The 115,343-nt window shown below is 49.3% G+C and carries 97 protein-coding genes, 1 pseudogene and 1 riboswitch (2 of these 99 running past the window's edge); of the genes and pseudogenes, 79 read left to right on the top strand and 19 right to left on the bottom strand.

Features of this window, described 5'->3' with window-relative positions; genetic code table 11:
• The 5 genes from V3C10_22440 to V3C10_22420 form a co-directional block, all read left to right on the top strand.
• Positions 1-329 carry the 3' portion of a four-carbon acid sugar kinase family protein gene (locus tag V3C10_22440; protein WVP62032.1) on the top strand. The gene continues 1,015 nt to the left of window position 1, outside the view, so only the last 329 of its 1,344 coding nucleotides appear in the window; the start codon falls outside the window, past its left edge; it ends in the stop codon at positions 327-329.
• A 29-nt stretch (positions 330-358) separates the two neighbouring features.
• Positions 359-736 (top strand): hypothetical protein, encoded by a 378-nt coding sequence (locus V3C10_22435; GenBank protein WVP62031.1) that lies wholly within the window; start codon positions 359-361, stop codon positions 734-736.
• 578 nt (positions 737-1,314) lie between these two features.
• Complete coding sequence (locus V3C10_22430) at positions 1,315-2,370, top strand: tripartite tricarboxylate transporter substrate binding protein (protein ID WVP62030.1); 1,056 nt, start codon at positions 1,315-1,317, stop codon at positions 2,368-2,370.
• Positions 2,371-2,630: 260 nt separating this feature from the next.
• Complete coding sequence (locus V3C10_22425; GenBank protein ID WVP62029.1) at positions 2,631-3,086, top strand: tripartite tricarboxylate transporter TctB family protein; 456 nt, start codon at positions 2,631-2,633, stop codon at positions 3,084-3,086.
• Positions 3,087-3,101: 15 nt separating this feature from the next.
• Complete coding sequence (locus tag V3C10_22420; protein WVP62028.1) at positions 3,102-4,604, top strand: tripartite tricarboxylate transporter permease; 1,503 nt, start codon at positions 3,102-3,104, stop codon at positions 4,602-4,604.
• A 62-nt stretch (positions 4,605-4,666) separates the two neighbouring features.
• Here V3C10_22420 and V3C10_22415 read toward each other — a convergent pair whose 3' ends face one another.
• From V3C10_22415 to V3C10_22390, 6 genes are all read right to left on the bottom strand, one after another.
• Entirely contained in the window at positions 4,667-6,148 is a 1,482-nt protein-coding gene (locus V3C10_22415) for a sigma 54-interacting transcriptional regulator (protein WVP62027.1), read from the bottom strand.
• A 777-nt stretch (positions 6,149-6,925) separates the two neighbouring features.
• On the bottom strand, positions 6,926-7,051 hold the full coding sequence (locus V3C10_22410; protein ID WVP62026.1) for a hypothetical protein: 126 nt from the start codon (positions 7,049-7,051) through the stop codon (positions 6,926-6,928).
• Positions 7,052-7,114: 63 nt separating this feature from the next.
• Complete coding sequence (locus V3C10_22405) at positions 7,115-8,242, bottom strand: 2-hydroxyacyl-CoA dehydratase family protein (protein ID WVP62025.1); 1,128 nt, start codon at positions 8,240-8,242, stop codon at positions 7,115-7,117.
• Entirely contained in the window at positions 8,235-9,455 is a 1,221-nt protein-coding gene (locus V3C10_22400) for a 2-hydroxyacyl-CoA dehydratase family protein (protein ID WVP64686.1), read from the bottom strand. Before V3C10_22400 ends, V3C10_22405 begins: the two co-directional genes overlap by 8 nt.
• A gap of 130 nt (positions 9,456-9,585) precedes the next feature.
• On the bottom strand, positions 9,586-10,794 hold the full coding sequence (locus V3C10_22395) for a CaiB/BaiF CoA-transferase family protein (protein ID WVP62024.1): 1,209 nt from the start codon (positions 10,792-10,794) through the stop codon (positions 9,586-9,588).
• 59 nt (positions 10,795-10,853) lie between these two features.
• Positions 10,854-11,636, bottom strand: coding sequence for an enoyl-CoA hydratase-related protein (locus tag V3C10_22390; protein WVP62023.1), 783 nt, complete (start codon positions 11,634-11,636; stop codon positions 10,854-10,856).
• A gap of 599 nt (positions 11,637-12,235) precedes the next feature.
• Here V3C10_22390 and V3C10_22385 point away from each other — a divergent pair.
• The 22 genes from V3C10_22385 to V3C10_22280 all read left to right on the top strand — a co-directional run bounded on the left by V3C10_22385 (position 12,236) and on the right by V3C10_22280 (position 37,152).
• Entirely contained in the window at positions 12,236-13,423 is a 1,188-nt protein-coding gene (locus V3C10_22385) for a thiolase family protein (GenBank protein WVP62022.1), read from the top strand.
• Between the two features lie 110 nt (positions 13,424-13,533).
• Positions 13,534-14,424, top strand: coding sequence for a 3-hydroxyacyl-CoA dehydrogenase family protein (locus V3C10_22380; protein ID WVP62021.1), 891 nt, complete (start codon positions 13,534-13,536; stop codon positions 14,422-14,424).
• A 54-nt stretch (positions 14,425-14,478) separates the two neighbouring features.
• The gene (locus V3C10_22375; GenBank protein WVP62020.1) at positions 14,479-15,804 is read left to right on the top strand and encodes an SLC13 family permease; all 1,326 of its coding nucleotides are present in this window, start codon (positions 14,479-14,481) and stop codon (positions 15,802-15,804) included.
• A gap of 453 nt (positions 15,805-16,257) precedes the next feature.
• Complete coding sequence (locus tag V3C10_22370) at positions 16,258-16,566, top strand: hypothetical protein (GenBank protein WVP62019.1); 309 nt, start codon at positions 16,258-16,260, stop codon at positions 16,564-16,566.
• Between the two features lie 35 nt (positions 16,567-16,601).
• The gene (locus tag V3C10_22365) at positions 16,602-18,617 is read left to right on the top strand and encodes a V-type ATP synthase subunit I (protein WVP62018.1); all 2,016 of its coding nucleotides are present in this window, start codon (positions 16,602-16,604) and stop codon (positions 18,615-18,617) included.
• 1 nt (position 18,618) lies between these two features.
• Entirely contained in the window at positions 18,619-19,086 is a 468-nt protein-coding gene (locus tag V3C10_22360; protein ID WVP62017.1) for a V-type ATP synthase subunit K, read from the top strand.
• Positions 19,087-19,117: 31 nt separating this feature from the next.
• The gene (locus tag V3C10_22355; protein WVP62016.1) at positions 19,118-19,711 is read left to right on the top strand and encodes a V-type ATP synthase subunit E; all 594 of its coding nucleotides are present in this window, start codon (positions 19,118-19,120) and stop codon (positions 19,709-19,711) included.
• 91 nt (positions 19,712-19,802) lie between these two features.
• Positions 19,803-20,780 (top strand): V-type ATPase subunit, encoded by a 978-nt coding sequence (locus V3C10_22350; protein WVP62015.1) that lies wholly within the window; start codon positions 19,803-19,805, stop codon positions 20,778-20,780.
• Positions 20,773-21,096: a V-type ATP synthase subunit F gene (locus V3C10_22345; protein WVP62014.1), complete on the top strand. Its 324-nt coding sequence runs from the start codon at positions 20,773-20,775 to the stop codon at positions 21,094-21,096. Before V3C10_22350 ends, V3C10_22345 begins: the two co-directional genes overlap by 8 nt.
• Positions 21,097-21,169: 73 nt before the next feature.
• On the top strand, positions 21,170-22,939 hold the full coding sequence (locus V3C10_22340; GenBank protein WVP62013.1) for a V-type ATP synthase subunit A: 1,770 nt from the start codon (positions 21,170-21,172) through the stop codon (positions 22,937-22,939).
• Positions 22,940-24,313, top strand: a complete 1,374-nt coding sequence (locus tag V3C10_22335; protein WVP62012.1) for a V-type ATP synthase subunit B — start codon at positions 22,940-22,942, stop codon at positions 24,311-24,313.
• A 125-nt stretch (positions 24,314-24,438) separates the two neighbouring features.
• Positions 24,439-25,113, top strand: a complete 675-nt coding sequence (locus tag V3C10_22330; GenBank protein WVP62011.1) for a V-type ATP synthase subunit D — start codon at positions 24,439-24,441, stop codon at positions 25,111-25,113.
• Positions 25,114-25,232: 119 nt separating this feature from the next.
• Positions 25,233-26,891 (top strand): GGDEF domain-containing protein, encoded by a 1,659-nt coding sequence (locus V3C10_22325; protein ID WVP62010.1) that lies wholly within the window; start codon positions 25,233-25,235, stop codon positions 26,889-26,891.
• 238 nt (positions 26,892-27,129) lie between these two features.
• Positions 27,130-28,542: a HAMP domain-containing sensor histidine kinase gene (locus tag V3C10_22320; protein WVP62009.1), complete on the top strand. Its 1,413-nt coding sequence runs from the start codon at positions 27,130-27,132 to the stop codon at positions 28,540-28,542.
• A complete protein-coding gene (locus V3C10_22315) occupies positions 28,520-29,152 on the top strand; it encodes a response regulator (protein WVP62008.1) in 633 nt (210 codons plus the stop codon). Before V3C10_22320 ends, V3C10_22315 begins: the two co-directional genes overlap by 23 nt.
• A 173-nt stretch (positions 29,153-29,325) precedes the next feature.
• Complete coding sequence (locus tag V3C10_22310; GenBank protein ID WVP62007.1) at positions 29,326-29,970, top strand: DUF6305 family protein; 645 nt, start codon at positions 29,326-29,328, stop codon at positions 29,968-29,970.
• 17 nt (positions 29,971-29,987) lie between these two features.
• Positions 29,988-31,265 (top strand): TRAP transporter large permease subunit, encoded by a 1,278-nt coding sequence (locus tag V3C10_22305; protein ID WVP62006.1) that lies wholly within the window; start codon positions 29,988-29,990, stop codon positions 31,263-31,265.
• 15 nt (positions 31,266-31,280) lie between these two features.
• Entirely contained in the window at positions 31,281-31,427 is a 147-nt protein-coding gene (locus tag V3C10_22300; protein ID WVP62005.1) for a hypothetical protein, read from the top strand.
• Between the two features lie 10 nt (positions 31,428-31,437).
• Complete coding sequence (locus V3C10_22295; GenBank protein ID WVP62004.1) at positions 31,438-32,583, top strand: succinylglutamate desuccinylase/aspartoacylase family protein; 1,146 nt, start codon at positions 31,438-31,440, stop codon at positions 32,581-32,583.
• Between the two features lie 77 nt (positions 32,584-32,660).
• Positions 32,661-34,469, top strand: coding sequence for a gamma-glutamyltransferase (gene ggt, locus V3C10_22290; GenBank protein WVP62003.1), 1,809 nt, complete (start codon positions 32,661-32,663; stop codon positions 34,467-34,469).
• A 439-nt stretch (positions 34,470-34,908) separates the two neighbouring features.
• Positions 34,909-35,967 (top strand): C45 family peptidase, encoded by a 1,059-nt coding sequence (locus V3C10_22285; GenBank protein ID WVP62002.1) that lies wholly within the window; start codon positions 34,909-34,911, stop codon positions 35,965-35,967.
• Between the two features lie 9 nt (positions 35,968-35,976).
• Complete coding sequence (locus V3C10_22280; GenBank protein WVP62001.1) at positions 35,977-37,152, top strand: Xaa-Pro peptidase family protein; 1,176 nt, start codon at positions 35,977-35,979, stop codon at positions 37,150-37,152.
• 42 nt (positions 37,153-37,194) lie between these two features.
• On the opposite strand, the gene V3C10_22275 is transcribed toward V3C10_22280, so the two are convergent.
• Positions 37,195-38,130 (bottom strand): LysR family transcriptional regulator, encoded by a 936-nt coding sequence (locus V3C10_22275; protein ID WVP62000.1) that lies wholly within the window; start codon positions 38,128-38,130, stop codon positions 37,195-37,197.
• A 108-nt stretch (positions 38,131-38,238) separates the two neighbouring features.
• Between V3C10_22275 and V3C10_22270 the strand changes: the two genes are divergently transcribed.
• Positions 38,239-39,777 carry an AbgT family transporter gene (locus V3C10_22270; GenBank protein ID WVP61999.1) on the top strand — a complete coding sequence of 513 codons (1,539 nt, stop codon included), beginning with the start codon at positions 38,239-38,241 and terminating at the stop codon, positions 39,775-39,777.
• A gap of 111 nt (positions 39,778-39,888) precedes the next feature.
• Here V3C10_22270 and V3C10_22265 read toward each other — a convergent pair whose 3' ends face one another.
• Together V3C10_22265 and V3C10_22260 are read right to left on the bottom strand one after the other, a co-directional pair.
• Positions 39,889-40,647, bottom strand: a complete 759-nt coding sequence (locus V3C10_22265; protein ID WVP61998.1) for a succinylglutamate desuccinylase/aspartoacylase family protein — start codon at positions 40,645-40,647, stop codon at positions 39,889-39,891.
• A 156-nt stretch (positions 40,648-40,803) separates the two neighbouring features.
• Positions 40,804-42,075, bottom strand: a complete 1,272-nt coding sequence (locus V3C10_22260) for an L-serine ammonia-lyase, iron-sulfur-dependent, subunit alpha (protein WVP61997.1) — start codon at positions 42,073-42,075, stop codon at positions 40,804-40,806.
• Between the two features lie 99 nt (positions 42,076-42,174).
• Here V3C10_22260 and V3C10_22255 point away from each other — a divergent pair, with 99 nt between their 5' ends.
• A complete protein-coding gene (locus V3C10_22255) occupies positions 42,175-43,113 on the top strand; it encodes a LysR family transcriptional regulator (GenBank protein ID WVP61996.1) in 939 nt (312 codons plus the stop codon).
• A gap of 56 nt (positions 43,114-43,169) precedes the next feature.
• Here the strand turns inward: V3C10_22255 and V3C10_22250 are convergent, their stop codons facing one another.
• On the bottom strand, positions 43,170-44,168 hold the full coding sequence (locus tag V3C10_22250) for a uroporphyrinogen decarboxylase family protein (protein WVP61995.1): 999 nt from the start codon (positions 44,166-44,168) through the stop codon (positions 43,170-43,172).
• Between the two features lie 680 nt (positions 44,169-44,848).
• Here V3C10_22250 and V3C10_22245 point away from each other — a divergent pair.
• From V3C10_22245 to V3C10_22220, 6 genes are all read left to right on the top strand, one after another.
• The gene (locus tag V3C10_22245) at positions 44,849-45,892 is read left to right on the top strand and encodes a tripartite tricarboxylate transporter substrate binding protein (protein WVP61994.1); all 1,044 of its coding nucleotides are present in this window, start codon (positions 44,849-44,851) and stop codon (positions 45,890-45,892) included.
• A 39-nt stretch (positions 45,893-45,931) separates the two neighbouring features.
• The gene (locus tag V3C10_22240; protein ID WVP61993.1) at positions 45,932-46,402 is read left to right on the top strand and encodes a tripartite tricarboxylate transporter TctB family protein; all 471 of its coding nucleotides are present in this window, start codon (positions 45,932-45,934) and stop codon (positions 46,400-46,402) included.
• An 18-nt stretch (positions 46,403-46,420) separates the two neighbouring features.
• Positions 46,421-47,935 carry a tripartite tricarboxylate transporter permease gene (locus tag V3C10_22235; GenBank protein ID WVP61992.1) on the top strand — a complete coding sequence of 505 codons (1,515 nt, stop codon included), beginning with the start codon at positions 46,421-46,423 and terminating at the stop codon, positions 47,933-47,935.
• Positions 47,936-48,138: 203 nt separating this feature from the next.
• Positions 48,139-48,504, top strand: a complete 366-nt coding sequence (locus V3C10_22230) for a transcriptional repressor (protein ID WVP61991.1) — start codon at positions 48,139-48,141, stop codon at positions 48,502-48,504.
• A gap of 57 nt (positions 48,505-48,561) precedes the next feature.
• Positions 48,562-49,128 (top strand): 6-carboxytetrahydropterin synthase, encoded by a 567-nt coding sequence (locus V3C10_22225; GenBank protein ID WVP61990.1) that lies wholly within the window; start codon positions 48,562-48,564, stop codon positions 49,126-49,128.
• Between the two features lie 158 nt (positions 49,129-49,286).
• Positions 49,287-49,466: a hypothetical protein gene (locus V3C10_22220; GenBank protein ID WVP61989.1), complete on the top strand. Its 180-nt coding sequence runs from the start codon at positions 49,287-49,289 to the stop codon at positions 49,464-49,466.
• A 43-nt stretch (positions 49,467-49,509) separates the two neighbouring features.
• Here the strand turns inward: V3C10_22220 and V3C10_22215 are convergent, their stop codons facing one another.
• Positions 49,510-49,995 (bottom strand): GNAT family N-acetyltransferase, encoded by a 486-nt coding sequence (locus V3C10_22215; GenBank protein ID WVP61988.1) that lies wholly within the window; start codon positions 49,993-49,995, stop codon positions 49,510-49,512.
• A gap of 169 nt (positions 49,996-50,164) precedes the next feature.
• On the opposite strand from V3C10_22215, the gene trxA reads away from it, so the two are divergent.
• Positions 50,165-50,476: a thioredoxin gene (trxA, locus tag V3C10_22210; protein WVP61987.1), complete on the top strand. Its 312-nt coding sequence runs from the start codon at positions 50,165-50,167 to the stop codon at positions 50,474-50,476.
• Positions 50,477-50,617: 141 nt separating this feature from the next.
• Here the strand turns inward: trxA and V3C10_22205 are convergent, their stop codons facing one another.
• Positions 50,618-51,295: a Crp/Fnr family transcriptional regulator gene (locus V3C10_22205; GenBank protein ID WVP61986.1), complete on the bottom strand. Its 678-nt coding sequence runs from the start codon at positions 51,293-51,295 to the stop codon at positions 50,618-50,620.
• 69 nt (positions 51,296-51,364) lie between these two features.
• Positions 51,365-52,603, bottom strand: a complete 1,239-nt coding sequence (locus V3C10_22200; GenBank protein WVP61985.1) for a 6-phosphofructokinase — start codon at positions 52,601-52,603, stop codon at positions 51,365-51,367.
• A 370-nt stretch (positions 52,604-52,973) separates the two neighbouring features.
• Here V3C10_22200 and V3C10_22195 point away from each other — a divergent pair, with 370 nt between their 5' ends.
• The 9 genes from V3C10_22195 to V3C10_22155 all read left to right on the top strand — a co-directional run bounded on the left by V3C10_22195 (position 52,974) and on the right by V3C10_22155 (position 66,297).
• Positions 52,974-53,663 (top strand): GntR family transcriptional regulator, encoded by a 690-nt coding sequence (locus tag V3C10_22195; GenBank protein ID WVP61984.1) that lies wholly within the window; start codon positions 52,974-52,976, stop codon positions 53,661-53,663.
• Between the two features lie 90 nt (positions 53,664-53,753).
• A complete protein-coding gene (locus tag V3C10_22190; GenBank protein ID WVP61983.1) occupies positions 53,754-54,725 on the top strand; it encodes an aminopeptidase in 972 nt (323 codons plus the stop codon).
• A 168-nt stretch (positions 54,726-54,893) separates the two neighbouring features.
• On the top strand, positions 54,894-56,093 hold the full coding sequence (gltS, locus tag V3C10_22185; protein WVP61982.1) for a sodium/glutamate symporter: 1,200 nt from the start codon (positions 54,894-54,896) through the stop codon (positions 56,091-56,093).
• Between the two features lie 110 nt (positions 56,094-56,203).
• Entirely contained in the window at positions 56,204-57,127 is a 924-nt protein-coding gene (locus tag V3C10_22180) for an NTP transferase domain-containing protein (GenBank protein WVP61981.1), read from the top strand.
• 1,150 nt (positions 57,128-58,277) lie between these two features.
• Positions 58,278-60,761 (top strand): hypothetical protein, encoded by a 2,484-nt coding sequence (locus V3C10_22175; GenBank protein ID WVP61980.1) that lies wholly within the window; start codon positions 58,278-58,280, stop codon positions 60,759-60,761.
• Positions 60,762-60,906: 145 nt separating this feature from the next.
• Complete coding sequence (locus tag V3C10_22170) at positions 60,907-62,199, top strand: UDP-N-acetylglucosamine 1-carboxyvinyltransferase (GenBank protein WVP61979.1); 1,293 nt, start codon at positions 60,907-60,909, stop codon at positions 62,197-62,199.
• Between the two features lie 210 nt (positions 62,200-62,409).
• A riboswitch (SAM riboswitch) is annotated at positions 62,410-62,559 on the top strand.
• Between the two features lie 111 nt (positions 62,560-62,670).
• On the top strand, positions 62,671-63,861 hold the full coding sequence (gene metK, locus V3C10_22165; protein ID WVP61978.1) for a methionine adenosyltransferase: 1,191 nt from the start codon (positions 62,671-62,673) through the stop codon (positions 63,859-63,861).
• 262 nt (positions 63,862-64,123) lie between these two features.
• Complete coding sequence (locus V3C10_22160; protein WVP61977.1) at positions 64,124-65,611, top strand: HAMP domain-containing sensor histidine kinase; 1,488 nt, start codon at positions 64,124-64,126, stop codon at positions 65,609-65,611.
• On the top strand, positions 65,608-66,297 hold the full coding sequence (locus V3C10_22155; GenBank protein ID WVP61976.1) for a response regulator transcription factor: 690 nt from the start codon (positions 65,608-65,610) through the stop codon (positions 66,295-66,297). Before V3C10_22160 ends, V3C10_22155 begins: the two co-directional genes overlap by 4 nt.
• Before the next feature lie 455 nt (positions 66,298-66,752).
• Here the strand turns inward: V3C10_22155 and V3C10_22150 are convergent, their stop codons facing one another.
• Positions 66,753-68,765 (bottom strand): LacI family DNA-binding transcriptional regulator, encoded by a 2,013-nt coding sequence (locus V3C10_22150; protein ID WVP61975.1) that lies wholly within the window; start codon positions 68,763-68,765, stop codon positions 66,753-66,755.
• A 346-nt stretch (positions 68,766-69,111) separates the two neighbouring features.
• Here V3C10_22150 and V3C10_22145 point away from each other — a divergent pair, with 346 nt between their 5' ends.
• The 6 genes from V3C10_22145 (at position 69,112) to V3C10_22120 (ending at position 77,202) form a co-directional block, all read left to right on the top strand.
• Positions 69,112-70,140, top strand: coding sequence for a sugar ABC transporter substrate-binding protein (locus tag V3C10_22145; protein WVP61974.1), 1,029 nt, complete (start codon positions 69,112-69,114; stop codon positions 70,138-70,140).
• A gap of 89 nt (positions 70,141-70,229) precedes the next feature.
• Positions 70,230-71,723: a sugar ABC transporter ATP-binding protein gene (locus tag V3C10_22140; GenBank protein ID WVP61973.1), complete on the top strand. Its 1,494-nt coding sequence runs from the start codon at positions 70,230-70,232 to the stop codon at positions 71,721-71,723.
• A 3-nt stretch (positions 71,724-71,726) separates the two neighbouring features.
• Positions 71,727-72,716: a ribose ABC transporter permease gene (rbsC, locus tag V3C10_22135; protein ID WVP61972.1), complete on the top strand. Its 990-nt coding sequence runs from the start codon at positions 71,727-71,729 to the stop codon at positions 72,714-72,716.
• A 3-nt stretch (positions 72,717-72,719) separates the two neighbouring features.
• Positions 72,720-74,195 (top strand): glycoside hydrolase family 32 protein, encoded by a 1,476-nt coding sequence (locus V3C10_22130; GenBank protein ID WVP61971.1) that lies wholly within the window; start codon positions 72,720-72,722, stop codon positions 74,193-74,195.
• 94 nt (positions 74,196-74,289) lie between these two features.
• Entirely contained in the window at positions 74,290-75,264 is a 975-nt protein-coding gene (locus V3C10_22125; GenBank protein WVP61970.1) for a carbohydrate kinase, read from the top strand.
• Between the two features lie 222 nt (positions 75,265-75,486).
• On the top strand, positions 75,487-77,202 hold the full coding sequence (locus V3C10_22120; protein ID WVP61969.1) for a glycosyltransferase family 39 protein: 1,716 nt from the start codon (positions 75,487-75,489) through the stop codon (positions 77,200-77,202).
• 187 nt (positions 77,203-77,389) lie between these two features.
• Here V3C10_22120 and V3C10_22115 read toward each other — a convergent pair whose 3' ends face one another.
• Positions 77,390-78,193: an amidohydrolase family protein gene (locus V3C10_22115; protein WVP61968.1), complete on the bottom strand. Its 804-nt coding sequence runs from the start codon at positions 78,191-78,193 to the stop codon at positions 77,390-77,392.
• A 350-nt stretch (positions 78,194-78,543) separates the two neighbouring features.
• On the opposite strand from V3C10_22115, the gene V3C10_22110 reads away from it, so the two are divergent.
• Positions 78,544-80,199, top strand: coding sequence for a DEAD/DEAH box helicase (locus V3C10_22110; GenBank protein WVP61967.1), 1,656 nt, complete (start codon positions 78,544-78,546; stop codon positions 80,197-80,199).
• Positions 80,200-80,336: 137 nt separating this feature from the next.
• Here V3C10_22110 and V3C10_22105 read toward each other — a convergent pair whose 3' ends face one another.
• Positions 80,337-80,816, bottom strand: a complete 480-nt coding sequence (locus V3C10_22105; GenBank protein WVP61966.1) for a GNAT family N-acetyltransferase — start codon at positions 80,814-80,816, stop codon at positions 80,337-80,339.
• Positions 80,817-80,969: 153 nt separating this feature from the next.
• Between V3C10_22105 and V3C10_22100 the strand changes: the two genes are divergently transcribed.
• From V3C10_22100 to V3C10_22090, 3 genes are read left to right on the top strand one after another with little or no spacing between them, the layout of a single operon-like run.
• Positions 80,970-81,206 (top strand): hypothetical protein, encoded by a 237-nt coding sequence (locus V3C10_22100; GenBank protein WVP61965.1) that lies wholly within the window; start codon positions 80,970-80,972, stop codon positions 81,204-81,206.
• A gap of 26 nt (positions 81,207-81,232) precedes the next feature.
• Positions 81,233-81,973 carry a response regulator transcription factor gene (locus V3C10_22095; GenBank protein ID WVP61964.1) on the top strand — a complete coding sequence of 247 codons (741 nt, stop codon included), beginning with the start codon at positions 81,233-81,235 and terminating at the stop codon, positions 81,971-81,973.
• On the top strand, positions 81,945-83,717 hold the full coding sequence (locus V3C10_22090; protein WVP61963.1) for a sensor histidine kinase: 1,773 nt from the start codon (positions 81,945-81,947) through the stop codon (positions 83,715-83,717). The genes V3C10_22095 and V3C10_22090 overlap by 29 nt, the downstream gene beginning before the upstream one ends.
• 108 nt (positions 83,718-83,825) lie before the next feature.
• On the opposite strand, the gene V3C10_22085 is transcribed toward V3C10_22090, so the two are convergent.
• Entirely contained in the window at positions 83,826-85,145 is a 1,320-nt protein-coding gene (locus tag V3C10_22085; GenBank protein WVP61962.1) for an aspartate kinase, read from the bottom strand.
• Between the two features lie 153 nt (positions 85,146-85,298).
• A complete protein-coding gene (gene lepB, locus V3C10_22080) occupies positions 85,299-85,970 on the bottom strand; it encodes a signal peptidase I (GenBank protein WVP64685.1) in 672 nt (223 codons plus the stop codon).
• Positions 85,971-86,335: 365 nt separating this feature from the next.
• Between lepB and V3C10_22075 the strand changes: the two genes are divergently transcribed.
• From V3C10_22075 to V3C10_22025, 11 genes are all read left to right on the top strand, one after another.
• Positions 86,336-87,409, top strand: a complete 1,074-nt coding sequence (locus tag V3C10_22075) for a DUF3810 domain-containing protein (GenBank protein WVP61961.1) — start codon at positions 86,336-86,338, stop codon at positions 87,407-87,409.
• A gap of 114 nt (positions 87,410-87,523) precedes the next feature.
• Complete coding sequence (glgB, locus tag V3C10_22070) at positions 87,524-90,031, top strand: 1,4-alpha-glucan branching protein GlgB (protein ID WVP61960.1); 2,508 nt, start codon at positions 87,524-87,526, stop codon at positions 90,029-90,031.
• 15 nt (positions 90,032-90,046) lie between these two features.
• Positions 90,047-90,991, top strand: coding sequence for a mechanosensitive ion channel family protein (locus tag V3C10_22065; GenBank protein ID WVP61959.1), 945 nt, complete (start codon positions 90,047-90,049; stop codon positions 90,989-90,991).
• Between the two features lie 9 nt (positions 90,992-91,000).
• A complete protein-coding gene (locus V3C10_22060; GenBank protein ID WVP61958.1) occupies positions 91,001-91,543 on the top strand; it encodes an HD domain-containing protein in 543 nt (180 codons plus the stop codon).
• Positions 91,544-92,676: 1,133 nt separating this feature from the next.
• Positions 92,677-93,411, top strand: a complete 735-nt coding sequence (gene cysE / locus V3C10_22055; protein ID WVP61957.1) for a serine O-acetyltransferase — start codon at positions 92,677-92,679, stop codon at positions 93,409-93,411.
• Positions 93,412-93,524: 113 nt separating this feature from the next.
• Complete coding sequence (locus V3C10_22050; GenBank protein WVP64684.1) at positions 93,525-94,445, top strand: ATP-binding protein; 921 nt, start codon at positions 93,525-93,527, stop codon at positions 94,443-94,445.
• Between the two features lie 415 nt (positions 94,446-94,860).
• Positions 94,861-95,238, top strand: a complete 378-nt coding sequence (locus V3C10_22045; GenBank protein WVP61956.1) for a hypothetical protein — start codon at positions 94,861-94,863, stop codon at positions 95,236-95,238.
• Positions 95,219-96,520, top strand: coding sequence for an amidohydrolase (locus tag V3C10_22040; GenBank protein ID WVP64683.1), 1,302 nt, complete (start codon positions 95,219-95,221; stop codon positions 96,518-96,520). Before V3C10_22045 ends, V3C10_22040 begins: the two co-directional genes overlap by 20 nt.
• A 15-nt stretch (positions 96,521-96,535) precedes the next feature.
• Positions 96,536-97,951, top strand: a complete 1,416-nt coding sequence (locus V3C10_22035) for a Na+/H+ antiporter NhaC family protein (GenBank protein WVP61955.1) — start codon at positions 96,536-96,538, stop codon at positions 97,949-97,951.
• A 32-nt stretch (positions 97,952-97,983) separates the two neighbouring features.
• Positions 97,984-98,892, top strand: a complete 909-nt coding sequence (locus V3C10_22030) for a DMT family transporter (protein WVP61954.1) — start codon at positions 97,984-97,986, stop codon at positions 98,890-98,892.
• Positions 98,893-98,910: 18 nt separating this feature from the next.
• Positions 98,911-100,335 carry an amidohydrolase gene (locus V3C10_22025; protein WVP61953.1) on the top strand — a complete coding sequence of 475 codons (1,425 nt, stop codon included), beginning with the start codon at positions 98,911-98,913 and terminating at the stop codon, positions 100,333-100,335.
• 159 nt (positions 100,336-100,494) lie between these two features.
• Here V3C10_22025 and V3C10_22020 read toward each other — a convergent pair whose 3' ends face one another.
• Positions 100,495-101,841, bottom strand: a complete 1,347-nt coding sequence (locus V3C10_22020) for a hypothetical protein (protein ID WVP61952.1) — start codon at positions 101,839-101,841, stop codon at positions 100,495-100,497.
• A gap of 190 nt (positions 101,842-102,031) precedes the next feature.
• Between V3C10_22020 and V3C10_22015 the strand changes: the two genes are divergently transcribed.
• The 13 genes and pseudogenes from V3C10_22015 to V3C10_21955 all read left to right on the top strand — a co-directional run.
• Complete coding sequence (locus tag V3C10_22015; protein ID WVP61951.1) at positions 102,032-103,588, top strand: SPOCS domain-containing protein; 1,557 nt, start codon at positions 102,032-102,034, stop codon at positions 103,586-103,588.
• Positions 103,589-103,804: 216 nt separating this feature from the next.
• Entirely contained in the window at positions 103,805-105,664 is a 1,860-nt protein-coding gene (locus V3C10_22010; protein ID WVP61950.1) for an AAA family ATPase, read from the top strand.
• A 191-nt stretch (positions 105,665-105,855) separates the two neighbouring features.
• Positions 105,856-106,065, top strand: a pseudogene (locus tag V3C10_22005) (GIY-YIG nuclease family protein).
• Positions 106,060-106,866: a peroxide stress protein YaaA gene (gene yaaA, locus V3C10_22000; protein WVP64682.1), complete on the top strand. Its 807-nt coding sequence runs from the start codon at positions 106,060-106,062 to the stop codon at positions 106,864-106,866. Before V3C10_22005 ends, yaaA begins: the two are co-directional and overlap by 6 nt.
• Positions 106,863-108,032, top strand: a complete 1,170-nt coding sequence (locus tag V3C10_21995; GenBank protein WVP61949.1) for a cation diffusion facilitator family transporter — start codon at positions 106,863-106,865, stop codon at positions 108,030-108,032. Before yaaA ends, V3C10_21995 begins: the two co-directional genes overlap by 4 nt.
• A gap of 39 nt (positions 108,033-108,071) precedes the next feature.
• A complete protein-coding gene (locus tag V3C10_21990) occupies positions 108,072-109,574 on the top strand; it encodes a metallophosphoesterase (protein WVP61948.1) in 1,503 nt (500 codons plus the stop codon).
• Between the two features lie 50 nt (positions 109,575-109,624).
• Positions 109,625-110,134, top strand: coding sequence for an 8-oxo-dGTP diphosphatase (locus V3C10_21985; GenBank protein ID WVP61947.1), 510 nt, complete (start codon positions 109,625-109,627; stop codon positions 110,132-110,134).
• On the top strand, positions 110,106-110,765 hold the full coding sequence (locus V3C10_21980; protein ID WVP61946.1) for an HAD family phosphatase: 660 nt from the start codon (positions 110,106-110,108) through the stop codon (positions 110,763-110,765). Before V3C10_21985 ends, V3C10_21980 begins: the two co-directional genes overlap by 29 nt.
• A gap of 2 nt (positions 110,766-110,767) precedes the next feature.
• The gene (locus V3C10_21975; GenBank protein ID WVP61945.1) at positions 110,768-111,961 is read left to right on the top strand and encodes a leucine-rich repeat domain-containing protein; all 1,194 of its coding nucleotides are present in this window, start codon (positions 110,768-110,770) and stop codon (positions 111,959-111,961) included.
• 158 nt (positions 111,962-112,119) lie between these two features.
• Positions 112,120-113,184, top strand: a complete 1,065-nt coding sequence (locus V3C10_21970) for a LysR family transcriptional regulator (GenBank protein ID WVP61944.1) — start codon at positions 112,120-112,122, stop codon at positions 113,182-113,184.
• The gene (locus tag V3C10_21965) at positions 113,156-114,499 is read left to right on the top strand and encodes a VWA-like domain-containing protein (protein ID WVP61943.1); all 1,344 of its coding nucleotides are present in this window, start codon (positions 113,156-113,158) and stop codon (positions 114,497-114,499) included. The genes V3C10_21970 and V3C10_21965 overlap by 29 nt, the downstream gene beginning before the upstream one ends.
• On the top strand, positions 114,496-114,981 hold the full coding sequence (locus tag V3C10_21960; protein ID WVP61942.1) for a pyridoxamine 5'-phosphate oxidase family protein: 486 nt from the start codon (positions 114,496-114,498) through the stop codon (positions 114,979-114,981). Before V3C10_21965 ends, V3C10_21960 begins: the two co-directional genes overlap by 4 nt.
• Before the next feature lie 6 nt (positions 114,982-114,987).
• On the top strand, positions 114,988-115,343 hold the 5' portion of the coding sequence (locus V3C10_21955; GenBank protein ID WVP61941.1) for an AAA family ATPase. It continues 1,285 nt past the right edge of the window; only the first 356 of its 1,641 coding nucleotides appear in the window; the start codon lies at positions 114,988-114,990; its stop codon lies off the right edge, out of view.

The following is a 115,343-nucleotide window of genomic DNA, read 5'->3' as shown; positions in this document are numbered from 1 at the left end:
AGCGCCGCCTGCTTGTTCCGGATTCCGATGATCCGGAAGATGCCCTGAGGCTGTCCCTTCTGATATCGGATGCAGTGACGGGATTTGTAAGAAAACTGAAGGTGAGGCCGCGCTTTATTATAGCAAAAGGGGGAATCACCTCGAGCGAAGTGGGCGTAAAAGGCCTTGGTGTGAAAAAAGCATATGTGGCGGGGCAGATTCTGCCGGGCATCCCCGTGTGGAAAACCGGGGCAGAGAGTAAATTCCCGGGCCTGCCCTATGTAATATTCCCCGGTAATGTGGGAGAAAAAGATTCATTGAAGAAGATAGTGTCGGACCTGATGAAGTGAGACGGCCGGACGGAAAGTGAGGATATAAGATGGAGATTATAGAGAGAAATAATATGCCTGTAGACGAATTGCCGGGGCGCGATATCCAGCGCGCGGTGGGGAAAAACAGCGCTTTTGAAAGCGGCGCCATGACGGTCGGATATGCCTCTTACAGCGCGAAGTGCGGTGTGATGGAGCCTCACTGCCACGCGGAGGAGACGGTGGTAATCTTTGACGCTGAAAAAGGCCGCGTATGCTGGGGAGATACGAAGGATAATCTGACCCATAGCCGGGAACTGGAGCGCGGAATGATCCTCCATATTCCGGAAAATGAATGGCATGCCTTTTATTACGATGAGGGTGGATTTGTAGATATTGTGTTTATTTACGGGACTTCCGAGAATGTCAGGCCGGAAGATAATAAATAGGGTGAAAGACAGGGGAACAGATAGAACGATAAATAAAAAAATGCCTTAATTTTAAAAGGGCAAAAAGTGCGGGAATTACACCGGTGGGGGTGGTTTCCGCACTTTTTGCGCGGATCTGGTCCGGTTTGGCAGCCCGCGCCGGTTTGCAAATCCTGGCCAGTTTGAGAATCCGTGACAGTGCACGAATAAAGGCAGGTGGAACCTGTTTTGAAATGTAACGATTGCATCAAATGTAATGAAAATATTATCATGAAAAAGCAACAAAATGTATAAGATAAACAAAAAATATTGGAATATCAGAGGATTAATTCCACATTTTGGATAATATAACCTACTTTTTTTACAAAAATACACCTGTAAAAAGGTTTCATGGGTTTCAATATTGACTTTGAAAAGTGCGGGATATAATATAGAACTATAAATGATAAACGTTTACATTACTTGTGATAAGGTGTTGTAAATGATGTATCAAAGACAGACAAACGGTAGCGCTGCCGTTAGTTCCGTCCTATGTAACAAATTGAGAAGAAGTGATTGTGTAACCATAATAAACAGATTGTTAGTTCAGGAGGAAACCTATGAAAAAATTAATGTCGTTAGCACTGGCAATGGCACTGACCGGAATGACACTGGCGGGCTGTGGCAGCAAAACAACCGAACCGGCTGTGACGGGCGGTGAAGTGGAAACAGAGGCTCCGAAAGCACAGACAGAGGAGACAAAGGAAGAAAAAGCGGATCTTGATTATCCAAAGAATAATGTAAACGTGGTAGTGCAGTATTCGGCCGGGGGTCCTACGGATTTATCGGTGAGGAGCCTGTTGGATACCGGAGCCGAACAGCTCCCGTCGGGAGTTACCTTTGCAGTTTCCAATGTAACGGGCGGCTCCGGGCTGATTGGCGTCAACCAGTTTGCCAATTCGAAAAACGACGGCTACACCCTGGGTGTCATCAATATTGACCTGGCTATTAATTATGCGCTGGGAAGAACAGAATTAAACCCGGCTGACTTTGAACCACTTTCCATGGCCCTGGCCGATCCTTATGCCCTGTTAGTCGGCGCCGATGTCCCTTACGATGATATCAAAGGATTTGTGGAATATGCAAAAGCGAACCCGGGAAAGGTGGTTGTGGGTGACAGCGGACTTGGTTCCGCCCCGTATCTTGCGGCAGTTGCAATCGAGAAAGAATTCGGTCTGGATGTAAAACACGTATCCTTTGACGGTACGGCTGATATCATTACGGCAGTGGCCAACAAGACGGTGGATGTGATGTTTATCCAACCAGGTTCCGCTCTCAGCCAGATACAGGCGGGTAACATAAAAATGCTTGCGGTGCTGTCCGACGACAGAATGACCACCTACCCGGATGTACCGACGGCTAAAGAAGCCTATCCGGATCTCGATTTCCAGATTATCGGCTGGGTATGCCTTGCAGCACCGAAGGGAACACCGGCGGAAATCGTTGATTATTTAAAGGAAGTGTTAGGCGGGGCATCGGTTTCCGAACAGTATGCTGAGACACTGAATGGATTAAATATGCAGGCCATTTCCACGAAACCGGAAGAGCTTCCGGAATTCATTAAAGCCCAGGTTGCGTTTTACCAGGAGATGTGCAAGGACATAGAGGTTGAATAATGATGTAAGAGAACTGCTTCGGCAGTATGGTTAAAAGATTCTTTTTCGTATTGTTTACGTTTACTTGATTTACCTGTCTGTTATTAATCTGTGATTTATTTACCTGTTACGGTTCACGGCCCTGCAAAAAAACGCAGTTCTGTGAACAGCAACGTTTACTTACCATCAGTAACTGCAGTTCATAGCTGGAACTTGCTGCCGCCGGGATGAAACGCCGGGCGGCAGCATGAATATGCCGATTGTTTTTAAGGAGGTATTTCGTGAAGAAATTCAATCTTGGTACAGCGCTGGTTATGATATTACTTTCAGTCGGCATTTTTTATCAGACGAAGGATATGCCGAAAACCTTTAACCAGGCTCCGGGACCGGGATTCTGGCCCCGGCTGCTGGCTATCGCGATTTTTATTCTTTCGGCCGCCCTCGTTGTGCAGACCTATGCAGAAAAAATGGACTGGAAAGAGGTGCTTGTCGATGTAAAAACGCCGGGGGTACAGAGAGTATTTATGCTGTTTGCCACATTCGCCGTTTTTGCAGTTTCACTTAATTATCTTGGATTTATTATTACTTCTCTGATTTTTGTACCTGCAGTTATGCGGATACTGGGAGAAACACGGGTTAAATGGCTGTTTTTAACCAGTGTGGGGACGACGGCGTTTGTCTATGTGATTTTCGTAAAATGCCTTCGCCTTGTCCTTCCGGCTCCGTTTTTTATGTAAAGGAGGGAAAAGGGTATGGAAGCGTTAATTGGGGCGTTATCGGTCGCCTGCCAGCCTATGTATCTTCTTTATATTGCCGCGGGCACGCTGTTTGGGATTTTTGTCGGCGTCATGCCGGGGTTGTCTTCTGTTATGGGGCTGTCGATTATGCTGCCGTTTACGCTGACCTTAAAGGGAAGCGGCGGGATTCTGATGATGCTGGGGCTGTTCTGCGGAGCCATCTATGGCGGCTCCATAACGGCGATTCTGATTAATACGCCGGGCACCGCAAATTCAGCGGCGACATGCCTGGACGGCAATCCAATGGCAATAAAAAAGGGGCAGCCGGGGAGGGCGCTGGGCCTGTCCACTATGGCCTCCACTTTTGGCGGCCTGTTCAGCGCCGTGATGCTTTTATGGACAGCGCCGCTGCTGTCGAAGTTTGCCATGAAGTTCACGCCTCCGGAATATTTTGCAATGGCGGTATTTGGGCTGAGTATTGTCACCAGTGTTTCGAACAAAAACCTGTTAAAAGGGCTTTTGTCCGCGGTAATTGGACTGCTGCTCGCAACGATTGGCATTGATTCCATTGCCGGGACAACAAGGTTTACATTCGGGACCATTTATCTGACAGGGGGAATTTCCTTTATTCCGGTGCTGATCGGACTCTTTGCTTTTTCTCAGGGACTGATAACGACGGAAGAGAATTTCGGGAAGCTGGTTAAAAAGGTAACGCCTAAAATTAAAAGGACGATACCGACGATGGAAGATGTAAAAAGAGTATTTCCCACCATGCTCCGCTCCTCTGTCATCGGGACGGTAATCGGTGCAATACCGGGAACGGGCGGCGATATAGCCAGCTGGGTCTCTTATAATGAGGCGAAGCGGTGGTCGAAACATCCGGAAGAATTCGGCAACGGCGCGCCGGAGGGGATTGCGGCGCCGGAAGCCGCCAATAATGCCATATCGGGAGGCGCGTTGATTCCCCTGCTGACAATCGGCATCCCCGGTGACTCCGGAACAGCCGTCATGCTCGGCGCTTTGATGATGCAGGGTATTATCCCGGGGCCTTTGCTGTTTACCGAACAGACCGACAAGGTGTACTTAATTATAGTAGGATTGTTTCTGGCAAACATTTTTATGGGGCTTCTTGGGTTCGCGGGAATCAGGCTGTTTTCAAAAATCGTAGCGATACCCGACGTAATTCTGACCCCTATGATTTTTATTTTCTGTTTTGTGGGCACCTTTGCGATGAACCACAATATCAGCGATATTTTTCTGATGATTGTTGCTGGTGTTCTCGGATACTTTATGCTGAAAATGGATTTTTGCGTTCCGCCGCTGATTCTGGGCCTGATTTTAGGCAGGACCTTGGAAAGCAACCTGAGGAGGAGCCTGGTGCTATCGGATGGCAGCCCCGTTATCTTTTTGCAGAGGCCGATTGCATTCGTACTTTTGATAGCGGCGTTTCTATCGCTTATTTATCCGATTGTGCTGCCTTATATACGGAAAAAAGGTGGGAAAGTGGAAAAAATGTAATAATTGAAACGGCCGGATGGGGCTTAGAATGAAAAGATTAATATGAGAGTTTAGGGACGGAATCAGTTTTCCGTCCCCTTTTCATATCTGCATCTGGAAGGAATGTGGTATTGCTTAATTTTATACTGAAGACTGCGGCGGGATATCCCGAGGTAGTCGGCTGCTTTCTGCCGGTAACCGGAACAGGCGGCAAGGGCCTCGAGAATCTGTTCGCGGGATGGGCCGCTCCGGCTGTACGAATAAGCAGAGGCCGGTGAGAGACCGTCATGGATTTTCTGTGCGTTTAAAAGGGAGTAACCGGAACTGTCAGAAACAGGCGGCGCCTGCGGCTCCGGAGAGGCAGACAGCATGTCGGGAGGGATAAGCGTTATTTCCCTGGCCGCACGCGGCGTCATCACCACCATGCGCTCCACAAAGTTCCGTATTTCCCGGACGTTTCCGGGCCAGTCGTAGTTCTGTACTTCGTTCAGGACGGAGTCGGAAAAACTTTTCTGTATATTATATTTTTGGCAGAAATAATGCAGAAAATGGAGGCACAGGGGGATGATGTCCTCCCGGCGGTTCCGCATCGGCGGAATGGTGAGGGGGATAACCTGGATACGGTAATAAAGATCCTCGCGGAAGGTTCCGGTCTGTACCATCTCATTCAGATTTCGGTTTGTGGCGGCAATCAGGCGGAAATCCACTTTTTTTACCCGGGTGGAGCCGATTCTCTGTATGCTCTTTTCCTCAAGCGTGCGGAGCAGTTTTCCCTGTACGCTGAGGGGCAGGGAATTGATTTCATCCAGAAACAGGGTTCCTCCGTCGGCAGCTTCCACGAGGCCGGTTTTGCCCTCACGGCTGGCTCCGGTGAAGGCGCCCTTTTCATATCCGAATAACTCTGCCTCAATCAGATTTTCAGGGAAAGCGGCACAGTTTACCGTAATCAGCGGTTTATCGTTACGGTCGCTGTTATCGTGGATATAGTGGGCGAGTATCTCCTTGCCGCTGCCGGATTCTCCGCAGAGAAGAACAGTGGAATCCAGGGAGGCCACATTGGCGGCGATGGACAGAAGCTGTAAAAAAGCCGGGCTTTTTGCAACGATGGACGGTTCCTCGGCGATCGCTGAGAAATTGCTCCCATAATTGACGATTTTATGCTCCTTCAGCAGGGCGGTATACAGCTCCTCAAAGGATTTTACATCCTGGAGCAGGGTAATGACATATTTTATATTTCCGAACTCGTCAAAAATTGGAGTGCCCGTTACAATACGCATCCGCGTGCTGCCACTGCCTTCCGGGTTATGGAGACCCTTATAATACTGGAGGCGGCTGATGCGCTGTTTTTTCTCCATTACGAGATCAAAGACGCAGACATCCAGAACGCCCAAAAAGTCGTGCACGTTCATTTTCAAAAATTCAGAACGGGGAATATTGCGCCAATTGATCAGGTTTGTATTGACAAACAGGTAATTTCCTTCGCTGTCATACAGGGCAATGCCGACATCAATATTGTCCAGAATTTCCGTATAGGGCAGCTGGCTGTAAAGATCCTGGGTAGCCATAAAGGGGTCTCCTTTCATCTTAATGGTGGTTATGGCCATTTTAGCATAAATGTGAAGTGGAGACAAATAGGGATTTAATTGAGGAATGAGAACGCCGCCGGGACGGTCGGGGGGCGGGATGGTGAGAGGGAGGTTGTGAGTCTTCAGTCCCGGCTTGCAGGTTGTCGCGGGTGGGGAATCCGGGCAGAAAAAGTTCCTGCGGGAAACGCTTGCGCTCTTTGGAGTGCATAACGGACACTAACCTCGAAAAGACCTCGGTAAGTGCCGATGAACTTCAGGTTCCCTGCGGAATCTTTTTCTCCCTTCTTCCCCACAGGCAGGTTATGGACCGTGACTGAAGACGCCGAGGTTTTCGCCATCCCGAACCCCGGCCTGCGGCCGCTGATTTATTCTTATTCCTTCAGGGGGGAGAGGTACTGTCGCTGCCACTACGTTTTCTCGATTTTAGGAGAATGTCTCACGTTTGGTATTAAATTGATGAGTCTTAGTTTTAGTGCCTGACCTGTCCTTGAATTACCATTGAATTTTTAGATTAATCATAAAATTTAGCTTTGGATTTATCTTTGAATTCAGCCCGAAACACCTTCAAAAGGTAAAAGGTTCACGATTACATAGTGGCCGAGACAATACCCCCCCCTTACTTGACGAAAGAGACAATCAGCCCCTGAAGCCGACGGACAGGGCGACAACCTTCGCTGAGTCTTCAGTCCCGTCGACAGCCTGCCCGGGGAAGGAAGGAGAAAACTTTCCGAAGGGGGCCTTGGAGCCCGCCGGTGCTTAGACGGCGTTCTTTGACGTCTTAGCATCCGCTGTGCGCTCCACAAGCGGGAGCGAGTCCCCGTAGGAATTTTTTCTCCTGGATTCCCCCTCACCACAACCTACCAACCGGGACTGAAGACTCATAAATAACCTCCCACTCCCCCGTCCGCCGTCTTACAGAGGCGTCCTCGCATCTCAACTAAATCCTCACAGAATCTCACTAAAAGTCTGGATCCTCGTCCGAATTTGCTCATAGCTCTTATTCAGCGTATCCACCTCAACCGTCAGTGAGGGAAAACCTGCGGCCCGCAGATCCGCCTCAAAGTATGGCTGGTCATATTCCTCCGGATCGCAGAACTTCATCAGGCAGTTGATTACGCCGTCGGCTCCGGCCGTTTTGCACAGGTCTGCCAGCAGCGTGCCGCGCGGTTTGCCGATCTCATGGATCAGGCTGCAGCCGTGCCGAGCGTTCCATTGCAGGGCAAGACGTTTCAGCCCTCCCCCGCCTTTTAACGGGGTGTCGGTGCGGTACTGGCGCATTTCCTGGGCGAGATCGTCGCCTGCCACCGCGATGTTATTGTCGGACAGAATTTCCAGGAACTCGTCGGGTTCGGCGGTAATGCCGGTGAGGACTACTTTTTTACCGGTGAAATTGCAGGCCGGAAGCTGTTTCAGGCCGGCAATTATTTCTTTCACAATGGCCGTATGTTCACTCTTTTCGTAGAAGAAAGCGCTCTTCATAACGGCATGACGGACGACGGGAGTGATGACGTCAAGGTGATCCAGAGAAACAGCCGCAAATTCACGCATGGTTACATTGTGTTCATTGTAAATTGCGATGGATTCGCAGAGGGCTTTTTCATTCATCATCTGCCCGGTGATGGTGGAAAGCATGACGAGTACATTTTCATATTCACTGATCAGGTAGTCGACACTGGCCGGGGAGGTGCGGTTCTGGGGATATACAATGGGAACCATTGGAATGGAGGGGACGCCAAAACGCCAGTTCTGGGTCATGCACCGCAGGGTATCGCAGGCAGCCGGGATGATGACAGCGGACAATCCCTGATAAGCGCCGTTTAACCCAAGCTCCATATTGGCCTGCATGATGGGACAGGCAAAAGCGGGCAGGTAGCTCTTTGCCAGAATTAATTCCGTCTGTCCGCCCCAAAGCCCCATGGGGATCATGCCGGATGCGTGAACCAGTTCCTCCGGTGTATAGGGAGGAAAACAGCCCACGACCTTTTTGCCCGAGGCCAAATAATAATCGAGCCGTGCGCGCGGATTTTTACACGCCGCCTGCAGCAGGGATATAGTTTCGTATAAATCACTCATTGATCCGATCCTCCTTTTTCTGTCTCATTACTTCAACCAGCCCCTGAATCCTGGTCTCAAACTGTGCCTCGCTGTAGTTGCGGTAGTCCGCCTGATCGCCGTCGAAAGAGGTGAAGGGGACGCCTGCCTGATTTGACAATTGTCTCTGGACTTCCATCATCTGGCAGTCCATCACTTTACAACTCCTGTTCACATGGTAAATTGTGCCCTCACATCCGAAGCGTTTCAACGCCTCCAGACGGCGGGATACCATGGTGGTGGCGTTGTCTCCGTTGGTGGAAGCAAAACAGTAGGCGCGGGCCATTCCATCCAGATCTTCATACTCTATTGCCCATGCCTTGCCGTAGCTGGAGGCGACCATATTAATCCCGTACTTCTTAAGCGTTCTTAAGTTGTGGCTTAAGTAGGGCCAGCAGGCGATGCCGTCCCAGGAGATCCGGAACTGTTCCCCGACCGGGAAGGTAGAGGTCCCGTCCTTTATATGCTGCTCTATCTCGGCGTTCAGCTGTTCCAGTATGGCAGTGGAGGATTCTTTTCCGCGGTTGCACACCATGGCCGACATGTAGTTGAACAGCTCGAAGCCGCTTAACGGGGAGGGCCTGCGATCCAGAAGATCATTGGCACGCTCCCACAGCCTGCTGTTGTTCTGGCTGATTTTCATGATTTTCTGAAAACGTTCTTCATTCCACGGCTTTCCGGTAAATTCACACAAATCCTGAATCAGTTGGTCAATTTGGGCCCGGACATAACGCACCCTGGTTTCCGTCACATAGTCATAGGGATTGTAGCAGGTGTCGATAAAAAAGATGGGAATATCCATCTGTCTGGCCAGGTTCTCATACCATTTTGTGAGCTGGTTGCAGATATTGTTGGTCAAAAGCAGGAAATCCGGTTTTACCATTCTGCCGCCGTCGGGCAGTTCAATGCTGCTTTCACCGTTCAATACGGCGGCATAAGCCAGATTGACCTTTGCATAGGCGCAGAGGTCGTTTGAATAACCGAGTGCGCCCTCGCATTCCTGCAGGAAGGGATCCGCCTGGTGTCTGGCCGCGATTCCGGCCGAGTGATTTTCCGGATAGAGGATGTTAAGTCCCAGCGTTTCGGGGATCTCCTGCGGAAAGATGGACGCGGACCAGCCGACCTTCTCCCCCCTCTCTTTTGCAAGACGGGCATTTTCAAAAAGCGCTGCGGTCTGCTCGTTTAACATGAGCATACTTTTGGGTTTCGGTTTTTTCGGCTTAGGGGCAGGGGCCGTACTTACTGCATCGGCTGTGACTGCACTGGATGTGACTGTATCGGTTTTGTATTCACTCATTATTGTCTGATTCCTTTCATTTCCTGTTTTAGCGGATTTCACCCGCCTGGTACATAGACTGAATTTGTTCTTCCGTATAACCCAGTTCCTTAAGAATGCCGGCCGTGTCACAGCCGATCGGGCCTGAGGTCCGGCATGGGATTTCCGCCGGGTTAACGGAGGCAAAGTGGACGGGACTGTTGGTAAAGACGGTTTTTGTCCCGTCGGGATACTCGTGGAAATAGGTATAATGGTTTGCCTGAACCTGAGGATCGTAAGGTACATCTTTAAAGTGATATACAATCTCATGGGGCAGATCGTGGGCATTTAGCAGCTCATGCCAGTAGGAGACCGGCTGCTCCGCAAATTTAGCATCGAGGATTTTGGTCAGTTCCCGTTTGCTCTCCGGGGTATAATAGGCCTGCTGTGTGGAAAAACGGGGATCTTTCGCCACTTCGGGAAGTCCAACGGTGTCACAAAATTCGGCGAATCTGCGGTAATCCACGATGGCCAGATAAATCCATTCACCGTCCGCGCCCTGGTAGGTATTGCTGCCTGCGTGGCTGCAGTTGTAGCGGTCACGCGGGAACTTCCTGCCATTAAAGCCGTTCAGAAGTCCGGTGGAAAGAATGAAGGTGCCTGCCTGAAGCAGGGAGACATCCACCTTTTCACCCTCCCCCGTCACCGTTCTTTTATAAAGGGCGGCGGCGATACCCGCAGAAAGCGCCACCGCGACGCTGTGGTCGCCCAGGCCTGCCACGGTCATAATCGGGGGGCCTCCCGCCGGGGCCAGATCACCCAGCAGGCCGGTCCTGGCGCAGAATGCCGTATAATCGTAGCCGGGCCGGTATTTTTCGTCTCCCTCACTTCCGTATCCCAGCACCGAGGCGTGAATCAGCTTTGGAAACCGCAGCTTTAACTGTTCATACGTAAGTCCCATTTTTTCCAGGGTGTGGATGCGGTAGTTTGTCAAAAAAACATCGGCTCCCGAAATTAGTTTGATGATGGCGTCCAGCCCCTCTTTGGAACGGAGATTTAACGAAATAAACCGCTTATTCATATTCTGCATGTCGAAATTGGGGTTGGCCGTTTCGGTGCAGGGGGACAGGGATGTGCCATATTGCTCGCGCCATGCATCGCCGTTCATGGATTCCACCTTGATCACATCCGCTCCCCATTCTGCCAGAATGCGCGCCGTCATGGGACCGGCCAGCATGGTGGACAGTTCGATTACTTTTATACCTTCCATTGGTTTCATAGTTCAGTTCCTCCTGTAAATCTTTCTTTTTCTGTAATTTCCTGCGTATCCGGTGTCTGCTACTTTCCTTTAAATACGGCCTCTCTTTTTTCAAGAAACGCGGCGGTTCCTTCCCGGCGGTCTTCGGTACTGAACGCTACCGTCTGCGCGATCCGTTCAAACAGAAGACCCGTATTGATGTCGGTATCCATCCCGACGTTAATTGCCATTTTCGCCATGGACACGGCAACAGGCCCTTTTTTCATAATCAGGTGGGCCATTTTAAGGGCGGCGGCCATCAGTTCCTCCCTGGTGTTTTCCGTCACCTGGTTTACCAGGCCCATTTCCTTTGCTTCTTCCGCCGTGAGGATGCGTCCTGTGTAAATTAATTCTTTTGCTCTTCCGACTCCAATCAGTCTGGAAAGGCGCTGTGTCCCCCCGGCTCCCGGAATGATACTCAGCCCGGTCTCGGGCTGGCCGAACCGGGAACGCGCCGTGGCAATCCTGATATCACAGGCCATGGCGAGCTCGCAGCCTCCGCCCAGCGCATAACCGTTGATAGCGCAGATGACTGGTTTATAGAGGTCTTCCAGCTCTTTGAGAGCTACGGAGGAGGTGCCGGGCAGCATCTTCAGGTAATCGCGGTCGTGGATTTCCTGTATGTCGGCTCCGCTGGCAAGAGCCTTGTCTCCGGCTCCGCTTACGATCACCACCTGAACGGAATCGTCAATCCGCGCCATTTCCACTGCGGTCCGGATATCCTTCCACATGGCCGGGGTAAGGGCGTTGCGCGCCTCAGGCCGGTTCAGGGTCAGGTAGAGAATCCCATCCTCTATTTCATATAGAATATTTTCAAAATTCATAGGTAAGTCTCCTTTCATGCTGGGATGAAAATCAGTGGGGAATTATTTTCCTTCTGCCCTTTTATACAGCAAGAACCATGCCAACAGATTAAAACGACACAAACTGCGGCGGGTCTCCGGTCTGCAAAGGCACAGGTTTTTGCACGTAAAACGGATCGGAACGTGTTTCAAAAGGAGAACAGGCAGGCAAAAATAACTGGAAGCAGCGAAGAAAATAACTCATGGCCACTGTATAGAAAATAAAAAATACAGCCATTTTCGGAGAAGGTGGCAGCAGGAAGGATGAGATAAAAAGTGCAATAAATTCACTTTATATGCACTGAAATGCACTTTTTGTGCACATGTTTGACTAATGCTGCGGGGAGAAGCCGCAGTTTTACCCCGTTATAAAAAATATGGAAAAAAGTATGCTCCATTTTGTAGCATTAATTTTGAAAATAAATATTCGAAATTAATATGAAAACCGCAGCTTTATTGGCATAGAACAGGCCGGCTTTCAGAATTGGCATGGGTGATATTGTAAAAGTTGGCACGGTTATTGCTCTAATAAAAAGCAGTAGAGATCCTAAAAGGCAAAATAGAAAAGGAGGTTCTTCAATATGGAAGAAGTCTATATTGTAAGCGGCGTGCGCACGGCAATCGGAAAATACGGAGGCTCGCTGAAGAGCGTTCCGGCCCATACGCTGGCAGCGGCTGTGATCGGAGAAGCCGTCGGACGGTCCGGGGTGGAATCGGAGCGCATTGATGAGGTGATTTTAGGGGAAGTGCGTCAGAGCACGGAGGCGTCCAACATTGCACGCTGCGCGCTTCTGGAGGCAGGCCTTCCGGAATCCGTGCCCGGTTTTACCGTGAACCGTCTTTGCGCATCGGCCATGCAGGCGGTCTACAGCGGATGTCAGGAAATATGGCTGGGAGAGGCCGACTGTATTGTGGCGGGAGGAACGGAGAATTTAAGCCGCGCCCCCGTATTTATCCGGAACGGACGCTGGGGGGACGGGCCGATGACGCTCGTCGATTCCAACATAGAGGCTGGAACTACGGCCCAGCCGCTGTCCGTATATGGTTCCGGCCTGAGTATGCCGAAGACGGCGGAAAACGTGGCGGAGCGGTTTGGAATCAGCCGTGATGAACAGGACCGATTCTCGGCAGAGAGCCAGCGCCGGGCGGCGGCCGCCATTGAAGCCGGTTATTTCAAGGAAGAGATTGTTCCGGTGGAGGTGAAAGAGAGAAAAAATACGTTCCTTTTTGACACGGACGAATTTCCGAAACCGGCCACGACGGCGGAAGTCCTGGCAAAGCTCAAACCGATTGTAAAGCCGGACGGGACCGTTACGGCGGGAAATTCCTGTGGGCTCAATGATGGAGCGGCCTGCCTGGTGCTGATGAGCGGCAGAATGGTAAAAGAGACGGGGGCAAAGCCGATAGCCAGGATAGCCGGAATCACGTCGGCTGCCCTGGACCCGGCCATCATGGGATACGGACCGGTAAAAGCCACGGAGAAACTGCTGAAAAAGCTGGGAATGACGGTCTCTCAAATTGATTTGACGGAGCTGAATGAGGCGTTTGCCTCCCAGTCGGTTGCCTGTATCCGGGATTTGGGCCTGAATCCGGAAAAGGTGAATGTAAACGGCGGGGCAATTGCCCTGGGACATCCTCTGGGATGCACGGGAGCGCGCCTGCTTGTCACGCTAATCCACAATTTAAAACGCACCGGAGGCCGGACTGGCCTTGCGACACTCTGCATCGGAGGCGGCCAGTCCATGGCGGCGGTAGTGGAGATGGTTTAAAGAAAACGCCTTATGGATTGATGGAAAATGCAGAGTGGATGGAATTCCAGAAAATGGAAGACGATGTGGGGAAGCGTCACTTTATGTGAAAGAGCGAGAGAGGTATAATTATGAATGCAGAAGAAATAAGAACGGTTGCCGTGATTGGCGCCGGGGCGATGGGGCAGCAGATTGCGATGAATACCGCCCTGAACGGCAGAAGCCGCGGTTACAGGGTTATTCTGTGCGACAGCTTTAAAACGGCGGTGGAGAAAGCAGGAAAGTGGGTGGAGGATTATCTGGCGGGCCGCGTCCTGAAAGGACGCCTGACACAGGAAGAGGCAGACCGGATCGCGTCAAATTTTACGGTTACGGAGGATGTGGAGGGGGCGGCGGCCGAAGCTGATATTATCATTGAGGCGGTTATTGAGAACCTGGAGGTCAAACGGGAGCTGTTTGGGAAAATCAGCAGGCTCTGTAAGCCGGATGCGATTCTGGGCACCAACAGCTCCAATATCGTAAGCTGCAAGCTGGCGGATGTGACGGTGAACCCGGAACGCCTTTTGAATATACATTATTTTAACCCGGCCCTTGTCATGCAGTTGGTGGAACTTGTGAAAGGTTCCCATACATCCCCGGAAACCATAGAGACTGCAAAACAGTTTGCACTGAGCACGGGAAAAGCGCCCATTGTGATTAACAGAGAAATTGCTGGATTTGTAGCAAACCGGATCAATGCCGCCGTGGTGCATGAAGCTTTGTCACTTCTGGAAAAAGGAGTGGCATCGGTGGAGGACATTGACACAGCCTGTGAAAAGGGGCTTGGCTATCCCATGGGCCCGTTCCGTCTGATGGATTTGACGGGAATTGATGTGAATTATTATGTGCGGGTGGATCGCTTTGCGGAGAGCCATGATCCATTTGATGCGCCGAACCCGCTTGTGATTGAGAAATTTGAAAAGGGTGAGTACGGAAGGAAGACCGGCAGGGGCTGGTATGAATATCCGGATACTTCAAAATAACAGTACTAGAATAATTTGGGGTTAAAGCAGCTGACGAAAGAAGGGGGAACAGAAATGACTTCAAGTACAATAGCCATTATTATTACTATAATTACAATGATTCTTTTCTTTATCAATAAACTTCCAATGAGTGTGGTAGCCTGTATCAGCACCCTTGCAATGGGTATCCTGATTCCGGAGATGAAACTTTCACAAATCTATTCGGGATTTGGCGGAAGTTCAATTGTGATGGTGGCAGGAATGTGTATTGTCGGCGATGCATTATTTCAGACGGGAATTGCGCAGAGAATAGGAGCAAAAATTGCATCGACTCCCATTGCGAAAAATGAGAGAGTATTTATTGTTGCTATCGTTATAATCTGCACGATAATGAGTGCGTTCTTATCCAACTCAGGCTGTATCGCTATGTGGATGCCGATTATTGCATCCATTGCAGCAGGTTCTCAAGGGAAAATCCGCTCTAAGATGGTAATCTTTCCAGCCGGAATAGCCTGTATTATCGGGGGCGCCTGTACCCTGGTGGGTTCGGTTTCACAGGTTACTGCAAATTCCATTTTGATGGGATACGCAGGCTATGAAGAAGGTCTGGGAGTGTTTGATATGAGCCGCATCATGGTTCCGGCGGCGATACTTCAGGTAGTGTTCTGGGCGACCGTCGGTTACTCACTGTTAAAATGGGCATTAAAACCGGGCAGTCCGGATTTCGACAAAAATAATTCTTTTGCAAACCCGTCGAATGCTGCGGCCCAAACGATGGCTGACATTCCGCGATGGAAGGGAACTCTTTCGGTTGTCGTTCTCATCGGATGTATTGTACTTTTTATCCTCTGCGGATTTGTTCCGTTCAAAAATTATTTTAATATTGCAAACATTGCTCTTCTTGGCGCAACCATACTTTTCGCAACCGGCTGTGTCCCTGTAAAATCGACATTGGCCGAGCTGCCCTGGGACGTATTAATCTGTATCGGTGCAATCACAGGCCTTGGCACGGGACTGGATGCCTCCGGCGGCGGTGCGATAATTGCAAACTTTGTATTAAATATGTTTGGCGGAGAAAGCGCATCAGTGATTGTCCTTACCGTTGTCATTACAGTACTGACCAGTGTACTGACGCTTTTTATGCAGAATGGAAGCGTGGCCGCCATGTTGACCCCAATTTGTATATCCATGGCGCTGGCGCTGGGGATTAGTCCCGTTCCCTGGGTAATTGTAATTGCTATCGGAACAAATCTTGCCATTGCCACGCCTATTGGAACAGCTGTAAATATGCAGATTCTGCCTGCGGGATATACATTTAAGGACTTTGTTAAAATTGGCGGGCCTCTGTTTGTCCTGCTGGTGGCAGCCGTATCGGTTTTGAGCTGTGCAATGCTTTTCTAATTGGGAAAGAATATGTAAAGTCTGCCGGAATAAAGATACGATAAATGAATAATGCAAAAGAAATTCCAGAGGCAAAGCCGGTTTTCGAAAAAGAGGGCCGGTTCCACCTCTGGAGTTTTTTTAACAAATAAACTTTATCTTTGTAAAGCACTAATGCATATAAATGAACGGATTTTGACAAAATGTCACCTATTGGTAGAGAATTGTATGAATTTTATCAATTCTATAACATTTAATAGACAAGTCTGAAGTAAATAGTTATAATAGTATACAAATGTGCGGAGGGAAACGAGTTTTGCATGGTTTGATGAATGGAAAAAGCAGGCTTGAACTATAATAAAACAGATAGAATTCAACATTTCATGGGGAGCTGCACATGCTGTACCATCATCGGAGGATTCCGGGAGATGGTAATTTTTTTTAACAAATATCAGAAGCTAAGGTGGTGAGGAGATGGTCAAGGACACGATCCAGGCCGTAAAAGAAGCAGAGGAAAAAGCTGCTGAGATGATTCAAAAAGCGTCCGAAGAAGGGAATGCTCTGATTGGGAAGGCGAAGGAAGATGCTTCCCAGATGCGCGAATCAGCCCTTAAGGAAGCCAGGGAGAAAGCCGTCAAGGTACGGGAAAAGCTGGCCGGGGAAGGCGAGCAGTTTCTGCAGGAATCAGTTGCGGCGGCCGAAGAGGATATCGCTTCCCTGAAGTACAATGCCGGGAAGAAGACGGAGGAAGTAATTAATAAGGTTATTTCCGAACTTATTTAGCGGCATATTAGCAGAACGTTAGGAGGGATGCGGACATGGCAGTATTGCAGATGCAGAAATTTAGTATCTGTGCACTGAAGAGGGACCGTAAAGAGGTTCTGGAACTTTTGCAGGCTGCCGGCGTGATGGAGATCACTCAGGAAGCAGAAGAAGACAGTGTATTTAAAAAGATGGATACGGCGTCTTCGAGACAGATGTTTGACAGGAATGCCGCCCTTGCGGATCAGGCTCTGGAGATCCTTCAGGAATACGTTCCTGAGAAGAGCTCGATGTTTTCCGCTCTGGAGGGCAAAGCTCTGACAGACCGGGAGAAATTCGGCAAAATTGCTGAGAATGCCCAGACCGTCCTGGAGGACGCAAGGCAGATCCAGGCGCTGAATAAGCAGGTGGCGGAGCAGAAAGCAGGAATTGTCAAACTGGAGACGCAGATAGAGAGCATGAAGCCCTGGCTGGGATTAGACATCCCCTTAAGCTGCCAGGAGACGCGGACTGCTTCGGTTCTGGTCGGAGCGGTTGCGGGCGGAATGACGCTTGACCTGCTCTATCAGGCGGTGGCCGAGAGGGCGCCGGGGATAGAGGCAATGGATATCCAGGTAGTAGGGGCGGATAAGGATCAGACCTGCATCACGGCTGTCTGCCTGAAACGCGACTCGGAACAGCTTGAAGAAGCGCTCAGGTCGGTGGGATTTGCAAGACCGTCCCAGACGGTCCAGGAGATTCCAGCACAGTACGTCACGGAGCTCCGTGCACAGATTGAACAACTGAATAACGAAATTGAAAATACCGTAAATAAACTGAAAGTGTATGAGGGAAGCAGGGAAAACCTGAAGGTTTTATCCGACTATTACAGGATCAGGGCGCAGAAGTACGAAGTGCTTGGACAGCTCGTCCAGTCGGAAAAGACATTTATCGTCACAGGATACGTTCCCAAGAGAAGCGTGGAAAAGCTGGAAGGAACGCTCACATCGCGTTTTGACCTGTCCTTTGAGTCGGAGGATATCCCGGAGGACGAAGAAGCCCCGGTACTTCTGTCCAACGGCCACTTTGCTTCTGCAGCGGAGGGAATCACGGCCTCCTTTGGCCTTCCGGCAAAAGGGGAGATTGACCCGACGACAATCATGTCGGCCTGTTATGTGTTCCTGTTCGGACTGATGCTTTCGGATGCAGCGTACGGCCTGATTGTATTCCTGGCCTGTTTTATCGCACTTAAGAAGTTCCCGAGAATGGGAGAGAACCTGCGAAAGTCACTGCGGCTTTTTATGTACTGCGGCCTTTCCACTCTGTTCTGGGGAGTTTTGTTTGGAGGATATTTTGGAGACGCGGTAAATATTGTCAGCAGAACCTTCTTCGGGCATGAGGTTTCGATCCCGGCGCTCTGGTTCGTACCGCTTAATGATCCGATGAAGATGCTTGTATGTTCCATGATATTCGGCGTCATCCATCTTTTCCTGGGACTTGGAATCAAGGGATATATGTATCTGAAGAACAAGGACGTCCTCGGCTTTGTATGCGACGTCGTATTCTGGTATATGATGCTTGTCGGCCTTGTTATGATGCTGATCCCGACCGAGCTGTTCAGCTCGATCGCACAGATTCAGATCGTATTCCCGCCGGCGGTAAGCATGCTGGCAAAGTGGATGGCTATTCTCGGAGCCGTCGGCATCCTGGTGATGTCGGCCCGGACGACGAAGAATCCGGCGCTCAGACTGGCTCTCGGCGCTTACGATTTGTACAACATATCAGGCTGGCTGTCTGATGTGCTCTCTTATTCAAGACTTTTAGCCCTGGGACTGGCAACCGGCGTTATCGCTTCCGTTGTCAATCAGATGGGCAGCATGTTTGGTTCCGGCCCGATAGGCGCAATCCTGTTTATTGCAGTCTTTTTATTCGGCCATCTGTTCAACCTGGCAATCAACCTGCTGGGTGCATACGTCCACACATGCCGTCTTCAGTATGTGGAGTTTTTCGGTAAATTCTATGAGGGCGGAGGAAAAGAATTCACGCCGTTTAAACAAAATACGAAATATGTAGATATTAAGGAGGATTTATAATATGAGCGGTATTGTTTTTGCATTATTAGGTGTAGCAGTAGCAGTTGGCCTGGCAGGCATGGGTTCTGCCTGGGGCGTAGGCATTGCAGGCCAGGCGGCCGCAGGCGTTGTAACAGAAGATCCGGGTAAATTTGCGAAGGTTCTTGTACTTCAGCTGCTTCCGGGTACTCAGGGTATCTACGGTCTGCTGGTTGGTTTCATCACATTATCCAAAATCGGCCTCTTAGGCGGCGGTGTTAACATGGATATGGCAATGACGGAAGGTCTTCTTTACTTTGCAGCCTGCATCCCGATCGGTATTGTAGGACTTATCTCTGCAAGATATCAGGGTGAAACAGCCGCTGCATCCATTGGCATCGTGGCTAAAAAACCGGAGCAGTTCGGTAAAGCCATGCTGTTCCCGGCCATGGTTGAGACATATGCAATTCTGGCGCTGTTAATCTCCATCCTGGCAGTAAGTGCCCTGTAATACGATAAACTTAAAGTAAGGAGAGTTTAGAATGACCGGATTAGACAAAATTATAAGTCAAATCCTTGAAGATGCAGGCAAAGAAGCGCAGGAAATTTCCGAGAAGGCAAAAAGCGAGGTTCAGTATATTCTGGAGGATGCCGAAGAGGGCTGCAAAAGAATCGCGGCGGAGAACGATGTAAAGCTGGCCGAGGAGGCTACAAGCTATATGGAGCGAATTAAATCTTCCGCAGAACTGAAAAAACGCCAGTCCGTGCTGCTCGCAAAACAGCAGGTTATCACGGAGATGCTGAATCAGGCATATGAAACGCTGCTTGGAAAAGAGGGCGAAGAATATTTTACTCTGATTGAGAAAATGCTTAATAAATTTGTCCTGCCCAAAGAGGGTGAGATTTATTTTTCAAAGAAAGACCTGGACAGAATGCCGCAGGGATTTGAAGCTGTAATTGAAAAAGCGGCTTCTTCAAAAGGCGGGAGCCTGGTTCTTGTAAAGGAGCCGAAAAACATAGACGGAGGTTTTATTCTGGTCTATGGAGGTGTTGAGGAGAACTGTTCATTTAAAGCGCTGCTCGCGGCGAGGAGAGATGAACTTTCCGATAAGGTACATGCAATGTTATTTTCATAAAGTGTAACCGCGTAACTGTCCGGACGGCAGGATACCGCAAAACGGTAACGCATGAAGGTACGGAACAGTTATTACCGAGAAGGAGGATCATATGTCTGATACAAAATATGCCTATGCGGTTGCACGAATCCGTGCGATGGAACTGTCGCTTTTTTCCGCCTCCACGCTGGATCAGCTGATGGCCCTGAAAACGTATGAGAGCTGCCTGCAGTTTCTTGTAGAAAGGGGCTGGGGCGATCAGGATACGTCCCAGGACGCGGAAGCGATCCTGGCAAAGGAGAGGGAAAAAACGTGGAATGTGGTCAGAGAGCTTCTGAAGAAGGAGGACGCGGGCATTTTAAATGTCCTGTCCTACGAGAATCTCTTCCACAATCTCAAGGCGGCAATCAAGGAAACGGTCACTTCGGATCACCATGGGAACATCTATTTTGACAACTGTGCCGTGAACGGCAGGGAGATGGCCCGCATCGTGGCGGAACGTGACTGGCAGGCGCTTCCGGCCAATATGAGGCCGGCGGCGGAGGAAGCCTATGAGACATTCCTGCACACGAGGGACGGACAGCTCTGCGATATCATCGTAGACAGGGCGGCTCTGGAAGCAATCTATGCGGAGGGGGAGAAATCTAAGGACCCGGTCATCAGGGCCTATGCCGAATCCACCGTAGCGGTTGCCGACATCAAGATCGCCGTCCGCTCACAGAAAACCGCAAAATCACTTGAATTTATAAAACGGGCAATGGCTCCCTGTGCCAGCCTGAGCGTTACCCGCCTCAGTTCGGCGGCGCTCTCCGGCATGGACGCCATCTGCGAATATCTGGAAGGTACTGCATATGCAGGCGGCGCCGAGGCGCTGCGTGAATCGCCGTCGGCTTTCGAGCGCTGGTGTGACAACCAGCTCATGGAGGCGATCAAACCGCAAAAGTATAATTCATTTTCAGCAGGACCTCTGGTAGCCTACGTGCTGGCCAGGGAGAATGAGATAAAGACAGTCAGGATTATTCTGACGGCCAGGCTGAATGAGCTTCCTGAGGAGCAGATCCGGGAAAGGATAAGGGAAATGTATGTATAAAGCAGCAGTGATGGGCGACTACGACAGTATTTACGGCTTTGCGGCGCTCGGACTGGATACATTTTCTGTATCCGGCCAGGAGGATGCTGAAAAAATGCTTCACAAGCTTGCCGGCAGTGAATATGCAGTCATCTATATAACGGAAGCCGTGGCGGCCGGAATTGGCCGCGCCATAGCGAAATATAAAGAAAACCTGCTTCCTTCCATCATCCTGATACCGGGAATTTCCGGTAATACGGGAAAGGGCGTGGAAGGCGTTAAGAAATCAGTGGAGCAGGCGGTCGGTTCTGATATCCTTTTCGGAGGAAACCAGTAGCGGGACCGGGGAAGCTGTCCGGCGGGAACGCCGCGGCGGCCATATTGTTAAGAAAGGTGGGTGTGACCTTCCAATGAGCAAAGGTACGATTAAAAAAGTGGCAGGCCCTCTGGTTATTGCACAGGGGATGAGAGATGCCAATATGTTTGACGTGGTCCGCGTAAGCAACCAGCGTCTGATCGGTGAGATTATTGAGATGCACGGAGATGAGGCCTCCGTTCAGGTATATGAGGAGACATCCGGACTGGGGCCGGGAGAGCCGGTAGAGTCGATCGATGTGCCGCTTTCCGTAGAGCTGGGGCCGGGACTCATTGCCAGTATTTACGACGGTATCCAGAGGCCTCTGGATGAGATCATGAAAGTGACGGGGAGCAATAACCTGAAAAGAGGTGTTGAAGTTCCTTCCCTGAACCGCGAGAAGAAATGGGAGTTTGTTCCCACGGCCAAGGCCGGTGATGAGGTTGAGGCCGGTGATATCATCGGAACCGTGCAGGAAAGTATTGTAGTAGTTCAGAAGATTATGGTACCTTACGGAATTAAGGGCACGATAAAAGAGATTAAGGGCGGTGAGTTCACCGTGGAAGAGGTTGTGGCTGTCGTTACCACGGATGAGGGTGACAAAGAGCTTACCATGATGCAGAAATGGCCGGTCCGCAAGGGACGTCCTTATCTGAGAAAGCTTCCGCCGGAGACTCCGCTTGTGACAGGACAGCGTGTTGTAGACTCTTTCTTCCCAATCGCCAAGGGCGGCGTTGCAGCCGTTCCCGGACCGTTCGGAAGCGGAAAGACCGTTATCCAGCATCAGCTTGCTAAATGGGCCGAGGCGGATATCGTGGTTTATATCGGCTGCGGCGAGCGTGGAAACGAGATGACCGACGTTCTGAATGAGTTCCCGGAACTGAAAGATCCGAAGACCGGCCACTCCCTGATGGAGCGTACTGTTCTGATTGCCAACACTTCCGATATGCCGGTTGCGGCCCGTGAGGCGTCCATCTATACCGGTATTACAATTGCAGAGTACTTCCGTGACATGGGCTTTTCCGTGGCGCTGATGGCAGACTCCACATCCAGATGGGCTGAGGCCCTCCGTGAGATGTCGGGACGTCTGGAGGAGATGCCGGGTGAGGAAGGCTACCCTGCTTATCTGGGAAGCCGTCTGGCCCAGTTCTATGAGCGTGCCGGCCATGTGGTATGTCTCGGCAAGGACGGAAGAGAAGGCGCCCTGTCCGCGATCGGAGCCGTATCCCCGCCAGGCGGTGATATTTCCGAGCCGGTATCCCAGGCGACACTGCGTATTGTAAAGGTATTCTGGGGACTGGATTCTTCCCTGGCTGCAAAACGTCATTTCCCGGCCATCAACTGGCTGACAAGCTATTCACTTTACGTGGACAGCATGGGCAAATGGTTTGACGAGCACGTAGACAGCGAGTGGATGGAAAACCGCCAGAAGATGATGAGCCTGTTACAGGAGGAGTCGGAGCTGGATGAGATCGTTAAGATGGTTGGTATGGATGCACTTTCCCCTTCCGACCGGCTTAAGATGGAGGCGGCCCGTTCTATCCGTGAGGACTTCCTGCACCAGAACTCATTCCATGAGATTGACACCTATACTTCCCTGCGCAAGCAGTTCCTGATGATGAAGCTGGTTATGGCTTTCTATGAGGAATCCCAGAAAGCGTTAAACGCCGGTGCTTCGGCAAACGGACTCATCAAGATGGCCGTCAGGGAGCAGATTGGACGATTTAAATATACGACGGAAGACAATATAGAGACAGAATACAAGAAAGTTTTAGATGAACTGGCAAAAGAAATTGCCGATGTATTAGGAAAGGAGGACTTCTAAATGCCAAAAGAGTATAGAACCATACAGGAAGTAGCCGGTCCTCTGATGCTGGTGCGCGGCGTTGAGAATGTTACTTATGATGAACTGGGAGAGATTGAGCTGGCAAGCGGCGAGACAAGGCGCTGCAAGGTGCTGGAGATCAACGGAAGCGACGCTCTTGTACAGTTATTCGAGAACTCAACCGGTATTAACCTTTCCAACAGCAAGGTGCGGTTCCTTGGAAGAACGATGGAGCTGGGCGTATCGGAAGATATGCTGGGCCGTGTATTCGACGGCCTGGGCCGTCCGATCGACGGAGGCCCCGATATCCTGCCGGAGGAGAGAAGAGACATTAACGGACTGCCGATGAACCCGGCGGCCAGAAGCTACCCGGAAGAGTTTATCCAGACCGGTATCTCGGCTATTGATGGACTGAATACCCTGGTCCGCGGCCAGAAACTGCCTATTTTCTCGGCATCCGGCCTTCCTCATGCCAATCTGGCGGCTCAGATCGCAAGGCAGGCAAGAGTGCGCGGAACTGATGAGCAGTTCGCCGTAGTGTTCGCCGCTATGGGTATCACCTTCGAGGAATCCAACTTCTTTATTGAGAGCTTTAAAGAGACAGGCGCGATTGACAGGACTGTACTTTTCGTCAACCTGGCAAACGACCCGGCCGTAGAGCGTATCGCAACACCGCGAATGGCCCTGACTGCAGCCGAGTACCTGGCATTTGAAAAAGATATGCATGTACTTGTAATCCTGACCGATATCACAAACTACGCAGACGCCCTGCGTGAGGTTTCCGCAGCCCGTAAAGAGGTTCCGGGACGCCGTGGCTATCCGGGCTACATGTACACCGACCTTGCTTCCCTCTACGAGAGAGCAGGACGTCAGAAGGGCAAATCGGGTTCCATCACGATGATTCCGATCCTGAGCATGCCTGAGGATGATAAGACTCACCCGATCCCCGACCTTACCGGATATATTACCGAGGGCCAGATCATTCTGAGCCGTGAACTTTACAGAAAAGGTATTACACCTCCAATCGATGTACTGCCGTCCCTGTCACGATTAAAAGATAAAGGTATCGGCGAGGGTAAGACGAGAGCCGACCATTCCAACACGATGAACCAGTTGTTTGCCGCTTATGCCCGAGGCAAAGAGGCAAAAGAGCTGATGGTAATCCTGGGCGAGGCTGCGCTTTCCGATATCGACCTGATTTACGCCAAATTTGCGGACGCCTTTGAGAAAGAATACGTTTCCCAGGGCTACACGGCAAACCGCGATATTGAAGAGACACTGAAGATTGGCTGGAAACTCCTTTCCATTCTTCCGAGGGCGGAGCTGAAACGTATCGATGACAAATTCCTGGATCTCTACTATGGGAAAGACTAAAGACTGAAGACCAAAGAGTAGGGACGAACAATAGAATAGTTAGTTACTGTCCGCAGAGAATATTCCGCGAAGCGTCCTTCTGTTACTGTACGCGGAGCGAACAGTAACAGAAGGAGGTGATTGCCGTGGCATCTACACAGGTGAACCCAACCAGGATGGAGCTTACAAGGCTCAAGAAAAAACTGGTGACAGCCACGAGAGGCCATAAGCTTCTGAAGGATAAACGAGATGAGCTGATGCGGCAGTTTCTGGATCTGGCAAGGGAGAACATGGCCCTGCGCCTCAAGGTGGAAGATGGGATCAGAAGCGCCAACAAGAATTTCGTCATTGCAAAGGCGGGAATGTCTGAGCAGGCGCTGAATGCCGCCCTGATTGCGCCTAAGCAGGAGGTATATCTGGAGACCGGAAAGAAGAACGTCATGAGCGTCGATATCCCGGAGTTTGAATATAAGACGAGAACGGCAGATGAGAATGATATTTATTCTTACGGATTTGCCTTTACTTCGGGCGACCTGGACGGCGCCGTCAAATCCCTGGCGGATATCCTGCCGGATATGCTGAAGCTGTCCGAGACCGAGAAGGCCTGCCAGCTCATGGCCGCCGAGATCGAGAAAACCAGAAGGCGTGTAAACGCCCTGGAACATGTCATCATCCCGGAGACAAAGAAGAACATCAAGTATATTACGATGAAGCTGGATGAGAACGAGAGAAGTACCCAGATCCGTCTGATGAAGGTGAAGGATATGATGCTTGAAGAGGCTCATCATTACAAGGAAAAGCAGGCAGCTGCAGCAGAGTAGATAAGTAAATAAGAAATTGAGGCCGGCCGGTATCTGTAGGATAGAGGATACAGATGCCGGCCGTGTCTGCCTTTTTACAAAAACATAAGACTGTATTTTGTTTTTATGAGGTATTACATATGAGCATTCGCAATTCCATGTGCCGGTTGTTTTTCGCACTCGTTGTTCCTCCTTTTTTACTTTTTATGCTCCTGGTTGCCTATCTGTTTTCCAATAAAATGGAAAAAGTAATTACCGACAGCCTTCAGGTTGTGGCCAATGCCCAGGTAGCGGAGATGACGGACTTTTGCGAACAGCAGAGAGATTATCTGACCATCATGGGAAACATGAATATGTCGAGGGCGGCCATGCGCGGCCAGCTTAATGATGAAATGCAGGGATATCTGGATAATATGCTGGAGGCCCGTGTCCAGACAATGGGATATCTGGACGCAATTGCGATCATTGATAAAGACCGCCGCGTGGCTGCATGCGGTGAACAGCATGATGTATTTGCCAATGATGGGATTGATCCCCTGATAGAAATGATGGGAGATAAAACGTTTTACATTTCTGATACGATGCTGGATGAAGAAGGAAATAAGACTCTGGTCGCGATAGCAAAAATTGAAGACGGGGAAGAAGTATTAGGCTATGTTCTGGCGGAACTATGTATCGATTTCTATAAAACCATCAGGGAACGGGCAGAGTTGTGGAACGAATCCACCTTTTACCTGCTGGATGGGAAGGGAAAGATTATCAGTGCGGGTACTTCCGATGAAAACCGGGATTCCTTTGTCACGACGGAGGCGGAACGGAAAAACTACACCGCAAAATACGGCTCAATTGATTTTACGCTGCATCCTCAGGGCAGTTTCCGTTATAAGGTTGGCGGAACGGATTATATTACTTATTATTCCAACCTGGAATATACGAACTGGCGTGTTATGCTGTCGGTCAATTTAAGCGCCTACCAGAGCCAGAAAACGGTTTACTATATGATGATTTGCTTTATTCTGCTGCTCTGGTTTATGCTGGCGGCGGGAATTGGCTGGTTTGCATCACACCGGATTATCCATCCGATAAAAAATATTTCCGACACATTGAATTCCATCCGGGAAAGACAGGATTATTCCCCGCGCGTCGAGGTTGGAAAGAAGGATGAACTGGGAGCGCTGGCAGCAGAGGTCAACGGTCTGCTGGAATTTATAGAGACGGAAAATCTCTACAAGATGCAGCAGCAGCGCCTTCTTCAGGAGCGCGCCGGGCGGGATGCCCTGACAAAAGTCTTTAACCGGGAACGGATCAGCCAGTCTATCCGGGAAGCAGTTGAGCGCCACAGAAACGCACATACAGGACTGGCGGTACTGTTTGTGGATATTGACGACTTTAAGGACTTTAACAATAATTACGGACACAATGTCGGAGATCAGGCTCTGATGTTCCTCGCATCTGTCCTTGAGAGAGAGACAAATGGAACGGTAGGGAGGGTTGGAGGCGATGAGTTCGTAATCCTGATAGAAAGCCCCGGGGATAGGGCGGAGATGGAAGAGCGGCTGGTGCAGGTAGAGAAAACGGCGGCGGAACGGTTTGTGCTGCGCGGCAGCGGAGTGCATCTGCCGGTTTATTGCTGTATCGGCGCCGTAACCGTTGATTTTTCGGTATATGATGCCGTGGAACTGACATGTGAGAAACTGATGGATATGGCGGATCATGCAATGTATCAGATGAAAAATGGCGGAAAGCATGGCCATGTAATATTGGAATATTCAGAAAAAGCAGGGAGCCGGGAGGTCTGAAAGACTTAAGGCTCCCTTTTTTATTGAGTGGCAATGAAAAGTTCGCGAAGCGTGCTTTTCGTTGTTGTTGGGAGGCGGCGGACGGTCCGGTTAAAAACATTGTAATTTCCATCGAATTGTCCGCAATGAAAAGACATACGGCTGAGCCGGGGAGAAAGGTAATATTGTATTTTTCCCCCATAATATGGTATGATAGACCTGCTAAATCTGAAACGTTCAGGCACATACGGGGGGAGCTATGAAAATTCGGGTCAGGTATTTCAATAAAAAGAAGTTTTTTTCGGGCTGTTTTTTACTGCTGCTTGGAATCTGTATGCCATATTTTCTGACAATCAATATGTGGAATATTCCGGAAAAAGCCTATGACGCCATCGTCACACGGGACAAGCTGGAATTGTGGACGGCGGGAATGAAGCTTGGGGCGCTGAACTCCATCCGTGCATTTCCCCATTATTTTGGGGCGTTCATTATCGCTGAATCCATCGAGCTGGACAGCGATCACAAGATCACAAAGTGGCTGAAATCTGCCATTGTCTTCTGCATCATCCCATTAATTTATACGATTATCAGTGTGGTCCACCAAATTAAGTATGATTTTGGAATACCGGCGCTGTCTCTTATTATTCTGCTGATTCTGCTGGGAAAAAATGATTATAATTACGTCAGCCTGTGGAAAAAAGCCATGCTGATTCTGGTGTTTCTGTCGGCGCTTCAGTTCCTGGATATCATGCCCTGTTTAAAGGGACTTCCCACAGGCAGGGGAGAGATGTCGAAGGACATCAAGATTATTGCCGAGTTTCTGGAGATGGAACCCGAGATGAATGGGACCGTGGCGATATTCTTTGCCCTTTTAATGTTCATGGGGGTGCTTCTCTTTCTGCTGATCCGGGATGAGAATAACCTGAGGGCGATGAATGAACTGAAGGCCCAGAACGAGAGGATGGTCATGGATACCAGGCTCCGTGTCCTGGAGAACCGGACGTATCTGGAAATGCGCCATCTGGTCCACGATCTCAAGTCTCCGCTGACATCGGCCCAGGCGCTGGTGGGCGTGGTGCGGATGTCCTGCGATTCCAGGCAGATGTCAAAGGAATCGGGATATTTAAGCCAGGTGGAATCGGCCATTGAGAAGATGAGCGGGATGATTTCCGAGATTCTTTATGAGAATCACAGGACCAGGATTTCGACGGAAGAAATACTGGATTCCGTCTTAGCCCAGATTTCCGTTTCGGAGTATTCGTCCCTGGTCCATGTGTCGAACCGGGTTCCGGAAAAATACCTGCTAGTCAATAAAATTCGGTTTTCAAGGGCTCTTATCAACCTGATTGAGAACTCGTTCTATGCCCTTGCGGAGGATGGCGGAAGCATAGATTTTATCGTGGACAAGGCCGGCCCGGACGGGGAAGAGGAGATCTGTTTTAATATAACCGACAATGGAAAAGGAATCGATGAGGATACATTGTCACTCATCTGGGAACGGGGATTTACCACCAGAAGCTCTCACGGCCTGGGCCTGAGCTTTGTAAAGAAAGTGGTGACGGATTCGGGCGGGACGATAGCGATAGACAGCGAGATCGGAAAAGGGACAAGCATTGTACTGAGATTGCCCGAGGATAAAGAGGAGGAGTATGATGAGCAGCAGTGTAATTAAAATTCTGTTGATTGATGATGAGCCGGAGATTCTCTGCGCGCTGAAAGCGGTGATTGAGACACAGGGCTGGGAGGGGCTGATGGCCCAAAACGTCAGGCAGGCGCTGGAACTGTATGAGAAGAGCACGCCCGATCTTATTCTGATTGACTACCACATGCCGCATATCAATGGGGTGGAGGGAGTGAAAATGTTCCGGAAAATCGATCCGGACATTCCCATCATTGTATTTACGATAGATGAGGATCAGAGCATTGCCGACAAGTTTCTGGAGGCGGGCGCCAGTGATTTTGCCACGAAACCGATCAAGGCGCCGGATATTATTTCCAGAATCCGCGTCCATATCAGGCTGATGGAGAGCAAAAAGGCAAGGAAGAATGAGTACGAACCGTTTATCGTCAAGGGCATCGGAACCTCTACGATGGAGCTGATTAAGGATGCGATGAGGGGACAGACACAGTACCTTACCGTGGAGGAAATCTCGGAGAAAACGGGGCTTGCCTATCAGACGACATACCGCTATCTCCAGCACCTTACCTCGGATGGAAAAGTGGAGGTAAAGAGCAGTTACGGCAAGAAAGGAAGGCCGAAACAGAGCTATTTACTGCTGTAAATTGTATGAAACTATTAGAAAAGAGCTGTTTTAAAATGATTTTATGGTTAAAATCACGAAAAAACAGCTCCTTTTTTGTCTATTTCAACGAGAGATAAATAAGAGAAAAAATAGAAGTTTGGGATGGCCTATGATACTATGATTTTAACAAAAAAATAACACAGGAGGGAAATATGAGAAAGAAATCAGTTGCAGTTTTAATGTGCCTGGCGCTGGCCATGGCAGTGAGCGGATGTGGGGAAAAGACTTCCCAGGGAAGCGGCCAGCCGGCTGCCACGCAGACACAGGCCGCAGGCGGAGAGGTGCAGGCACCCGCGGAAGTTGAGGGGCTCAAGGAGGCGATCGCCGAAGCGCCGGTTCTTCTGACTTCCGTAGGACAGAGCGCCGATTATGAGATGGTTAAGACGATGCTGGATAAGAACAACATCAAGTGTGAGAAAAACAGCCTTGCCACCTCGGCGGATTTGGAAGGGATTAAGACGCTGATGCTGGCCGTGGGAGGTTCCTCCAAAGGACTTGGAGCCGCCGGAATCGACGCCAACGGTGAACTGGAGCGTGTGGCCGAACTGATTGGCGCGGCGGATGAGCAGGGAATCGTCATCATCGCGGTGCATGTGGGCGGAGAAGCCAGACGCGGTGATTTATCTGATAAATTCATTGCACCGAGTTTTGAAAAAGCAGACTATGCCATCGTAGTGGCGGACGGAGATAAGGACGGCCTCATGAGGGGACTTGCGGCACAGGCAGGAATTCCTTTCGACGAGGTGAGCAGCATGGCCGACGTGGTTCCGAAACTGGGCGCCGCATTTAAATCTTAAGTTTCAGGGGGTTACATATGAGTATTGAGCTGATAATATTTTTGGCCATGGTAGTTGTGTTCGTGGCAGGCTGTTTTCTTCTGAAGCTGCCGGTAAGCCTCTCCATGGTGCTGGCGGCCATCGTCGGAGCCCTTGTGGGAGGATATGGTTTTCCGATCCGTCATCTGATCGAGGGAACCTTCTCCTACGTGGATACGATTCTGGTTATTACGACCGCCATGATTTTCATGAAAGTAATCCAGGAGTCGGGAGCGCTGGATGCGCTGTCTTCCCTGATTATTGAGAAGTTCCATAAGGCCCCGGCCCTGCTGGTCTGCCTGATTATGCTGGTCATTATGTTTCCGGGCATGATTACCGGTTCTTCCACCGCAGCGGTTCTCTCCGCCGGTTCCATTATGGCCCCGGTGCTGATGCTGATCGGAATTCCGCAGCTTGAAACGGCCTGCATCCTGGCCATGGGCGGAATCCTGGGAATGATAGCTCCGCCGGTCAACATTCCGGCCATGATTATCGGAGGCGGAATTGATATCCCTTATGTCGGATTTGAACTTCCCCTTGCGTTTCTGACATTTCCGCTTGCATTTATTTTTGCCCTGATGTTCGGGTTAAAATATGTGAAAAAGCTGGAATACGAAGTAATCAGGGAAAAACTGAATCAGGAGCCGGGCGAGAAATTCGGTTTCAAGATTTACATCCCGATTTTTGTGGCAATGATTCTGATGGTCCTGAATAAGACGGTTCCATCACTCCCCAACCTGGGAATGCCGCTGATTTTCATGATTGCCTCGGTGACGGGACTGTTCACCGGCTACAAAATCAATGTGCAGAAGGTATGTAAGGACGCGGTCCAGAGTGTGCTTCCTGTTCTGGGAATCCTGATGGGCGTCGGAATGTTTATTCAGATTATGACGCTGACGGGCGTGCGCGGCTTTATTGTAACAACCTGCCTGAGCCTTCCGAACGGATTCTTATATCTGGCGATGGCGGTTACCATTCCTCTGTTCGGCGCAGTATCTTCCTACGGAGCGGCCTCCGTGCTGGGAGTACCGTTTTTGCTGGCTTTCCTGAGTAAGAACCAGATTATCACGGCGGCGGCCATTTCCCTGATCGCTTCACTGGGAGACATGATGCCCCCGACGGCGCTGGCCGGAATCTTTGCAGCCCAGGTAGTCGGTCTTGACAAGTATACGAAAGTGCTTAAAAAGTGTATGATTCCGTCCCTGATGATTATTGTCTGGGCCATTGCATTTATTCTTCTTGCTAATGTTCTGGCGCCGTATATTGTGATTAAATAGAGGGAGGGATCGGATATGATTACATTGATTTACAGAGGAATTGTGGCACTTGTCCTGATTTTTACCATCTGGAACCTGTTTGACGAAAAAAAGATTACACTGCAGGCCAACGCCGCGCTCGTCGTAATTCCGCTGATACTGAGATTATTAATGATTAAATAAGGAGGCAGACATGAAGAAAAACCATATTACAGCGGCTGTCTGCCTGGCGGCGGCGCTGCTGGTGACAGCGGTGACGGGACAGAATTTCGCGTCACTGAAGAATCTCGGGGAGATTAAGCCGGGACCGGGTGTGACGGGCACGAAGATGCTTTCCGAGTATTTTGACGGCATCAAAGGCACGAACATGGACACGGAAGTCTATGTGATGGAGGGAGAAAAACCGGGCGGCAAGGTGCTGATTCTCGGAGGAACCCACGGGAATGAACCGGCCGGATATATGGCGGCTATTACATTTATTGAAACGGCAAAGGTGGAAGAGGGAACGGTCTACGTGATTCCCTTTACCAACCGAAGTGGAATGACCCACAACGATCCCCAGGAGGCGTCCCCACAGTATATGCACATTACAACACCCAGCGGAGAGCGGAAATTCCGTTATGGCTCCAGGGCCTCCAATCCGATTGACCAGTGGCCGGATCCGGACGTCTATGTGCATGCGGCCTCCGGGCAGCAGCTCTCCGGCTCGGAGACAAGAAATATCAACCGGGCGTACCCGGGAAAGCCGGACGGCAATTCTACGGAAAAAGCGGCCTATGCAATAGCGGAGATGATCCGGGCGGAAGGCGTGGACGAAACCTTCGACCTGCATGAAGCATCCCCGGAGTACCCGGTTATCAACGCGACGGTTTCCCATGAAAAGGGGATGTCGCTGGCGGCCAGCGGAATGATGGAATTGACCTTTGCGGGTATCCAGATGTCACTGGAACCGTCGCCGACCAACCTGCACGGCCTGACACACAGGGAGCTGGGAGATTATACGAAAACGATTCCGCTGCTGATGGAAACCGCCAATGCATCACAGGGACGTCTGCGCGGGGCAACCAATGAAAAACTGGCCCTGACGGGCAAAGATAAGGCGTATGTCAAGAGCGCGAAGCTGGGATTTCTGTATGTTCCCTATGATGAGAACGGGCATCCCATTGAGGAGAGGGTCGGAAGACATCTTCAGGGAGTCATCGAGTATACGAAAGCATACAACCAGCTGTACCCGGACAACCAGATTGTTTTTTCAGAAGTTCCAACCTATGCGGAACTGTTCCTGGATTCGGACGGCTCGGATCTGGGGGGAAACAGACTGGGAAGTTTTCTGAACTAGAGTGTGAGTGAAAATTGTTTTCAGTCAGACACACTCCGGAACGGTAACCTTTTAAGAGAGATGAGGAGGATATAAATATGAGAAAGAAAAGTTTGGCGCTCTTTTTAGCTGCTGCTCTGGCGACATCCGTTACGGGATGCCAGACAAAGACCACGCCGCCGGCCACGGAGGCGGTTCAGGAGTCCGCTGTCCAGACGGAAGCGCCTGAGGAAACGCAGGAAGCTCCGGCGGAGGAAGAGGGATGGAAACCTTACGACGAGAACGGACAGATTAAGCGCGATGACCGTGACGGAAACGGTAAAAACGGCGTGGTATCCACAGGTAAATATGAGGCGTCAAAGATAGGAGCCGACATTATTGAGGCCGGCGGAAACGCCGTAGACGCAGCGGTTGCCGTAGGCTTTGCCCTGGGTGTATGCGAGCCGCAGTCATCCGGTATCGGCGGAGGCGGATTTATGTTAATCCATTCGGCGGAGACAGGCGAGAATGTATTTGTAGACTTCCGTGAACCGGCGCCGTCCAAGGCAGAGCCGGGAATGTGGCCGGTCGATGAAAACGGCGAACTGACAGATGACACAAAATGGCTGGGCGGCCCCGCAGTCGGCGTACCGGGCGAGGTAAAAGGACTGTTATACGCCCTGGATACATACGGAACAATGACAAGGGAAGAGGTTATGAATCCGGCCATCGAGATGGCGGAGAACGGCTATGAGGTATCGGCTGTCCTGAACCGGGATATGATGGAAGAGTTCGAAGTGCTCACCCGCTTCGAGGCCTGCGGTGATATCTACCTGAAAGAAGGATTCCCATATCCGGTCGGCGATGTGATTAAAAACCCGGATCTCGCAAAATCACTTTCCCTGATCCGCGACAACGGCCCGGATGCGTTCTACAAGGGAGCAATGGCGGAAGCCATGGTTAAGGCAGTCCAGGAAGCGGGTGGAATCCTGACTCTGGAAGATCTGGCAAACTACGATATCAAGCTCAGGACACCGGTCAGCGGCACATACAGAGGATATGAGATTCTTTCCTCCCCGCCTCCATCATCGGGCGGCACGACAATCGTGGAGATTCTGAACATTCTCGAGAACTTTGATATTAAGGGAATGGGACACAATTCAACGGAGCATCTTCACACATTGACGGAAGCTATGAAAATGGCATACAAGGACAGAGGTTTCTTTGCGGCAGATACCGATTTTATCGATGTTCCGCTGACGGGAATGGCCTCCAAAGAATATGCAAAGGAACTGGCATCCCAGATCGATCCGGAAAAAGCACAGATTTTTGAGCATGGAGATGCATGGGCTTATGAGTCCCCACAGACGACCCACTACTCCATCATGGATAAACAGGGCAATATTGTCGCTGTAACGAAAACAATCAATTACGTATTCGGTTCCGGTGTGGTTCCGGAGGGGTACGGATTCATTATGAACGACGAGATGGACGACTTCGACGCCGAGGTTGGGACAGCCAACGAGGTACAGCCGGGCAAACGTCCGATGAGCTCCATGTCACCTACGATTATCCTTAAAGACGGAAAGCCGGTTATGACCATCGGCGCGCCGGGTTCCCAGAGAATTATTTCCGGTGTGGCTCAGGTTATCTCTAATGTCATTGATTTTGATATGGATATCCAGGATGCGATTTCCGCACCGAGAATCCATGCCGGTTCCGATTGGACCACAAGCGATGAGACAATCATGATCGAGACCAGGATCGACAAAGACGTAATCGAAGGATTAAAAGCCCTGGGCCATCCGGTACTTGAAACCGGAGACTGGATGGATTATCCGTGCGTGCAGGCTGTAGAGATGCTTCCCGACGGAACGCTGCGCGGCGGTGCGGATCCGAGGCGTGACGGGAAAGCGGTTGGGTATTAACTGCAGTCAGGACGACTAAAACAATATAACATTGCATACGCTTCTTTACACTTTCAAAGCCGGGAGACTGAGCCTGTATACACGGGATTCAGCCATCCCGGCTTTTCTTTTTGTTCTATCTTATAAATTTATCTGAGCAGGACCGTTACCGGTCCTTTTTCTTTTGCCGGGAATCCAAGGAATAACATGAGTAAAGACAGCCGTGTACCTGTCGAAAATAGGGTTGTTCACGTGGGTGAATCTAAAGAGTATATTATGCTTTTCAAAAATCAGAAGGGAACTTTGACAGGTAATAAACTGTCAGGGTGGTCGAAAAATAACTTTTTGATTACAGGGAAGACAGCGAATATAATGAATTTATCGATAAGAACAGGGATCCCACCGGAATAATTATAAATATACGTTTCCTAACAGAAAGGACTTTAAAGGGGTTGACAACATGAACAGCATGGTAAAAGTGAAAGGAACTCCATATGAACAGGGCTTGCAGCAAGGGTTGCAGCTTAGGGAAATCATTCTCCATAATATTGGAGAAGTAAGAAAAAAGATGGTTTCCGATCACGTTGATATGATACGTTATGAAGCGTTTGTTGAGAGGAACGCAGCCTTTTTAGAACGGGCGCACAGTGATATTTTTGAAGAAATGAAAGGGATATCGGAAGGAGCTGGGATCCCTTTTGAGGAGATTTTGATGCTGAATATCCCCGCTTATTTTATGACGGGATATTTTAACCAGGAATGCAGCATGATTATGGCCAGGGGCAAAGCGACGGCGGATGGATGCACCTATGTGATTAAGAACAGGGATATGAGCACTTATATTGAGCAGGCTGTGGTGGAACGGGAATATCCGGACGGACTGAGGATTGTGGAGATTAATGGTGCAGGTACGGTCACCTATCCAGCCAGCGGGATGAACAGCCATGGAGTCGGAGTTGCGACGACCGGTTTCTGGTCGGCCAAAGCGCCTGCGGATATGGAGACAGTGGAGGATTCCCACATATTTTTAAATGTCCACCTCCTGCTTGCCGGGTGTAAGACGGCCCGGGAGGCGCTGGATTATGTGAAGGTGTCTCCCCGGATGAACGGACTCAACATTATGATTGTTGATCAGAAAGAGGCATGGCTGGCGGAGGTGACGAAGAACAAAGTTTCGGTAGAAAAGGACAGCGGAAGCGGCATTCTTTTCCGTTCCAACCATTACCTGTCGGATCAGCTTAAACACCTGAATCCGGAAGAAGCGGAATACCCCTCTACATATTTCCGATATAGAAGAATGGAAGAAATGCTGAGGGAACAGTATGGAAAAATCAGGTTTCAGGATTTATTCCGCATTATGTCAGACCATGAAAACGGAGTAAACGCGCTCTGCCGCCATCCGAAAGAGGGGGCGCCTTCCAGGACGATCTCGACAAGCCTTTTCGTGCTTGAGGACGGCGAGGCATGGACTACCCTGGGAAATCCATGTGACAGCCTGAAATACGCATTGCTGAAGTAGGAGGGGACGATGGACTGCAAAAATTATATAGATGGACGAATAGATAAACTAAAAAATATCATGTCAGAAAAGGGAATGGACGCGGTGATTTTGACGAAGCCGGAAAACGTGTTTTATTTCAGTAATTTTAATCCGGTTTTGAACAGCCATCCAGCGGTTATGATTATTTCTCTGGACGATGAACCGTGTCTGCTGGTGCATGCCATCCGTTACGTCCATGCCTGTGAAGAGGGTAAGATTGATAATGTCAAAATCTATGGTAAGTGGGGAGATAATATACCGCTGGCCGCCCATCCCGTCGATGCAGCCGGGATGCTTCTGGGGAAAAATAAGAAGAATCTCGGACTGGAGCTTGATTACAGCAGTTCCGGATTCTGCCGGGAGATTGAGGTTAAGCTGAGCCCAGGCAGGATAACCGACGTATCACCGGTGATCAATATGATGAAAATTATAAAAGACCCATATGAGATAAGCCGTATCAGACGTTCCGCAGCACTTGTTGATAAAGGTGTGGAGGTTACGATCGATTACTTAAAACAGGGCTGTTCCGAGGCGGAGGCCTGTACTCAGGGACAGTATTCCATGAGAAAGATGTGGCATGAGAAATTTTCTGATTCTGAGGTATGCGGTTTTGGTACTTCGGAGGGAGGAATGATTGACAGTCTTCATATATGGTGTCTTTCCAACGGGCATATCGCATACGGCTGTGACTGCCCACGGCATTACCATCCACGGACGGGAGATTTGACCCTTCCCATGGCCTGGGCCAAGACGGACGGCTATCATGCCGAAAATGAGAGAACCGTCATTATTGGAAAACTGGACTCATTTAAACAGAATGCTTATGACGCCATGCTTAAAGCGCGCGCGAGTATCTTCCGGATATTAAAACCGGGGGCGGCATTTGAAGATCTGTATGTTGTCGCGGCAAAGGTTTACTCTGAGAGCGGATTTGATTCAATCCTGCCGGGACGTGTGGGGCATGGGGTCGGCTGCTCCGCCCATGAGTTTCCGTCCCTGGAGCAGGGAAATCTGCTGCGGCTTGAACCCGGCATGGTGATGACGGTGGAACCGGGATTAATGGACAAATCGTGGGGAGGGGTACGGCATTCGGATACGGTCCTGATTACAGAGGATGGGTACGAACCGCTTACCCGGTTTGAGATGGGCGCTATTATAATTTAACACCCATCCCGGGATTTTGCGGGAGACATGTATAATGGGGCATTACGTCTGGACCATGCCAAGCACTTCCCGTATGGTGCTGATAAATGCCTGAATGGTCTTTGAAAGATATCTCGTATTTTTGTAATTTAAAGCAATTGTGTTTTTTGAATCGTAGTCTTCAATGGTGTAAAAACAATGATGTGAAAAATCGTATTGGGAATAGGTAATGAAGGTTTCGGGGAAAATCGAAACGCCCAGCCCGATGGAACAAAAAGACAGCAGGGTGCCTACGTTTTTTGTCTCCAGGAAAATGTTCGGGGATATATTCAGGTATTGGAGATAACGGCTGGTAAAGGTAGGCATTCTGGACGTCTGGGTCATGGCCAGGAACGGACATGTTTCCAGACAGCTCATTACAAAGCTGAGCTCCGGTTTCCTCGTTTGCAGGACGGGATGATTGGGGAAGTAACGCTCGATGATACTGTCGGGAATTACCACGATAATATTTTCCTCATAGAGTGGAATCGAGGTGATCTGACTGGACGTATCGGTCGCATAACCAATGCTGACATCCAGTTTGCCGGCCCGGATTCCGTTCTCCACCTCGTCCGTCGTACCCTCAAAGAGTTTGACCGAGACCTGGGGATACTTTTCCTGGAAGGCGTGGAATGCGGTGGGCAGAAGGACCTGGGAGCGGGCATGGGTGCTGCCAACGGTCAGGGAGCCGCCGACCATACCGCCTATGTCCAACAGCTCTTTTTGCAGATCATCCTGCATGGCGATAAATTCGGAAGCTCTTTTGCGCAGGTACATTCCGGCCGGAGTCAGGGTGAGGGGCTGCTTTCTGTCAAAGAGCGGAACTCCGAAACTTGTTTCCAGTTTATTGATATGGCCGCTTAAGGACTGTTGGGTTATATGGAGTTTCCGGGATGCTCTGTGAAAATTCATTTCCTCACATAATACCAGGAAATACTGCAGGTTCAAAAAGTTAATCATGGTAAAGCGCCTCCTATGATATGATACTTTTGAAGTATATCATGTATTTTGGCGGGGCTCAATAAAAACGGCGCTCTTTTGCGCCATGTACTTACAGGAGAAGGTAGTATGAATCAACAGAAAGAAAATAACAGCATTTTCAACCGCTTCCTGGCGGGAATCGAATATATGGGGAATAAAATCCCTGACCCAATGATGCTCTTTGTATGGCTTTCCATCATCACGGTAGCCGCTTCGTTCGTACTGTCGAAAATCGGTTTTTCGGGCATTAATCCGGCGACGGGAGAGGTTGTAACCGTTTACAATCTTTTGTCGGCCGAAGGCCTGGTCAGGATGATAACAACGGCGGTCAGTAACTTTACGGGCCTGTCGGCTCTTGGTATGGTTCTGGTATGCATGCTGGGCGTCGGGGTCTGTGACCGCTCCGGACTTTTTTCAGTGGCTCTCAGGAATGTGGTGGAAAATTCCAGGGGATCCAACCTGAAAATTATCTGTATCTTTGTATTTATGTGTGTCATGGCGGATGCGGCGGGAGGCACGGGCTTTGTTGTAATGCCGCCTCTGGGTGCCATTATCTTCCTGGCAATGGGAAGAAATCCGCTTGCCGGCATGCTCTGCGCCTACGGCGCCGTATCGGGGGCGTTCGCATCGAATTTACTGGTCACATCCATGGATGTCGTTAACCTGAGCTTTACGGAGACTGCGGCAAAACTGGTAGATCCAAATATCGCCCTTTCCCCTGCAATCAACTACTACTTTTCTGCATTTTCTGTTTTTACCCTTACGGCTATGGCGGTTTTCGTCACCGTGAAAGTGGTTGAACCGCGTCTGGGACAGTACCATGGAACCGGAGCCGGAGAAGAAGTGAGCGTAGTGACGGAAAATGAGAAAAAAGCTTTGAAATGGGCGGTGATTGCCGTGGCGGTATATCTGGCAGCCGTGCTCATTGGTGTAATTCCGAAAGGCGGTATACTGAGAGATCCGGAAACGGGCTCAGCGATTGCTTCCGCCGCTCCGCTTATGAAGGGACTGCCCTTCCTGATTGCACTCCTGTTTTTTATTCCCGGCGTTGCATACGGAAAGGTGTCGGGGGCGTTTAAAGGCAGCAAGGACGTGGCAAAAGCCCTGGGACAGGCGATGGCCGATATGGGACCTTACATCGCTTTGATATTTGTCTCGGCTCAGTTCCTCAAATATTTTGAATGGTCCAATATGGGGATTATTCTGGCAATCAAGGGAGCAGATTTCCTGGAAGCTTCCGGCCTGCCGATCCCGGTGGTGCTGGTTCTGTTTATCATCATGTGTGCGTTTATTAATCTGCTGATAGGAGGAGCTTCCACAAAGTGGGCCATTCTCTCGCCTATTTTCGTTCCAATGTTTATGTTTTTGGGATATCACCCGGCGCTGGCCCAGATGGCCTACCGGATCGGAGACTCCATTACCAATCCGATCTGCCCGACGTTTGCATACTTTGGAATGCTCCTGGCCCTGTCCCAGAAATACGATAAGAATGCGGGATTCGGTACTCTGATGGCTAATATGCTGCCTTATACCATAGCATTTTTCTGCTTTATGACGATACAGCTTCTTGTCTGGTTCTTCCTGGGAATCCCGTTCGGTCCCGGGGCGCCGCTCAGGCTTTCGTAGCAGATAACGGCTTTAGGAATAAGATAAAAAGGAAATCTTTCATAGCTGCGTGCAGCCGGAAAGATTTCCTTTTTGACAGTCTGCGGCTTTTCGGCCGAGAATAACAGTTTATTATTCCATTAAATAATAACCGAGAATCCGATCCACAACGGCGATCTGGTTCCGGATGCGCGTTTCCAATGGGTCTTCCTGCGACACCTCCACGGTGACGGCAGGGATACCGAGCGTTTCGGTGACAGTGCGGTTCAGGCTGCCTGTGGGAGTGCCATTGTAGCAGGAGAAGGGGGCGGAGGTTTTGAGCGTTCCGTCCTGGGATTCCACGATCAGGTCGAAGACCAGTTGATCAATGGTTCCGGAATCGGTGATAATAAGGGAGTTGCCCAGAAAATCACGCCCGCTCCCTTCGCGGTAAGCCTCATGCAGATCGATGACGAGATCGGGGGAGTATTCCCTGATTTTCTGGAAGATGGAGGCGGCCAGCCCGTCCGTCAAATCACGGTTTTTATCACCTGGAAAGGAACGGTTCAAATCCCGGTACTGTTCCACGTTCCGTTCCCCATTCCGGCTCCCCGGAGCATTGGCGGGGGAGAGGATGATAAGCGTCCCGCTTTTAAGCTTCCGGCGCTTTTTCAGTTGATCTGCGGCCATCCAGCCGGAAGTTTCATCCCCATGAATGCCTCCGACCACCAGGATGGTTTGGCCGGGGGAGCCGCTTTCCAGGATGGTAAATCCCGTTTCAAGAGGAGTGTGCTCCATGATGAGTTCCGTCTCAGGCCCCGGCCTGTAAACCGTAAAAAGGAAGACGGCGCACAAAACGAATAAAAGCAGCAGAACAGGCCGGCAACGGCCTGTTTTCTTTTGATTGGACATATTGTAGGTAACCTCACTGTATTATTTTCCGATTCAATAGCAACATGATTCAGTACTTTTGCGCTTATAAAAAGTATACAACAGCAGGGAGTAAAAAGATAGGACTGAAAAAACAGATACTGCCCACGCCGCATTGCGGTGTGGGCAGTATCAAAATCAGCTTTCCAGCATAATGTTCAATATCTCAATATCCGTGGCCCTCATGCCTTCACGGCCCATCCGGCCGATACTCTGGATGGTATCTTCCACGTTTTCTTTTACAAGGCCTTCGCCCGGCTGGAATACGCGTTTGTTTTTACTTAAGTGGAATGCGGTGAGGGCACAGTCTACGGCCGATGCGATTTTAGCCGCACAGGATGGTTTAGCGCCATCACATACCATTCCGCCGATGGTGGCGATGGTGTCGGTGATGATTCCGCAGATCTCATCATAGGTGGCCCCCAGCATATAGGCAATGCCGACGCCGCTTCCGCATGCCGCGCTGACCGCTCCGCAGTAGGCGGACAGACTGCCGATGTATTTCTTCTGGTGCAGGGAAATCAGGTTTCCGGCCACAAGGGCACGGTACAGCCCCTCATCGGAAATATGGTATTCCTTTGCATATTCAATAATTGGAAGAGAAACCGTCATACCCTGGTTTCCGCTTCCCGAGTTGATGACAACCGGCAGCGGGCATCCGCTCATTCTGGCGTCGGAACCGGCAGCGGCGGCTGCCTTGGCACGGATGGCAACGTCGCTTCCGAATGTGTCGAGAAGCGTGCGGCCTACCTGGGCGCCCCAGGGGTTATTCAGGCCTTCGCGGGAGATGGCAGTGTTGCATTCGATTTGGCGGGAAATCACCTCGCCGACATCGCTGAGATCCACACAGTCTGCAAATTCCAGGATATCTTTCACATTCAGCAGGGATTTATCGGGTCCGGCGGACTCTTTGGAGTACGACCCGGAGGCACTGTAGAGCACTTCGCCGTTTTTGACGATCTTCGTAATATTGCTGTGGTAATCACGTATTTCAACGGTGGCCGATTCTTCCCCGGCAAAAGCCGTGATAACAATATAGAGGTTTTCCACGCCTTCGATCAGTCCGCATTCACAGAATCCGTTCCTGACGAGAGACTGGGTTGTTTCAATCTGTTCCGGCGTGATATCTTCAAGCACGGCAAGGATACGGTCGACGTTGCCGCCTACGATGCCCAGGGTTGCGGCTGTGTCGATTCCCTTCATGCCGCCGGAGTTGGGGACGGTCACTCCCTTTACGTTTTTGACGATGTTACCGCTGCAGAGAATCTCGCAGCGCTGCGGCATTTGCCCCAGAACCTTTCTCACCTTGGCGCCCGCATAGGCGATAGCGATTGGTTCCGTGCAGCCCAGGGCCACGACGAGTTCATTTTTTAAAATTGAGACATAAGTGTTGTAAGTATTCCGGTTCATATTTACTTATCCTTTCTAGATTGGCTTATCAGATAAACCTTGCAATTTCTACCATGCCCCCGTATAATTTTACATGAGGGAAAGGGAGGAGCTGAGGTTATGAATTTCCTGAATTTGAAATATTTTATTGTGACGGCGGAAGAGATGAACTTCACAAAGGCGGCAAAACGCCTCTTTATATCGCAGCAGTCGCTCAGCAATCATATTGCAAAGCTGGAAGACTACTTCGGCGTCCAGCTCTTTGACAGAAATACACCGCTTACACTGACCGATGCGGGGGAAAGTCTTTTGAGGAGCGCCCGCAAAATTCTGAATGTGAAACAGGAGGCGGAGCTGGAACTGCAGGATATCCGTGATTTCCGCAGCGCGGTTCTCACTATCGGCGTGCCCAATACGAGAGGATCGGTGATTCTGCCGCCGCTTCTGATGAGATTCCGGAGCGAGTTCCCGCAGGTGCAGATACGCCTGGTGGAGGGAACCTCCAACGAGATTACCGATGCCCTGTACAAGGGCGATGTGGATTTTACCATCGGTTTTGAGCTGGATGCGCCTGACCGGATCCGGACGGAGGTGCTTCACGAAGAGCACACCTTGATCGTGGTGCCCGACAACATTCTGAGAGAATATTTTTCCGGGGAGGAGCAGAAGGAGATTCTAAGCAGGAAACTCCTGCCCATCCAGGTTTTTGCCCGGTGCCCCTTTATCAAGATGAAACACTCCAACTGGATTGGTGAGATATTTGAAAGCAGCTGCAGGGAGGGAAATATGACTCCCATTGTGATTCTGGAAACGGTCAATATTATGACAATGGTTTCCATGTGCAGGGCCGGGGGAGGCATTATCATCTGCCCCAGCGTCTTTGTGGAGGACAAACGGCCGGCTCTCGGCAATGTGAAAGAGGAACCTATCCATACGTTTATCCTGGATTTTCCCAATGCCCACAAGATGATCGCTATCAACTATCTGAAGAATAAATACCAGACAAAAGCGGCCAGAGAATTTATTGAAATGACGAAGGTAATGCTGGCCCGTCCATAGCAGGATTCAAAATACTGCGCCGTCTGCGGGAATTTCCGTGGCGGCGCAGTTTTTATTTAATACATTCTCTCTTCTACGTATTCTTTTACTCTCTTCACATAAGCCAGCATATTGTCATCCAGCGGATACCGGATCACGCAGCCGGGAGTCAGAATCTGATGGAGTCCCTTTAATGTCTTAAAGCTTTCATAAATCTGGTTCTGTATTTCATTTTTATGGCCGTTTGTGATATCCATGCGTTTTAAGCCGCCCATCAGGCATTTACCCGTCATGAGGAATGCCTCATCCAGTTCAGGAAGTGTCTCTCCGGCATGCCAGTTGAATACGGAAACAGGATAATCCTTTAAAATATCGAACATAATATTGTTGCCGTGGGCATGGATTGTGTTGAACCAGCCGTCCTTTGCGGCCTCCAGAACTTTTAAGTCATAAGGTTTTCCATATTCCATATATTCTTCGGCCGTCATTGAATCATAGGTGCTCATCTGAGAGGCGAAAAATACACCGTCGGCTCCAAGACGGATTGCCTCGGCGGCCAATGCTATGGTTGTCTCTGTGATAACATCCAGGGCTTTTTTTACGAGTTCCCCCTGGCCTTCCCTGATATGGGAAAGCATCGTTTTACCGGAAATTTTATCAGCGGTGGTTACTGGGCTGAAAACGGTGAACAGAACGGGCACTTCCTCGTCTTTGACCTTTTCAAGGAGCAGTTTTAAGGAGGTCAGTTCCCTGGCAAGACTGCCTTCGGTACAGGGACATGGTTTCAGCTTTAACCAGTCGGCGGCCTCTTTCACGGGGGTGCCGGTAACTTTTGCCACTCCTCCCTTGGCAATTTCGGAATAATCTACGGTGCATCCAAAATCCTCGATGGGGTACATGCCGTTGTTCATGGTCTTGATGAAATCCACGTCATATGTTTTGTAGAATTCATACGTTTTCTCCGCCAGAAGGGCAGGGTCCAGGTCAATACCGGGAAGATGGGTCCACAGGGAGTACGGCAGTTTGTCCGGCTTTGTCCCTTTTACAGCAGCCTGGATTCGTTCACGCTTTGTCATAATTCAACCTCCAATGTTATATGTATGCATTTTTATTAATAGTCTGTAAAACGCTTTCTGTAATTTCAGTATAAGAAGATGAATAGTAAAATGTCCAACAGGTTTTTTGATAAATGCAACAGTTAAAAGACTGTTATAAGGGAATGGGAATATAAACAAAAACTAAATTTAATGAAAAATTCGGAAATTACTTAATATTGGAAGAAGAAAATCAATTATATATCTTGTAATTTGTGCGATAATTTGATATGAAAGTAAAAAAGCTTTTATGATTCTAAAAAAAGTACTGTTGAAAAAGGTCGCATTATGACGATGGGAAATAGATACCACAACCTTTTGGCTGTTGATATAAAGGGAAAAGCTGTTGGTAAAAATGATTAGGATATAATATGATTGATTTAAAAATAAGGCAAAATTGAACAAAAGAACTGAGCTTTACTCATGGATGGAAGAGGCCGGAATATGGCGTGAAACCGTACATGAATGAAATAATATTTGTAACTGTTCAAAGGGTAGTGTCCTGCAAGATATTGTACGGATTTTGACAAGAAAATCCGAGTTTTTCCTGTACAGAACAGAATGTTATGGGGATTTCTGTACAATGTGGGGAGTCAGCTGGGAAGGAACTGAATAGTCACTAATATTTATACATTTATATACCAGAAAGGAAAGGGAAAATTATGAAGAAGACTACGAAGAAATTATTGGCGCTTGCAATGGCAGCCGTTATGCCGCTCACATTGGCGGGATGCTCGGGAGGCCAGGGAGCGGACGAGCCGAAGGCAGAGGCACAAAAGGGCGGGGAAGCAGAAAGCCCGAAGAAAGCAAAAGGCGAGTGGCCCTCAGAAACGATTACGCTGGTCTGCCCATTCTCGGCTGGCGGCGGTACCGATATCGGAGCGCGCAACATGGCGACGGCTCTTACCAAGGCGTTGGGTGTTAACGTGGTAGTGGAAAACCAGACTGGTTCCGGCGGCTGGATTGCATGGACGGACCTGATTACCGGCGATTACAGCGATGGATATACGGTAGGCCTGATCAACCATAACTATGCGATGGGAGAACTGGATCCGGACAATCCACGAAAATATAATCTGGACGATGTGCAGGTTCTTGCCAACCAGGCGGTCGATTACAACGTTATGGCAATCCGAAGCAACGACTCACGTTTTACCGATATCAAGAGCTTTATTGAATATGCAAAATCAAATCCGGTCCTCGTTTCCGCCCAGGCTACCGGCATCACGGACGGCGATGCTACGACGGCAGAGTGGTTTAACAAGACCTTCGGAACCCAGATTACGGTAGTTCCTGTGGACGGAGCTTCCGACAGCCGCGGTATGTTCCTGGCAGGTGATACGGATGTATTCTTTGCATCCATCTCCGATGTACAGAGCGCCTACCAGTCGGGTGAAATGAAGATTGCCTGCATTTTCTCAGAAGAGCGCAGTGATTTCATGGCGGACGTGCCTACAATCAAAGAGGCTACAGGTGAAGAGTTCACCGCATTTGCAGCCCGTGGTTACTTCTATCCAAACAATGTGGATCCGGAGATTGTTTCCAAAATGACGGAAGCCATGTTAAAGGCAATGGAAGACCAGGAATATATCGACAACATGGCGGCTCTCGGCCTCCAGCTCGATAATACCTCAGGAGAAGACTTTGCGGAACTGCTTGAAAGCCAGGTGGAGACACGTAAAGAAATCTGGGGAGCAGCCCAATAAAACCGGGATATCTTATTTATAGAAAGGGAGTCTATCCATATGAGTAAGAAGTATCATAGAGATGTGTGGGTAGGTCTGGTTCTGCTTCTGTTCTGCGCTACCGTGTTTTTTAACGCAGTACAGATTGCAGGACAGGCGGCCTACCTGCCGGTCGCACTGACCGTACTGATGGCTTTGTGCGCAGTTTTCATTATATTAAAGGGACTTCGCCTGACAAAAGAGCAGATGGGGGAATACCACTATCCGCTGACGGTGAAAGACAGTAAATATGCATTCCTGTTCATGTTTTTTATCTTTATCTATTACCTCGGCTTTCGCTATATTACATATTGGATTGCCACCCCGATATTTATGATTTTCACTCAAAAATATCTGAAACTGAAGTCGTTTAAGGTTAACCTGCTGATCACAGTGCTGTATATCATCCTCGCTTATATTGTGTTCGTGATTATTCTGCACCTTCCTATCTATAAAATAGGTATCCTGGGCCGGTTTTTCCGTTATCTGTAATGAGGAAGGAGAATACAAATGTTAGAATACTTATCTATCGCGCTGTCTTCATTCCTGTCGATTGAGGTTATCATCGCATTGATGGTCGGCGTTGTGGGCGGCATGATTATTGGAATTATCCCGGGCCTCGGGCCTTCCGTTGGTATTGCCCTGCTTCTCCCGATCTCCTTTTCCATGAGTCCGACAGCGGCTCTGGTTATGATGACGGCCATGTACACTACCGGTGTGTATGGAGGTTCCATTACCGCCGTTCTCTGCCATACCCCGGGTACTGCGGCATCTGCCGCCACTACCATGGATGGTTATGAGATGACCAAACAGGGACGGGGCATGGAAGCAATATCGGTTGTTACGGTAGCGTCCGTTCTCGGTGGAATCATCGGAGCGGTTTGTCTGATTCTCTTTGCTCCCGCTCTGGGAAAAATCAGTTTAATGTTCTCTACGCTGGAGTATTTCCTGGTAGCCTGTTTCGGCGTACTCGTGGTAGCCGGCCTGACCGGTGAAAATCAGGCAAAGGGCATCTTCGCCGCCCTGCTGGGCCTTCTGATTGGATGTATCGGTATGGATTCCATCAGCGGCGTGTCCAGGTTCACCTTTGGCCAGTTGTGGCTGGAGGACGGCCTCGATTCGACACCGATTCTGATTGGACTGTTTTCTATCTCACAGGTACTTGTATTAGTGGAAAAACTGATGCGCGGCACCGGTTCCACCATTGTGGAGGATCCCAGCGCCGGTCTTCAGGGAAAACGCTGGAGAAAGGGCAACACAAAGAAACTGGCGCCCACCATGCTCCGCAGCTCGGTCATCGGCTCCTTTATCGGATTTATTCCGGCTGCCGGCTGTTCCATTGCAGCCTGGATCAGCTACAGTATTGCAAAACGTACCTCCAAAAACCCGGAGGAGTACGGAAAAGGTTCCATCGTTGGAATCGCAGCCTCCGAGGCGGCCAACAATGCGGCCTGCGGCGGCGCGATGATTCCTCTCTTCACACTGGGAATTCCGGGAAGCCCTGTTACCGCCATCCTGTACGGCGCCCTGCTGATGCATGGACTGCAGCCGGGCAGTGACCTCTTTATCGGTTCCAAGGCTCCGACGACCTACGCCATCTTCCTCGGTTTCCTGTTTGCCAATATTTTAATGGGAATTATCGGCGTATCCATGGCAAAACATATGGCCCGCATCTGTCTGGTGCCCAACTCTGTACTGGTTCCGATTATTGTGGCGCTTGCCAGCATCGGCACTTATGCATTGAGCAACAGCATGTATGAGGTTGTGATAATGCTGGTATTCGGCCTGCTTGGTTATTTAATGAAGATTTACGGTTTTGAACCAGCTCCGCTTGTACTCGGCGTAGTTCTGGCCGATATCCTGGAGTCCAATTTCAGGCGTACCCTGATTATTGCAGCTACAAAGGGCGGCCTGGTACCGTACTTCTTCTCCAGACCTATCGCGATTGCCATCGTTGTCGTGATTCTTGGCTTTGCACTGGTTCCGGTATTCAGAAAGTTCCAGGCGAAGAAAGCGGCTGCATAGCCAAAGAATGAATTGATATAGTTTCATACATCTCCTATACCTACATATTAAAAAGCGTCCTGCCCGGCCAGTTGATTACGGTTTGGCAGGGCGCTTTTGTCGAGAAACGGGAATGCCGCCGAAATAATTTCAGAAAACTCTTGACAAATCTGGAAAAATCTGTTAATTTAGAATTAGAATAATTCTAAAACAGGAGAATAACAATGAGGTACGGACAAAGCATATTGGAAATTATCAATAGCTCTCAGGAACATATGACGGCGGAGCAAGTCTTTTTCGCACTGAAGGAACATTTTCCCGCCGTCGTTATTGCGACGGTATATAACAATCTGAACAGCCTTTACCGTCGGGGCAGTATCCGGAAAATCAGCGTGGAGGGACAACCCGACCGCTATGACAGAATTACACGGCATGACCATCTGGTTTGCTGCCGGTGCGGGAAGCTGTCCGATATTTTTCTTACAGATTTAACAGCCGACCTGGAGAAACAGGTGGGTTTTCCAATTGAAGCTTATGATTTAAAGATTCAATATCTGTGTCCGGAATGTAAGAAGAAAGAGCTGTCATAACCATGTGCGTATGCGGGCGCGGATTCCCGTAAAAATATAATAATAGGAGGACTACATATGAGAAGTATCACGACATTAGATCTGCAATATGCTCACCGGTTTTTCGGTTTTAAGGGTGAAGCTCAGTATCTGCACGGACATACAGGCATTCTGACCATCGAGGTGGAAGATACCGTTGAACCAGGTGTAAATATGGTTTTCCCGTGTAATGAGATTCAAAAGACCGCCTGGGACGTTTTAAAGAATTTCGATCACGCTCTGATTTTAAGGGAAGATGATCCTTTGCTGCCTGCCATTCTTGAAGTATATGAAAAGCAGGGTATCCGTGACGGCGCTCCCAACAATCAGATGAAGGGCCCCGCTTTCAAAACCGAGCTTGCGACAGCATATCCGGAATGCCGTCTTGTGGTTACAAAAGAAACCATGACGGTTGAGGGCATGATTAAAATTGTTTATGACCTGCTCAAGGATAAACTGAATATTGCAAAGATTACCTTTACCAGCGGCGTGAATGCAGCTTCCGCAGAGTTCACGACAAAGAATCAGATCGATCGCTGTCCTCTGTGCGGCATTGCCCTGAATGAAAACGGTGTCTGCCCGAAATGCGGATATAAGAAAAACTAAGAAGAAGTAAGATGAACTGAAGTCAAAAACAGCGGGTTTTAAGCAGCCTGCTGTTTTGGCGCTTTTTCAATAAAAAAGAGAGTCTCAGCCGATATTTTCAATAAAATACCAGCATACGAATCACCTCATTATCACATGATAATACCGGGGTGATTAAAATGATCGATAACCATGAGCTTCCCATCGGCTTTACCGTGGAACTGGCACAGCATTCAGATATCCTGAACCGCTTTGCCGCCCTGTCTCACGATGAGCAGGAGCGTTATATAGACGGTTCCAGAGAGGTAGAGAGCCGACAGGAAATGAGGAATTACGTGGAAAATATGTTCCGCGGTTAAATGGCCGGATGCGCGAAAGATTCGGGCCGTGTTGAAAGAAATATCAGGTTTCTGCCATTTCAAGCAGCGTTTTTCCGCTGATTCGGTAAGAAGTCCACTCATCCATCGGCTGAGCGCCCATGGAGAGGTAGAAATCGATGCTCGGCTGGTTCCAGTCGAGGCACCACCATTCCAGACGGCCGCAGCCTCTCTCCACGGCTGTGGCCGCCAGTTTTTTGAACAGGGCTTTCCCATAGCCTTTTCCCCGGTATTCGGGAAGGACGAAGAGATCTTCCAGGTAGATTCCGGCTCTTCCGAGAAAGGTGGAGAAATTGTGGAAAAACAGCGCGAACCCCACCGGTGTGCCGTTCTCCTCCACAAACAGGACCTCAGCTTTTCCTTTATCAAAGATCCATTCCTCCAGAAGTTCTTCTGTGGCGACGACCTCATCGGCCATTTGTTCATATTCGGCCAGAGCTTTGATAAAATTGAGAATCAGACCGGTATCCTCCCTCTGTGCAATGCGGAATTTGAGCTGCGGGTTATCCATAAGTTGTACCTCCGTAAAAGATAATGTAAAAAATTCAAATCTGCACAGGATTTGTGACTAAGTCACAGATAAAGCGCAGTTTTATGTTTATAATACAGTTATCGAAGTGATAAGTCTACAGTAACTTAGAACATAGCGGTAATTTTTAAATGAAAGGAAATGATTAATCATGGCAGATGTAAAAGAACTGACAACACAGAATTTTGATAAAGAAATACTCGGTGCAGAGGGAGGCAGCATCCTGGTGGACTTCTGGGCAACATGGTGCGGACCATGCAGAATGCAGGGACCGGCAGTGGAGAAACTGGCAGTGGCCGGTTATAATGTGGGAAAGGTCAATATCGATGAACAGCCGGAGCTGGCGGAAAAATTCCAGGTTATGAGCATTCCGACCCTGATCGTATTTAAAGACGGCAAAATTAAAGAAAAAATGGTTGGTTTACAGTCCATTCAGACCCTGGAAAAGGCCCTGAAGGCATAACAGGCCGCCGCAGGAAGATAATATATCAAAGGGATATTCGATTAAGGCAATACCGAATAAATAAAAGGAAACATAATAAAAAGGGAAAGCGATGTCAGTGACGCCGCTTTCCCTTTTTATGGACCCGGCCTCCGGATTGGTTCAGGCCGAGATAATCTCATAGAGCTGTTTCCTGTCCAGGATGTTGATGTTGCCTCTGGATACCTCGATGCAGCCGCTCTTTGCAAGGAGTTTTAAATTGCGGCTCACCGCTTCACGGGCGCTTCCGATGGCCTTTGCCATCTGTTCCTGGGTAAGGGTGAGAGTCGTGGATTGCTGGGCGACGGACTCATCGATCAGGAATACGGCAATCCTCTGCTGAAGGTTCAGGAAAAACATCCTCTCAACCGCGGAGATGACATCCGAAAAACGTTCGGTCATCAGTTTATAGGCAAAATTCTCTACATAAATATTGCGTTTCATCAGCGCCTGGAATACGGCGCTGGGGATCAACAGTACATCACAGTCGGTTTCTGCTTCAATCTGAACATCAAAGGTAATGACGGAAAGGACGCAGGATGCGGAAAGAATGCAGATGCTGCCCTCTCTTAGCCTGAACATGGTGGTCTCTTTTCCTTCGTCGGAAAGTAGAAACGTACGGAGGATTCCCTGACGGATAATCAGGGCTCCAAGGCAATTGGTTTCACCCGAGTGGACGGACTGGCCCGCTTCATAATGAAGCGGATGCAGGTTGCCGCAAATCAGGTTTTTATCGTCATCGGAGATATGTTCCCAGAAGGGCAGGTTTTTTAAGTATACGGTTACATCGTTTGACGTCATACAAATACCTCTGATTTCTTAAGCGGTGAAGGGCATACTGCTCAGGCGTCCACCGCTTCTTATTAAATATTAATGATTTTTCTTATGATACAGGTAGCGCGGGATTCCATCCACCATGACGGGTGAAACATCACCCTGGATTAGCGGGCGCACGTAGCTGATAAATTCTTCGGTCACATAGGTGCCGTCCTTGTTAATCCACTCACGGGGAACGGTCTTTTCCACATTGGAAACCTTGTGTACATTGCGCAGCTCTGTGGTGCACTGGTAGGGATCATCGGAGATTCTCTTTAAGATAACCATCTCCCCGGTGTCGCCCTCGTCAGCGGCCTTGACAGCGGCGCCGCCAACCTGGAAAGCCTCCAGGATATCAATACGGGAAGCCAGATGGGAAGCCGCCCTCTGCAGGGAACTGAGTTCGATGCTGCGGGTCTTGCAGCCGATTTCCTGTGCAAGGCGCCGGGCCAGATAGTTGGCGGTTCCAGTCAGCTGTTTGTGGCCGAAGGCGTCTACAAATTCCACTCCGTCCGTCAGCTCGCAGACATAGCGGCCGTCCTCCAGGCGGATACCTTCGGATACGGCGGCTACAACAAAGGATTTCTGCTTAAGGAGATTCTTTACACGCTCCAGGAAATCCTCAATATCAAAAGCAACCTCAGGAAGATAGATTAAATCCGGTCCTTCGCAGTCCTCGCCTTCGGACAGCGCGGCGGAGCCGGTCAGCCATCCTGCATTTCTGCCCATTACTTCAATAATGGTCACCAGCCCCTTGCTGTAAACCAGCGCGCTGCTGTCCTGGATGATTTCTTTGGTGGATGTGCCGATATATTTGGCGGCGCTGCCATAGCCGGGCGTGTGATCGGTAAGCGCAAGATCATTGTCAATCGTCTTTGGGACGCCTACGAATTTCGTCGGGTACCCTTTGATGATTGCGTAGTCGGACAGCTTTTTAATCGTGTCCATGGAATCGTTGCCGCCTATGTAAATAAAACATTCTATATTCAGTTTGTCGAGAATTTCAAAAATCTTCTCGTATGATTCAATATTTTCATGGATCTCGGGAAGTTTATAACGGCAGGAGCCAAGATAGGCGGCCGGTGTTCTCTTTAACAGTTCTACGTCCAGATCGGTCTGGATATGCTCAGATAAATCAATATATTTCTCATTTAACAACCCCTCAATTCCATGCAGCATTCCGTATACCTTCGGAGCCCCTCTGTCGATGGCGGTCCGGAATACACCGGCGAGACTGGAATTAATGGCAGCGGTAGGCCCGCCTGACTGGCCGACAATTACATTACCTTTCATAGTTATACCCCTCCAAACTTTTATTGGTAACGGTGACCCGCGTAAGGAACGTGCAGGTTCCCGTTCATAACGGTAAAAAATCTTCAGTCTTTTCTTTTGCCGTTATAAAATTATTATATCAGTTTTATCATAGCACAACAAGAAAAAGTAGGGGAATATTGCTTTTAATGGCAAACTTCATTATAATAAAATCACATAAAAAAGTAAAACGGCCGGCTTAGGAAGCAAAACGGAAGACGGTAGAGTAAACGGCAGAGAATTCTGACAGAAACAAAATAAATAGAAAAAATAACAGAAAAGTATTGACATGGGTAAAGAGATAATATATTCTATAGAATATAGAAAACCTTTCCCATGGATGGGAGAGACGATGCAGATTAGTGAATTACCAATCGTAGGAAAGATGCCTTTGAGTGAAAAAGTATACAGGATACTGGTCCAGTCAATTGTCAGCGGAGAGCTTCCTCCGGGGACCAAGCTTCAGGAGAAACACATAGCAAAACAGATGGAAGTCAGCGCAACCCCGGTCCGGGAGGCTTTTAAAAAACTGGTCGGTGACGGTTTTATCGAGATAGTCCCATACTGTGGCGCAGTCGTGAAGGAGCTGGATGAGGAGGAGATCCGGGAGGCGTATCACTGCCGGGAAGCGCTGGAGAAGATGGCGCTGGAAGACGCGATCGGCCGGTTTGATGAGAATACCCTGAACCAGCTCTTTGATATCATTGAGAAAGAGAAGAATACGGAAGATATTCTGGAGGTATCAAGGATTAACAAGAGTTTTCATAATGTGATATATCTGACAGCAGACAATACGATGCTCTGCCGTCTGCTCGACATGCTGAATACGGTTATCTCACGGGATATGAAGTATTCAGCCAGCGACGGGAAGCGGAGGAATGAAATCTATCATGAGCATGTTGCAATAGCCGAGGCGATTCGGGATCACGATCTGGAGAGGGCGCAGAACGCAATGGTGACCCATATCCGCAACGGCCAGAAATACATAGAGGGACGACGCCCGGTTTACGGAGATTCCGGTTCCCGGGAGCAGAAAAACTAAAAAAAGAAGGAAACTTCTTTTTTTTACCAATAATAATTCTATAGAATATAGAAAATAGAATATAAATCAATCATAAGGAGGATATACAGGATGAAGAAAATTTTAATGGCAAGAGGGGCGGACAAAGTGGTGAGCACCTGTGTCAAAGTGCAGCCGGGCGAAGAGGTGGTAATTATCACGGAGGAATCCAAACTGAGCATCGCCGAGGCGGTAGCGGTCTCTGTTTACCGCGTTGGGGCGCAGCCGATACTTATGGTGATGGAACCGAGGGATCAGGACAGCCAGGAACCACCGAGGGCGGTGGCGGCGGCCATGAAATCCAGCGACGCATTTATCTCCGTTGTAGGTAAATCCATCACACACACCAATGCGGTGAAGGATGCGGTTCAGAATGGCTCCCGAGGCGTCGTCCTGACACAGTTCAGCGAGGAGATGATGATTCACGGCGGAATCGAGTGTGATTTTGAGGAAGCAAAGGTGGTATGCAAGGCGATGGCGGAGGCTCTGGCCGGTTCTCAGGAAATCGTACTGACGACGGCGGCAGGCACCAATCTGCGTTATTCGGCTGCCGGACGGAGAGGCAACTCCCTCTATTGTATGGTGGAAAAGGGGCAGTTTTCCACGATTCCGACGGTGGAGGCAAATGTGTCCCCGCTGGAAGGAACGGCCAACGGCGTGATTGTGGCGGATGCCAGCATCCCGTATATCGGCATCGGCGTCCTGGATGAACCGGTCCGGCTGACGGTGGAAAACGGGTTTATCACTTCGATTGATGGTGGAAAACAGGCGGCAATGCTGAAAGCCGATTTGGCGGCGAAAAATGATCCCAATGTATACAACATTGCAGAGATGGGGGTGGGCCTGAACCCGCAGTGCCGTTTCATGGGATTTATGCTGGAAGACGAGGGCGTCTACGGGTCGGCCCATATAGGAATCGGAACAAGCATCACACTCGGGGGAGTTGTGAAGGCATCCTGCCACTACGATCTCATCATGAAGGATGCGACGATTGTGGCCGACGGAAAGACTCTGATGGATGCGGGAAAGGCGCTGGTCATCTGAGTCGTTTAACAGGGGAAAAAAACACGCAGTTTGAAAAGAAATTCGGGCAATTTGTCATGTAATTATTGTTATTATGGGAAATAGCAGATAAAGCTTCAGGCGGGAGGATTACAGGGAGTATAGAGGCGGAAAAGCTTTACCTGAACAGAAGGTCAGGAGGAATGAACTATGACAATTGGATTAAATGTATATCATACTATAGCAATCGCAGTCGTTATATTAATCTTGGGCGAGGCAATCCGTAAGCGGGTTGCGCTTTTACAGAAATATTGTATCCCCGTACCGGTAGTTGGCGGTCTGATATGTACGGTTTTGATTCTTATCGGTCACGAGACAGGTGCGTTTGAGATAAAGTTCGACATGGCGTTTAAAGATTTTTTCATGCTGCTGTTCTATTCAGGAATCGGATTTACAGCCAGCTGGAAGCTGTTAAAAAAGGGAGGGCCGCAGGTTATCATTTTTCTGGTTATCTCTTCCATAGTCGTAATATTACAGAACCTGCTGGGAGTCGGCCTGTCAAAGGTAATGGGTATTGATCCGCTGGTAGGGCTTGCAACCGGCTCCATCCCAATGACGGGTGGACACGGAACATCGGCGGCCTTCGCGCCTGTTCTGGAAGAGGCGGGCCTTGCAAACGCCAACACGATTTCCCTGGCGGCGGCCACATTCGGCCTGGTGGCGGGAAGCCTGATTGGAGGACCGACGGGACGTTTTCTGATCGAACACTATCACTTAAAAAGCTCCGATGCGGCCAGCGTTGCCGTAAAACTGGACGACAGTGAACTCGGAAAATCAGCAAACGGCTCCAGCGAACGAGCATTGACCGTCGGCGCATACCAGCTCCTGATCGCCGTGTCTCTGGGCTGCCTTGTTTCGGATTTACTCGCCAAAACCGGCCTGTCATTCCCTGCCTCGGTAGGAGGCATGACGGCAGCGGCCATCATCAGAAATATCGCAGACAACACGGAGCATTTAAAACTGCGCCTGCCGGAAATTTCGATTATCAGCAATATATCGCTCCTTATATTCCTGGCGCTTTCAATGATGACGCTGCAGCTGTGGCAGCTCGCAGACCTCGCAATTCCAATGCTCGTTCTGCTCCTGGCCCAGACCATCCTGATGTTCGTCTGTGCGGTATTCATTACATTTAAGTTCATGGGAAAAACATACGACGCCGCTATGATTGCGGTCGGTCACTGCGGTTTCGGACTCGGCGCCGTTCCGACGGCCATGGCCAATATGCAGTCGGTAGAAGAAAAATACGGCGCATCACCGGATGCTTTCTTTATCGTGCCGCTGGTAGGCAGCCTGTTCATTAACCTCATTAATACATTTGTAATTACAGGATTTGTGAATTTTTTGAAGTAGCTATCAGTTCGCGGACGGGCCGGCTCATCTAACATCCCGATTGCAGAACCCTCCCCCATGTGCTATACTGTTAGGCAGTTATTAAGGAAACACATATGAGGAGAAGAGAAATGAAAAAAACAGCGCTTGTGATCATGGCTGCCGGAATTGGAAGCCGTTTTGGAGGCGGGATTAAGCAGTTGGAGCCGGTAGGGCCTAACGGCGAGATTATTATGGATTATTCAATCCACGATGCACTCGAAGCCGGATTTGACCGGATTGTGTTTGTTATCCGCCATGATCTGGAGGATGACTTCAGGGAAGTGATAGGAGACAGAATTGAAAAAATAGCTCCTGTTTCTTATGCATTCCAGGAACTGGACGATATACCTGCGGGATTTTCAGTCCCTGAGGGCAGGAAAAAACCGTGGGGAACGGGTCAGGCGGTTCTGAGTGTGCGTGACATCGTAAATGAGCCGTTTCTGGTTATCAACGCGGACGACTATTACGGCAAGGAAGTATTTAAGAAGATTCATGATTACATGATCTCCGAGATGGATGAGAATGCGCCCGTTTATGACGTCTGCATGGGCGGCTTTATTCTGACCAACACATTGAGCGATAACGGCGGAGTTACCAGAGGGGTGTGCGAAGTAGGGGAAGACGGAGTCTTAAAGCGCGTAACAGAGACCTACAACATTGTTAAAACTCCGGACGGCCTGTCTGCGACTGACAAAGAGGGGAATCCGGTCTCGGTCAGGGCGGATCAGCATGTCTCAATGAACATGTGGGGACTTACGCCTGCGTTTATCAGAGAGCTTGAGAGAGGTTTTCCTGCTTTCCTGCAGAACCTGAAAGAAGGCGACATTAAGTCTGAATACCTGCTTCCGACCATCATTGACCAGATGATTAAGGACGGCCGTGTCAGAGTTACGGTGCTGGAAACTCAGGATCACTGGTTTGGCGTAACATACAAAGAGGACAAAGCAGGGGTTGCGGAGTCCATCAGGGCGCTGATCGGCCAGGGCGTTTATCCGGAAAAGCTGTTTGACTGATTGGCCGGAGAAATCGCGGCAGAAATTAAAGAAAATCCCCGGATTGGGGAAGCAATATAGAAACTTTGGAAAAATCCTGCATATGATACCATATAACTTCATGCCAGAAGGAGGAATGGGAATCAGATGCAGGATTTTTCGTATGAAAGATTGAGAGCGCAGGAAGCAGCTTTGGAGCCTTACATACTGTACCGCAAGGATCAGGCTGTTCAGGCAGAGCGAAGTGGAAGAATCCGGGACTTTGAGTACTTTAAGAGTATGTTTCCCGACAGGGTCAAGACTTTGCAAATGTACGTGGAAGAGGTCTGCGATGAGATGGAATACGACGGAAGCCCTATCTATGATGAGTTTCCGGATCGAATTCTGATGGAGCAGATGATTCAGAAGATTGCAGATAGAGCATCGGCCACCGGACAGGAGACACAGCAGGCGGAAATGAACTCGGAAGAGCTGGAACCGCCTCAAACCAGAACTGCAGACACGGCTCCGCGGGTTTCCTACGGCCCTGTCAACAGCGAGTACGGAGGCGGAGAAGGATACGAGACCTGGGAAATGGAGGAAACCCAGATTCAGGAGGTTGGCACGGAAAGGCGCCCATGGGGCCCGCCACCACCACCAGGCCCGGGGCCGTGGGGCCCGCCGCCACCGCCCCGTCCGTGGGGCCCGCCGCCACCGCCCCGTCCATGGGGCCCGCCACCACCCCGTCCATGGGGCCCGCCGCCACCGCCTCCAGGCCCGTGGGGCCCGCCGCCGCGTCCCAGAAATTACTTTCTGAATGATATTCTGGGAATTCTTTTGTTTAATGAGCTGCAGGGAAGGCGCTGCCGCACTGGCAGGTGCAGATAAAGAGCAGACGCCAAAAACGTGATAAAAACAGAATATAAGGCAATGATAGTAGCAGGGAAGAAAGGTAAATCTTCCCTGCTTTTCCGTATTCCAGGCAAATGTTCCTGCAATACCGTTCCTGATCGACGGTGAAAAGTTTACAAAGCGCGGTTCATTGTTTCCGCTTCCAGGTAATTCTGGAATTTGGGAGAGGATTATGATATAATGTGCGCAATGCGGACATTATATCTGCGCTAACAGATAGAGTATTTGTAAAAACAGAATGGCATAATTGTTTAGTATTTCTATAGAAGGAACAGGCAGAATGAGAAAAACGATAAAGAAAGCGATAATTTTATTTGTGATATTCGTGGTGGCCCTGGCCGCTTATTTCATATGGTCTTCAAGAAAAGGGCAGGACGGCGCCGTTTATACGTCAATCGAGGACGCCAATCTACCGGTCGTCTACATGGAGCTGTTTGGGAGCAGAATGAACTGTCTCTACGGTTTTATTGAGGACAAGCACACCAGCGCCGGACGCGGGGATCTGACGGTCCTTCCGCAGGATCGCAGACTTCCCATTACCTTTCAGGATGTGGATTCCAAGGTAAGGGGAATCCAGTATGAAATAAGGAGCCTGGACGGCGAACGCCTTGTTGAGAGAACAGTCCTGGAGGAGTGGACACAGGAGGGGACGGATGTCAGCGCCGTGCTTCCGATTCAGAATCTTTTGACGGCCAACGAAGAATATATGATGACAATCGCTATTTCCACCGAGGATCACCCGGCGGTTTATTACTATACCAGGGTTGTGTGGTCGGAGAACAATCATATGGAAGAGATGCTGACTCTGGCCAGGGAATTTTCCGATAAGACGTTCAGCTATGAAACGGCCAGGGATTTGACGACCTATCTTGAAACGGATTTAAACGCAGACAACAGCTCTCTTGGTGAGGTGACTCTGAAAAACAGTTTTACTCAGCTGACATGGCGCGGCATGGAGATGAAGCGTGAGAGTGAAGTGTCCATCCATATTAAAGAGATGCAGGGCATCATGGGAATTATTGAGCTGAATTACGTGGCCAGCACGGCGGACGAGGACGGGGAACAGGAATATTTTGACGTAACCGAGAGTTTTACCATGAAATGGAATACTCAGAGAACGTACATGATGAACTACGACAGGCGTATGAACCAGATTTTTTCAGGAGACAGCAGCCTGTACTCCGATAAGCGCATTATGCTTGGAATTTCCGACTCAGATGAACTGCAGACCATGAGCGATCCTTCTGAAAAATACCGTGCCTTTGTAGCAAACCGCGCTCTGTGGTGCTATGATGCGGAAAAAGGGAGCAGCACGAAGGTTTTTGCGTTCAGAAAGAGTGAAGATGACCTGAGGACGAATTTTAACTCTTATGGTATCAAGATTCTTTCGGTGAGTGAGGAGGGGAATATCGATTTCCTCGTATATGGATATATGAACAGGGGCAATCATGAAGGAACGACGGGAGTGGCCCTTTACCGGTATGAGAGCGGGAACAATACGCTGACGGAGCGCCTGTATCTGCCTTCCAGTGAAGATTACTGGAGCCTGCGCCAGGATATCGGCCGTCTGAGCTATTTAAGCAGCAATCAGACACTGTATCTGCTGATGGATCACGCTGTTTACGGAGTGGAACTGTCCGGTAAAGAATATATGGTGGTGGCCGACGGCCTGACGGAGGAAAACTTTGCCGTCAGCGCAGACGGCTCCAGGATTGCATGGCAGGATGGAGATGATATTTACAGCTCCGAAAAGTTAAATGTCATGGATTTGAAGACAGGCAAGAAGGATGAGATACGTTTCCAGGATCAGACGGTGATCCGTCTGGTGGGCTTTGTCGGCACTGATTTGGTCTACGGGCTGGCAAAGCCAGGTGAGAAACTGATGACGGACGGGCGCGTGACGGGACTTCCGCTCTATGCCCTCGAGATTGTAGGCAGCAATATGGAGACCGAGACGAGGTATGAACGCCAGGGGCTTTACCTGACGGACGTACAGATACGCGACAGCCGCGTCCATATGGCCAGAATGCGCAAATCGGGCAGTGACTATGAAATGGCGGACGAAGACACGCTGGTATGTAATGAGGAAGTGATTGCCGATCCGCTGGCCGGAATCGGATACCTGGCAGATTCGACGAAGGGGCGCCTTTACTTTGTACAGCTGAATTCCCAGACAGCCAAATCCCGCAGTATCAGGGTCCATGTGCCGAAGAAAGCGGTTGCCGAGGAAAATAATGTCATAACGCTGACGGCAAACAGGCCGATGAAAATCAGGCGTTACTATGCGTACGGCGGAGGCAGGATGAACGGCTCCTTCGTGGACTTCACACAGGCGGTGCAGGCGGCTTATGATGATATGGGCCTTGTCACCGACCAGGATGGCCGGGTGTTCTGGGTGAGGGCGAACCGGAACGATGCCAGGACCATAAAAGATATACAGAATGAAGTGGCCGTAATTAAGCGGTATCTGGATGAAATGGCCCAGGGACTGGAAGAATCTTCGGACGGCGTACAGTTTGTAAATGCAAGGGGATGCACTCTGAACCAGGTCCTGTATTTTGTTTTCCGCGGCCGTCCGGTAGTGGCTTACCTGGGCAATGGAAGCTACGGACTGATATACGGATATGATCAGTACAATATTTCCTGCCTCTGGTTCCCGGGAACGGAATTCGCCTATATTGAGAAGATAGGGCTGAATGATGCGGCGGCATTTTTCACAAATAACGGCGCAAACGACTTCATCGGATTCCTTCCGGCACAGTAACTTGAAGGTGGCTGAAAACGTAAAAAAGCGGACGAAACCTTTACAAATCCTGATGATATGGTATAATCAGTAGAAAGCGATTGTTAGAATTTAAGAATTCTGTAACAATATACATTGTTTTTTAATATATATTTGAGGTGCGAGGATGGAACAATATATTATGAAAGGCGGCAACTCTCTGGTAGGGGAAGTCATTATCAGCGGAGCAAAGAATGCTGCTTTGGGAATCTTGGCTGCATCAATCATGACGGACGAGGATGTTCTGATAGAGAACCTTCCGGATGTCAGAGATATCAATGTGCTTCTTGAAGCGATAGATCAGATCGGCGCCGACGTGGATCGTATTGACAGACATACGGTCCGTATTAATGCAAAGAACATTAAAGAGGTCAGCGTAGATGATGAATATATACGCAAGATCCGTGCGTCCTACTATTTTATAGGCGCTCTGCTGGGCAAGTATAAGAGTGCGGAAGTGCCGCTTCCCGGCGGATGCAATATCGGCAGCAGGCCGATTGACCAGCACCTGAAGGGGTTCCGTGCCCTCGGCGCCAAGATCGAGGTGGAGAAGGGCGCAGTAGTGGCCCATGCCATCGATCTGGTGGGCAGCCATATTTATCTGGATGTAGTTTCCGTAGGGGCTACGATCAATATTATGATGGCGGCTACCCTGGCGGAAGGCGAGACTATCATTGAGAACCCTGCAAAGGAACCTCACGTAGTCGATGTTGCCAACTTCCTGAACAGCATGGGAGCCAATGTCAAAGGAGCCGGTACGGATGTAATCCGTATTAAGGGGGTCCACAAACTGCATGGAACGGAGTATTCCATTATTCCCGATCAGATAGAAGCAGGGACATTCATGTGTGCCGCCGCGATCACCCGTGGCGATGTTATGGTACAGAATGTTATTCCGAAGCACCTGGAGGCGATTACCGCCAAGCTGATCGAGCTGGGCTGTGAAGTCAGGGAGTTTGACGAGGCCGTACGCGTTGTGGGCAAGCCAAAACAGAAACATACGGACATCAAGACACTGCCATACCCGGGATTCCCGACTGATATGCAGCCGCAGATGACCGTCACGCTGGCCCTGGCAGAGGGAACCAGCATTGTTACAGAGAGTATTTTCGAGAACCGTTTCAAATACGTGGACGAGCTTGCCAGGATGGGAAGCAATGTCAAAGTGGAAGGCTATACCGCTATCATCAGCGGAGTAAAGAAGCTGACGGGAGCACAGGTAAATGCACCGGACCTGAGAGCCGGCGCTGCGCTTGTCATTGCGGGATTAGCCGCCGAGGGATATACAATTGTCGACGAGATAGGATATATCCAGAGGGGTTATGAGAATTTTGAGAAGAAACTTCAGGGCCTGGGAGCCGTAATTGAGAAGGTGGATTCTGAGAAAGAAGCCCAAAAGTTTAAATTAAAAGTAGGCTGACAGACAAAGTGCCTGTGATATGATTCGGGGCAGAGCAGTGGATTTCGGTAGATTACCGGAATCCGGCGCTCTGCCCCGAATTTTTTGACGCCGAGAAATGAGAACGCCGTCCCCGCATCTCAATTAAAATTTCCTGATATTACTTGACATAGGAAAAAGAGTATGATATCGTACATGTTGCAGTTAAATAAATTAAAAAGTACGTAATATCCCTTATTCAGAGTGATGGAGATACAAAGGATCTGTGAAGTCACGGCAACCCCGTTTAGGCAGGAAGGACAGGATGTCCCGAATGCGGGAGGCGGAAGGTGCCAGCCTGAGCGAGGCGCCGGAATGTTCCGGCCAATCGAGCAATAAGAGGATTTGATAGACCACAATCAAGTCCGTATTGCTACGGACTTTTTATTGATCTACGATGAAAATACCGCGGAGCGCGCTTTTCGTCGTCTTTAAAAAACAAGGAGGAATACAATGGAAAAAATACTTTTTACATCTGAGTCAGTGACCGAAGGCCATCCGGACAAAATGTGCGATCAGATTTCCGATGCCATTCTGGATGCTTTATTAGAGCAGGATCCGATGAGCCGCGTTGCCTGCGAGACGGCTACCACGACGGGCCTTGTCATGGTAATGGGCGAGATTACAACACAGGCCTATGTGGATATTCAGAAAATCGTGCGTGAGACAGTGCGTGAGATTGGATATGACAGGGCTAAATACGGTTTTGACTGTGACACCTGCGGTGTGATTACAGCGATTGACGAGCAGTCCACTGATATTGCAATGGGAGTGGACAAGGCTTTGGAAGCCAAAGAGAATAAAATGTCCGATGAAGAGCTGGAGGCAATCGGAGCCGGTGATCAGGGCATGATGTTTGGTTATGCTACAAACGAGACGGAAGAATTTATGCCGTACCCGATTTATATGGCACACAGACTGGCCCGCCGCCTGACGGAAGTGCGCAAGGATGGAACTCTTCCTTATCTCCGTCCCGATGGAAAAACACAGGTTACGGTAGAGTATGACGGGAACGGAGCGCCAATCCGCCTGGATACGATTGTTCTGTCGACACAGCATGATGAGAATGTAACTCAGGAACAGATTCATAAGGACATTAAACGCTATGTATTTGACCCGGTTCTGCCGTCCGGCATGATCGATTCCGAGACAAAATTCTTTATTAATCCGACCGGACGCTTTGTAATCGGCGGCCCTCATGGGGACAGCGGACTGACCGGACGTAAGATTATCGTTGACACCTACGGCGGATATGCCCGTCACGGCGGCGGCGCGTTCTCCGGTAAGGACTGTACCAAGGTAGACCGTTCGGCTGCTTATGCGGCCCGCTATGTGGCAAAGAATATCGTAGCCGCAGGACTGGCGGACAAGTGCGAGATCCAGCTTTCCTACGCAATCGGCGTGGCACAGCCTACATCCGTTATGGTCGACACCTTCGGCACCGGCAAACTGAGTGATCAGGAGCTGGTCGGCATCATCCGTGAACATTTTGACCTGCGTCCGGCAGGAATCATCAAAATGCTAGATCTGCGCCGTCCGCTTTACAAACAGACTGCCGCATACGGTCATTTCGGCCGTAATGATCTGGATCTTCCGTGGGAGAAACTGGACAAGGCAGACCTGCTTAAGGGTTATTTAAAATAATGAATGCTAAAATTCACAGGGAGTTCCGTGTTTGCGGGACTCTCTTTCCTATTGCATCAAATACTCCCAGAAGTACCATAAACAGGGCATTCTAGCGGAATCAGGAAGAATATTTTATAATACTTTTAGAAACGAAGGAGTCAAAATATGATATACTTATCATTAAGAAAGTGAAAAGATATGAGAAAGCCTCACGAAGCTTTTAAGAAGCGGGTTTTCTCATATTTTTCTGATTACCGTAAGGAGGTGCCGAAGGTATCATATGAAGATAAAGACACGTCTTGCTATTGCATTTATCACAATTACGGTGGTTCCTATTGCACTGATTTATATTGCCGTTATGGGACTTGTCAATTATCAGGGCCGTTCCTTCCAGAAGAACTATGGGCTGAATGAACAGGTTGATCTGCTCTCCGGCAACTCCATGCAGGTATTTAACCGTCTGACACAGGGAGTTCAGAATACAATCCGTAAGTCGGTGGAGGCAGACCCCTCCATTTTTGACGATGAGAGCTATCTGGAATCCCTGAATGATGAACTGGAGAAGAAGTACTCGTATTTGATTGTCAGAAAAGGAGACGATATCACTTTTTCCGGCGCGAATGAGGGATTTGAGCTGGCGGACCAGCTTCCGCCCTATGATGATTACAAGGTGAACTCGTCCGGCGGTTTTTATCTCGACGGCGAGGAACAGCACCTTTTAAAGCAGATTGATTTTACATTCTCGGACGGAGCGGAGGGCAGCCTGTTTATTGTGACGAATGTAGGCGAATACGTTCCGGAGATTAAGTCGATGATCAGCGAGATGCTGCTGGTGGGAGTGCTGATTATCTGTTTCACGGCAGGTATCCTGATTATGTGGGTATACAGGGCGCTGCTGCAGCCGCTGACCAAGCTTCAGGAGGCCACGAAGAAGATTCGTGACGGCAACCTGGACTTCACACTGGATGTGGACAACGACGACGAGATTGGCCTGCTCTGCCAGGATTTTGAAGAGATGCGTCTAAGGCTCAAGGAATCCTCGGAGGAGAAGCTCCAGTATGACAAGGAGAGCAAGGAACTGATCAGCAATATTTCCCATGATCTGAAGACGCCGATCACGGCTATCAAGGGTTATGTGGAGGGAATCCAGGACGGTGTTGCCTCGTCACCCGAAAAGCTGGATAAATATATCAAAACGATTTATAATAAGGCTAATGATATGGATCGCCTGATTGACGAGCTGACATTCTATTCCAAGATTGATACGAATAAAATACCGTATAACTACACGAAGATCAACGTGGCGGAATATTTCGGGGATTGTGTGGAAGAGGTCGGCCTGGATATGGAGACCCGTGGAATTGAGCTGGGATACTTCAACTATGTGGACAACGACGTTGTGATAATTGCCGATGCGGAGCAGATGAAGCGCGTGATTAACAACATTATCGGCAATTCCTTAAAATACCTGGATAAGAAAAAGGGAATCATTAATATCAGAATTAAGGATGACGGTGATTTTATCCAGATTGTGATTGAGGATAACGGGAAAGGAATTGCGGCCAAGGACGTGCCATTTATATTTGACCGCTTTTACAGGACGGACTCCTCCAGGAATTCTTCCAAGGGAGGCAGCGGCATCGGCCTGTCCATCGTGAAGAAGATTATTGAGGATCATGGCGGCAGGATCTGGGCTACGAGCAAAGAAGGAATTGGCACTGAGGTTCATTTTGTGCTTAGAAAATACCAGGAGGTTATTCAGGAATGAGCAGAATTTTAATTGTTGAAGACGAAGAGAGCATCGCGGAGCTTGAGAAGGATTATCTGGAACTCTCCGGTTTTGAAGTAGAGATGGAGAACAACGGGGAATCAGGACTGAAACGGGGCCTGGAAGAAGATTTTGATCTGCTGATTCTGGATCTGATGCTTCCCGGTATGGATGGTTTTGAGATTTGCAAGAAAGTCCGCGAGGTGAAGAATACTCCGATTATCATGGTTTCGGCAAAGAAAGACGATATAGACAAGATAAGAGGCCTGGGCCTGGGCGCCGACGATTACATTACAAAGCCCTTCAGCCCGAGTGAGATGGTGGCCAGGGTTAAAGCCCATATGGCAAGATACGAGCGCCTGATTGGCAGCGGAACTCCGGAGAACGAGATTATAGAAATCAGGGGTTTAAAGATCGACAAGACGGCAAGGCGCGTTTATATTAACGGGGAAGAGAAGAATTTCACCACGAAGGAATTCGACCTTCTGGCCTTCCTTGCCCAGAACCCGAACCACGTGTTTACGAAGGAAGAACTCTTCAGTAAGATCTGGGATATGGAATCCCTGGGAGATATTGCAACCGTTACGGTGCATATTAAAAAAATAAGGGAGAAGATAGAATTCAATACTGCAAAGCCGCAGTATATTGAGACGATCTGGGGTGTAGGATATCGGTTTAAGGTGTGATATTGACATTACATGATATTTGGTGTAGAATAATCTTAGCTAGGAAGTTAAGTATGTCCATTTGGACACAAAGCGAAATCCCGTGTATGCCAGTACACGGGATTTTAGAGTGTCGACAAAGTCGCCACTCTGTAGAATTTATGGCATAACGCCATAAATTCTAGTCACCGAAGGAAGAACTGCCGATTTCCTCGCGCAAGGGCTAAAGCCCCTAGAAATCGGCAGTTCAGCACTACGGCGGAACTGAATTCCACCTACGTGATTTGAAATGAGGGTTACACCCTCAAACTCCTGATATAAAGAAAATATAGTTTGTCGACAAGCTGAAATCCCGTGTATGCCAGTACACGGGATTTCCCTTATGGTAAGCGGTTACCGCAGGAGCTTTCGTTCTTCCGTATTCCCTGCCTACACCACAAAATTCCCACGGGACTGAAGTCTCACCACTATTTCTCCTACTCCTTCGACAACTCATTCTTCAACGTCTTAGCCAGCTCATCCGGCGCATTCTCATGCATAACTTCCTTCCAGGCCGACAGGAGATTTTTCCGCTCCACAACACAGGGGGAGATCCCGATATACTCATATCCCCTCTGGTTCAGCAGCGCCTTGGCGGTAGCCTGGCCTGCGGCGACGCCCTGGTCGTAGGCCTTCTGCGCGCTCAGGCCGAGCACGATATCCTCATCGGCCAGGATTCTTGCTATCTCATAATCTAAATCAAAGGTCACAATCTTAATATCGCAGCGGTTCAGTTCCCGCATCGCCCGGATGACTCCGAGAGCAGGGCCTTCCCAGGAAACATAGAGTCCCTTGATTTCCGGGTGGGCGAGAATCATCTTTTTTGCCACTGCATAGGCATTTTCTATCTGGTAAAACGGTTCCGATTCCACGATTGTGATATTCGGATATTCCTCCCGTATCGTCTGTTCCGCAATCATGTCCCTCAGATAGGTTCCGAGGAATTTGCTTCCGTGCACGATGAAACCGACCACGACATTCTCTTCCTTCTTGAAGTGTTCCCCCAGGAGCACGGCTCCGCCCCGCCCGTTTTCACGTTCATTGGTGGAAACGAGGGAATAGTAATCCCCCTTGCTCATCCCGTCCGGGACATTGCTGATAAAAATCAGTTTCGTCTCCTTGGAGAGCTGACGGAATTTGTTGGCGGTGGCCGTATCGTCTACCGGAATCGCAACGATGGCGTCCACCCCCTGCATCCGCAGGCTCTCGAGCTGGATTGCCTGGAGGTTCGGGTCAAAATTGGAGTCGGTGACGGAAACAATGTTGATGCCGCACCGGGACAGAATATAGCGCAGTCCCTTTTCGTGCATGGCGGCCCACTGGGTGTTGCCGTAGTGGAAGGAGACGCCCACCCTGTATTTGCGCTCCTGTAGTTCCTTTACCTCAGATGGGGTCAAATCCAGATTGTCGGGGGAAACGGTGGTTTCACCGTACGGCCCCTTACCGATCATCTTGACGGACTTCCTGATTTCTAAAAGAGACGGAATATGTACTTCCTCCACCGCGGTAACTCCGTTTATCTGTTCAAACAGGAGCCTCAGCGCATTCTCAGCCATTCTGTGGCAGTCGTGGGAGAATGTTGTGAGTGGCGTGCCGAAGAGGTGGCACCATGATTCATCACTGAAACCGATGACGGATAACTGCTCGGGTATGTCGACGGCAAGCTGCTGCAGAGTAGAAATCAGAATCAGTGTAATCCGGTTGCCACAGGCAATATAGGCCGTTGGTTTGAAATTCTCATAATGGCTGATGATGGCCCGTTCGCAGTCCTTATTATTGTACAGATTCATTTTGACAATGTTGGTGTCGTCACAGTGTACGCCTGCATCGTACATGGCGTCGAGGAAACCGGTTAACTGCTCATTGACCGTGGAAATCTCCCTGTCCGACATCAGGATGCCGATCCTCTTGTGGCCGCTGTTGAGAAGGGTCTGTGTTCCCTTATAAATGATGCTCTTGCTGTCGGCCACTACGCAGGAGATGGAGTGGTCCGAGACTGTGCGCTCAATGCAGACAAGCGGCATACCCCGCTGTCTTATCTTCTGATAGTACCGGCTGTCCTGGCCGGAGGGGGCAAGTATAATTCCGGCGGTTTGGCGGCTGCTCATCAGGTTTTCCAGAATCCGCTTTTCGGAGGCAATATCATCGAAGGTCAGATAGATGGATACCGAATATCCTTTGGACTCACAAAGCTCCGTGATGCAGGTAATAATCCTGGTAAATAAGGAGCCGCCCACATTGGGAATTACGACGGCTATGACGGACTTTTCACCTATCTTGGCAGTGCCGGGCTTTTTCTGCGCTTTCACCTGATAATTCGTATCGCGGATAGCCTGCAGAACCTTTTTTGTCAGCTCGGGTTTCACGTATCGTGTTCCGTTTATGACATGAGAGACGGTTGCAATCGAGACCCCGGCTTTTTCCGCAACATCCTTGATCGTTGTAGCCATGTAAAATCCCTCCCCTGTTGTTTACGTAAATTCACTTATACTATATCAATTTATAAAAACAAAGTCAAATTCTATTCGGGGGAGTGGAGGGGAAGAGCGAAATTTTTATAAATGATAATGGTAAAAAATAGAAGTAAAACGGTGAATGTGGCTATAATTTACGTAAAAAATGAATTTGCTTTATCATATTAGCACAAAATGCACAAAACATTCCTGTTGAAAACGCAGAATATTATAAAAACCGTTGACGCTGTCAGACTACAATGATATCATTTACGTAAACAAAGCGGCGCGCAAAGCTTAATGCAGTAAATGTAAGAAGTCAACCAAAGAGGAGGATATAAAAATGAAGAAAACAATCGCGAAGGTGATGGCATTCACAATGCTGGCGGCAACACTGGCCGGATGCGGCGGATCGGGAAATAAGACAGAGACTCCGGCGGCAGAAGCAAAGACAGAGGGAGCAGCTTCTGAAGCGGCAGGAACGGAAGGAACCGAGAGCGCAGAGGGGACGGCATCCTATAAATTTGCATTTCTTCCTAATACACAGAACAATACATTCCAGGCGGCAATGAACGACACATTTAAAAAGCTTTGCAATGAAAAGGGGTACAGTTATGTGTGTCTTGACCCGGACTATGATTTAAATACCCAGTTATCCCAGATGGCCGATGTGGCAAACCAGAACTTCGACGCAGTGTTTGTAATTCCGGTTGATTCCGCAGGTATCAGACAGGGCCTTGAGCAGATACATGAGAAAAACATCCCGATCCTCAATGTGGATACCCCGGTGATCGATGATGATTTAGATTTAGTGGAAACCGTAATTGCCACCGACGCCTATAATGCGGGTACCTTAGTAGGACAGCAGATGGCAGCGGATTATCCCGACGGAGCAAAAATTGCCATTCTGGATTTCCCATCCAATGAATCATGCGTAAACCGCGTGGCCGGCTTTATGGACGGCCTCGGTGATGCAAAGGATAAATTTGAGATTGTCGCACAGCAGGACGGCGCGGCGGCGCTTGATATTTCCATGCCGATTGCAGAGGATATTATCCAGGCCAACCCGGGCATCAACGCATTCTTCTGTATCAACGACCCGTCGGCCCTCGGCGCTGCAGCCGCCATCAAGGCATCCGGAAAGACGGATATCGGCGTTTACTCCATCGACGCATCTCCGGACGGCAAGGCGGCAATCCTGGACGGTTCCTTCACCGCAGTTGCGGCACAGGTTCCGATTGGCATCGCAGAAACGGCATTTGAAAAGGCGGAAACACTTTTAGCCGGCGGCGAAATTGAAAAAGAAATCCTGTTACCTTCTTTCCTGGTTGACAAAGAGAAAGCAGAGGCGACATTGAAAGATTGGCAGTAAATTACGGTTTAATACTGCGGAAGTAACAGTATGACACAGCAGGCGCTTCTCTAACGGAAGTGCCTGTTTTCAGAAATGCAGGTGAGCGAGTGGAAAACATTGTATTAAAGATGACAGACATATCAAAAAGCTTCGGTGGAGTCCACGCTTTAAACGGGATTCATTTTGAGCTGAGAGAAGGGGAAATCCATGCCCTGCTGGGGGAGAACGGAGCCGGAAAGTCTACGCTTATCAAGGTCCTGGGCGGAATTTACAGACCGGACAGGGGCGTCATAAGCATTGGCGGAAAAGAGATTGAAATAGATAACGTCCAGACTGCCAGGGAGCACGGAATCGGAATCATCCATCAGGAGATCGTGCTGGTGCCTTACCTGACCGTGGCGGAAAATATTTTCCTGGGACGCGAGATTCTGGACCGGTTCGGCTTTAAGGATATGAAGGAAATGCTCCGTCAGGCCGGAGAAATGTTAAAAAGCCTGGGACTTGATATTGAGGCAGACACAAAGATTGCGGATTTGACCATTGCCCAGCAGCAGATGGTTGAAATCGTGAAAGCAAGCTCATTTAACGTGAAAATCCTGGTTATGGATGAGCCGACCTCTTCCCTGTCGGACGAAGAGGTGGAAAAGCTGTTTGAAACCATGACAAGGCTGAAGGCGCAGAAGGTAAGCATCATTTATATTTCCCACAGGATGGAAGAACTGTTCAGAATGTCGGATCGGATTACGGTCATCAGGGACGGCTCCTATGTGGGAACGGTAAATACAAAGGAAACAGACACCGACGAGCTGGTGGCCATGATGGTCGGCCGCAGCCTTCAGAATTATTATACAAGAGATTACGATACGCTCCGGGAGGATAGTGTAATTCTGGAAGTGGAAAATCTGACGAAGAAGGGCGTTTTTGAAAATATCAGCTTCAGGGTCAGAAAAGGTGAAATACTCGGTTTTGCAGGACTTGTGGGGGCTGGAAGAAGTGAGATTATGACCTGCGTCTTTGGCGCCGACCGCTTCGATTCAGGCCGGATCATCTTAAACGGCCGGGATGTGCGGTTTAAGAACTGCCTGGAAGCCATCAACCAGGGAATTGCCATGGTCACGGAGGACAGAAAGAAGACGGGGCTTACACTGATTAATTCGATCGTATTTAATACGACCCTTTCAAGCCTGAAGTACTACGCCAGGGGCCTTCTGCTCAGCGATGCGAAGAAAGAGGCGGTTACGCAGGAATACATAAAGAGCCTGAATATCAAAGCTCTGTCGCCTGACGCGGCGGTGGGCAGCATGTCAGGCGGCAACCAGCAGAAGGTGGTAATTGCAAAAGCACTGGCGACAAAGCCGGAAATACTGATACTGGACGAACCAACAAGGGGCGTGGACGTAGGCGCGAAAGCCGAGATTTACTCCATTATTAACGAGCTGGCAAAAAAGGGAATGGCGATTATCATGATCTCCTCGGAACTTCCCGAGATCATCAACATGTGCGACAACGTGTGCGTGATCAAGGAGGGCGTCAAGACGGGAGAAATTGGTCATCTGGAACTGACACAGGAACGAATTATGAAATTGGCTACGGGAGTGTAAAATATGAAAAATAACAGTTTTATGAAAATGCTGAAAGGAAATTCCGGAATCATAGCAGTGCTCGTCATCATCTCCATTATCCTGAGCTTCGCGTCACCGGTTTTCCTCACCACGGACAACCTTCTGTCTGTTCTCAGACAGGTATCAAATAATATGTATCTCGCACTTGGAATGACACTCGTCATTATCCTGGGAGGGATTGACCTCTCGGTTGGCACCTGTGTCGCCATGTGCGGCACCCTGACGGCCGGGCTTATGGTCAACCAGGGAATGCCGATGGCTGCGGCGATTGCGGTGGGACTGTTTCTCGGAACGCTGGCCGGTTTCTTAAACGGTTTAATCATTGCCACCTTTAAGGTGCCTGCCTTTATTGTAACCATGTCCATGATGAATGTGGCAAAGGGCGTCGCATACATCTACTCGGGAGGCCGTTCCATCAGGGTTTCCAACGATATATTTACCGGAATCGGAACAGGGAAATTATTTGGCGTCCTGCCTCTTCCTGTCGTTTACATGGTCGTTCTCATCATCATTTTTATCGTTGTATTAAACAAGACAAAATTCGGCACCTATATATTTGCCATCGGAGGCAACCGGGAGTCGGCCAGACTTTCCGGCGTGCCGATTAAAAAGGTGGAAATTGCGGTATTTACCATATCCGGTTTTCTGGCGGCATTCGCCGGTATCGTCCTTTCCGCGAGAATGTATTCCGGCCAGCCGGGCGTCGGAGAAGGGTATGAGCTGGACGCGATCGCAGCCTGCGTGCTGGGCGGAATCTCTATGACGGGCGGCGTCGGAGCCGTATCGGGAACGATTTTCGGCGCGCTGGTAATCGGCATCATCAGCAACGGCCTGAACCTGATTGGGCTCAGTTCCTTCTGGCAATTGGTTGTAAAGGGCCTGATTATCGTTCTGGCCGTCATCATCGACACCCAGAAGGGAAAAGACAGTGTAGTAAAACGCATCATAAGAAACGCGAAGGAGAGAGCATAAGAAATGGAAATTTTCAGGAAATTAAGCTGGGCTGATTCGACAGGGGATGCAATTCCCCTCTACCACGACGGCGTCTATCATATTTTTTCACTGACCTCACCTCCCGGAACGACCGTTTATCCGGCGAGGCTGAGGACCACATGGGAGCATTCCGTATCAAAGGATCTGGTGCACTGGGAGGAAGTAGGGACCGCGCTTTACCCGGGGGAGGGTGAGGAGCCCGACGCCTGCGGCGTATGGACCGGAGCTGCCGTCTATGGGGAAGGGAAATTCCATATTTTCTATACGGGCTACAATTATAATGTACATTTTGAGCAGACAATCTGCCATGCGGTGAGCGATGACGGAATTCATTTTGAGAAGGATCCGAAGAACCCGATTATTATACCCAATGAGGAAGAATATGAGGTGGGGGACTGGCGCGACCCATACGTCTTCTACAACGGGGACGACGCCTGCTATTGGATCCTGATATCCGGAAGAAAGAAGGAAGGCCCTCCGTCCAGAAGGGGCTGCATCGTCCTGTACCGTTCTAAGGATCTCGACAACTGGGAGTACTACGGACCGATTTACCAGCCGTTCCATACCAACTGCCCGGAGTGCTGTGAGATGTATAAGACAGGCGATCTCTGGTATCTTTCCTACTCACGTTTTTCCGAATTTGTCAACACGATCTACCGCGTATCCGACTCGCCGTTCGGGCCGTGGAGAACGCCGAAGATGGACGGAATCGGCGGCCGCCGGTTCTATGCGGCAAAATCGCTGGTCAATGACGAGGGACGCAGATTCTACTTTGCATGGGCCCACGACCGGGCGGAGCAGAGCAATTTCGGCGAGTGGTACTGGGGCGGACAGTTCTGTATCCCCCACGAGGTATGCCAGAATGGTGACGGCGAACTGGATGTGAAGCTCCCGGGAGAATATGCGGAGGCATTTTGTACACCGGTGGAGTGGAATTATGTGGATATCCTCGGCAAATCCGTAAAATATGGGGATAAGTGTATTTACCTCGATTCCGTCGGCACTCTGTCCTACGGATTTGTGGATGTGAAAGAGGAGAGCTTCCTGTTTCATTGTAAGGTAAAGCCGGTTAATATGGCGGATCATTTCGGCCTGCTTCTTAAATCCGACAGAGATGCGACCCAGTGTATCGTTCTTGCTTTTGACAAGGGGATGCAGCGTGCCGAGCTTTTGAACCTCCCAATGGGAGTGGATCCGTTCTGGGAGGCATCCTGTACCAACATCGGAACGCCGAAAGACGCAGGCCCGGACGGCATCCGGGTGTGTGAGAAACCGTTTCCGTATGAGGACGGCGATGTGATTGACCTCAAGGTGGTGATTGATCGGGATATGATAGAGATATTTGCCGGGGAAAAGATTGCATTTACCTACCGCTATTTCGGGGAGACGGATTACCAGATCGGGCTGATGGCCCAGGATGGCTGCGCGGAATTCTTTGATATTGCGGTGACGAAATAAGAGGTCATTAAATGTAGAAAAATAATATCGGAGCGTGCCTGAAAATTGCAGGAATGGATTTTCAGACACGCTCCGGGCAATACAGGAGAGAAATATGCAGAATACAGATGTAACCGCTCTCGGAGAGCTGCTGATTGATTTTATCCAGAATGGGGAATCCGACCAGGGCAATCCCCTGTTTGAGGCAAATCCCGGAGGCGCGCCCTGTAATGTGCTGGCGATGTTAACCAGGCTGGGCAGGAAGACGCAGTTCATTGGAAAAGTCGGCCGGGACAGGTTCGGACAGCAGCTTAAGAGAGAACTTGAACATATGGGGATCGGCACGGCAGGTCTTATTGAGGATGAAAAGATACCGACGACACTTGCGCTGGTACACAAGATTCAAAACGGGGATCGGGATTTTTCCTTCTACCGGAATCCCGGAGCCGATATGATGCTTGCCTCCGGCGAAGTGGATTTTGCATTGATTGAGAAATCAAAGATATTTCATTATGGTTCCCTGTCCATGACGGACAGACCGGCCAGGGAGGCTGTGAAAAGGGCCGTCGAAACAGCCGGGAAATCCGGTCTGCTGCGCTCTTTTGACCCGAATCTGAGGCCGCCTCTGTGGAATTCGGAGGATGAGGCGAAGAAGCAGATCCGCTATGGCCTGGCCCACTGCGATATTCTCAAAATATCAGACAATGAGATACAGTGGCTGACCGGCCTGGAAGATTTTACAGACGGCGTAAGAGAACTTAAGAAACAGTATGATATCAGGCTCATCTGCGTTTCCATGGGAAAAGACGGCAGCAGGGCCTACTATGACGGAAGAATGGTGGAGGTTCCCGGTTTTATCCAGGAAGGGACCGTTGAAACGACGGGAGCCGGAGACACGTTCTGTGGCTGTGTACTCCATTTTGTTCTGGAATATGGCCTTGATAACCTGGATGAGGGTAAAATCAGAGAGATGCTCACATTCGCCAACGCAGCGGCCTCGATCATAACGACGAGGAAGGGCGCGCTGAAGGTGATGCCTGAGAGAGAAGAAATTGAGGCATTAATTTCTGCCCGAAAGGCAGGAAAATAAGTTGATTAGCGGATGGAGGCTCCCCGGGGAAAGGAGAGCCTCCATTTTTCAATTACGGTTATATTATGAGGCTGAACAGCCAGGAGGCCTGTTGACTTTTTTATAAAATTACAGTAATATCTGACTGACAAAGATATAAAACTTGACCGCAGTATCTTGAGGGATGCGGCGGAAACGCGGAACATTTTGTGGAAATGCCAACAGACAGAGGGACACTGGAATATGGGAGCAGGAACGGAAGACAGAAACCGCAGCAAAGGCGGAAACCATGCCGGGCACAAAGCGGAGATGGGGTATAAATCAGGCGCCAGATCAGGCGGTCCGGCGGACAATAGAAGAGGGTTTGGGAAAGGGGCGGCAGCCGCAGCGGGAGGAAACTCCCATGGGTCTGTGCTGGAACGGCTTTGTACGGTCTTCGTGCAGCTCTTATTCGGGGCGGTGCTCTTATTTCTCATTGTCATAAGCGCCACAACGACCTGCCGTGTGTATGGGGGAGCGGAGAAAGTGCAGTATGGCCCGGACCAGCCGGTTGTCCATATCCTCCTGATGATTATTTTTCTGGCAGCCGGTGTATGGGTTTGTCGGAAACGCAGGTCGGGGCAATGGAAACACAGCCTGACCGACAGGCAGTACCGCAGGCTCATCATTGCTCTGGCGGGCTTTTACCTGATATGGCTTTTAATGACAATGTACTGGCCAAATTCGGATCAGAGAATGGCGATGGAATCGGCGCGCTCCCTTCTGGAAGGGGACTATTCGCCCTGGGATGAGGTCGGTTTCGTTTATGCGTCCCCGATGGTGCCGGTGGGGTATGCCTATACGTATCCGTCCCAGAACGGTCTGATTCTTTTTCTGGCGGTGATTGTCATGATATTCAGGGACATCACGCCGTATGCGGTTCAGATCCTGAATATCGGGTTTCTGTTTGGAGGCGTTTACTGTCTCAGCCGTCTGGCGGTGGAATTGTTTGGGCTTAAAAGTATCAGGGGACTTCTGATTTTGACATTTGGCTGCCTGCCCTTTGCCTTTTACATTACATTTGTGTATGGCACTATGCCGGGATTTTGCTTTTCCTCTGCGGCGCTGTATTTACTATACCGCTATATCCATACGGATAAAATAGGCAGCCTTCTGCTTGCATCGTTGTTTGCCGCTGCGTCCGTGCTTCTGAAATCAAACTATCTGATTGTGCTGGTTGCGCTTGTCATCTATCTTTTATCGGAGGGCGTATTCAGGAAGAGAGCAGGATTTCTGGCTGCCGCGGTTTTAATGGTGGTCGTTTATATGGGCGGCGTAAAGGCGATGAATGTCTTTTTGGAAAATGTGACGGGGAAACCCGTGTCAGGAGGAATTCCCATGACGGCCTGGGTGGAAATGGGACTCCAGGACGGGAGCCGCGGCCCGGGATGGTACAATGGCTATAATGTCAGTGTCTTTGCGGGAAACGGTGAGGATACGGAAAAAACAAAGGAGGCCATCCGGGAGGACCTGATGGACACGATATCAGAATTCGGCGCGGATCCGGAGGCAGCTGCGGACTTTTTCTTAAGAAAGGCAGAGTCTGTCTGGGCGGAGCCAACCTTCCAAAGCCTGTGGATTCAAGAGGTAAAAGGAGGTTCCTGGCTTCTGCCGGGATTTACGGACTCCCTTCTCAAAGAGGGAGGGCTTCTGAACAGGGGCTACATGGCCGTCAGTAACTGGTTTCAGACCTTTATTTATGTGGGTGCCTTTCTATTCCTGCTTTTGGGCATGAAACGGACGAGATGGGAACAACTGATTCCGGCGATTATTTTTATCGGAGGTTTTCTCTTCCATATGGCCTGGGAAGGAAAAGGACAGTATACAGTCTGCTATTTTATTCTGCTAATTCCCTACGCCTTTGCGGGACTCGGAAGGACAATAAAATGGCTGTCCGGCAATGGCGGCGGACAGCACTGAGTTATTATAAGGAAGAACTGCCGATTTCCTCGCGCAAGGGCTAAGGCCCCTGGAAATCGGCAGTTCAGCACTACGGCGGAACTGAATTCCACCTACGTGATTTAGAATGAGGGTTACACCCTCAAACTCCTGATATAAGTAAAATATAATTTGTCTTCAGTCTGAACGGTTCACAAACGCTGAACCGTTAAAAATAGATACGTTTTGCATTCCGGTAGAACACCTTATCCCAGTGTTTTTCCGGAATGATTACTTTGGTGAAATCAATATAATCTCCGTAGTTGGCCAGAGGCCAGTCGGTTCCGAACATCAGCTTATCATAGCTCTGTGCATAGGAAATCCATGTTTTCAGAGCCTCCACATAACCCTTCTGTTCTTCTAACAATTCTTCCAGCACCAGTTTCCCTTCCAGAAGGCCGGATAAATCGGCGGCAACATTCTCATTCTTCTCCAGAACAGCGGCGGCGTCCATCAGCCAGGGATTGCCAAAGTGGCACATGACAAACTGAACGTCGGGATGCGTGACCGCAACCTCATCCAGAGTCAGGGGATGGCTGTATTTCAGGAATGCGTTGGAGCCGGCGGTTTGACCCATATGGATCGCAACCGGTTTCTTATACGTTTTGGCCAGTTCATAAATGGGTTCATATCTCCGGTCGCTGATATAGACAGGGCTATAACCGGGATAGAGTTTGATCCCGGCGCAGTTGTCCCTCTTAAGGTGGATTTCCACCAAATCAAAGGCGTCGGCAATCTCATGATTTTTCAGATAATTACTGTCAATTCCAATACAGTACCGTAAAAAAGCGGGATAATCATGCTCAGCCAGGGAAAGGCCGTGGTTCCCCATCACAACGCCCGCCTCAATTCGGTACTTCTCATACTGTTCCCTGAGATGCTCGGCTGAATTTATATGTTCCGCCCGCTCCGCAATCTTATCAAAATAAGGAGATCCGGGGCAAAAGTGCAGGTGTGAATCAATGATCTTCATAAAAACACTCCTTCTAAATCAAGGTTTTATAGTTATACAATGCAGGTTGATAACAAGTTTAGAACTGAATGGGGGAAAAGTCAATGGAGAGTTGGGGGAGAAATGAGAACGCCGCCGGGACGACCGGGGGGCGGAATGGCGAGGGAGGGGACTGAAGACTCACCCCCCCTCCCTCTCCCATCCCACCCCCGCCATTCCCCCGGCGTCCTCGTTCCCCAACAAAAATCTTTAATTGACAAGGCGAATGAGATCTGCTATATTTTATTAGATATAGTTAAAGTGAGAAGATTCAAGAGCTGAGACGTTCCTGGATCTTCTTTTTTGAAGTTTTGAATCAGGAAAGGAAAAGAATGGAAGCAGTTAAGTTTGAAGATTTAAATTTAGATGCGAAGATTTTACGCGCAGTTACAGATATGGGGTTTGAGGAGGCTTCGCCGATTCAGAGCCAGTCAATTCCTCTGGAGATTCAGGGAGTGGATATTATCGGCCAGGCCCAGACAGGAACAGGTAAGACAGCGGCATTCGGTATTCCGCTTCTTCAGAAGGTGGATCCGAAGAATAAAAAGTTACAGGCGATTATTCTCTGCCCGACGAGAGAGCTGGCAATCCAGGTCTCCGATGAGGTAAGGCGTCTTGGAAAATATATGCACGGAGTCAAGGTTCTTCCAATTTACGGAGGACAGGATATAGGAAGACAGATCCGGTCCCTGAAAGACGGTGTACAGGTGATTATCGGAACACCGGGCCGTGTGATGGATCATATGCGCAGAAAGACCCTGAAACTGGATCATGTCCATACCGTTGTTCTGGATGAGGCGGATGAGATGCTGAATATGGGATTCTTAGAGGATATGGAGATGATTCTGAGCGAGCTTCCGGAAGAGCGCCAGACCGTAATGTTCTCTGCGACGATGCCGCCGGCTATTGCCGAGATTGCGAAGAAGTTCCAGAAAGACCCGCAAATCGTAAGAGTAGTAAAAAAGGAGCTGACTGTTCCAAAGGTAACACAGTACTATTATGAAGTGAAACCGAAGAATAAAATAGAGGTTATGTGCCGTCTTCTGGATATGTATGATCCAAAACTGTCTATTGTTTTCTGCAATACGAAAAGACAGGTCGACGATCTGGTTCAGGAACTCCAGAACAGGGGATATTTTGCAGAGGGTCTTCACGGAGATTTGAAACAGATGCAGAGAGACCGTGTTATGAACAGTTTCAGAAACGGCAGGACGGACATATTAATCGCAACGGATGTTGCAGCCAGAGGTATCGATGTAGATGACGTAGAAGCGGTATTTAACTATGATATTCCTCAGGATGACGAATATTATGTCCACAGAATCGGCCGAACGGGCCGTGCCGGCAGAGAAGGAAAAGCGTTCAGCCTGGTAGTGGGAAAGGAAGTATATAAGCTGAGAGAAATCCAGCGCTATTGTAAGACGAAGATTCTTCCCCAGCCGATTCCGTCCCTGAATGATGTGACCTCGATTAAAGCGGAGAAGATTCTGGACAGCGTGAGCGATGTGATCCGTGAAAATGATCTCGATAAAATCATAAATATTGTGGAGAAGAGAGTCCTTGAAGAGGATTATACGACCCTCGATCTGGCAGCCGCTCTTTTGAAAATGTCTATGGGAGATGAGTACGAGGATATTACCGAAGAAAAATTCCCGCTCCGCTCTCTGGATGATCTGGACGATTATGAGCGAAACAACAGAAATAGAAACGGCCGTGGTCCGAGAAACAGCCGAAGCGGCGGTGGAGAGAATGTTGCACGCCTTTTCATCAACATCGGTAAGAACCAGGGGATCAGGCCTGGAGATATTCTCGGTGCAATCGCCGGGGAGTCAGGAATGCCGGGCAGCATGGTGGGAAGCATTGATATGTTTGACAAATACACATTTGTAGAGGTACCGAGAGAACAGGCCGATATCGTTTTGAAAGCGATGAAGGACGTAAAGATCAAAGGGAAAAATGTGCATATGGAAAAAGCGAACAGCAAATAAATTACGATAGATAAAACTCCGGAGGACAGCCTTCCGGAGTTTTTTGCATGCAAATTTACAAAGATTGATTCTGCAATTACAGAATGATTGTTGAAAGCAGTCTTTTACAACAATCTGCGCCGTATCACGCAGCTCCCTTATGGATCCTGGACGTCTTCGGGCAGTTCCATCTCATGTTCCATGCCGATGAAACCGAATTTTTCATACAGGGGCCGTCCCATGTCCGTCGCTTCGAGTGAGATTGCTGTAATTCCTTTTTCTCTTGCTGCGGCCACGAGCAGGCCGAGGGTTTGACGGCCGATTCCCTTTCTTCGGTATTCCGGGGCGGTGTACATGTTCATGATATATGCCTTACGGCCATCCGGATTGTGGAAGGTGGGCATGACCCTGAAGAAACTGATTCCGCCCGAACCGGCAAATGTTTCACCGTCATAGACGAGGTATGCGATATGTGATTCATCGGCCAGGAAATGTCTGTAGTAGTCCCTGGACTGTTCCTTTACAATGTTCATATCTACGGTATCATCCAGTTTGTTTGCCGCCCTTAAGACGGTAATCCTCGTTTCCGTGAGCAGCTCCAGGTCTTCCAAAGAAGCTTTTTTATAAGTTAATTTCATGTGCTTTCTCCCCTGTAAAAGTGTTCTTCCTTTGATTCAATACTATCATACAGGAAACGCGCAGGCTATCTTTTTTTATTCTTTGCCCCTTCTTTAGAATTTCTTTTGTTTTTCCCCAGAACCGGCTTTAGAAACGCAGGGTATACTTACGTCATGAAAAAGAAAAAGACTGAAAGGGGAGCTGATAACATGAGTGCTGAATATTTTACCGAGGTGGCCGTAGCGTTTCTCGCAAGCGTAGCTGCTTTTAGCATTTTCCTTAATTTTCTCTTACTTGTGAGGGAGGAACTCAAAAAATGTAGTATAATAAAGAAAAAGAAAAACTACGCGGTTTTGAGGCCCTCCGACAGGATGGAATTACAGAGTCCTGGCACAGTCCTGGGAGCCTGAACCGGGGATGATATGGAGAAAAAATAATGGATATACAGAACAGAACAGGAGAAAGCCGGATTTTACTGGTAGAAGATGATAAGGAAATCAGGGAAGGAATCGAAATCTTCCTGCGCGGGCAGGGATACCGTGTATTCCAGGCGGCAGACGGAGTGGAAGGACTTAAGGTGCTGGAGCAGGAAGAAATCCATCTGGCGATTGTCGATATCATGATGCCGAGGATGGATGGAGTGACGATGGTAGTCAAGCTCAGGGAACATTATGATTTTCCGGTCATCTTCCTCTCTGCGAAGTCGGAGGAAGTGGATAAGATCATGGGGCTCAATATGGGAGCCGATGATTATATAACGAAACCGTTTACGCCGATGGAGCTTCTGGCCAGAGTGAATTCTCATCTCAGACGGTACAACAGGTTTATGGCCCTGTTAAACAGGAAAGAGGAGAAAGAAGAGGAAGAAAACAGTAATATTTACCGTATCGGAGGGCTTGAGCTCAATGAAGATACGGTGGAGGTAATGGTAGACGGAGAACCGGCAAAACTGACGCCGATGGAATTTAAGATTCTCTCCCTTCTGATAAAAAATCCGGGCCGCGTTTTTTCGGCCGATGAAATATATGAAAGAGTGTGGAACGAACGGGCTGTCAACACGGATACCGTCATGGTGCATGTCAGAAATATCCGTGAGAAAATAGAGATAGACCCAAAAAAACCAAAATACTTAAAGGTGGTGTGGGGCGTTGGATACAAAATCGAGAAATTACAATAGTCTGGGTGTCATACTGGCACTCATTACAGTGATAGCTCTTACGGCGGGCGCAATGGCCGCTTATCCGTGGCTGAAAGAGCAGGTGTTTATAAATGCGGAAAAGGTAAACAGCCTTTCCTCTGCGATGGACTATGATGTTTATGATGGATACTGTATGACGATAAACGGACAGGAGTATGTTTTCCATGATTACTGGAAGTTTGAACAGGTGGCGGCCTGGATGGTACTCGGCTTTTCCTTCCTGACGGCGGCGCTGGCGTTTATCATGGGGCTGATTAAGCCGCTTGGGCTGACGGAGCGCAAAATCTTCTCGGTTCCGTTTGAAATACTGATTATGATCGGCGGTTTGGCGATTGCTCTGACGGCCGACAGCGGATACGTGATGTTTGACATGATAATGGGTACGGTTACCGGCGGCTTTGCCGGTGAATTTATCCAGGAATTCAACTTTACCCCCGACCAGGCAACTGGCCTGGTGATGGGGCTCAATGCAGTAGTGTGGTTCATCGGGCTGTCGTTTATATACTGGTTTGTCGTAAGCATGGATTCTATCTTTACACTGGGCCTGAAGCGCTGGCTGAAAGAGCGTACGCTTGTGGGCTGGCTGTTCATGGGAGGCAAGAACGCCGTGGAGAAAACCTGCGGTCTCGTCGGCTCTGTGGATTTCAGGGATAAGCAGACTAAGCTTCTTTTAAAAATAGTCGGAGTGAATTTCGTACTTCTTACCGTAATCAGCTGTTTCTGGTTTTTCGGTATATTTGGCCTTCTTATTTACTCGGTTGTCCTGTTTTTCCTGCTTAGAAGAATTTATGACGGGATGCAGGAGAAATACGAGGTGCTTCTTAAGGCAACGGGCAAAATCGCCGAGGGCAACCTGGACATTGAGATAAATGAGGATTTGGGCATATTTGAGCCTCTGAAGGAAGAGATTACCAAAATCAAGGACGGATTTAAAAAGGCCGTGGACGAGGAGGTAAAGAGCCAGAGCATGAAGACGGAACTGATTACCAATGTCTCCCATGATCTGAAGACACCGTTGACGGCGATTATTACTTATGTTAACCTGTTGCAGAAAGAGGGAATCACGGAGGAGGAGCGCCGCAGCTACATCCGGATCCTGGACCAGAAATCCATGAGGCTGAAAAGCCTGATTGAGGATCTGTTTGAAATCAGCAAGGCCAACAGCAATAATGTAACGCTGCATCTGGTGGATGTGGATATCGTAAGCCTGATGAAGCAGGTAAGGCTGGAGCTGGAAGATAAAATCAGCCGGTCGGAGATAGAGTTCCGCTGGAATTTACCGGAGGAAAAGGCCGTGCTGGTGCTGGACAGCGAGAAGACATACAGGATATTTGAAAACCTGCTGGTGAACATTGTGAAGTATGCAATGCCGGGGACGAGAGCCTATGTGGAGATAACGGATGACGGGGAAGTGGTCACCGTATCCATGAAGAATATTTCGGCTACCGAGATATCACTTGTGGGCAAGGACATTACGGAACGGTTTGTGAGAGGCGATGAATCCAGAAACACGGAGGGGTCCGGACTGGGCCTTGCCATTGCAAAGAGTTTTATGGAACTCCAGAAGGGTACGATGGAAGTCGGGAACGAGGCGGATCTGTTCAAAGTTAAGCTCCGGTGGGAACGCTCCAGAATGCCTGAAAGCACAGAGGCTGAAATGATTGTAGAGGATTTTAACGTAGAAGAGCCGGACCGCGGATATGCACCGGACAAGACAGAGTAATACAACGAAAAGCACGCTTCCCCAGGCGTGCTTTTCGTTGCCATCCAATAAAAGAACCCCGGATATCATCATCGGATGATTCCGGGGTTCTTTTACTGCATCAGCGGCTTACATCTCAGCCGTGATAAAGATATCGTAAATTGCCTTGATGGCAGGTTCAAAGTCGTCGTTCTTTACACCGATAATGATGTTGAGCTCACTGGAACCCTGGTCGATCATTTTTACGTTGACACGGGCATGGGCAAGAGCGGAGAAGATTCTTCCGGCTGTACCGCGGGCGGATTTCATCCCGCGTCCCACTACGGCGATCAGCGCCAGGTCGGACTCAAGGTCTACGGAATCCGGCTGTACCGCACGGTGGATGCCTGCGATAACAGACTGTTCAAACTCTACGAATTCGTCCTGGTGTACGAAGATTGTCATGGTGTCGATACCGGAAGGCATGTGCTCAAAGGAGATGCCGTATTTTTCAAAAACATCCAGAACCTTTCTTCCAAATCCAATCTCTGAGTTCATCATGGCTTTTTCAATATTGATGGAGCAGAACCCTTTTTTGCCTGCAATACCTGTGATAACATATTTCGGCTTGCGGCAGGTGCTCTCCACGATAAGCGTTCCCATATCATCCGGTTTGTTGGTGTTTCTGATATTAATCGGAATTCCTTCCTTGCGGACCGGGAAAATGGCGTCCTCATGGAGAACGCTGGCGCCCATGTAGGCCAGCTCACGAAGCTCGCGGTATGTAATGGTCTCAATTGGTTCAGGATTCTCCACAAGACGGGGATCTGTGACAAGGAATCCGGAAACATCGGTCCAGTTCTCGTAGATATCGGCATGAATCGCTTTTGCGACGATAGAACCTGTCACATCGGAACCGCCTCTGGAGAACGTCTTGATGCTGCCGTCCGGTTTGGAGCCGTAGAATCCGGGGATAACGGCGCGCTCGATATGGTCGAGGCGCTGTGATAATTCCGCGTCGGTTTTATCGGACAGAAAACTGCCGTTTTCATCAAAGAAAATCACTTCCGCGGCATCGACGAACTCAAAGCCGAGATAGTTGGCCATGACAATACCGTTTAAATATTCGCCTCGGGAAGCTGCATAGTCGCGGCCCTTTTTGGCAATGAAGTCTTCTTCGATCTTTTTGAATTCAAAATCCAGGTTCAGGTTGAGCGAAAGACCTTCGATAATCTGTTCATAGCGGTCTTTGATTTTGGAAAAAATCTTTCCGTAGCTTCCTCCGGTGGATGCCGCATCGTAACAGGCATAGAGCATATCTGTTACTTTTTCGTCTGTTTTACTGCGCTTGCCCGGTGCGGACGGAACGACGTAGCGCCTCGCCTTATCGGAACGGATGATATCGCCTACTTTTTTGAACTGTTTCGCACTGGCAAGGGAACTGCCGCCGAATTTTACAACTTTTTTCATAAGTTCCTCCCTCGTAATGTAGGATTAAAGATTATTTTTTATTATAATATCCTGATGCTCCTATTCAAGTTACTGTTCACCCGGGATGCATTCCGCGAGGTGTTTCACGTGTATTTTGTGAAAATCCCGAGTTCTGCGGTGTGAAAAGTAACTCTATTCAAGTTTCCGTATCTTTGGATAATACTGGAACAGAACCTTTGCTACCAGCTGATCCTCGGCTACAAATTTATTTTTCCAACGCCTGGAGTCGTTGGAGTAGTTCCGGTTGTCTCCCATCATGAAATAGGAATTTTCCGGGACTTCATAGTGCTGCGGCGGTTCCTCCTCCATCTCTTCGTGGAGATAAGGTTCATCCAGAGGGGTATCAGAGCCGTTGATATAAATCTTCCCGTCGATAATATCGATGGTATCTCCCGGCATTCCAATCACCCGCTTTACATAGTAGGTGGTAATGCCTTTGTCGGCATCGTCCGGATAGATGAAGATTGCAATGTCGCCTCTCTCGGCTTCCCCGAAGGTGTAGCTTAAACGGGAACCGATCACGCGGTCACCCGGCATGATGGTGGTTTCCATGGAACCCGTCGGGACCTGGCTGTTGGCTATAATGTATCGGTCAATGACAAAGGCGATAAGGGCGGCCGTTACAAGGACCTGAATCCAGCTGATAATCTCGGCTTTCCAGTTGATGGGTTCTTTATCTTTCTTCCCTTTTGCAGATGTGGGAGTATGGTTCTCCGCGTCCTGCCCAGGAAGTCCGCTTTTGACCGTGTTCCTGGCCAGCTCTTTTTCCAGCTCTTCTGCCAGGGCTCCCGGTGCAGGATCCATCAGGCCGGCTCCGTCCTCTGCGGCTACAGGGCCCGCCAGGCCTGATTTACCCTCCGCGGCCGCGGGAACCGTCAGGTCTGACTCGCCATCCGTGGCCGCAGAGCCCGTCAGGTCTGATTCATCCTTCACGGCAGCAAGGCCCGTGAGGTCTGACTCACCTTCCGTGGCAGCAGGAACCGTTTCGCTTCCGAGATCGGCCTCCTGCTTATTTTTTTCTATATTTTTCATAGTATCTCCTGTTTGACGAATGAGTTTAGTTTGCAATATAATAGTGTATATGAGTTTTTTTGATTTATCAAGTTTTTTTGAAGAAATTTCACAAATGGTAAGGTTTTTTTCCATTTTTCGGGATAAGGGGAAGAAATATGTGGGTAAGAATGAGGAAAAACAGAGAATTTACACTGCTTGCGGCAGGGATTATCCTGCTGGCCGTCTCGGCTGCCCTGCAGATGCTTGCGCGCAGGACAGCCTGGTTTGGTCCGTGGTATGCGGACTATGTTTATCCGCCCCTCTCCGGCGCATTTGCCCGATTTTTCGGTCTGTTTCCCTTTTCTGTGGTAGAACTTCTTATCTATATTCTGTTTCTGGCCTGTGCAGTCTACGGCATCCGTCACCTGAAGGACTGGAAAAAGATGGCTACGGGTACATTCTTTTTAATTTCAGCTTTGTTTTTTATTTATACGGTCAACTGTGGAGTGAATTATTACCGCCGTCCGTTTTCAAATTATCTGGAATACAGGGCCGGCCGGTATTCCGAGGAGGAGCTGGAAGCGCTTTTGGGATGGCTCACCGACGAGGTGAATGCGGCGTATACAGAGACCGGCACGCAGACGAAAGCCGCGATTCAGCGTAAGGCGGTCAGGGCAATGAATAAGCTGGGAGAACAGTATCCCCAGCTCTCCGGTTATTATCCGGTTCCAAAACCCCTCCTGATATCCAGGATTTTGTCGGTACAGCAGCTGAGCGGGATTTATTCCCCTTTCACGGTGGAGGCCAATTACAATGCGGAAATGACCCCGTACAACATTCCTCATACGGTCTGCCATGAACTTTCCCATCTGAGAGGATTTATGAGAGAGGACGAAGCGAATTTTATCGGTTTTCTGGCCTGTATTGGGGCGGATGACGGTGAATACCGCTACAGCGGCTGCCTGATGGGGTGGATTTATGCGGGTAATGCCCTGGCGGAGGTAAATCATGGGTCGTATGCCGGATATTGGAACAGGCTGAGGCCGGAGGTACAGGAAGATCTGCGCGAAAATACTGCGTTCTGGGAGCGGTTTGACTCAAAGGTTTCTAAGGCGGCCGAGACGCTGAACAACACGTATTTAAAGGCAAACAGCCAGGCCGACGGCGTGAGGAGCTACGGCAGGGCGGTGGATCTTATGCTGGCCTGGTACCTGTCGGGAGCGGCGGGGCGGACTGCGGCGTGTGACTGAGCATGGAGTGAACAGTAACGGATGGCAAATCTAAAATTAGGGTAAAGTGATTGTATTATTTAATTCAGGATGATAGAATGAAGATAAAACAGGTAGGAAAAAGGAGGCGTATTTATGGATAAAACATTATACGACTTGATGGACTGGGCCGGAATCGAGGAACTGGTATATTCAGAAGCTTCCAATCCGCATAATATGCTGGGTGCCCACATGACAGAGGAAGGTATGCTGGTACAGGCATTTATTCCGACTGCCAGGGATATCACAGTTAAGATAACTTCAACAGGGAAGAAATATCAGATGGAACTGGCGGACGACGCGGGTTTCTTTGCGGCGCTGATACCGAGAAAAACTCTGGCTGAATATACGCTGCTGGTATTTTACGATAACGGAACCCTGAGTGAGATTCATGATCCATATTCATTTGCGCCTCAGTTTACCGATTCGGATTTAAAGAAGTTCGAGGCCGGAATCCACTATGGAATCTATAATAAGATGGGCGCCCATCCGATGACGGTTAAGGGAACGCCTGGCGTTTATTTTTCCGTGTGGGCTCCCTGCGCGATGCGCGTCAGCGTAGTGGGTGATTTCAACCTCTGGGACGGACGGAGGCACCAGATGAGAAAACTGGGGGAATCCGGCATATTTGAGTTATTCATTCCCGGAGTGAAGAAGGGCGCCGTATACAAATACGAAGTGAAGTTCAGGAACGGGGATCCGGCCCTGAAGGCGGACCCGTATGCCAACTATGCGGAACTCAGGCCGAACACGGCGTCGGTGGTCTGGGATTTGAACCAGTATGAATGGAACGACAGGGAATGGATGGACAAACGTGCAAAGACCGATACCAAGACAAACCCGATGTCGGTCTATGAGGTTCATCTGGGCTCCTGGATGCGCAAGCCGATCACAGTGGACGATATGGGCAGCGAGATTGTAGGATCCGAGTTCTACAATTACCGTGAGATAGCGGTGAAGCTGGCCGAATATGTGAAAGAGATGGGATATACCCATGTGGAGTTGATGCCGGTGATGGAACATCCGCTGGATGCGTCATGGGGATACCAGGTGACCGGTTATTATGCACCTACAAGCCGTTTCGGCACGCCCGATGATTTCATGTATTTTATGGACTATATGCACGGCCAGGGGATCGGAGTGATCCTGGACTGGGTGCCGGCCCACTTTCCAAGGGATGCCTGGGGCATGGCCCAATTTGACGGCACCTGCGTTTATGAGCACAAGGATCCGAGAAAGGGTTCACACCCTCATTGGGGAACTTTAATTTATAATTACGGAAGGCCGGGAGTTTCCAACTTCCTGATCGCCAACGCGATGTTCTGGGCCGACCGCTATCACGCGGACGGAATCAGGTTTGACGCGGTGGCATCCATGCTCTATCTCGATTACGGCAAGAATCCGGGAGAATGGGTTGCCAATATCTACGGCGGCCACGAGAACCTGGAGGCGGTGGAATTCTTAAAACACCTGAATTCCGTATTTAAAGGAAGAAAAGACGGGGCAGTCCTGATCGCCGAGGAATCTACGGCCTGGCCGAAGATCACCGGAACGGTCAAGGAGGACGGCCTGGGATTTGACTATAAGTGGAATATGGGATGGATGAACGATTTCCTGGAATATATGAAATACGATCCGTTCTTCAGATGCCATCACTACAGTGAATTGACATTTAGTATGTTGTATGCATACAGTGAAGATTTTATCCTGGTATTCTCACACGATGAGGTGGTTCATGGCAAAGGTTCCATGGTGGGTAAGATGCCCGGACAGACGATGGAAGAGAAGTTTGCCAACCTGAGGGCAGCCTACGGATTCATGATGGGCCATCCTGGCAAGAAGCTCCTGTTCATGGGCCAGGATTTCGGCCAGCTTAATGAATGGAATGAGAATGCGGAGCTGGAGTGGAACCTTCTTGAATACCCGCTCCACAGCGAGATGAAGGAATATGTGAAAGAACTGAACCATCTGTACCGGACACATCCGGCCTTCTACCGCAATGATTATCATCCGGAAGGATTTGAGTGGGTCAACTGCATGGATTCGGCCAATAATATTGTATCGTTTATCAGAAAGACGGATAAGAAAGAGGAAACACTTCTTTTTGTTTGTAATTTCGCTCCGGTTCTCCATGAGAAGTATGTCACGGGAGTTCCATTTGAAGGAAAATACAAAGAGATTTTCAACAGTGAAGCGAAGAAATTTGGCGGAAGCGGCAAGGGAAACCCGAGAGTCAAGACTTCCAGGGAAGAGGAATGTGACGGAAGGGACTATTCCATCACGATTCAGGTGCCTCCGCTGAGTGTATGTGTATTTAGCTGCACCCCGGAGAAAGCCGCAAAACCGGTTCAGAAGACACAGAAAAAGACGGCAGTGAAAAATGCAAAATCCAAAAGCACGGCAAAGACTGCGGATACAGTAAAGACCGTGGATACAGTAAAGGCTGCGGATACAGCAAAGACTGCGGGGAATGTAAAGAGAGCGGAAACCGTAAAACCTGCGGCAAATGCGGAGAAAAAGAGCGGGGCAAAACCCGGGAACGCTCCGGTACCGGAAAGAAAACCGGCGGATGTAATACCGCTGAAAAAGAGAACAAAGAAGTAAGGCGGTAGATTCTGAATGACAGGACATATATTTATGCTGGCGACAGCCGGAACGGCGGCAACGGATGCGGTGGAATCAATCAACAGAGATATTTCGGATCTCCAGCAGCTGAAGCCGGGAATGATAAAGCAGATGCTGACGGACCTGGGACCTGATTTGATGTCCCTCGGATGGAAACTGTTTATTGCACTGCTGATATTTCTGATAGGAAGAAAACTGATAAGGATCGTACAGAAGATGATGAATGCGTCTTTTGAGCGGACCGGTGTGGAGATTGGCGTTTCCAAATTCCTCCGTTCCCTTACGGAATTCATCCTGTATGCACTTTTGGTGTTTATTATACTGGGACAGCTTGGGGTCAACACGACATCCATTCTGGCAGTCCTGGGTACGGCCAGCCTGGCGCTGAGCCTTTCCCTGCAGCAGAGCCTGGCCAATTTCGCCGGCGGCGTGCTGATTTTGATGATGAAACCGTTTAAGGTTGGCGATTACATCATCTGTCCCCAGGGAGAGGGCACGGTTTCCATGATTGGTCTCGTATATACGACACTGGCTACCGTTGACAACAAGGCAATCACGGTTCCCAACGGAACGCTGGCCAATTCCACCGTCACGAATGTGACGGCAATGGATAAGAGGAGACTTGACCTGACCGTGGGAATCGGATATCAGTCCGATTTAAAGAAAGCAAAGCTGATACTTGAAAAACTTTACACAGAACACCCTGCGATTATAAAGGATTCCGACATCACAGTGTTTGTAGACAGCCTGGGTGACAGCTCGGTGATGATTGGCGCAAGAGGCTGGGTTGCGGCAGCGGACTACTGGAAGACCAGATGGGATATTACGGAGAAAATAAAACTGGCGTTTGACGAAGCCGGAATTGAAATTCCATTTAACCAGATGGACGTACACATTGTCCGGGACGGAGGCCAGACAGCCGCCGGCCAATCAGAATAGGGGGATCCAATGATAAGGGAAGCTGCTGAATTTGCGGAAAAAGCACACAGAGGAGCGTTCAGAAAAGGGTCCAAGATACCTTATATAACCCATCCTCTGGAGACTGCCGTGATAGCATCGATGATGTCCGATGATGAGGAAGTGATAGCCGCCGCACTCCTTCACGATACGATTGAGGATGCCGGAGTCAGTTACGGGGAGCTGAAAGAACATTTTGGCCGCCATGTGGCGGATCTGGTAGCCGAGGAGAGCGAGGATAAATCCAAGACGTGGATGGAACGGAAAAGCTGTACCATAAATCATCTGCGCTCCGCAGGACGTGAGATTAAAATCATCACCCTGGCGGACAAGCTGAGCAATATCCGAAGCACCGCCCGGGATTACATCCTGGTAGGGGAGAAAATCTGGGAGCGTTTTAATGTAAAAGAAAAAGAGAAGCACGCGTGGTATTACAATTCTATGGTGGATCTCCTGGCGGATCTCAGAGAATATCCCGAGTATCAGGAATATGTCAGGCTCTGCCGGAGTGTGTTTGGACGTCCCGGAAAGTAACGGGGAGTACGGGACGGAACGAATGTGTCATGAAAAGCTGTCTGCTGGGAAGCAGATGGCTTTTTTTGACTGTCGGGGGCAGGATGTAAAATAAGGATTTAACTGAGGAAGGAGAACGCCGCCGGGACGGTCGGGGGGCGGGATGGTGAGGGGGAGGGGATGAGTCTTCAGTCCCGGTTTGCAGGTTGTCGCGGGTGGGGAATCCGGGCAGAAAAAGTTCCTGCGGGAAACGCTTGCGCTCTTTGGAGTACATAACGGACACTAACCTCGAAAATACCTCGGTAAGTGCCGATGGACTCCCAGGTTCCCTCAGGAATCTTTTTCTCCCTTCTTCCCCACCGGTAGGTTATGGCCCGGGACTGAAGACGCGAAGGTTTTCGCCATCCCGAACCCCGGCCTGCGGCCGCTGAATTGTTCTTATTCCTTCAAAGGGGGGAGGTATTGTCGCTGCCACTACGTTTCCTCGAATTCCAGGAGAATGCCCCCTGTATGGTATTCAATTGATGAATCAGAGCTTTAGCGCATGACCTATCCTTAAATAACTATTGAATTTTTTGATTCATCATTAAGTTTCGCTTTGGATTTTTCTCTGAATCCAGCCCGAAATACCTTCATAAAGTAAAAGATTCACGACTACATAGTGGACACGACAATACCTCCCCCCTTACTTGACGAAAGAGACAATCAGCCCCTGAAGCCGGCGGACGGGGCAATCACCTTCGCTGAGTCTTCAGTCCCGTCGACAAACTGCCCGGGGAAGGAAGGAGAAAAAATTCCGAAGGGGACATTGGAGCCCGCCGGTGCTTGGCGAGGTTCTTTCGAGCCTAGCATCCGCTGTGCGCTCCACAAGCGGAAGCGGGTCCCCGTAGGAATCTTTTCTCCTGGATTCCCCCTCACCACAACTTCCCGCCGGGACTGAAGACTCATATCCAACCTCCCACTCCCCCGTCCGCCGTCTTACAGAGGCGTCCTCGCATCTCAACTAAATCCTCACTTAAAAGCAGAATTACCGCAACTCTCCCTGTGATTCTCACACTTTGCTTGACAGCATAGAATAAAATAAGATATACTTCACCCCATAGATACTTATTGGCGGACACTAGTGAAGACATAACAAAAAGAGGTAGGAGAGAATGATTCTTAAGGATATCTGGCTGGACGTGAAAGCCGTAAAGGAGAGGGATCCGGCGGCGAGGAATGCGCTTGAAGTGCTGCTTTTATATCAGGGAGTCCATGCGTTGATTTGGCACAGGGTTGCCCACTGGTTTTACAGACACCACATGTTTTTTATCGCCAGGCTGATTTCCCAGCTGGCAAGATTTTTTACACTGATCGAGATACATCCGGGCGCACAGCTGGGACACGGGATTCTTATCGACCATGGCTGCGGCGTGGTAATCGGAGAGACGACGGTGGTTGGTGACAACTGTACGATTTATCAGGGCGTGACGCTGGGAGGCGTGGGCACTCAGAAGGGAAAGAGACACCCAACGCTGGGAAATAATGTGACGGTTGGAGCGGGGGCCAAAATCCTTGGTTCATTCGAAGTCGGCGACAACTGCTCCATCGCGGCCAACGCCGTGCTGCTTCGTCAGCTGGATGAGAATATCACTGCGGTGGGAATTCCGGCCCGTCCTGTTAAGAAGGACGGCGTGCCGATTCAGAAGAAGCAGAAAACCATTATCAGTGAGCATAACCGTATGATGATGGAGCAGATGGAAAAGCTTCAGAAAGAAGTTGAAGTCCTTAGAAAGGCTTTGGAGGAGGCAACCGGAAAGCCGGTTCCCGCTGTAATCCTGGAGGAAGGTAATAAACAGCCGGCTCAGACGGAAACAGCGCCCGGGAGCAGAAGTGATGCGACGGAATAGAGGAAAAATAACAATATATGCAGAATGAAGAGACAACACAAAGTGCGGTAGCAGTACGGAATACAGAGACGGAGAAAGGTACAGAACCGGCACAGCATGCAGAAGAAGCAGCCATGGCGGTGGAACAAAAGAAAGAAAAAGCGCCGGATCGCTGCCGTGAGATAGAAAAGAGTATTATCAAGCAGTTCAGAAAAGAGATATGGCGCCCTTTTGTCAGGGCGCTTAATGAATACGATATGATTAAAGAGGGCGACAATATCGCCGTCTGTATCTCCGGAGGAAAGGATTCCATGCTTCTTGCCAAATGCATGCAGGAGATTTTAAGACATGGGAAGATGAAGTTCGGCCTCCATTTCCTGGTCATGGATCCGGGATATAATCCGGCCAACCGCAGGATGATTGAGGAAAATGCCAGAATTATGAATATTCCGGTTACTATTTTTGAATCGGATATTTTTGACGTGGTGGTGGACGTGGATCAGTCGCCCTGCTATCTGTGCGCCAGGATGAGGAGAGGCTTTTTGTATGCCAACGCGAAAAAGCTGGGATGCAACAAGATTGCCCTCGGGCATCATTTCGACGATGTGATAGAAACAATTTTGATGAGTATGCTCTACGGCGCTCAGGTCAATACGATGATGCCGAAGCTCCACAGCACCAACTTTGAGGGGATGGAGCTTATCAGGCCCCTTTATCTGGTGAAGGAGGCGGATATACTGGCCTGGAAGGATTTTAACAGCCTTCACTTTCTCCAGTGTGCCTGCCGTTTTACCGAAGCGGCGGAGGCAGTGGCTGGACGGGATGAAAACCATCTGTCCAAGCGGCAGGAGATGAAAGAACTGATTAACCATTTCCGCCGGATCAATCCGCATATTGAGACGAACATTTTCAAAAGTGTGGAAAATGTCAATCTGGATGCCTGTATCGGGTATGTGAAGAATGGGGAGAGACATCACTTTTTAGAAGGTTATGAGCATTCATTTGATACCAATATACCTGGAACTGACAAAATCAGGGAAGAAACAACAAATTGATAATAATCCATAGAAATTAGAAAAACGGGATGAGCCCCAGTACTAGCGGGCGCTCCCGTTTTTTATTTGACAGAAAAGTTCCTTGAATTTTTTTCAAGGGAAAAAGCTCATCGGGCAGGACTCTTTGTTGATAGTAATAGTTTAATGTTGCTTTACTGAGGTTTTAAAAGTTATTGGTGAGTTATTTTGAGGCTTTTTAGAAAATTAAAATATGAAATAAAAATATATTGACAATTGATTCTAATGATGATAATATCATATTTAATGAGTGCTCAATAAATAGAAAATAAATTACTAAAAATGGAGACAAAGAGATAATGCAGGGAGTGTCTGAGGATTATTCAGGGTAACAGTGTTGGCGAGGGACACACTGGGGGAGTATAAAAGTCTAATTTATGAAAGGGGGAGTTTTGAAATGGATCATTTAAAGATGAGTGCAGCAGACACAGTCTATTATGGCGGAGTTATCAGAACCATGGAGGGACCGGAGCAGGTTGTTGAGGCAGTGGCTGTAAAGGATGGAAGTATTTTAGCCTGTGGCAGCAAGGATGAGATGATGAAGTTTGCTGCGGATGGAACGAGAATGGTCTGCCTGGACGGAGGCACGATGCTGCCGGGATTTTACGATGCCCATAGTCATTTTCAGGAAGCCGGGGTTGGATTGCTTAATTATGTTTATCTGCGCTGCCCACCATTCGGAAAGTTCAGGACGGTGGAGGATTGTATTGTGGCGCTACAGGAGGCAATAAAGACACTGCCGGAGGGGAAAGACTCTGATTGGGGCGGGATTTGACAATTGCGGCATTGCCGAGAAACGTCATTTAAACCGTCATGATCTGGACCGGGTGTCGGCCGTGAGGCCGGTTATCGTAGATAATTACACGTCACATTCTATTTACTTAAATAGTGTGGCGCTGTCTATGCTGGGAATCACCAGGGACACGCCGGATCCCGACGGAGGCGTGATTTACAGGGACGAGGCTGGGGAGCCGAACGGAATTCTGGGAGAGATGGCTGTGATGCAGGTCTGGAACAGCGAATATTTTGGTTTCCTGGGATCAAAAGAGGACAAATTGCTGGGGATTAAGGCGGCTACTGAGCTCTATGCGTCAAGGGGCATAACTACAGCCAACCAGGGGCAGGGAAGCTCGGGCGCCAAGGAACTTCTGGAGGAAGCCCTTAAGCGCGGGTATTTAGGGATCCGCTGTATCTGGTGGTCTTCTCCGGAAGAAGCGATTTTTTATGCGGAAAATAATATAAAGAGTTCAAGTAATATGATTACGCTGCATGGGGCAAAAGCATTCCAGGATGGCTCAATCCAGTGTGGAACGGCTTATCTCACGAAGCCGTACTATAATATTCCCGACATGGAACCGGGATACTGCGGTATGCCGATCCATAGCAGGGAAGAACTGTTGGCTATTGTCCGTCCCGTACATAATGCCGGCGTCCAGATGTATATCCATTGTAATGGTGATGCGGCTATCGATGATGTACTGTATGTATATGAGCAGTGCCAGAAAGAAAATCCAAAACCGGATATCCGACATACAGCCGTCCATGCACAGACTGCCAGAAAGGATCAGCTTCTGAAGATGAAAGAGGTGGGGATTGTTCCTTCATTCTTTGTGCCCTGTGTATATATTTGTGGAGACGTTCACAGAGAGATTTTCCTTGGGCCGGAGAGGTGCCTGCATTATAATCCCATCAGGACGGCTTTTGAACTGGGGATGAGGCCTACCATGCACACGGATTGTCCTGTCCTGCCTCCGGATCCGCTCAATTCAATATGGGCGTCTGTAACCAGAAAGACTTACAGCGGAGAAATACTCGGGCCGGATGAGGCACTGACCGTTTATCAGGCGCTTTGTGCCAATACGATCAACGGAGCCTGGCAGAATCATGAGGAAAATGAAAAAGGCACCATTAAACCCGGAAAATTGGCAGACTTTGTGATTCTCGACAGAGACCCTATGGCCATTGATCCGGATGAAATTAAAGAAATAAAGATTATGGAAACAATAGTTGGGGATAAGGCTGTTTATAGAAACAGCGATAAAGGGAATGAAGCGTAGGAATGGAGGAGAGTTATGAAATCGGCTGTAAAACAAAAACGGAGGTTTGAACTTCCGCACCCATATTTAATTCTGATGACGGTTATGCTTTTGGTGGTTGTCCTTTCCTGGATTATACCGAGTGGTGAGTATACCAGGGTTGCCAATGAGGCGACCGGATACAGTGAAGTAGTATCGGGGAGCTTTCATTTTGTAGAACAGGATAATCCCATTACATTTCTGGGATTCTTTACTTCCATTAATGCCGGCATCACAGCGGCCATGGCCGTCGGTTCTCTGATCCTGATCATGACGGGAGCCATTGCCATTTTAGACAGCACGGATGCTATGACAACAGGGGTAAAAGTGCTGATTCAGCATGCCAAGGGAAAAGAATTTCTAATGATAGTTATTTTCCTTTTCTTCTTTACGCTGTTAGGCGCGGCGGGAATGGCGGAAAACCTGATTCCGTTTATTCCGATTATGATCACGCTTGTTATTGGATTGGGGTATGACCGTTTAGTGGGAATATCACTTGTTATCATGAGTATTGGTCTTGGATGGACCGGAGGAATTGTCAATGTCTATACCACGGGTTTAGCTCAGCAGATGATAGGACTGCCTATTTTTTCCGGCATTGGCCTGCGTGTGATCGCCCAGGTTATATTTTTCCTGGTGGCGGTGGGATATCTCTATTTTTACTGCCGCAAAATCAAAGCGGATCCGACGAAAAGCATAGTGGCGCAAGAGTATGTATCTTCCCGCAATGAGGAGGAAGAAATTCTTCATGAAACGGTTCGGCTGACCGGCAGAATGAAGGCCGGACTGACCATATTTTTCATTGCTCTGGTGGTCCAGACATACGGGGCAGTCAAACTGATGTGGGATTATAATCAGATGTCGGCGGTATTTCTGGTGGCCGCAATCGCAATTGCAATTGCGGGTGGAATAAATATGAATAAGGCATGCCGTATTTTTACAAAGGGAGCTGCCGATCTGCTTCAGGTTGTATTCCTTATGGGACTTGCCCAGGCTGTTACGAGTCTGATGAAACAGGCTAAGATGCTCGATACTTTGGTCTATTACATCTCCCAGATGTTGACCGATCAGGGGATGCTGATTACCCTGCTGGCAATCTACCTGATTGTAATCTTTATGAATTTCTTCATTATTTCCGGTGAAGGAAAAGCGGTTGTGCTTGTGCCGATTCTTTCTCCACTGGGGCAGGTGCTTCATATTAACCAGCAGGTTCTGGTTCTTGCTTACCAGTACGGCGACGGGTTCACCAACATGCTTTATCCAACCAGCGGATCTTTGCATGCAATGCTGGCAGTAGGAAACGTGACATACGGCCAGTGGGTTAAATTTTCCTGGAAATTATGGACGCTTCTCTCAGCAGTAGCTTTTGGCATTATCCTGGTTGCGCAGTTGATTAACTACGGGCCGTTCTAATAGTGTCGCTTAATTGGCAGAGGTCGGTGGTTATGTTAAAAGAAAAGTTATCCGGCTCATTCCTTGTCTTCATGGGGGCGGTATGCTGGAGCCTTAATGCCCCTCTCGTGAAATTTGTGCAGCGGGATTTGGATCCATTACTGGTTTGTGGACTTCGTTCTCTGCTGGCGGGCATTGTCCTTCTTCCGTTCTTTAGACCGAGGAAAATGATTTGGAATTATTGGTTCCTTATCTACATCGGCTCATTTGAAGTCCTGGTAACAGGGGTGATTCTGGCCTTGGGCCAGACTTCATCCGCCATTGCCGTCGGAATGCAGTATACGGCTCCGGTCTGGCTTCTTCTGCTGGCAGTGGTAAAAAAAGAACGGATTTATTGGAATAGTGTCTTACCGGTTGTAATGATTCTGATTGGCGTCCTGTTTTTTATGAGTACCGGTTTCGGCAGTACCGGGCAGACAAAAGGTAACCTGATCGCACTCAGTGAAGGTCTGGCCTTTGCCCTGATGACACTGAGCGCCAAACATGCGTCGGGTGATTGCCCGCTTGGGCTGACCTGCCTTGCCTGTCTGTTTTCGGGTTTATTTACGTTTTTAGTTCTGCCTCCGACCTTTTCAGAGCTGCGGAATCTTACAGTCCAGAACTGGTTTGTGATGCTGCTTCTCGGAACAGTCCAAATGGGGGCGGGATACGGTTTCTATAACTTCGGCCTTCAACTGGTGAATCCCCGAAAAGCCTCGATTATTGCTCTTTGGGAAATGATCCTGGGACCGCTGTGGGTTGCCCTTTTTTTAAAGGATTATCCTGCTATGCCTGTTTTGATTGGTTTTCTTATCATATTAGCAGGAATGTTTCTGGAAAATGTTCTTTCCGAGTCTATGGAATATGCCGCCCATGGGATGGACATGAGGACGGCGTTAAAACACAGATTTCACTTAAAGTAAATGACAAGGAGAATCTATATGATCCGGAAAAAAGATGTTTGTGTTCTCATTGATAAGAAGGCGGAAAAGTTTCAAAAGCTGAGTAAGGAGATATGGAATTACGCTGAGTTGGGCCTTAGGGAATTTAAATCTGCCGGAAGACAGTGCGAAATACTGGAAGAAGAAGGATTTTTGGTGACAAAGAATCTGGCTGGGATGCCCACCGCTTTTGAAGGGAGATGGGGGTGTCAAAAACCGGTAGTTGCCATACTGGGGGAATTTGACGCGCTCCCGGGATTGAGCCAGAAAGCAGCTTTGGCGAAACAGGAGCCGCTTCAAGAGGGCGGCTGCGGACATGGCTGCGGCCATAATCTGCTGGGGGCTGGGTCTATGGCGGCCGCAGTGGCCGTCAAAGATTATCTCCAGAAAAATGAAATAAAAGGCTCGATTGTTTATTTTGGCTGTCCGGGCGAGGAAAAGGGTTCCGGTAAAACCTTTATGGCAAGAGCCGGCTGTTTTGACGGTGTGGATGCAGCGTTATGCTGGCATCCGGGAGATGCCAATTTTGTTATGAATACATCGAGCCTGGCCGCTCTGTGTACATATTTCCGTTTTTATGGGACGACATCCCATGCGGCGGCTTCTCCTTATCTGGGGCGGAGCGCCCTGGACGCGGTAGAACTTATGAACGTCGGCTGCAACTACTTAAGGGAGCATATTATCCCTGAGGCGCGGGTTCATTATGCAATTACAAATCCGGGCAGCAGCGCGCCCAATGTGGTACCGGACTTTGCAGAGGTCTTTTACGAATCAAGAGCCCCTATATTAAACGATGCATTTGCCATTTTAGAGCGTATATGTGACGTTGCCCGGGGGGCGGCTCTGATGACGGGAACTCGCTGTGAGATCGCCCGGGGGGAGGGTTACAGCAACTATATTCCCAACCGGATACTGGGCGGCCTGCTTCAGAAAAACCTTGAACAGATAGGGTCCCCACCCTTTTCATCTGAGGAGTTAAGGTTTGCTGAAGCAATTAAAAAGACCCTCCCCGGGTCTGCTGAGGAAAGTGCATTGGCATCCATCCGGAAACAAACGGATGACGATACGGCGAATAAGCTGAAAGGCCGGGTGGCAGCTGATATAATAGCCCCGTTTCCCCAAAACGGCGGCATACTGCCGGGCAGCACCGATGTTGGTGACGTAAGCTATGTAACCCCAACCGGACAGATATTTATAGCCTGCAAGGCGCTTGGGACACCGGATCATTCTTGGCAGCAGGTATCACAGAGCGGTTCTTCCCTTGGACAAACGGGGATGATAACCGCCGCAAAAATTTTGGCTCTTACAGCGCTTGATTTGATTGTTTGCCCTTGCTTACTGAAAGAGGCCAGGGAGGAATTTTTCACAGGAAGAGGAGGGGATTACCACTGTCCGATCCCATCCAATGTGGAGCCGGAATTGTAAGTTATTATACATCGGGAAGCGCAATACGGAGCGCAGAAAGAACAGTAACTTACCTCCTGTTAAGATTCGCGATAATCCCACAATTGAGGATCTTAATTTGAAACAGGCGGCAGAGCCCAGGTATAAAGAAAAACTTTTACCTTGACACTGCCGCCTGTTTTATACTGTGATTTTCAGCCGGTAATGCTTGACCGGGCGTCCCTTGCCACCGAGGCTTTCCTGCCCTATCATATCTGCATAGCCATATTGAAGGAGGTTGGTCAGGATCTTACTCGCAGTTCTGGGGGAAATGCCCAGACTTTTTACAATTTGGGCGGCGGTCACTTCATCAGAACCCTCTAGCCGTATCATCGAGGCCAATTTTGAAATGGTCTCAACGGAAAGGCGGACGTTACTGGCAACCTCCCTTAAGTATTTGCTGGATTCAGCAGGCTGGGTGGCTATTTCTTCTGGAGAGGCATCCAGAAGAAACATATTTTCGTTTTCGTCCATTAAAAAACTGCCCTGCTCTTTACCGAGCACTTTTTTACCGTAGGCGGCAGCCTCCCAGGCATTCATTCGTGCCTGATTCATTGTGGTGCCGATACCATAGCTGATAACGCCTTTAAAGTTCATCTCCTGTATTAGCAACGGGCGGACACCACAGGAAGTACAGTTATCCGTCATTTTTTTGATCAGCATGGAGTTGGTGTAAATTTCGTAGCCGTTATAACCCTCTTTAAGGATTAAACTGTTCATGTAGCGTTTGTTGAGCATCATGACCGCCTGCTTAAGCTGAAACAGGCAGCGTTCTCTCTCCTCATTGGCGATATCCCAGGTTTCCTTCTCCATGGGCAGGATTACGATGGCGCCGGAGATATTTTCTTTCATCCGTTTCATCTCCATCTTCTGCCTTAATGCGGAAAAGGTGCGGGTGAGTTCTTTGATACTGGGGTTTACATAATAAGAAGCAACCCCATACTGTTCACCCAGCTTCAGGACGCTGTGAAATTGTGTAAGAATCAGATCAAGTTCATGGCATTCAAGTCTGTTTTTATATTTTTCCAGCAGTTCTTCTTCTCGTTGCTCCATCTCATCCGGACGGCTTTCTTCCAGCTTCTTGCAAAAACAATCCGCCATGACCGCCAGCTTTTCCTCCGTCAGAGCTTCGCGGAGAGTATAGCCGTCTTCCAGGAAATCAATGCCAATCCTGTTAACATCCGTCTGCTCGTTTAACAGCATTAATTTCAGCAGCATTTGATAGACATGTTCTACTTCTATGTCAAAACATGCAGTCGGAATGTTTTCACCGTTCGGAATATAATGCTTTAGTGTGAGCCAGGGGATATATCCGCTGGTAATAAAACCGTCGTACAGAGTTTTAGATTCAAGAAATATGGAGATCAGTTCGCTGAACTCATTATATTCTCTGTAGGTAATATCTACATCATCCCGGGAGCTCCCCAGGATTTGTTCACAATATTTTTTGATACGCGGCTTTAGAAGCAGCATAATTTTGTAACTCATATTTTATTTTCTCCATTTTTTGAATAATTCCAGATCATGACCAGTTCATTATATGATAATTCATTAAGGAATTCAAGGTGCCCCTCTTCCGGGTTTTGAATATCATCCCCTTCTGTTTGGAATAATGTCACGTCTGTCCGCATAAACTTTCATAAAGTTGTAGATATGGAAAGGGCAGGTGCGATCATTAATGATGGAGCTGATTAAGAAAAATATACATATGAACAGACAGAAAGGAAGCGCGGTATCCCAGATCACTCTGGACGACGATTTTATCGTTCCGGACACCATGGACGACGTATCCCAGGTCCTTCTGGATAACGGCGAGATCCAGATTGAATCATCGAGAACCCAGGGCGATAAGGTTCTGATTAAGGGAAAACTGGCTTTCCGTGTGCTGTACAGAAAAGCAGAAGGAGGGCTTCAGGCGCTGGGAGGAGAGGTGCCGTTCGATGAGACGGTCAATGTGCCGGATCTGGATGAGCACGACTATACCCAGGTATCCTGGACGCTTGAAGATCTGAACACCAGCATGATCAATTCCAGAAAACTAAGCATCAAGGCAGTCGTGACTCTGGAGGTGCGGGTGGAGAATCTGTACGATGCGGAGGCAGCCGTGGACATTGAGACGGATGATGAAGAGGTGGAGGTATTAAAGAGAAGTATCGACGTGGCGGCAATCGCGGTCAGGAGAAAGGATACATACCGGATCAAGGAGGATATCCAGGTTTCGGGCAATAAACCGAACATCGAAAGCATCCTGTGGAATGAGATGCGGTTAAGAGGCGTCACCTGCCGCCCCATGGACGGAAATATCCATCTGGAAGGGGAGCTGATGGTATTTATCATCTATGCCGGGGAAGGGGAGCATACGCCGGTTCAGTGGCTGGAGGAGAGCATCCCGTTTTCGGGCGATGTGGAGCTTGCGGAGGCGGAGGAGAATATGGTTCCGGCCATCGGCGTCAGGATCCTGCACCGGGGAATCGAGATGAAGCCGGATTACGACGGGGAAATGCGTGATTTTGAGCTCGATGCCGTCCTGGAACTGGATATGAAACTCTACATGGAAGAAAATGTGGAGCTCTTAAGTGATCTTTACTCTACCAACCGGGAGCTGATACTGGATGGCGGGGAAGCCTGTTTCGACCGGCTGCTGACAAGGAACATCTGCAAATGCAAGGTAGCGGAGCAGCTTAAAATCAGCAAACCGGACCGGATTCTTCAAATCTGCCATAGCAGCGGCAGCGTGAAGCTGGATGAGGCGGAGCCGAGGGAGGACGGACTTCATATCGAAGGTGTTTTGGAAGTGAGCCTGCTGTACTTAACCGACGACGACACGGAGCCGGTGGGAGCAACGACAGAGATTGTACCGTTCCACTGCGTGGCGGAGGCCGACGGCATTAATGCGGACAGCATCTGGCAGATGAACCTTGGACTGGAACAGCTTACGGCCGTGATGCTGGGAGGGGATTCTGTGGAAGTGAAGGCGGTGATTGCCGCCGATCTGCTGGTGCTGCAGCCGGTATGCGAGCCTGTGGTCACGGGCGTGAAGGTGGAGCCGCTGGATATGAAGAAGCTCCAGCAGATGCCGGGCATTGTGGGTTACATTGTGCAGCCTGGGGATTCACTGTGGAAAATCGCGAAGAAATTCCATACCACTGTGGAAAACATCAAGGAAACGAACGGTTTGACGGAGGATGAGATTCGGCCAGGGGAAAAGCTGGTGCTTATAAAAGAAGTTCAGTAGCAGGATTCCCGGCAAAAACCGGGCGGGCGGCAGGGATCGGATGGTTCCGCCGCCTTTTTCTGTTCAAAGCTCATTGCGAACCTGCCCGGCTTAGAGTATACTAAAGCATAACTGTTTATATGTTTGGGAGGCTGCACGGCAGCGGGAAATACGTTACTGTCCATACCGCATTGAGCTGTGGACAATAACGGTAAAACGGCCGAAAGGAGGCAGATCATGCAGTTTATACGTCTCAGAATCAAAAACTATAAAGTAATCCGGGACATGGAGATCCGGGACATGGAGAATGCCCTGATTCTGGTGGGAAAGAACAATACGGGGAAAACCTCCGTTCTGGACGCAATCCGCGTCATGGCGGGAGTGGAAGAGCTTTCGAAAGCTGATTTTAATGAGGCAAAGCAGAATGTGGAAATCGAAGTGACCCTGCAGATTACGGATGAAGACCGCAGGATGATGCACCAGGCCGGTATCGTGAGCCGCTATAAGCGCTATGAGGTGTGGGAGAAGGAATTTTACAGGAAACTGCCGTCTTGCAAAGGGGATTTGCTGGAATTTACCTACACCGCCAATTACGAGGGGAAAGTCCGCTATACGGACGGATTTAAAAAGGATAATCCCTGCATCCGGGAAGTTCTTCCGAGGATTCACTATATCAACACGGCAAGAGATCTGCAGATGTTCCAGAACGATCTCCTGCTGTTTCAGGACAACAGGATGATGAATCAGCTCCGTTCCGGCCGCTGCCTTTTTGATGGAGCCAAGGAATGCAGGCATTGTTTTCAGTGCATTGGCCTGATTAACAAGAAGAAACCCGAGGATCTCGATGCCGCCGAGACGAGGAAACTTCTCGAATACAAGCTGTATCAGTCCAACATGGGGGACCTCGTGGAGCGGATCAATGAGAACTTCCACAAAAACGGGGGATACGACGATATCCTCTATGAGCTGCGCTGTGATATCGACAGGATGTTCCAGATTGAGGTGAAGACCTACAACAACGATCGCGGCGAGGTGGATACGGTTGAACATATGGGAAAAGGTATGCGGAGCATTTATATGCTGTCCCTGCTGGAGACTTATATCGAGGGGGAGAACCGGATACCGAGCATTGTCATTGTGGAATATCCCGAACTGTTTCTGCACCCGCAGCTTCAGAAGGTGTCGAGTGAGATACTTTACAGGCTCTCCAAGAAAAACCAGGTTGTGTTCAGTACCCATTCTCCCCAGTTACTGCTGAATTTCACCAACGGCCAGATCCGGCAGGTGGTGCTGGACAGCGAGTATTACTCCGTGCTCCGCCAGAATACGGACATCGGGGAAATCCTTGATGATCTCGGTTATGGGGCGGCCGACGCGCTGAATGTAGACTTTGTATTTATCGTGGAAGGGAAACAGGACAAGAGCCGCCTTCCACTGCTTTTGGAAAAATATTATTCCGAGGTTCACGACAGGGAAGGGAACCTTTCGAGGATTGCCATCATAACGACAAACAGCTGTACCAATATCAAGACATACGCCAATTTAAAATATATGAACCAGGTTTATTTAAAAGATCAGTTCCTGATGATCCGGGATGGGGACGGAAAGGATCCGGAGGAGCTGGCCGGAGAACTGTGCCGTTATTATGATGAGCAGAACCTGAGGGATGTGGACCGCCTGCCGAGGGTAAGACGGAAAAACGTCCTGATTCTGAAATATTATTCCTTTGAAAATTACTTCCTCAATCCGGAAATCATGGCAAAAATCGGAATTGTGAAATCGGAGGAAGAATTTTATCATATTCTTTGGCAGAAGTGGACAGAATATCTCGGTCGGCTTCGTTCGGGCAGAAAGTTTGTCAGTGCGCTGGGACGGACTCCGGAATCGGAAGAAGATATAAAAAATAATATGGAGCTTTTTAAAATTCATATGAGAGGCCACAACCTCTACGACATTTTCTACGGACGCTATAAGAAGAAGGAAAAACAGATGCTGAAACAGTATATCGAACTGGCTCCCAGGGAGGAGTTTTCCGACATACTGGACAGCATTGACAACTTCCTGTATTTTGACAGCCGGAAAAAAATGCCGGAATGAAAGTTGCATTTCAGGAGAAAATCCATATAATAGATTATAGCCAAAGCAGAGGAAGAGAGTAGCGCATCCGGCCGATGCTTTAGATAGATACAAGGCTCTAAAGTGGAACTGCCGAAAGGCATCCCGGGGCTTTGGACGGTAACGGCACATTGCAAGGTGTTGTTACCGTTTACATACCCCCTTGGAGGAAGATGATGAATTACACATACCTTCTGCGATGTTCCGATTCGTCGCTCTACTGCGGGTGGACAAACCATCTGGAGGAGCGGCTGAAGACACATAACGCGGGAAAAGGTGCCAAATATACGAAGAGCAGGCGGCCGGTCACGCTGGCCTATTATGAGGCCTGGGAAACAAAAGAGGAAGCCATGAAGCGGGAGGCGGCAATTAAAAAGATGACAAAGAGAGAAAAAGAAGCTCTGGCTGCAGAGCTTCGCATTATTATATCCCCGGCAAAGAAAATGCAGGTTAAGGCGGATGAGCTGCCCTGGAAAAATATGCCTGTGCTGATAGAGAAGACGGAGGTGCTGAAAGAGAAGCTGCAGTCCTTTACGGAGCCTGAGCTTAAGAAACTGTTTTCGGCTAATGACGCAATCACCCATCAGAACTATCTGCGCTACCGTGATATGGATCTGAGAAGAAATATGACGCCGGCGGCGCTCTCCTATGTGGGAATCCAGTATCAATATATGGCGCCTCAGATATTTTCTGAGGCCCAGTGGGAGTACATATGCCGTCATCTGCGTATCCTGAGCGGTTTTTACGGTATTTTAAGGGCCGACGACGCCGTTGTGCCGTACCGCCTGGAGATGCAGGCCAAACTCCCTGTGGGGGGAGCAAAGGACCTTTACGGCTACTGGAAGGACGAGCTTTACCGGGAGCTGTACCGCCCGGAGAAGGGCGCGGGACGCGTGAAAGTCCTCAATCTGGCATCGAAAGAGTACAGCAGCGCCGTGGAACCGTGGCTGAAGCCGGAGGACGAGTTTGCCACCTGTATATTCGGAACCATGAAAGACGGGAAGATTAAAGTAAAGGCGACGGAGGCAAAGATGGCCAGAGGTGAGATGGTCCGCTTTCTGGCAGAACACAATGCCATGGGATTTGAGACGGTAAAAGAGTTTGACCGTCTCGGTTTTTCCTATACACCGGAATTGTCCGATGGGAGCCGGTTCGTATTTTTAAAGAACGAGGTTGAGCAATGATTAAATTTCTGATTAAACGATTCATAAAGGACTCCGATAACATAAAAGACCCCGCGGTGAGACGTATGTACGGCTCGCTTTGCAGTTCCGTGGGGATCGGGCTCAATATCTGCCTGTTTATCGGAAAATATCTGGCGGGCGTTTTAAGCGGTTCCATCGCCATTATGGCCGATGCCTTCAATAACCTTTCGGATGCGGGTTCCTCCCTCATCACGCTGATCGGGTTCAAATTTGCGGGAATGAAGCCGGACGCCGAGCATCCCTTCGGCCACGGGAGGATTGAGTACATATCGGGACTTGCCGTCTCGGCTGCAATTATCCTGATGGGCGTGGAGCTGGCCAAATCTTCTGTGTCCAAGATCCTGTCACCCGCCCCTGTTGAGATGAGTATGACGGCAATCGTGATTCTGGTGGTTTCCGTGTGCGTAAAGCTTTACATGTGCAGCTATAACCGGTTTGTCGGCAGGCAGATAGACTCCGCTGCGATGAAGGCGACGGCCACGGACAGCCTGAGCGACGCGGTGGCTACCTCCGTCGTACTCCTGGCTATGCTGGTGCTTAAATTCACCGGCGTGAATGTGGATGGCTGGTGCGGGGCCATGGTGGCTCTGTTCATCCTCTATGCAGGCTACAGCGCGGCAAAGGATACGCTGAGCCCGCTTCTCGGCCAGCCGCCGGAGGAGGAGCTGATCAACCAGATCCGGGACATTGCGCTGTCCCACAGCGAGATCGTGGGAATCCACGATCTGGTGGTGCACGATTACGGACCGGGCAGGCTGATGATTTCCTTCCACGGCGAGGTTCCGGGAGATGGAAATATTTTTGAGCTTCACGATGTGATAGACCAGGCGGAAAAAGAGTTAAAAGAGAAGCTGGGCTGCGATGCCGTTATCCACATGGACCCCATTGCCACCAACGACGATGAGGTCAAGAGCGTCAAACAGTGCGTGGCGGAGCTGGTCAAAGAAATAAACGGGGACTTATCCATCCACGATTTCAGGATGGTCAAGGGACCCACCCATACGAACCTGATATTCGATGTGGTCGTTCCGTTCCAGTTAAAGCTGTCGGATCGGGAGGTGGCCGATGAAATCACAAGAAGAGTCCGGGAAAAGTGGGAAAACTATTACGCGGTAATCGAGATTGACCACAGTTATGTGCTGTAGACCTGCCGTTACGATTCATGAAAGGAAAAGGACAAGACGATGAGATACAGAAAATGGATGGCTGTCCTGGCCGCCCTGTGTGTTGCCGGAACGGCGGCAGGCTGCGGCTCCCGGACTTCGGACACGCCTTCCGTATCCGAGGAGAGCGGAAGTGTCCAGGAACCGCCGGCCACGGAAGCAGAGAAGACGACGGAAGAGTCCCGGGAAGAGACGGAAAGCTTTGAGTCGTGGGAACAGAAGGAAACAGAGGCCGGGAGCCGGGAAGAGGAGACGAAAGAGACCCTGCCCGGAGACGGCGATACATTTGTGCAGCAGAAGGTGATTGTTGCGACCGACCTTCATTATCTGGCGGAAAAACTGGCCGGAAACAGATGCCAGAGCTTTATGACGGCCGTGGAGTCGAGCGATGGCCGTGTGCTTCAGTACGGCTGGGAGATTCTCGATGCGTTCCTCGACGATGTGATCGAGGAGGATCCGGATTTGGTTATCCTCACCGGAGACCTGACGCTGAATGGAGAGAAAGAGAGCCATGAGGAGCTGGCCGACAAACTGGAAGTGCTTTCAAAGCATGGCATAGAGGTGGCTGTAATTCCAGGAAACCATGATATTAATAATCATTACGCAAGAAAGTTCACCTCGGACGGTACCGTGAAAACAGATGTAATTACCGCGGATGAATTTAGCAGCATCTACGCAGACTATGGTTATGTGGCTGCGGACAACCGGGATCCGGCTTCCCTCAGCTATCTGTATAAGCTGGATGATTACTACTGGCTTCTGATGCTGGATTCCTGCCAGTACGATCCGGTCAATCAGGTCGGCGGAATGATCCGCAGGGAGACATATGAATGGATGGAAAAGCAGCTGGAGGCCGCCTGGGAGGAAGGCGCCCAGGTTATCACGGTGAGCCACCATAATCTGTTTGACCAGAGCGGTGTGAGCCGTGAATTCTATGACAATTGTACGATAGAGCACAATGAAGAGCTGGTAAGCATGCTCTATGATTACGATGTGCGCCTCCATCTCAGCGGCCATCTTCATCTGCAGCATTATAAAGAGGATGAGGACAGCGGAATCAGTGAAATTGTGACCGGGTCCCTTGTGATGGCTCCGTGCCAGTACGGCGTGATGAAAATCTGGAACAGCGGCGACATTCAGTATGATGCAAAATCGGTGGATGTGGACGGCTGGGCAAAGAGAAACTCCTATAAAAACCGGGATTTGTCGGATTTTAAAACCTTCAGTAAAAACTTTTTAAACCAGGTTACATACAGAAATGCGGTCCTGGATCTCAGGAAACATACGCTGGAGCGCAAACTGTTCTTCAGCGATGAAAAGATAGATGAGATGGCCAGATTCTATGCAAGGCTCTGTGTTTATTACTATGGAGGCAGGATGTTTGAGATCACGGATCAGGTTAAGAATGAGAAGGCATATCAGTATTGGAACGAGATTGACTATGTCAGCGACTTAAGCGACTTTCTGAGGAATATCCTGGAGGATGAGGCGAAGGATTTTTCACATCTCACGGTTCATTATTAAGCCGTTGTCCCCGCAGGTCGGATTACAGCAGAAAAAGGACGGAAGTAATTATGCAGGAAAAAAGGAAATCGGAGCTGACTACGCTCTGCTATATTGAAAAAGACGGCTGCTATCTGATGCTGCACCGTGTGAAGAAAGAAAAAGATGTCAATAAGGATAAATGGATCGGCGTAGGCGGCCATTTTGAAAAGGATGAGAGTCCGGAGGAGTGTATTCTGCGCGAAGCGAAGGAGGAGACGGGACTGACCCTGACCTCATGGAAATTCAGGGGAATCCTGACCTTCATCGCAGAAGGGTGGCCGACGGAATATATCTGCCTGTTCACGGCCGACGGTTTTACCGGAGAACTTAAGGCGTGCGATGAGGGTACGCTTGAATGGGTGAAGAAAGAAGATGTATTTAAACTGAACCTTTGGGAGGGTGACAAAATCTTCCACAGGCTCCTTCTGGAGAGAGACGACTTTTTTTCGCTGAAGCTTAAGTACGATGGGGATGAACTGAAGGAGTGGGTTCTGGACGGAGGACGGGAAGATGGCGCAGGTAAAAGCGGTACTCTTTGATATGGATGGGCTGATGTTCGATACGGAGTGCCTGGCGTCGGATTTTTGGAAACAGGCCGGAGCCGAGGCGGGAGTCGCCATCAGCGAGGAATTCCTGATTTACAGCCGCGGCAGCCGCAGCCAGGAGATGGAGCGTCTGTTCTACCGCTGTCACGGTGAACATACGGATTTTAAAGGGATTCGAAGAAGGAAGAGAGAGCTTCTCATCCACTATCTGGATACGCATGAAATACCGGTCAAACCAGGACTTTATTCACTTCTTGAATGGCTTAAGAAACATCATTATAAGATCTGGCTGACCACGTCCACCGAGAGCAGCAGGGCGCTCCGGTATGTGGAGTCGGCCGGGGTGAAGGATTATTTCGACGGCTTTGTCTGCGGGGATATGGTGGAGCATGCGAAACCGGATCCCGAGATTTTCCTGAGAGCGGCCGATGCAGCGGGAGTTCCTCCGTCGGAATGCGTTGTCCTGGAGGACAGCTTCAACGGAATCAGGGCGGCCATAGACGGAGGATTCATCCCGGTCATGGTGCCGGATCTGATGCAGCCCACGCAGGAGCTTTTACTGAAGCTGGCGGCGAAGCCGGAAACATTGGAAGGGGTTATTGCCTTCCTGGAACGGAGAATATAAAAATGGGACTGAAATGCCTTTATGAAGAAAATGGAGATTCCGTCAAAATACTCAGATGCTACGGGGAGTGCAGCCAGATTGTGCTCCCTGAAACTATTTCCGGCAGGAAGGTGACGGAACTGGGAGATTACATCTTTTCCGGGGATATGCGCGGAACGCCCGCAGGGAAACTGTGGGAGGCGGATGAGGAACCGGGAAGCGCTGCCGGAGCCGGTGCGGATGGATTGCCGGGAAGTGCTGCTGGAACCGGTGCAGGCGGCAGTGTGGAAAGTCCGGGTATCAATATGGCCGGACTTCAGCCAGCCTGCGGTGAGCGCCTTAAGGAAATCCGTCTTCCTTCCGGTCTACGAAAAATCGGCCGTTATGCATTCTATAACTGTTACGGCCTTAAAAAGCTTTCGATGTATTCCACAATTTCAGACATCGGAGCCGGGGCTTTTAATGGCTGCCGGATGATTGAGGAGCTGGAAATCGGTGTTGTGAAGGGGGAACGCTCGTGCCTGAAAGAGGTTTTGGCGGAGCTGAATGAGTCGCTGACCGTAGATTACAGGCAGCTTGAGAAAGACGCGGATGGGCAGCTTGGGTGTACGGGGCGCGCCAGTCTCTTTTTCCCTGTATTTTATGAGGAGGCGGTGGAGAACACGCCGGCCAGGATTCTGGAAACCCATGTGCACGGCTGCGGACACCGCTACCGTTATGCATTCGACGGGACGGAGTTTAAGTTCCGTGAATACGACAGCCTGTTTATCCATGCAAAGACCCAGGAACCGCCTGCAAGAGCGGCGGCCCTTGCAATGGGACGACTCCGCTTCCCACTGGAACTGACGGAAAAAGCCTCACTGATGTACAGGGAATACCTGATCCTTCATCCCGAAGAGGCGGCAGCCTGTCTTCTGAAGAAGGACAGTATGGACGAATGGAAATGGTTTGTCGGTGAATTTTTACCGTCTGAAGGGGAAAATGATGAAAAAAGGATAAAGGTTGAGCACGCAGCTGCGGGTTGTTTGGGGAACGAGGGTTATGCAGTGCGTGCTCGCGAGGAATATTCCGATATAAAGAAACCGGCTTTGGGGAAAACCGGCTTTGATAAACTGATTCATGCCTCAAACCGGGCCGGCCGTACGGATGTCATAAGTTTTCTTATGAATGCCTCTTACCGGGCCTATCCTCCTGAGAGGAAAAAATTTGAGTTATAAAGCCGAAAAAAATGTATCATTTTTGTTCTTTAACTTGATTATATAACATGGTTCGTATATAATCAAATTTATATAATAAAATAATAGTTATTAATTTTTCGTTATAGAGGGCGGAACCGGGAAACCAATAAAAACAGAGTGGAAAAACAGGAGGAACGATGTTCGACGGTAAAGAATACGTATATGCGGTATACGAAGAGAAAAGCTTTTCAAAAGCGGCGCAAAAGCTGTATATCACCCAGCCTGCGTTAAGTACGGCGATCAAGAAGGTGGAGAAAAAGATAGGAAGTCCGATATTTGACAGGAGCACTTCACCTATCGGCCTCACCCCCAGCGGCGAGGTGTACATCGATGCTATTGAAAAGTTATTTGCCCTGGAGCAGAATACAATTAACCAACTGAATAACCTGAACGGTCTTCTGACCGGAAAACTTTCAATTGGAGGAACCATATTTTTCACCTCCTTTATTTTGCCGGGGCTGCTCGGTGAATTTTCCAGAAAATACCCTCAGATCAAGATTGAACTGATCGAAGGGACAACCTCCCAGCTGACCGATAAGCTGATGGGGGAGGAACTCGATCTGATTATAGACAATTCGGAGCTGGACGATAAAAATTACGAAAAATACTATTATTATACGGAGCGGATTATTCTGGCCGTTCCAAGAGAATTCGAGATTAACAGGGAGCTTATGGAATATCAGCTGAGCGCCGCCGATATAGCGGCGAAACGCCATAGCGACGACGCATTCCCCGCACTGCCGCTTCCCCTGCTAAAGAATACGCCGTTTATTTTCGTCAAGGAAGAGAACAGTATCTACAAACGGGGCGTGAAGATGTGCGGCCGTCAGAATTATACACCGAATATTATTCTGAAACCGGATCAGGTCGTATCGGCTTTCAATATGGCGGGAAAGGGAATCGGGGCAACCTTTATCCCCGACGGCCTCGTTGCCAGCCTGTCCTATGAAGTTCCCCTGTGTTATTATAAGATGGATGAATCACTCTCAGTCCGACAGGTCTATTTTTACAAGAAGCGCAACAAATACCTGACCAAGACGATGGAAGAATTTATCCGTGTGGCGGTAGGCGACGAGGGCTTCCAGAAGGTAAGGGAAGCCAGGGAAAAAGAAAACCAGGAAAAGAAAAATCAGGAAAAGATAAACCAGGAAAAGAAGAATCAGGAGAAGCGCAATGGAACGAAAAACGCCGGCGGCATTTGAACAGGAAAAGGCCGAAGAGCTTGCTGCTATCTGCCGTGATATACTGATAAATACGAGAAACGAGCTTTACCTGCATTTGCGTTTTATGGACGCGGCGCTCAGTTCCCTTAAGTTTGTACCGGATTTCACCGCCAGGGGGGCAGGGACGGACGGCTTCTGCTATACGTACCAGCCCGAGTTTCTGGCGGGAAAATATATGGATGGGCGTGTTTATGTAAACCGGTTGTATTTCCACTCCATCCTCCACTGTATTTTTGTCCATATGGATACAAGGGGAAAGAGAGCCGAAGAACTGTGGAATCTGGCATGTGATATTGCCGTGGAATATATGATAGACGGGATGGAGATAAAGTGTCTCCATTGCCCCCAGTCTCCTGTAAGGAGAGAGTGTTATCTGCGTCTGAAAGAGAAAACAAAGGTTATGAATGCCCAGAGTATTTACCGCTGCCTCCAGGAAGAAAATCTGCCGGAGGGGCGGTATCTTTCGCTTATGGCAGAATTTTACAGGGATGATCACTCCCGCTGGAATGATAAAAACGACAGGCCGGACTTGCCACAGGAGAGAAAGAACAAGTGGGATAATCTGCGCGGATCAATGGAGACGGAGATGGAATCTTTTTCCAAAAAGGCGTCGCAGGAGGCAGGGGAGCTGTCCCGCCAGGTGAAAATCGAGAACCGGGAGAGGTATGATTACAGGGAATTTTTAAGGAAATTTTCGGTGATGAAGGAGACGGTTCAGATCGACACCGACGCTTTCGATTACATTTACTATGATTACGGACTGAGAACCTATGGAAATATGCCTCTGATTGAACCTCTGGAGACAAAGGAGATAAAAAAGATCGAGGAATTCGCCATCGTGATCGATACTTCCATGTCATGCTCCGGCGAGCTTGTAAAACGGTTTCTGGAACAGACATATGCCGTGCTCTCGGAAGCGGAAAGTTTTTTTACAAAGGTGAACGTACATGTGATACAATGTGATGAAAAGATTCAGAGTGACCGGAAAATCGAATCGGCCCTGGAGCTTAAGGATTATATGGATCATATGGAGATTGCCGGAGGCGGGGGCACGGATTTCAGGCCTGCGTTCCAGTATGTGGACTCTCTGGTGCAGAAAAAGGAGTTTACCGGGCTTAAGGGCCTCATCTATTTTACGGACGGTTACGGGATGTTTCCGGTCCACAGGCCGGCCTATGATACGGCGTTTGTCTTTATGCGGGACGATTACAGCGACGCGGATGTTCCGCCCTGGGCGATCAAGCTGATTCTGGACCCGGAAGAGTTTGAGGATGAAAGGAGAAACGAACAATGAGAAGAAAAGACAGGGGAATTGAGAATCAAAATGAAATTATGGAAATAATAAAGAGATGCCGTGTGTGCAGCCTCGCATTTTCCGGAGAGGACTATCCTTATGTGATTCCCATCAACTTTGGAGCCGGCGTTAAGGAGGGAAAAACTGTTTTCTATTTCCACGGAGCCGGGGAAGGCACCAAGTTTGACCGGATCAAATGCGATAACAGGACCGCATTCTCCATGTATGCGGAGGAGGAGCTGGTCTTAAAAGAGCCTGCCTGCAAGACAACAATGCTTTATGAGAGCGTCTGCGGCACGGGAAGGGCGTCCGTTGTGGAAGATATGGAAGAAAAGTATGAGGCATTAAATCTGATCATGCGCCAGTATGACAGAGAGAGCGTGGCATTTGAATTTGACGCCAGGGTTGTGGAAAAAACAGCCGTTTTTAAACTCGAAGTAGAAGACATGACAGGTAAGACGAATAGACCGAAAAACAGGTGATGTGACATGAATATCAAGCGGGCAAAGCAAGAAATTAAAAACTGCATCGAAGCGTATCTTATGAAGGATGGCCGCGGGGAGTATCTGCTCCCTGCCGTCCGCCAGAGGCCGGTTCTTTTAATGGGGCCTCCCGGAATCGGAAAAACTCAGATTATGGAGCAGATTGCCAGGGAATGCCAGGTGGGACTGGTTTCCTATACCATCACGCACCATACAAGGCAGAGTGCCATCGGCCTTCCTTATATTGTGGAGAAAGAGTACGACGGGAAGCCATGTTCCGTGACGGAGTACACGATGAGTGAGATTGTGGCCTCTATTTATGACAGGATGGAGGAGACGGGGCTTAAGGAAGGAATTCTTTT

This window comes from [Clostridium] symbiosum (assembly GCA_036419695.1).
Classification (GTDB): Bacteria; Bacillota; Clostridia; order Lachnospirales; family Lachnospiraceae; genus Otoolea; species Otoolea symbiosa_A.
This window is presented reverse-complemented; position numbering and strand designations above follow the sequence as displayed.

Coding starts and splice junctions, on each gene's coding strand:
- V3C10_22435 (WVP62031.1), top strand. CDS start 359: ATGGAGATTATAGAGAGAAATAATATGCCTGTAGACGAATTGCCGGGG.
- V3C10_22430 (WVP62030.1), top strand. CDS start 1,315: ATGAAAAAATTAATGTCGTTAGCACTGGCAATGGCACTGACCGGAATG.
- V3C10_22420 (WVP62028.1), top strand. CDS start 3,102: ATGGAAGCGTTAATTGGGGCGTTATCGGTCGCCTGCCAGCCTATGTAT.
- V3C10_22415 (WVP62027.1), bottom strand. CDS start 6,148: ATGGCTACCCAGGATCTTTACAGCCAGCTGCCCTATACGGAAATTCTG.
- V3C10_22410 (WVP62026.1), bottom strand. CDS start 7,051: ATGAGTCTTCAGTCCCGGTTGGTAGGTTGTGGTGAGGGGGAATCCAGG.
- V3C10_22405 (WVP62025.1), bottom strand. CDS start 8,242: ATGAGTGATTTATACGAAACTATATCCCTGCTGCAGGCGGCGTGTAAA.
- V3C10_22400 (WVP64686.1), bottom strand. CDS start 9,455: ATGCTCATGTTAAACGAGCAGACCGCAGCGCTTTTTGAAAATGCCCGT.
- V3C10_22395 (WVP62024.1), bottom strand. CDS start 10,794: ATGAAACCAATGGAAGGTATAAAAGTAATCGAACTGTCCACCATGCTG.
- V3C10_22390 (WVP62023.1), bottom strand. CDS start 11,636: ATGAATTTTGAAAATATTCTATATGAAATAGAGGATGGGATTCTCTAC.
- V3C10_22385 (WVP62022.1), top strand. CDS start 12,236: ATGGAAGAAGTCTATATTGTAAGCGGCGTGCGCACGGCAATCGGAAAA.
- V3C10_22380 (WVP62021.1), top strand. CDS start 13,534: ATGAATGCAGAAGAAATAAGAACGGTTGCCGTGATTGGCGCCGGGGCG.
- V3C10_22375 (WVP62020.1), top strand. CDS start 14,479: ATGACTTCAAGTACAATAGCCATTATTATTACTATAATTACAATGATT.
- V3C10_22370 (WVP62019.1), top strand. CDS start 16,258: ATGGTCAAGGACACGATCCAGGCCGTAAAAGAAGCAGAGGAAAAAGCT.
- V3C10_22365 (WVP62018.1), top strand. CDS start 16,602: ATGGCAGTATTGCAGATGCAGAAATTTAGTATCTGTGCACTGAAGAGG.
- V3C10_22360 (WVP62017.1), top strand. CDS start 18,619: ATGAGCGGTATTGTTTTTGCATTATTAGGTGTAGCAGTAGCAGTTGGC.
- V3C10_22355 (WVP62016.1), top strand. CDS start 19,118: ATGACCGGATTAGACAAAATTATAAGTCAAATCCTTGAAGATGCAGGC.
- V3C10_22350 (WVP62015.1), top strand. CDS start 19,803: ATGTCTGATACAAAATATGCCTATGCGGTTGCACGAATCCGTGCGATG.
- V3C10_22345 (WVP62014.1), top strand. CDS start 20,773: ATGTATAAAGCAGCAGTGATGGGCGACTACGACAGTATTTACGGCTTT.
- V3C10_22340 (WVP62013.1), top strand. CDS start 21,170: ATGAGCAAAGGTACGATTAAAAAAGTGGCAGGCCCTCTGGTTATTGCA.
- V3C10_22335 (WVP62012.1), top strand. CDS start 22,940: ATGCCAAAAGAGTATAGAACCATACAGGAAGTAGCCGGTCCTCTGATG.
- V3C10_22325 (WVP62010.1), top strand. CDS start 25,233: ATGAGCATTCGCAATTCCATGTGCCGGTTGTTTTTCGCACTCGTTGTT.
- V3C10_22320 (WVP62009.1), top strand. CDS start 27,130: ATGAAAATTCGGGTCAGGTATTTCAATAAAAAGAAGTTTTTTTCGGGC.
- V3C10_22315 (WVP62008.1), top strand. CDS start 28,520: ATGATGAGCAGCAGTGTAATTAAAATTCTGTTGATTGATGATGAGCCG.
- V3C10_22310 (WVP62007.1), top strand. CDS start 29,326: ATGAGAAAGAAATCAGTTGCAGTTTTAATGTGCCTGGCGCTGGCCATG.
- V3C10_22305 (WVP62006.1), top strand. CDS start 29,988: ATGAGTATTGAGCTGATAATATTTTTGGCCATGGTAGTTGTGTTCGTG.
- V3C10_22300 (WVP62005.1), top strand. CDS start 31,281: ATGATTACATTGATTTACAGAGGAATTGTGGCACTTGTCCTGATTTTT.
- V3C10_22295 (WVP62004.1), top strand. CDS start 31,438: ATGAAGAAAAACCATATTACAGCGGCTGTCTGCCTGGCGGCGGCGCTG.
- ggt (WVP62003.1), top strand. CDS start 32,661: ATGAGAAAGAAAAGTTTGGCGCTCTTTTTAGCTGCTGCTCTGGCGACA.
- V3C10_22285 (WVP62002.1), top strand. CDS start 34,909: ATGAACAGCATGGTAAAAGTGAAAGGAACTCCATATGAACAGGGCTTG.
- V3C10_22280 (WVP62001.1), top strand. CDS start 35,977: ATGGACTGCAAAAATTATATAGATGGACGAATAGATAAACTAAAAAAT.
- V3C10_22275 (WVP62000.1), bottom strand. CDS start 38,130: ATGATTAACTTTTTGAACCTGCAGTATTTCCTGGTATTATGTGAGGAA.
- V3C10_22270 (WVP61999.1), top strand. CDS start 38,239: ATGAATCAACAGAAAGAAAATAACAGCATTTTCAACCGCTTCCTGGCG.
- V3C10_22265 (WVP61998.1), bottom strand. CDS start 40,647: ATGTCCAATCAAAAGAAAACAGGCCGTTGCCGGCCTGTTCTGCTGCTT.
- V3C10_22260 (WVP61997.1), bottom strand. CDS start 42,075: ATGAACCGGAATACTTACAACACTTATGTCTCAATTTTAAAAAATGAA.
- V3C10_22255 (WVP61996.1), top strand. CDS start 42,175: ATGAATTTCCTGAATTTGAAATATTTTATTGTGACGGCGGAAGAGATG.
- V3C10_22250 (WVP61995.1), bottom strand. CDS start 44,168: ATGACAAAGCGTGAACGAATCCAGGCTGCTGTAAAAGGGACAAAGCCG.
- V3C10_22245 (WVP61994.1), top strand. CDS start 44,849: ATGAAGAAGACTACGAAGAAATTATTGGCGCTTGCAATGGCAGCCGTT.
- V3C10_22240 (WVP61993.1), top strand. CDS start 45,932: ATGAGTAAGAAGTATCATAGAGATGTGTGGGTAGGTCTGGTTCTGCTT.
- V3C10_22235 (WVP61992.1), top strand. CDS start 46,421: ATGTTAGAATACTTATCTATCGCGCTGTCTTCATTCCTGTCGATTGAG.
- V3C10_22230 (WVP61991.1), top strand. CDS start 48,139: ATGAGGTACGGACAAAGCATATTGGAAATTATCAATAGCTCTCAGGAA.
- V3C10_22225 (WVP61990.1), top strand. CDS start 48,562: ATGAGAAGTATCACGACATTAGATCTGCAATATGCTCACCGGTTTTTC.
- V3C10_22220 (WVP61989.1), top strand. CDS start 49,287: ATGATCGATAACCATGAGCTTCCCATCGGCTTTACCGTGGAACTGGCA.
- V3C10_22215 (WVP61988.1), bottom strand. CDS start 49,995: ATGGATAACCCGCAGCTCAAATTCCGCATTGCACAGAGGGAGGATACC.
- trxA (WVP61987.1), top strand. CDS start 50,165: ATGGCAGATGTAAAAGAACTGACAACACAGAATTTTGATAAAGAAATA.
- V3C10_22205 (WVP61986.1), bottom strand. CDS start 51,295: ATGACGTCAAACGATGTAACCGTATACTTAAAAAACCTGCCCTTCTGG.
- V3C10_22200 (WVP61985.1), bottom strand. CDS start 52,603: ATGAAAGGTAATGTAATTGTCGGCCAGTCAGGCGGGCCTACCGCTGCC.
- V3C10_22195 (WVP61984.1), top strand. CDS start 52,974: ATGCAGATTAGTGAATTACCAATCGTAGGAAAGATGCCTTTGAGTGAA.
- V3C10_22190 (WVP61983.1), top strand. CDS start 53,754: ATGAAGAAAATTTTAATGGCAAGAGGGGCGGACAAAGTGGTGAGCACC.
- gltS (WVP61982.1), top strand. CDS start 54,894: ATGACAATTGGATTAAATGTATATCATACTATAGCAATCGCAGTCGTT.
- V3C10_22180 (WVP61981.1), top strand. CDS start 56,204: ATGAAAAAAACAGCGCTTGTGATCATGGCTGCCGGAATTGGAAGCCGT.
- V3C10_22175 (WVP61980.1), top strand. CDS start 58,278: ATGAGAAAAACGATAAAGAAAGCGATAATTTTATTTGTGATATTCGTG.
- V3C10_22170 (WVP61979.1), top strand. CDS start 60,907: ATGGAACAATATATTATGAAAGGCGGCAACTCTCTGGTAGGGGAAGTC.
- metK (WVP61978.1), top strand. CDS start 62,671: ATGGAAAAAATACTTTTTACATCTGAGTCAGTGACCGAAGGCCATCCG.
- V3C10_22160 (WVP61977.1), top strand. CDS start 64,124: ATGAAGATAAAGACACGTCTTGCTATTGCATTTATCACAATTACGGTG.
- V3C10_22155 (WVP61976.1), top strand. CDS start 65,608: ATGAGCAGAATTTTAATTGTTGAAGACGAAGAGAGCATCGCGGAGCTT.
- V3C10_22150 (WVP61975.1), bottom strand. CDS start 68,765: ATGGCTACAACGATCAAGGATGTTGCGGAAAAAGCCGGGGTCTCGATT.
- V3C10_22145 (WVP61974.1), top strand. CDS start 69,112: ATGAAGAAAACAATCGCGAAGGTGATGGCATTCACAATGCTGGCGGCA.
- rbsC (WVP61972.1), top strand. CDS start 71,727: ATGAAAAATAACAGTTTTATGAAAATGCTGAAAGGAAATTCCGGAATC.
- V3C10_22130 (WVP61971.1), top strand. CDS start 72,720: ATGGAAATTTTCAGGAAATTAAGCTGGGCTGATTCGACAGGGGATGCA.
- V3C10_22125 (WVP61970.1), top strand. CDS start 74,290: ATGCAGAATACAGATGTAACCGCTCTCGGAGAGCTGCTGATTGATTTT.
- V3C10_22120 (WVP61969.1), top strand. CDS start 75,487: ATGGGAGCAGGAACGGAAGACAGAAACCGCAGCAAAGGCGGAAACCAT.
- V3C10_22115 (WVP61968.1), bottom strand. CDS start 78,193: ATGAAGATCATTGATTCACACCTGCACTTTTGCCCCGGATCTCCTTAT.
- V3C10_22110 (WVP61967.1), top strand. CDS start 78,544: ATGGAAGCAGTTAAGTTTGAAGATTTAAATTTAGATGCGAAGATTTTA.
- V3C10_22105 (WVP61966.1), bottom strand. CDS start 80,816: ATGAAATTAACTTATAAAAAAGCTTCTTTGGAAGACCTGGAGCTGCTC.
- V3C10_22100 (WVP61965.1), top strand. CDS start 80,970: ATGAAAAAGAAAAAGACTGAAAGGGGAGCTGATAACATGAGTGCTGAA.
- V3C10_22095 (WVP61964.1), top strand. CDS start 81,233: ATGGATATACAGAACAGAACAGGAGAAAGCCGGATTTTACTGGTAGAA.
- V3C10_22085 (WVP61962.1), bottom strand. CDS start 85,145: ATGAAAAAAGTTGTAAAATTCGGCGGCAGTTCCCTTGCCAGTGCGAAA.
- lepB (WVP64685.1), bottom strand. CDS start 85,970: ATGGATCCTGCACCGGGAGCCCTGGCAGAAGAGCTGGAAAAAGAGCTG.
- V3C10_22075 (WVP61961.1), top strand. CDS start 86,336: ATGTGGGTAAGAATGAGGAAAAACAGAGAATTTACACTGCTTGCGGCA.
- glgB (WVP61960.1), top strand. CDS start 87,524: ATGGATAAAACATTATACGACTTGATGGACTGGGCCGGAATCGAGGAA.
- V3C10_22065 (WVP61959.1), top strand. CDS start 90,047: ATGACAGGACATATATTTATGCTGGCGACAGCCGGAACGGCGGCAACG.
- V3C10_22060 (WVP61958.1), top strand. CDS start 91,001: ATGATAAGGGAAGCTGCTGAATTTGCGGAAAAAGCACACAGAGGAGCG.
- cysE (WVP61957.1), top strand. CDS start 92,677: ATGATTCTTAAGGATATCTGGCTGGACGTGAAAGCCGTAAAGGAGAGG.
- V3C10_22050 (WVP64684.1), top strand. CDS start 93,525: ATGGCGGTGGAACAAAAGAAAGAAAAAGCGCCGGATCGCTGCCGTGAG.
- V3C10_22045 (WVP61956.1), top strand. CDS start 94,861: ATGGATCATTTAAAGATGAGTGCAGCAGACACAGTCTATTATGGCGGA.
- V3C10_22035 (WVP61955.1), top strand. CDS start 96,536: ATGAAATCGGCTGTAAAACAAAAACGGAGGTTTGAACTTCCGCACCCA.
- V3C10_22030 (WVP61954.1), top strand. CDS start 97,984: ATGTTAAAAGAAAAGTTATCCGGCTCATTCCTTGTCTTCATGGGGGCG.
- V3C10_22025 (WVP61953.1), top strand. CDS start 98,911: ATGATCCGGAAAAAAGATGTTTGTGTTCTCATTGATAAGAAGGCGGAA.
- V3C10_22020 (WVP61952.1), bottom strand. CDS start 101,841: ATGAGTTACAAAATTATGCTGCTTCTAAAGCCGCGTATCAAAAAATAT.
- V3C10_22015 (WVP61951.1), top strand. CDS start 102,032: ATGATGGAGCTGATTAAGAAAAATATACATATGAACAGACAGAAAGGA.
- V3C10_22010 (WVP61950.1), top strand. CDS start 103,805: ATGCAGTTTATACGTCTCAGAATCAAAAACTATAAAGTAATCCGGGAC.
- yaaA (WVP64682.1), top strand. CDS start 106,060: ATGACAAAGAGAGAAAAAGAAGCTCTGGCTGCAGAGCTTCGCATTATT.
- V3C10_21995 (WVP61949.1), top strand. CDS start 106,863: ATGATTAAATTTCTGATTAAACGATTCATAAAGGACTCCGATAACATA.
- V3C10_21990 (WVP61948.1), top strand. CDS start 108,072: ATGAGATACAGAAAATGGATGGCTGTCCTGGCCGCCCTGTGTGTTGCC.
- V3C10_21985 (WVP61947.1), top strand. CDS start 109,625: ATGCAGGAAAAAAGGAAATCGGAGCTGACTACGCTCTGCTATATTGAA.
- V3C10_21980 (WVP61946.1), top strand. CDS start 110,106: ATGGCGCAGGTAAAAGCGGTACTCTTTGATATGGATGGGCTGATGTTC.
- V3C10_21975 (WVP61945.1), top strand. CDS start 110,768: ATGGGACTGAAATGCCTTTATGAAGAAAATGGAGATTCCGTCAAAATA.
- V3C10_21970 (WVP61944.1), top strand. CDS start 112,120: ATGTTCGACGGTAAAGAATACGTATATGCGGTATACGAAGAGAAAAGC.
- V3C10_21965 (WVP61943.1), top strand. CDS start 113,156: ATGGAACGAAAAACGCCGGCGGCATTTGAACAGGAAAAGGCCGAAGAG.
- V3C10_21960 (WVP61942.1), top strand. CDS start 114,496: ATGAGAAGAAAAGACAGGGGAATTGAGAATCAAAATGAAATTATGGAA.